Annotated in this window: 76 protein-coding genes and 3 pseudogenes (1 of these 79 cut by a window edge); 51 read left to right on the top strand and 28 right to left on the bottom strand. The window is 62.0% G+C overall.

Going from position 1 to position 85,697, the window contains the following annotated elements:
- The 6 genes from X738_RS60205 to X738_RS60180 form a co-directional block, all read left to right on the top strand.
- Positions 1–123: antitoxin Xre/MbcA/ParS toxin-binding domain-containing protein (locus X738_RS60205; RefSeq protein WP_023799736.1), on the top strand; the 123-nt coding region annotated here is incomplete at its 5' end.
- Complete coding sequence (locus X738_RS60200; protein ID WP_023799735.1) at positions 120–602, top strand: RES family NAD+ phosphorylase; 483 nt, start codon at positions 120–122, stop codon at positions 600–602. The genes X738_RS60205 and X738_RS60200, both read left to right, overlap by 4 nt.
- A gap of 343 nt (positions 603–945) precedes the next feature.
- Positions 946–2,538, top strand: a complete 1,593-nt coding sequence (locus X738_RS60195; protein ID WP_023799734.1) for a peptide ABC transporter substrate-binding protein — start codon at positions 946–948, stop codon at positions 2,536–2,538.
- A 161-nt stretch (positions 2,539–2,699) separates the two neighbouring features.
- Positions 2,700–3,623, top strand: coding sequence for an ABC transporter permease subunit (locus tag X738_RS60190; RefSeq protein ID WP_023799733.1), 924 nt, complete (start codon positions 2,700–2,702; stop codon positions 3,621–3,623).
- A complete protein-coding gene (locus X738_RS60185) occupies positions 3,616–4,737 on the top strand; it encodes an ABC transporter permease (RefSeq protein ID WP_023799732.1) in 1,122 nt (373 codons plus the stop codon). The genes X738_RS60190 and X738_RS60185 overlap by 8 nt, the downstream gene beginning before the upstream one ends.
- Position 4,738: 1 nt before the next feature.
- Positions 4,739–6,358: an ABC transporter ATP-binding protein gene (locus X738_RS60180; RefSeq protein ID WP_023799731.1), complete on the top strand. Its 1,620-nt coding sequence runs from the start codon at positions 4,739–4,741 to the stop codon at positions 6,356–6,358.
- Positions 6,359–6,536: 178 nt separating this feature from the next.
- Here X738_RS60180 and X738_RS60175 read toward each other — a convergent pair whose 3' ends face one another.
- The 4 genes from X738_RS60175 to rnk form a co-directional block, all read right to left on the bottom strand.
- Positions 6,537–6,983 carry an SRPBCC family protein gene (locus tag X738_RS60175; RefSeq protein WP_031255156.1) on the bottom strand — a complete coding sequence of 149 codons (447 nt, stop codon included), beginning with the start codon at positions 6,981–6,983 and terminating at the stop codon, positions 6,537–6,539.
- A gap of 45 nt (positions 6,984–7,028) precedes the next feature.
- Positions 7,029–7,472: an SRPBCC family protein gene (locus X738_RS60170; protein WP_031255154.1), complete on the bottom strand. Its 444-nt coding sequence runs from the start codon at positions 7,470–7,472 to the stop codon at positions 7,029–7,031.
- A gap of 50 nt (positions 7,473–7,522) precedes the next feature.
- The gene (locus tag X738_RS60165; protein ID WP_023799726.1) at positions 7,523–8,002 is read right to left on the bottom strand and encodes a VOC family protein; all 480 of its coding nucleotides are present in this window, start codon (positions 8,000–8,002) and stop codon (positions 7,523–7,525) included.
- A 479-nt stretch (positions 8,003–8,481) separates the two neighbouring features.
- A complete protein-coding gene (rnk, locus tag X738_RS60160) occupies positions 8,482–8,943 on the bottom strand; it encodes a nucleoside diphosphate kinase regulator (protein ID WP_023799724.1) in 462 nt (153 codons plus the stop codon).
- A 376-nt stretch (positions 8,944–9,319) separates the two neighbouring features.
- On the opposite strand from rnk, the gene X738_RS80895 reads away from it, so the two are divergent.
- Positions 9,320–10,603, top strand: coding sequence for a DUF6600 domain-containing protein (locus X738_RS80895; protein WP_023799723.1), 1,284 nt, complete (start codon positions 9,320–9,322; stop codon positions 10,601–10,603).
- Positions 10,604–10,668: 65 nt separating this feature from the next.
- Here X738_RS80895 and X738_RS60150 read toward each other — a convergent pair whose 3' ends face one another.
- Complete coding sequence (locus tag X738_RS60150) at positions 10,669–11,118, bottom strand: dihydrofolate reductase (RefSeq protein ID WP_023799722.1); 450 nt, start codon at positions 11,116–11,118, stop codon at positions 10,669–10,671.
- A 305-nt stretch (positions 11,119–11,423) separates the two neighbouring features.
- On the opposite strand from X738_RS60150, the gene X738_RS82710 reads away from it, so the two are divergent.
- Both X738_RS82710 and X738_RS60145 read left to right on the top strand, forming a co-directional pair.
- Positions 11,424–11,600, top strand: a complete 177-nt coding sequence (locus X738_RS82710; protein WP_084833736.1) for a DUF1127 domain-containing protein — start codon at positions 11,424–11,426, stop codon at positions 11,598–11,600.
- A gap of 3 nt (positions 11,601–11,603) precedes the next feature.
- A complete protein-coding gene (locus X738_RS60145) occupies positions 11,604–13,310 on the top strand; it encodes a tetratricopeptide repeat protein (RefSeq protein ID WP_023799720.1) in 1,707 nt (568 codons plus the stop codon).
- Positions 13,311–13,552: 242 nt separating this feature from the next.
- Here X738_RS60145 and X738_RS60140 read toward each other — a convergent pair whose 3' ends face one another.
- Together X738_RS60140 and X738_RS82705 are read right to left on the bottom strand one after the other, a co-directional pair.
- Positions 13,553–14,263 carry a response regulator gene (locus X738_RS60140; RefSeq protein ID WP_031255152.1) on the bottom strand — a complete coding sequence of 237 codons (711 nt, stop codon included), beginning with the start codon at positions 14,261–14,263 and terminating at the stop codon, positions 13,553–13,555.
- A 69-nt stretch (positions 14,264–14,332) separates the two neighbouring features.
- The gene (locus X738_RS82705; protein ID WP_051407835.1) at positions 14,333–18,004 is read right to left on the bottom strand and encodes a PAS-domain containing protein; all 3,672 of its coding nucleotides are present in this window, start codon (positions 18,002–18,004) and stop codon (positions 14,333–14,335) included.
- 360 nt (positions 18,005–18,364) lie between these two features.
- Between X738_RS82705 and X738_RS89705 the strand changes: the two are divergent.
- The 3 genes and pseudogenes from X738_RS89705 to X738_RS60130 all read left to right on the top strand — a co-directional run.
- Positions 18,365–18,877: pseudogene (locus X738_RS89705) on the top strand (FAD-binding oxidoreductase); the annotation flags it as partial.
- Between the two features lie 210 nt (positions 18,878–19,087).
- A complete protein-coding gene (locus tag X738_RS89700; RefSeq protein ID WP_441295548.1) occupies positions 19,088–19,747 on the top strand; it encodes a BBE domain-containing protein in 660 nt (219 codons plus the stop codon).
- A gap of 712 nt (positions 19,748–20,459) precedes the next feature.
- Positions 20,460–20,729, top strand: coding sequence for a hypothetical protein (locus tag X738_RS60130; protein WP_023799715.1), 270 nt, complete (start codon positions 20,460–20,462; stop codon positions 20,727–20,729).
- A gap of 196 nt (positions 20,730–20,925) precedes the next feature.
- On the opposite strand, the gene X738_RS60125 is transcribed toward X738_RS60130, so the two are convergent.
- Entirely contained in the window at positions 20,926–22,635 is a 1,710-nt protein-coding gene (locus tag X738_RS60125) for an ABC transporter ATP-binding protein (protein ID WP_023799714.1), read from the bottom strand.
- 160 nt (positions 22,636–22,795) lie between these two features.
- On the opposite strand from X738_RS60125, the gene X738_RS60120 reads away from it, so the two are divergent.
- The 6 genes from X738_RS60120 to X738_RS60095 all read left to right on the top strand — a co-directional run bounded on the left by X738_RS60120 (position 22,796) and on the right by X738_RS60095 (position 28,971).
- On the top strand, positions 22,796–23,080 hold the full coding sequence (locus X738_RS60120; protein WP_023799713.1) for a DUF2218 domain-containing protein: 285 nt from the start codon (positions 22,796–22,798) through the stop codon (positions 23,078–23,080).
- Between the two features lie 291 nt (positions 23,081–23,371).
- The gene (locus tag X738_RS60115) at positions 23,372–23,992 is read left to right on the top strand and encodes a siderophore ABC transporter substrate-binding protein (RefSeq protein ID WP_306454960.1); all 621 of its coding nucleotides are present in this window, start codon (positions 23,372–23,374) and stop codon (positions 23,990–23,992) included.
- Positions 23,989–24,969, top strand: coding sequence for an ABC transporter permease (locus tag X738_RS60110; RefSeq protein WP_023799710.1), 981 nt, complete (start codon positions 23,989–23,991; stop codon positions 24,967–24,969). Before X738_RS60115 ends, X738_RS60110 begins: the two co-directional genes overlap by 4 nt.
- On the top strand, positions 24,962–25,936 hold the full coding sequence (locus tag X738_RS60105) for an iron chelate uptake ABC transporter family permease subunit (RefSeq protein ID WP_023799709.1): 975 nt from the start codon (positions 24,962–24,964) through the stop codon (positions 25,934–25,936). Before X738_RS60110 ends, X738_RS60105 begins: the two co-directional genes overlap by 8 nt.
- A complete protein-coding gene (locus X738_RS60100) occupies positions 25,933–26,691 on the top strand; it encodes an iron ABC transporter ATP-binding protein (RefSeq protein WP_023799708.1) in 759 nt (252 codons plus the stop codon). Before X738_RS60105 ends, X738_RS60100 begins: the two co-directional genes overlap by 4 nt.
- Before the next feature lie 186 nt (positions 26,692–26,877).
- Positions 26,878–28,971, top strand: coding sequence for a TonB-dependent receptor domain-containing protein (locus X738_RS60095; protein ID WP_023799707.1), 2,094 nt, complete (start codon positions 26,878–26,880; stop codon positions 28,969–28,971).
- Between the two features lie 141 nt (positions 28,972–29,112).
- Here X738_RS60095 and X738_RS60090 read toward each other — a convergent pair whose 3' ends face one another.
- The 5 genes from X738_RS60090 to X738_RS60070 are packed head-to-tail and all read right to left on the bottom strand — an operon-like array spanning position 29,113 to position 35,619.
- Complete coding sequence (locus X738_RS60090; protein ID WP_023799706.1) at positions 29,113–29,958, bottom strand: sugar phosphate isomerase/epimerase family protein; 846 nt, start codon at positions 29,956–29,958, stop codon at positions 29,113–29,115.
- Complete coding sequence (locus tag X738_RS60085) at positions 29,955–31,298, bottom strand: DUF6005 family protein (RefSeq protein WP_023799705.1); 1,344 nt, start codon at positions 31,296–31,298, stop codon at positions 29,955–29,957. Before X738_RS60085 ends, X738_RS60090 begins: the two co-directional genes overlap by 4 nt.
- Positions 31,298–32,569, bottom strand: coding sequence for an AMP-binding protein (locus tag X738_RS60080; protein WP_023799704.1), 1,272 nt, complete (start codon positions 32,567–32,569; stop codon positions 31,298–31,300). Before X738_RS60080 ends, X738_RS60085 begins: the two co-directional genes overlap by 1 nt.
- 13 nt (positions 32,570–32,582) lie before the next feature.
- Positions 32,583–34,292, bottom strand: coding sequence for an IucA/IucC family protein (locus X738_RS60075; RefSeq protein WP_023799703.1), 1,710 nt, complete (start codon positions 34,290–34,292; stop codon positions 32,583–32,585).
- On the bottom strand, positions 34,276–35,619 hold the full coding sequence (locus X738_RS60070) for an IucA/IucC family protein (protein ID WP_306454958.1): 1,344 nt from the start codon (positions 35,617–35,619) through the stop codon (positions 34,276–34,278). Before X738_RS60070 ends, X738_RS60075 begins: the two co-directional genes overlap by 17 nt.
- On the opposite strand from X738_RS60070, the gene X738_RS88725 reads away from it, so the two are divergent.
- Positions 35,593–36,111: a hypothetical protein gene (locus X738_RS88725; protein ID WP_306454957.1), complete on the top strand. Its 519-nt coding sequence runs from the start codon at positions 35,593–35,595 to the stop codon at positions 36,109–36,111. The two genes, X738_RS60070 and X738_RS88725, sit on opposite strands and share 27 nt — an antisense overlap.
- 165 nt (positions 36,112–36,276) lie before the next feature.
- On the opposite strand, the pseudogene X738_RS60065 reads toward X738_RS88725, so the two are convergent.
- Together X738_RS60065 and X738_RS60060 are read right to left on the bottom strand one after the other, a co-directional pair.
- A pseudogene (locus X738_RS60065) lies at positions 36,277–37,405 on the bottom strand (NAD(P)/FAD-dependent oxidoreductase).
- Between the two features lie 60 nt (positions 37,406–37,465).
- Positions 37,466–38,467, bottom strand: coding sequence for an SIS domain-containing protein (locus X738_RS60060; RefSeq protein ID WP_023799700.1), 1,002 nt, complete (start codon positions 38,465–38,467; stop codon positions 37,466–37,468).
- A 100-nt stretch (positions 38,468–38,567) separates the two neighbouring features.
- Between X738_RS60060 and X738_RS60055 the strand changes: the two genes are divergently transcribed.
- The 13 genes and pseudogenes from X738_RS60055 (at position 38,568) to X738_RS59995 (ending at position 55,073) form a co-directional block, all read left to right on the top strand.
- A complete protein-coding gene (locus tag X738_RS60055) occupies positions 38,568–39,434 on the top strand; it encodes a PfkB family carbohydrate kinase (RefSeq protein ID WP_023799699.1) in 867 nt (288 codons plus the stop codon).
- Positions 39,435–39,595: 161 nt separating this feature from the next.
- A complete protein-coding gene (locus tag X738_RS60050; protein ID WP_023799698.1) occupies positions 39,596–40,432 on the top strand; it encodes an ABC transporter substrate-binding protein in 837 nt (278 codons plus the stop codon).
- Between the two features lie 76 nt (positions 40,433–40,508).
- Positions 40,509–42,026, top strand: a complete 1,518-nt coding sequence (locus tag X738_RS88380; RefSeq protein WP_023799697.1) for an amino acid ABC transporter permease/ATP-binding protein — start codon at positions 40,509–40,511, stop codon at positions 42,024–42,026.
- A 111-nt stretch (positions 42,027–42,137) separates the two neighbouring features.
- Complete coding sequence (locus X738_RS60040; protein ID WP_031255144.1) at positions 42,138–43,232, top strand: LacI family DNA-binding transcriptional regulator; 1,095 nt, start codon at positions 42,138–42,140, stop codon at positions 43,230–43,232.
- A 423-nt stretch (positions 43,233–43,655) separates the two neighbouring features.
- Positions 43,656–44,687, top strand: a complete 1,032-nt coding sequence (locus X738_RS60035; protein WP_027156384.1) for a substrate-binding domain-containing protein — start codon at positions 43,656–43,658, stop codon at positions 44,685–44,687.
- A gap of 106 nt (positions 44,688–44,793) precedes the next feature.
- On the top strand, positions 44,794–46,335 hold the full coding sequence (locus tag X738_RS60030) for a sugar ABC transporter ATP-binding protein (RefSeq protein ID WP_023799693.1): 1,542 nt from the start codon (positions 44,794–44,796) through the stop codon (positions 46,333–46,335).
- Between the two features lie 19 nt (positions 46,336–46,354).
- Positions 46,355–47,344 (top strand): ABC transporter permease, encoded by a 990-nt coding sequence (locus X738_RS60025; protein WP_023799692.1) that lies wholly within the window; start codon positions 46,355–46,357, stop codon positions 47,342–47,344.
- A gap of 28 nt (positions 47,345–47,372) precedes the next feature.
- Positions 47,373–48,353, top strand: a complete 981-nt coding sequence (locus X738_RS60020; RefSeq protein ID WP_023799691.1) for a sugar-binding transcriptional regulator — start codon at positions 47,373–47,375, stop codon at positions 48,351–48,353.
- Positions 48,350–49,345 (top strand): aldo/keto reductase, encoded by a 996-nt coding sequence (locus tag X738_RS60015; RefSeq protein WP_023799690.1) that lies wholly within the window; start codon positions 48,350–48,352, stop codon positions 49,343–49,345. The genes X738_RS60020 and X738_RS60015 overlap by 4 nt, the downstream gene beginning before the upstream one ends.
- Before the next feature lie 18 nt (positions 49,346–49,363).
- Positions 49,364–51,100 carry a glycerol-3-phosphate dehydrogenase/oxidase gene (locus X738_RS60010; protein ID WP_023799689.1) on the top strand — a complete coding sequence of 579 codons (1,737 nt, stop codon included), beginning with the start codon at positions 49,364–49,366 and terminating at the stop codon, positions 51,098–51,100.
- Positions 51,073–51,915: a class I fructose-bisphosphate aldolase gene (locus tag X738_RS60005; protein ID WP_023799688.1), complete on the top strand. Its 843-nt coding sequence runs from the start codon at positions 51,073–51,075 to the stop codon at positions 51,913–51,915. Before X738_RS60010 ends, X738_RS60005 begins: the two co-directional genes overlap by 28 nt.
- Before the next feature lie 25 nt (positions 51,916–51,940).
- The gene (locus X738_RS60000) at positions 51,941–53,455 is read left to right on the top strand and encodes an FGGY-family carbohydrate kinase (RefSeq protein WP_023799687.1); all 1,515 of its coding nucleotides are present in this window, start codon (positions 51,941–51,943) and stop codon (positions 53,453–53,455) included.
- Positions 53,419–55,073, top strand: a pseudogene (locus X738_RS59995) (GMC family oxidoreductase). Before X738_RS60000 ends, X738_RS59995 begins: the two are co-directional and overlap by 37 nt.
- An 80-nt stretch (positions 55,074–55,153) precedes the next feature.
- Here the strand turns inward: X738_RS59995 and X738_RS59990 are convergent.
- Positions 55,154–55,942, bottom strand: a complete 789-nt coding sequence (locus X738_RS59990; RefSeq protein WP_023799684.1) for a class I SAM-dependent methyltransferase — start codon at positions 55,940–55,942, stop codon at positions 55,154–55,156.
- 112 nt (positions 55,943–56,054) lie between these two features.
- On the opposite strand from X738_RS59990, the gene X738_RS59985 reads away from it, so the two are divergent.
- The 4 genes from X738_RS59985 (at position 56,055) to X738_RS86080 (ending at position 59,784) form a co-directional block, all read left to right on the top strand.
- Entirely contained in the window at positions 56,055–57,185 is a 1,131-nt protein-coding gene (locus X738_RS59985) for an ABC transporter substrate-binding protein (protein ID WP_023799683.1), read from the top strand.
- Positions 57,175–58,242 (top strand): FecCD family ABC transporter permease, encoded by a 1,068-nt coding sequence (locus X738_RS59980; protein ID WP_023799682.1) that lies wholly within the window; start codon positions 57,175–57,177, stop codon positions 58,240–58,242. The genes X738_RS59985 and X738_RS59980 overlap by 11 nt, the downstream gene beginning before the upstream one ends.
- Positions 58,236–59,021 (top strand): ABC transporter ATP-binding protein, encoded by a 786-nt coding sequence (locus X738_RS59975; RefSeq protein ID WP_023799681.1) that lies wholly within the window; start codon positions 58,236–58,238, stop codon positions 59,019–59,021. Before X738_RS59980 ends, X738_RS59975 begins: the two co-directional genes overlap by 7 nt.
- 508 nt (positions 59,022–59,529) lie before the next feature.
- Positions 59,530–59,784, top strand: coding sequence for a hypothetical protein (locus tag X738_RS86080; RefSeq protein ID WP_023799680.1), 255 nt, complete (start codon positions 59,530–59,532; stop codon positions 59,782–59,784).
- Positions 59,785–59,905: 121 nt separating this feature from the next.
- On the opposite strand, the gene X738_RS59965 is transcribed toward X738_RS86080, so the two are convergent.
- The gene (locus X738_RS59965) at positions 59,906–60,850 is read right to left on the bottom strand and encodes a lipid kinase (protein ID WP_023799679.1); all 945 of its coding nucleotides are present in this window, start codon (positions 60,848–60,850) and stop codon (positions 59,906–59,908) included.
- A 162-nt stretch (positions 60,851–61,012) separates the two neighbouring features.
- Here X738_RS59965 and X738_RS59960 point away from each other — a divergent pair, with 162 nt between their 5' ends.
- The 12 genes from X738_RS59960 (at position 61,013) to X738_RS59910 (ending at position 72,805) form a co-directional block, all read left to right on the top strand.
- Positions 61,013–61,246 carry an AbrB/MazE/SpoVT family DNA-binding domain-containing protein gene (locus tag X738_RS59960; protein ID WP_027156398.1) on the top strand — a complete coding sequence of 78 codons (234 nt, stop codon included), beginning with the start codon at positions 61,013–61,015 and terminating at the stop codon, positions 61,244–61,246.
- Positions 61,243–61,647, top strand: coding sequence for a type II toxin-antitoxin system VapC family toxin (locus tag X738_RS59955; RefSeq protein ID WP_023799677.1), 405 nt, complete (start codon positions 61,243–61,245; stop codon positions 61,645–61,647). Before X738_RS59960 ends, X738_RS59955 begins: the two co-directional genes overlap by 4 nt.
- Before the next feature lie 156 nt (positions 61,648–61,803).
- The gene (locus X738_RS59950; protein WP_023799676.1) at positions 61,804–62,886 is read left to right on the top strand and encodes a hypothetical protein; all 1,083 of its coding nucleotides are present in this window, start codon (positions 61,804–61,806) and stop codon (positions 62,884–62,886) included.
- Positions 62,865–64,499, top strand: a complete 1,635-nt coding sequence (locus tag X738_RS59945; protein ID WP_023799675.1) for an ABC transporter transmembrane domain-containing protein — start codon at positions 62,865–62,867, stop codon at positions 64,497–64,499. Before X738_RS59950 ends, X738_RS59945 begins: the two co-directional genes overlap by 22 nt.
- Positions 64,500–64,738: 239 nt before the next feature.
- Positions 64,739–66,583 (top strand): TRAP transporter large permease, encoded by a 1,845-nt coding sequence (locus X738_RS59940; RefSeq protein WP_031255137.1) that lies wholly within the window; start codon positions 64,739–64,741, stop codon positions 66,581–66,583.
- Between the two features lie 29 nt (positions 66,584–66,612).
- On the top strand, positions 66,613–67,629 hold the full coding sequence (locus X738_RS59935) for a TRAP transporter substrate-binding protein (RefSeq protein ID WP_023799673.1): 1,017 nt from the start codon (positions 66,613–66,615) through the stop codon (positions 67,627–67,629).
- Between the two features lie 80 nt (positions 67,630–67,709).
- Complete coding sequence (locus X738_RS59930; protein WP_031255136.1) at positions 67,710–68,513, top strand: SDR family NAD(P)-dependent oxidoreductase; 804 nt, start codon at positions 67,710–67,712, stop codon at positions 68,511–68,513.
- A gap of 8 nt (positions 68,514–68,521) precedes the next feature.
- Positions 68,522–69,373: an IclR family transcriptional regulator gene (locus tag X738_RS59925; protein WP_245277688.1), complete on the top strand. Its 852-nt coding sequence runs from the start codon at positions 68,522–68,524 to the stop codon at positions 69,371–69,373.
- The gene (locus X738_RS84800) at positions 69,370–69,549 is read left to right on the top strand and encodes a hypothetical protein (protein ID WP_128167876.1); all 180 of its coding nucleotides are present in this window, start codon (positions 69,370–69,372) and stop codon (positions 69,547–69,549) included. The genes X738_RS59925 and X738_RS84800 overlap by 4 nt, the downstream gene beginning before the upstream one ends.
- Positions 69,546–71,171 carry an acyl-CoA synthetase gene (locus X738_RS59920; RefSeq protein WP_023799669.1) on the top strand — a complete coding sequence of 542 codons (1,626 nt, stop codon included), beginning with the start codon at positions 69,546–69,548 and terminating at the stop codon, positions 71,169–71,171. Before X738_RS84800 ends, X738_RS59920 begins: the two co-directional genes overlap by 4 nt.
- Before the next feature lie 10 nt (positions 71,172–71,181).
- On the top strand, positions 71,182–71,940 hold the full coding sequence (locus tag X738_RS59915) for an SDR family NAD(P)-dependent oxidoreductase (protein ID WP_023799668.1): 759 nt from the start codon (positions 71,182–71,184) through the stop codon (positions 71,938–71,940).
- Positions 71,941–71,950: 10 nt separating this feature from the next.
- On the top strand, positions 71,951–72,805 hold the full coding sequence (locus X738_RS59910; protein WP_031255134.1) for a PCC domain-containing protein: 855 nt from the start codon (positions 71,951–71,953) through the stop codon (positions 72,803–72,805).
- Between the two features lie 95 nt (positions 72,806–72,900).
- Here the strand turns inward: X738_RS59910 and X738_RS59905 are convergent, their stop codons facing one another.
- The 7 genes from X738_RS59905 to X738_RS86075 form a co-directional block, all read right to left on the bottom strand.
- On the bottom strand, positions 72,901–73,884 hold the full coding sequence (locus X738_RS59905) for a branched-chain amino acid ABC transporter permease (RefSeq protein ID WP_023799666.1): 984 nt from the start codon (positions 73,882–73,884) through the stop codon (positions 72,901–72,903).
- A complete protein-coding gene (locus tag X738_RS59900; protein WP_023799665.1) occupies positions 73,884–74,771 on the bottom strand; it encodes a branched-chain amino acid ABC transporter permease in 888 nt (295 codons plus the stop codon). Before X738_RS59900 ends, X738_RS59905 begins: the two co-directional genes overlap by 1 nt.
- 69 nt (positions 74,772–74,840) lie before the next feature.
- Positions 74,841–76,034: an ABC transporter substrate-binding protein gene (locus X738_RS59895; protein WP_023799664.1), complete on the bottom strand. Its 1,194-nt coding sequence runs from the start codon at positions 76,032–76,034 to the stop codon at positions 74,841–74,843.
- A gap of 44 nt (positions 76,035–76,078) precedes the next feature.
- Positions 76,079–76,825: an ABC transporter ATP-binding protein gene (locus X738_RS59890; RefSeq protein WP_023799663.1), complete on the bottom strand. Its 747-nt coding sequence runs from the start codon at positions 76,823–76,825 to the stop codon at positions 76,079–76,081.
- Positions 76,818–77,573 carry an ABC transporter ATP-binding protein gene (locus X738_RS59885; protein ID WP_023799662.1) on the bottom strand — a complete coding sequence of 252 codons (756 nt, stop codon included), beginning with the start codon at positions 77,571–77,573 and terminating at the stop codon, positions 76,818–76,820. The genes X738_RS59890 and X738_RS59885 overlap by 8 nt, the downstream gene beginning before the upstream one ends.
- 324 nt (positions 77,574–77,897) lie before the next feature.
- Positions 77,898–78,098 carry a hypothetical protein gene (locus X738_RS59880; protein WP_023799661.1) on the bottom strand — a complete coding sequence of 67 codons (201 nt, stop codon included), beginning with the start codon at positions 78,096–78,098 and terminating at the stop codon, positions 77,898–77,900.
- A 58-nt stretch (positions 78,099–78,156) separates the two neighbouring features.
- On the bottom strand, positions 78,157–78,303 hold the full coding sequence (locus X738_RS86075) for a hypothetical protein (protein ID WP_023799660.1): 147 nt from the start codon (positions 78,301–78,303) through the stop codon (positions 78,157–78,159).
- Between the two features lie 175 nt (positions 78,304–78,478).
- Here X738_RS86075 and X738_RS59875 point away from each other — a divergent pair, with 175 nt between their 5' ends.
- Both X738_RS59875 and X738_RS59870 read left to right on the top strand, forming a co-directional pair.
- Entirely contained in the window at positions 78,479–79,573 is a 1,095-nt protein-coding gene (locus X738_RS59875) for a glycosyltransferase family 4 protein (protein WP_023799659.1), read from the top strand.
- A 77-nt stretch (positions 79,574–79,650) separates the two neighbouring features.
- Positions 79,651–81,819, top strand: coding sequence for an amylo-alpha-1,6-glucosidase (locus X738_RS59870; RefSeq protein WP_023799658.1), 2,169 nt, complete (start codon positions 79,651–79,653; stop codon positions 81,817–81,819).
- Between the two features lie 579 nt (positions 81,820–82,398).
- Here the strand turns inward: X738_RS59870 and X738_RS86070 are convergent.
- Genes X738_RS86070 through X738_RS59845 form a run of 4 tightly spaced genes read right to left on the bottom strand, consistent with a single transcriptional unit; the run spans position 82,399 to position 84,546 of the window.
- Entirely contained in the window at positions 82,399–82,572 is a 174-nt protein-coding gene (locus tag X738_RS86070) for a hypothetical protein (protein ID WP_167366274.1), read from the bottom strand.
- Positions 82,573–82,605: 33 nt separating this feature from the next.
- Positions 82,606–83,733 (bottom strand): WD40 repeat domain-containing protein, encoded by a 1,128-nt coding sequence (locus X738_RS59855; protein WP_031255131.1) that lies wholly within the window; start codon positions 83,731–83,733, stop codon positions 82,606–82,608.
- Between the two features lie 14 nt (positions 83,734–83,747).
- Positions 83,748–84,035: a hypothetical protein gene (locus X738_RS59850; protein WP_023799654.1), complete on the bottom strand. Its 288-nt coding sequence runs from the start codon at positions 84,033–84,035 to the stop codon at positions 83,748–83,750.
- Between the two features lies 1 nt (position 84,036).
- On the bottom strand, positions 84,037–84,546 hold the full coding sequence (locus tag X738_RS59845; RefSeq protein WP_023799653.1) for a hypothetical protein: 510 nt from the start codon (positions 84,544–84,546) through the stop codon (positions 84,037–84,039).
- Positions 84,547–85,108: 562 nt separating this feature from the next.
- On the opposite strand from X738_RS59845, the gene X738_RS59840 reads away from it, so the two are divergent.
- On the top strand, positions 85,109–85,697 hold the beginning of the coding sequence (locus X738_RS59840) for an aromatic/alkene/methane monooxygenase hydroxylase/oxygenase subunit alpha (protein WP_023799652.1). It continues 1,085 nt past the right edge of the window; only the first 589 of its 1,674 coding nucleotides appear in the window; its start codon is at positions 85,109–85,111; the stop codon falls past the right edge of the window.

Below are 85,697 nucleotides of genomic sequence, written 5' to 3'. Positions count from 1 at the left end.
CTGTTTCGGCCGCACCCGATGATTGAGGACAAGCGACCGATCGACGTCGTTATCATGAGCGAGTTCGGTGCCGAAATGGTGGTCGATATCCTCGCAGGTCTGAAGTACGGCAGTGCTGCGTGACGGCGCAGACTCTCGATCGCACGCTATCGTCCTTTCGCATCGGCGATCCGGCCGGCACCTACCCGATCTTCGACGCGACCGGCTCGACAATCGCGCCAGGGCGATGGAACACGCCCGGAAGTCCTGTCATCTACACCAGCGAGCACTATTCGACGGCCCTGTTGGAAAAGCTGGTGCATGGCAGCGGCCGACTGCCGCCCAACCAGCACTACATTGAAATCACAATCCCGCGCGGACTGAGCTACGAGGTCTTTTCCCAGCCGTCACTGCCCGGCTGGGACACGATGCCGGCGATGGTGAGCCAGGGATTCGGCGAAACCTGGTGTTTAGAACGGCGCAGCGCCATCCTGCTGGTGCCGAGTGTCGTGGCGCGTCTCGATTGCAATGTGCTGATCAATCCGGCGCATCCGGAGTTTTCAAAGATCCACACAGGCCTGCACCAGCCGGTCTACTGGGACCGGCGGCTGTTTGGCGCGTAACGGGGAGGGGCTTTCTCAAGAGGCCTTGGTGAGATTCACCGGACGTCGGCGCTGGTATCTGCGAGTCATCGCTCGGCCGAGGCGTGGCCGAGCTGCTTTTGCGTAGCTGGAAGGCTCGGTCCATGGTTTTGACCGCTGTTCTGCCGGCCGCGCAGTGGCTGTTGCTGCGCCTTACTTAGGGTGACCTCACGAGTCTGTTGAAATAAAAAATCACCACGTTACTGTTTGCCCACCAGCTGCCGGAAAGGGAACCGGCGGCGCGCTCAAAGGGCCAGCTAATCGGCTTCGGGGCGTCAACACTCAAGAGGCGCAGCTGAACGGCCGCCTCGACAGGGAGAACTTCATGCTGAAAAACATGCTGAAGGCGACGGTGTTCGCCACAACCATGGCTTTGGCCGCCGGCACGTTCTACACGCCAGCCTTCGCCGAGGTCGTCTACAACCGCGGCACCGCCGCCGAATCGGAGTCGCTCGACCCGCACAAGACCTCGACAATATACGAAGCCGCTGTATTGCGTGACCTGTTCCAGGGGCTGGTCATGCAAGACCAGAAGGCGAACGTCATTCCGGGCGCCGCCGAAAGCTGGACTGTATCGGACGACGGCACCGTCTACACCTTCAAGCTGCGCAAGGACGGTGTCTGGTCGGATGGTAGCCCGGTCACGGCAGATGACTTCGTCTACGCGTTTCATCGGCTGGAAGATCCGGCCACCGGCGCCGAATATGCTTCGATGCTCTATCCCGTGAAGAACGCCGAGGAGGTGAACACCAAGAAGGCGAAGCCGGAGGAGATGGGCGTCAAGGCAATCGACGCAAATACTCTGGAAGTGACGCTGAAGGCGCCCACGCCCTATTTCCTTGAAATGCTGACCCACCAGGCGACTTATCCGGTCAGCAAGGCGTCCATTGACAAGCTCGGCGCCGATTGGATCAAGCCGGGCAATCTGGTCTCCAACGGCCCCTTTACCCTGGCGGAGTGGGTTCCCAACGACCACATCAAACTGGTCAAGAATCCGAAATTCTGGGATGCTGCGAGCGTCAAGCTCGACGTCGTCAACTACATCCCGACCGAAGATCGTTCGTCGGCGATAAAGCGCTTCGAGGCCGGCGAACTCGACAGCTACGACGACCTCCCGACCGAGCAGCTCGCCGATCTCAAGGCCAAGTTTGGCGATCAGATTCGCGTTGGACCTTACCTCGGCACCTACTATTTTTCGATCAAGACCGACAAGGCTCCGTGGGACAACGTCGAACTGCGCAATGCCATCTCCATGGCAGTCGACCGCGATTTCCTTGCCGAAAAGGTCTGGCAGAACTCAATGCTGCCCGGCTATTCGATGGTGCCTCCGGGCATTGAGGGCTATACGCCGGCAATGGCCAAATACGCGGACATGTCGCAGATCGACCGCGAGGATGAGGCCAAGAAGGTACTCGAGAAGCTTGGCTATACGCCCGAGAAACCGCTGAAGATGGAAATCCGCTACAACACGTCGGAAAACCACAAGAACACTGCAGTCGCCATCCAGGAGCAGTTGAAGCCGCTCGGCGTCGAAATCACGCTGCTCAACACCGACACCAAGACCCACTACTCCTTCCTTGAGCAGAAGGGCGACTACGACGTGGCGCGTGCCGGCTGGATTGCGGACTACAAGGATCCGGAAACCTTCCTCGGCATCTCCCGCAAGGCAAGCGGCAACAACTATTCGGGCTACAACAGCCCGGAATTCGAGAAGGCCATGGACGAGGCGGCCGCCGCCGGCGGCAAGCCCGAAGAGCGCATGAAAGAACTCGCCGAGGCTGAGCGCATCCTCGTCGATGACGTCGGCAACATCCCGCTTCTCTACTATAGCTACAAGGATATCGTTTCTCCGAAGCTTCATGGCTTCGAGGACAACGTCATGGATGTGCATCCGTCCCGCTTCATCTCCAAGGACTGATCTCCTTGGCCGGGCTGCCGCTCCTTACAGCGCCGCGCGTCCTTTGGGGCGCGCATAGGGCGCGGTAACGCCTTGATTTTGCACGTGATCCTCTCCGGACCTTCGGCTCGGGTCATGCGTTAGGGGCGGCGGTCCCGGTTTGCTAGCAAAGCGGGGAACCGATGCTGCGTTACGTATTCCGGCGGCTTCTGACCGCCATTCCGACGCTGTTGGTCATCGTGACCATGGCGTTCTTCCTGATACGCGTTGCGCCTGGCGGCCCGTTCAATCAGGAGCGGGGCCTGAGCCCCGAGATCAAGGCCAATCTCGAAGCGCAGTTCGGTCTCAACGACCCGCTCTGGCTGCAATATGTCCACTATCTCGGCAATCTGCTGCGCGGCAATTTCGGTCCGAGCTACAACATGCCGGATTTCACTGTCGGCGAATTGTTTGCCAGGGGCCTGCCCGTTTCGATCCAGATCGGCGCCTCGGCCCTGATCCTGGCGCTGCTGCTCGGCGGCCTCCTCGGCACCATTGCCGCGCTCAACCAGAACAAGCTTGCCGACTATTCGGTGATCGCTCTGGCGACCGCCGGCAGCACCATTCCGACCTTCGTCATCGCGCCGGTTATCCAGCTTCTGTTCGGTCTGACCTGGAAACTGCTGCCGATCGGCGGCTGGGGCGATGGCGCCCTGCTCAACAAGATCGGCCCTGTGCTGACCCTCGCCTTGCCGCAGATCGCCATCGTCGCCCGCCTGATGCGCGGCTCGATGATCGAATCATTGCGCTCGCACCACATTCGCACCGCACGTGCGCTCGGCCTGTCGGACTGGTCGGTGGTCGTCAAGCATGCGCTGCGCGGTGCCATATTGCCGATCGTCTCCTTCACCGGCCCGGCGGCGGCGGCACTGCTCACCGGCTCGATCATCGTCGAGACGATCTTTTCCATTCCCGGCATCGGCCGCTATTTCGTCGAGGCCGCGCTCAACCGTGACTACACGCTGGTCATGGGCACCGTGGTGGTCATCGCGCTGTTCACCATCGTCTTCAACCTGATCGTCGACGTCATGTATGCCTTCGTCGATCCGAGGGTGCGCTATGACTGACATCGCAGCCACCGCTCCGGCCATCGTCGGCCGTTCCCTGTGGGGCGATGCCTGGGCGCGCCTCAAGGCCAACCGCGCCGCCATGTTCAGCCTGTATTATCTTGCCTTCATCGCGATCCTCAGCGTGTTCGGACCCTCTTTGGTGCCGCATCGATACACCACCATCTACGCCGACTATGTGCGCATGCCGCCGAGCTTGTCGGCCTATCCGAAGCCCGACAAGATAGAAACCGCGCTCAACGAGGCGATCAAGCGCATGCGGGTCGACATCAAGCAGTGGCGGCAGGAAGACAATCGCATCTTCGTCACCGTCACATCGCGCAAGCCGATCGACGACCGCAATGTCCGCTACCTCGACCGTTCCGATGCCTTCGACAACACCAAGATAGAGAGCAAATCGGCTGACGGCCTTGAAGCGGTGATGAGCGCTTCAATCAGGCAGCAATATTTCCTGTTCGGCACCGACAATACTGGCCGCGATCTCCTGTCGCGGACGCTGATGGCCGGGCGCATCTCGCTGGCCATCGGCCTGCTCGCCGGGGTCGTTGCGGGCGTCATCGGCGTGCTCTACGGCGCTGCGTCCGGCCTTGCCGGCGGCAGGATAGACGAGGTGATGATGCGCATTGTCGATGTGCTCTATTCGCTGCCGTTCATTTTCTTCGTCATTATGCTGGTGGTGTTCTTCGGCCGGAACTTCGTGCTGATGTTCCTGGCGGTCGGCGCCGTGCTGTGGCTCGACATGGCGCGCATCGTGCGCGGACAGGCGCTGTCGATCCGGCGGCAGGAATATGTCCAGGCGGCGGAGGCGATGGGCATAGGCCAGCGCGGCATTCTGATCCGCCACGTCATTCCCAACCTGCTTGGCCCAGTGGTCATCTATATGACGCTGCTGGTGCCGCAGGTCATCATCCTGGAGAGTTTTCTGTCGTTCCTCGGGCTCGGCGTGCAGGAACCGATGACCAGCTGGGGCGTGCTGATCTCGACCGGCGCCAAGAACATCGGCACCGCCAACTGGCTGCTTTTGTTCCCAGCATTTTTCCTTGTCTCGACGCTGTTCGCGCTGAATTTCGTCGGCGACGGCCTGCGGGACGCGCTCGACCCGAGGGACCGTTGAGATGATCGCTTCCGAAACAATCCTCAGCGTCAAGGACCTTCGCGTCCGCTTCCGCACGCTTGACGGCGTGGTCGAGGCGGTCAAGGGCATCAACATCCACGTCAATGCAGGCGAAACCGTTGCCGTGGTCGGCGAATCCGGTTCCGGCAAAAGCCAGACGATGATGGCGGCGATGAGCCTGCTGGCCTCGAACGGCGAGGCGACGGGCGTCGTCGACTATCGCGGCCGCAACCTTTTGGCCCTGCACAAGTCCGAGCTCAACCAAGTCCGCGGCCGCAAGATCAGCATGATCTTCCAGGAGCCGATGACCTCGCTCGATCCGCTCTATTCGATCGGCAACCAGCTGATCGAACCGATCCGCCGGCATCGTGGGCTTGGCGCGGCGCAAGCACGCGAAGAGGCGCTCAAGCTCTTGCGGCTGGTCCATATTCCCGATCCCGAGCGGCGGATGAAATCCTATCCGCACGAATTGTCGGGTGGCCAGCGACAGCGGGTCATGATCGCCATGGCGCTGGCCAACGATCCCGACATACTGATCGCAGACGAACCGACGACCGCGCTCGACGTGACCATCCAGGCGCAGATCCTCATGCTGCTCGCCGAACTGCAGCGCAAGCTTGGCATGGCGATCGTCTTCATCACCCACGATCTCGGCATTGTCCGGCGCTTTGCCGACCGGGTCTATGTCATGCGTTACGGCGAAGTCGTCGAGGAGGGCGAGGCGGAAGCGATCTTCGTCAATCCGCAGCATGCCTATACCAAGATGCTGTTGGCCGCCGAGCCGACCGGAACCAAGGCGCCGCCACCGCCAAATGCGCCCGTCCTGCTCGAAGGCAGGAATGTCGAAGTGACCTTCAAGATCGGCGGCGGGTTTCTCGCCGGAGAGCCGCTGATCCTGCGCGCGGTCGACCACATTTCGATACGGCTGAAACGCAACCAGACCATCGGCATCGTCGGCGAATCCGGTTCAGGAAAATCGACGCTCGGCCGAGCCCTGCTGCGGCTCCTGCCAAGCGATGGGCTCATCCGCTTTGGCGATCGCGATATTTCTGCCGCCGACCGCCAGGCCATGCGGCCGCTGCGGCGCGAATTGCAGCTGGTCTTTCAGGACCCGTTCGGTTCGCTGTCGCCGCGCATGACCGTCGGCCAGGTCATCACCGAAGGGCTTCTGGTGCATGAGCCGACCCTGTCGGGCAGGCAACGCGACCTCCGCGCCGTCGAGGCCTTGCGTGAGGTCGGGCTCGACCCGAATGCGCGCAATCGCTACCCGCACGAATTCTCCGGCGGCCAGCGCCAGCGCATCGCCATCGCGCGGGCGATGATCCTCAAGCCCAAGGTGGTCGTCCTCGACGAGCCGACGTCGGCGCTCGATCGGTCCGTCCAGAAGCAGATCGTCGAATTGCTGCGCAAGCTGCAGGCCGACCATGAACTGTCCTACCTGTTCATCAGCCACGATCTCGCCGTCGTGCGTGCCATGGCCGACTACATCATCGTCATGAAGCAGGGCAAGATCGTCGAGGAAGGGCCGACCGAGGCGATCTTCAGCAATCCGCAGGCATCCTACACGCAGACACTGATGGCCGCGGCCATCGACGTCACACGGTTTCGCTTGAGCGCATAGCGCGGCCGGTCAGGACTGCAGCGGATAGTGATTGAAAGGTCCCGAGGCGAATAGACCGTCGTCTGCAGCCACGGCTGCTATGGCTTCGATCTCGATCATCGCCTCGGGCGTTTAGAGCGCTATCATCTCGACGATCGTCTCCGCCGACAGGCCTTGAAAAAACTGCTTCCGGCGGAGTTCAGCGACCTCCTTGAACTTGCTCATGTCCTGCGCTGGATTCAACATAACGCCCGAAGTTGTCCAGGATCGCCTGCCAGCCGTCACGCTGCATGTCGATGGAGTTCTGCGTCTCGGCATCGAATATGGTCGTCACCCTCGTACCGTTGCCTGCAGCTTCGAAGGTCGTACGCGCCTTGCGCCCGTCGCTCATGGCGAATGCGATCGCCTTGTACGGCTCGACCTCTTCGTACACCGCCTCGAAATCGAAGCCGAAACTGCCGTCCTTGGCTTCCATGCGCGCCTTGTAGCCGCCGCCCACCTTTAGATCGACTTCCGCGCTTGGGCAGCACCAGTCGTCGGAAGCGAAGTTCCACTGTGTGATATCGCCGGGCGTCGTGTAGGCCTCCCAGACGCGTTCGATCGGCGCGGCGATCGTGGTGGCAATGGTGATCTGCTGGTTGGTCATTTTGGTTTCCTTGTTGTCGCAGCCGGATGAGATCACGCAGACGGTTTATTGCGTGATTTCGGGCTCGACGAGGTGAGCAAGCTTGCGCAGCGACTCTTGCCAACCGAGATAACATGCCTCAACCGGGATCAGATCGGGCACGTTCTCCTGAACCACCGTCATCTCCGTTCCGACTGAAACGGCCGTCAGCGTGACGGTCACTTTCATCTCGCCCGGAAGGTTCGGATCATCGAACACGTCGCTGTAGACGAGCGTCTCGCCGGGGACGAGTTTCAGATAGGTGCCGCCGAAGGAATGGCTGTGCCCGGTCGTGAAATTTCGAAACGACATTCTGTGCTTGCCGCCTTCCTTCGCCTCAAGCTCATGCACAGTACAGGTAAAACCGAAGGGCGGGAGCCAACTCGCGACCGCGTCAGGTTCCAGAAATGCGCGGTAGACCTTTTCGGGCTTGGTGGCGAGAACCCGGTGCAGTTTAACGGTGTTGGGCATGATCATCTCCATTCGTTGAGTTCACCAGGGCGTCGTTGCTTTGGATCGGGTTAGCCTGCTGCTGCGGCTTCCAGCGCCGCGATATCGATTTTCTTCATCGTCATCATCGCCTCCATCGCGCGCTTGGCCTTGGCGCGGTCGGGACTGGTCGTCAGTTCCATCAGCCGCTTCGGCGTGATCTGCCAGGAGAAGCCCCACCGGTCCTTGCACCATCCGCAGGCGCTCTCGCTGCCGCCGTTTCCAACAATCGCCTTCCAGTAGCGGTCGGTCTCTTCCTGATCTTCGGTCAGCACCATCAGGCTGACGGATTCGTTCGCCTTGAAATTCGGGCCGCCGTTCAGGCCTAGAAAAGACTGGCCGAGCACTGTGAACTCGACCGTCAGTTCATTGCCTTCCTTGCCGCCGGGATAGTCCGACGCGGCCGCATTCAGCCGATCCACATGGCTGTCGGGAAAGGTGGCGGCATAGAACTCTGCCGCCTTGCGTGCTTCGCCGTGATCGAACCACAGGCAGGTCACGAGTTTCGTCATATCTAATCTCCTCGGTTCTTGGGGGTATTTGTTCGCGCCGCGACTGCCAGATCTCAGTCGAACCGGCCCTTGGGCGCCTCGCCAGCCAGAACGGGACCGATGAACACCATCATAAGGTCGGCCTTGATCACATCGTCCGCAGATGTGTCCGATGATCTAAGCTCTCTCATGGTTTTTTCACCTGGTCTCGTTGCTTCCTGTCCAAAGGACGAACAAGTGGTGCGCCTCCCGACAGCCAACCTGTTATTTTTTTGCCACGCGGCAAGGCCCACCTAACCCGAGTCGATCCCTCCAACCGCCGGCTGGTAAGAGCGGGTCGGCGTAGGGCCGGGCCGTTTGCTTCAGCACCGGTTGTCCATATCACGAGGCGTTCGTGAAGAAGGCGCTTGAGGTCTTCGGCGCGTTGATGCCCGCCGTTTTTGCGGAAACAAACAACAACCTAAAGCGCGCCGCATGAGGCCGGTCAAACGCGACGCGCTTTAGTCGCCCGCCGTCGTCGAAGGTGCTGGTGCACGCTGATCGGCTGCATCGCCTTCCCGGGCAGGCCGGTTCACGGCAAGCACCGACAATTCATGCCGGCGCCCATCTCGCGCGGTCCACATGATCGACTGTCCGGCCGAGAGGCCGATCAGGGCCGTGCCGATCGGCGTAAGGATTGAAACCTTGCCTTCGGAGATGTCCGCATCGCCAGGAAAAACCAGCGTCACCGTTTTCGCATCACCGGTATCGGGCTTGAACGTCACCGTCGAACCCATCTGGACGGCGCCCGCCGAGATCAAACCATCGGAAACGATGCGCGCTCGCTCGAGTTCGGCGAGCAGTTCATCGGAAGCCTGCGGATTTCGTGCGGCCACGGTGCTCGCAAGCGCCGATAAACGCGCATGGTCCGATTTCGAGATGCGGATGGTCGGCTTGCGCCGCGCCTTGATGTTATCTTGCATTTTCGAATACTCGTATTCTCAGTTGAGCGGGCTGCCTCAAGCATGGTTTAACGGGCCAATTCGAGGCAGATCTTGCTCAAAGCCGATGCCCCAGAGCCGGTGCTGGCCTGCGTACGTTCGATGTCGATTTTATGTGCTTGCCCCGCGGCCCGGGGCACATGGCAGCCGAGCCGGGGGTTACGATCCCGCGATGGGGCAAACCCGGAAAAGAAAATCGCGACGGATCTTTTTTGTGGCGTTCATATAACCGTAGTTGGTGCCGAGATCGGGGAAGTCAAGACGACCCTGTAGCAAGGCGCGGTGATGCCAAGCGGGAACAATTCGACGGCCGGTGAGTTTCCAGGATGAAGGGCGATCTGTTTCGGAGGAAACTGCGATGAAACGCGTCCTTGCCCAAAACGCTGTACGGCTGATGCTGGGCGGCGTAGCCGCCGGCCTGCTCACGATCGTCGAGATTCCCAATCCGGTGGCGCCATTGTCGCTTGTGTCCGAGGCGAGGGCTGCCACCGACGTTTCCGTTTCGATCAGCACATTCTACGATAAACTGTCTTCCCATGGTGATTGGGTTTCGTACCGGGGAGCGACCGTTTTCGTCCCGGTTGATGTAGCTGACGACTGGCGCCCGTATACCATTGGGCATTGGGTCTATACCGAGCAGCATGGCTGGCTCTGGGTGTCCGACGAGCCGTTCGGCTGGGCGACCTACCATTACGGCCGTTGGGGCTATGCCGACGACATCGGCTGGTACTGGGTTCCCGGCACTCGTTGGGCGCCGGCATGGGTGAGCTGGCGGCGCGAAAGGGAGCACGTCATCTGGGCTCCGCTGCCGCCGCGCCGTGATCCCGATTTGATTTCAATCGAGGTGACCATCGACACCACGCCGGATTTTTACTGGGTCGTGGTCCCCACCCGCGAATTCCTTGCTGACGACATTTCTGTCGTCGTTATCCGTGATGAGCCGGAGTTTGTGCGCATTGTCGAGGCGGCCGAGCCGGCCGGCGACGTGACCATCCAGAACAACGTGGTGATCAACAAAGTCATTGATGTTGATGTGATCGAGAAGGAGACGGACGAGCAGGTGACAGTCGTCGAGGTCAGCGAGACCGAGACGCCCGAGCAGGCCGGCAAAGTGGAAAACAATACGGTCACGGTCTTTGAAGGTGAAGTGAAAGCCGATCCCGAGGCCAAACCAGCTGAGCTCAAAGACATCGAGGAGGTGAAGCAGGTTCAGGCAGGCCGGAAATCGAAGCCGACCGAAGGCGCAGCAACGACCGAACAGGCGCCGGATGACGAGGTCAAGCCGGAAGAGACCGCCAAGCCTGAGAAGCCGACCGAGGAACAACCGGCCGCCGAGCAGGAGCAGGCCGAGCCGGAAGAGACGGGCAAGCCTGAGAAGCCGACGACCGAGGAGCAACCGGCCGCCGAGCAGGAGCAGGCCGAACCGGAAAAGGCGGCCAAGCCTGAGAAGCCGAAGGCCAAGGAGCAGCCCGCCGCCGAGCAGGAGCAGGCCGAGCCCGAACAGGCGGCCAAGCCTGAGAAGCCGAAGGCTGAGGAGCAGCCCGCCGCCGAGCAGCAGCAGGCCGAGCCGGAACAGGCCGAGCCCAAACCACAGCAGCAAGAAAACAAGGCGTGCGATCCGCAGACTGGGGCGAACTGCTAAATGTGCGGGTACAGACTACGGGCACCGCGATCGTTCCATCGCGGTGCCCGCTGTGAGCCGAGCCTTCATTGGTCGCGGTGATTTCTGGGGTCGTTGTGATTTCTGGCAATCTCGCCACCCGCCGTAAGCCATTTTGCATCGAACCAGCGGTCCGCCGGTCCGTCATAGGGCAGCCGCGTGATATCCCAATGGCTGACGAAGCGCGCGTAGGCGTCCCACACTGGTGGACCGCCGCCGATGAAGACGACGCGGCCGACGAAGCGCTGGAGTGTGGCCTCGGGATCCATGCTGGAGCGAACGACGACAAGGTCCCGATCCGCGCGCGCAAAATCCGGAACGCTCGCGATCGTCTTGGGACCGGCGAGCAAGACGTGTCCTCTGGTCAGGTCGAAAAATCGTGCAACGTCGGCGACGAACTCCGGCGACCGGTTGCCTTCCCAGGGAAGGCCGCCGTTGAGGCCGAGCTGCCCCGCTTGGCCAATGGCACAGACGACTCTAACGACAGTCTTCTTCATGCGTACTCCACCGATAGCCGGTCTGATCGCATTCGCAACGCTTGCACGTCATGCTGCGCCACGCACTTTGGTAAGATGACCCAACCCGCTGCCTTACTCCGCTGCGGCTGGCTGGTCCACCGCCTCGTTGAGGAGGTGGTTTTGAGTGTCGTCGGTCGGACTATGGAACTCCTTCTCAAAAGTCCATCCCGGCACTGAAACAAACGAAACACTTCGAGTTCGGCGCGGAAAAACCCCTGAAACAGCGATGGTTTAAATCCAACGGCACCGCTGCACCCCGCGGCGCCAATCAATGGAGTATTGCGATGTCGAGAATGCGAACAGCTTACCGCTCATTTCGGAATTACCGGATTCACCGCATGGCGGAACGGACCCTTGCGGCAATGGACGATGCCCTCCTGAAGGACATCGGGATCAGCCGGTCCGAGATTGGCTTGGTGGTCCGCGGCTTGCAGCGCGGCCAAGAAGACAAGGCGGGCTGAACCATGAAGCTTTCATTTAGGCTCCCGCTACTGGCCTGTGCGAGCGCGGCCGCCCTTCTGGCGGCGCCCGCCGCGAATGCCCATGAAACGGGCGTTCCGCACCGCCAGGCCAAGGCGGCGGTTGCAGAGGATTCGACAAGCGTCCCGCTAGTCGAAAACCTCGGCAGTCATTCCTACCCTGTCACCACCGCCAACCCGCTGGCGCAGGCCTATTTCAATCAGGGCCTGCGCTGGGCGTGGGCATTCAACCACGCCGAAGCGCAACGCGCTTTCAGGGTCGCGCAGAAGCTGGACCCGACCTGCGCCATGTGTTTCTTGGGCGAGGCCTACGTGCTCGGCCCCAACATCAACGCCGGCATGGGCCAGGAGGCGGCAGCGAATGCTGCCGAAGCCGTCGCGCAGGCGCGCAAGCTAGCGCACCTCACCTCCAGCCGGGAAAAGGATCTTATCGCCGCGCTCTCCAAGCGCTACAGCGCCGATACTTCGGCCGATCAGGGTGCCCTGAACGAGGCCTATGCCGCGGCGATGGCGGATCTGGCAGACCGCCACCCGCAGGACGACGAGATCGCCACGCTCTACGCTGACGCGCTTATGAACCTGATGCCGTGGGACTACTGGCTTGACGGCGGGGCAACGCCAAAGCCGGACACGGTCAAGCTTGTGGCCTCGTTGGAGCGGGTGCTGGCGCGCAATCCGGATCATGCCGGTGCGATCCATCTCTATATCCATGCCGTCGAAGCATCCACGACGCCGGAAAGGGCCGAAGCTCATGCCGACCGGCTTGCCGCCCTCATGCCCGGCGCCGGACACATCGTGCACATGCCAGCGCACATCTATCACCAGGTCGGCCGGTGGATCGACAGCCTGGAGATCAACCGCGAGGCGGTGGCAGCGGACGAGGCCTATTTCGAGCGCGTCGGCATAGCGCCGGAGAGCACGCCCGGTGTCTACACGGACGGCTATTATCCGCACAACCTGCATTTCCTGATGACCTCCGCACAGATGGCGGGCGACGTCGAGGCAATCGCCGAGGCGGCCAAAAAGCTCGAATCGCTGGTCTCCAATACCACGGCCAGCAAGGTGGCCGGGCTGCAGCCGATCAAGGCGGCGACCTATTTTGCCCACGCCCAGTATAGCGATCCCGAGGCCATACTCGCGCTGCCGCTGCCGGCAAACGCCTTGCCTTATGTCAAGGCAACCTGGCGATATGCGCGGGGCGTCGCCTTCGCCGCAAAGGGTGCGAGCGAGGCGGCGCGCGCCGAGACCGCCGCAATCCGCAAGCTCGCTGCCGAGACCGATTTTTCCACGGAAACGGCGGGAGGACTTCCGGCGCCGGATTTGCTGGAATTGAGCGCGCTGATCGTGGACGCCCGCATTGCCCAGCACCAGGGCAACCTGCGGGAAGCGCGCGATAAGCTTGAGGCGGCGGTCGCGATCGAGGACGGCCTTGCCTATATGGAACCGGCCTACTGGTATTATCCGGTCCGACAGACCCTCGGCGCGGTCTACATGGCCATGGGTGAGCACGAGGTGGCCGCGGCAGCCTTCGCGCACGTCCTGGAACAGACGCCAAACAACGCCTGGGCGTTGTGGGGCCTGCGCGAGGTTTTCCGCAGGACCGGCAGGACAGCGGACGCCGAAGAGATGGATGCGCGCTTCAAGGCCGCCTGGGTGGGAGCGCCGGATTTTCTCGGCATCGAACGGCTCTGACCCGCTCTTAAGGTGCCGGCGTCGTTGTCGGCTCAGGAAACGTGTCGCAGCCTCGCAACCCCGGCTGCGACACGAATCCCAGGTTGAAAATGACATGCTTGGCCGGTAACTGCGCTTCAGTGCCACACGTCATAGTAGAAACGCACCCGAAGATCAGAGGTTGAGAGGGCTACCCCCCCTGGAGCCACAAACCGCATAAGCCGCAGGGGCCGAGGCGCTGGTTCAACCAGCCAGTGGCGCGCTCAAGCGTAGAGGTAACCCATGCCGCGGATCGTCCTGATCACCTCCGGCTTGGAGGGATCGACCTCGATTTTCTTCCGCAGGCGCGAAACGCGAATGTCGATGCTGCGATCGAAGGGATCCCACCCGCGGTCATGGGCGAGTTCGAGCAGTTGATCGCGGTTGAGTACGCGTCCGCGATGTTCGCTGAATACTTTCAGAAGCCGGAACTCCATCGGGGTGATCGCTATTTCGATTCCCTCGGCGTTGTATAATTTGTGTGCGTCCGGGTCGAAGCGGCACTTGCCGAACTGGAGCTGGTGAGGGCCCGGAGTACTCGCTTTCCCCGCAGCGCGTTCGCTCGCCGATGTCCTGCGCAGCACGGCCTTGACCCGCGCCAGCAGCTCCCGCAGGTCGACGGGCTTCGCGACATAGTCGTCGGCGCCAATCTCCAATCCGACAACGCGGTCGACGATTTCCGCCGATCCGGTCAGCATGATAATGGCAACGTCTGAGTGCTCTCGTAGATATCGCGCCAGCGAGAGGCCATCCTCACCTGGCATTCGGATATCCAATATGACCACATCGACGTGCTGGCTCTCAATAAGTTCACGCAGGGCAGGCCCCGCGTTGGCGGGCGTCACGGCATAGCCATGGTGCTCCAGATATTCCGCTACCGTGTAGCGGATATCCGGTTCGTCATCGCAGACCACTACATGTGCGTGCGTCGTCAAGATCGACCACCGAGCAACCAGCCTGATGGATAAGCTGCCTCTAAAGTGACGTGCAAATCAACGGGTCTGTCAAGCATTGTTGTTGACCAGATTAGAGACAAACGAACGGAGCTCGTTCGGTTTGATCGGTTTCTCGAGATAGGGCCGTTTCGCGGCGCGCAGGAACATCTGCGCGTCCGGACTGATTGTGTCCCCCGTCAGGAAGGCTAACCTGTCGAGTTCAGCCGGATGGAGCTTGGCAATCTGGTTGAACAATCCCCGCCCGTCCATATCAGGCATTTTCAGATCGCTCAGGATCACCGCGAAAGTGCGGTTCTTGAGGTGCAGCAGCGCTTCTTCGCCGGATCTGGCAATGGTGACGTTGAAACCATCTCGCCTGAGCACCTCAGCAACCAGCTCACCCACTTCCTCTTCGTCGTCCACCACCAGACAGGCAATGCCGGTCGAATTCGGGAGCTCGTCTTCGGCCGTTTCGGTTCCTTCGTCGAGACGGTCCGAAGCAGGCAGCGAAAGTATGAAGGTCGAGCCACCCCCTTCGGGGGATTCGACCTCGATGGTTCCTCCATGGGATTGAACGATCCGATGGCAGAAGGACAGCCCGATCCCGGTCCCTGCCCCAATCTCCTTGGTCGTGAAGAACGGCTCGAAAATGCGGGGAAGTATCTCTTTGGGAATTCCCGGACCCGTGTCGGCAACGCTGACGATTAGGTTGCCGGTTGTGGGATGAAGCCGCGTTGAAACCGTGATTGTCCTTCGTCCTTCCCAGCCATGCAACGCCTGTTCTGCATTGACAAGCAAGTTGATCAGCACCTGGCCAAGCTGATCGGGATCCGCCCAGATCGGGGGAAGACCAGGTTCAAGATGAACTGAAAGCCCGATGTCCGACGATCGAATCGAATAGGTCGCCACTTCGACCGCTTCGGAAATGATGTCATCGATCGCAACGTTTGAGGTTCGCGTGGGCTGCTGTCTGGCCATAGCCAGGAAAGTCTTGACAATCCTGGCGCAGCGTTCGGCTGCCTTGCTTATCTTGTCGGCGCGTTCCACGACCTTGGCGTCGGCAGCGGTCTCCTTCAACAGCGATGACAGGCCAAGCACCACCGAGAGCGGATTGTTGAGCTCATGCGCCACCCCGGCCAGCAATCCACCGAGCGCCGACATTTTTTCGTTCTGGTGCAGCGTCTCGCGCTGCCGCTCCAATTCCTGCTGCATTTCGATACGGTCGGTGAGATCGTAGGCGTGGGAAACGATCACCTTCTCACCATGGTAATCGATCAGTCGAGACGAAATCGAGCACCAGCAGGTTCCACCGTCCTTGCGCTTGAGCTGGGTTTCGAAATCGTCGACCAATCCCGTCGCGAGCAGCCGCTCGACGTATCGCCTCCGCTCTGAAGGATCGACATAATAGTCGACGGCGCTGGTGACGTCGCCGAGCAGATCAACGGTGGCGGGGCTGCGGTAAAGCAGCTTCCCGTCATGCGCGCGGGTCATCTGGATGTTGACGGGGCAGGCTTCGAGGACTTTACGGACCAGTTCGTCCGCTTCCTTGGCGGCCTCCTCGGCCCGCTTGCGCTCTGTAATGTCGACACGGGTGACCACGAACCCGCCTTCGCGGGTCGGACAGTTCGAGACGAAAAACCAACGCCCGTCCGTATGACGGAATTCCTGTTGCCGGAATTCGCGGCGGTCCCTTGCCCTCTCGGCAAGCCAGTCGTCGATCTTGTCGCGTGGAACCGGAAACTGGTTGCGCTCTGCGGTCACGCGGAGGAAATCGAACCAGTTCACCCCGGGAACGAGCACATCCGCGCTTATCGCGTGCATCTGGCGGTACCTGCTGTTGGCCAGCACCAGGCAATCGTTCCTGTCGTAGAGGGCAAACCCTTCGGCCAGAGATTCGATCGCGTCGATCAGCCGCTCGTTGGCCTTGCGCGTTTCTTGCTGGGCGGTGATCATGTCGGTGATATCAGTCGTGTTCGACACTATCACCTGCCTTCCCTGGAAATCGATCAGGCGAGCGGAAATCGAAGCCCAGAAGGCCTTGTTCTCGGTGTCGTACTGCTGGACCCGAAAATCATCGATCCTGCCCTTTTCGATCAGGGTGCGCTCCAATATCGCGCTATAGTCTGGATCGACATACTGGTCGGTTATTCGAGGACGGTCGGCGTAGAGATCTCTGGTAGCAGGATTGCGGTAGAGCGTTTCTCCCTCGAACGTGGTCATGCGTATCGGCGAAGGGCAGGCATCGAGCACCTTTTGCAGCAGTGTCGTGGCGTCGCGCTCGAATGCCTCGGCCTTCTTGCGCTCGCTGATGTCGGCGCGCGTTACGACGAAGCCGCCAAGATCGGTGGGATGTATCGATACCGAGTGCCATCTGCCGTCGGAGAGGGGGACCTCGAAATGGGAATGGAACTCGATCCGGCTTTGGATCCGCTCGTCGAGCCACTCATCCTCGCGCCCAACCGCATTGCGGAACACGCCGCGCTTGGCGGATTCGCGAAGGAGTTCGTCCCATTCCACACCCGGTTCGACGAGATCCCGCACCGGGTGGTTCAGCTCGCGGTAAAGGCTGTTGCACATGACCAGGCGGTGGTCTTCGTCGTACAGTGCGAATCCTTCGGAGAGTGATTCAACGGCGTCCGCGAGCATCTCCCGCGCCGCGGCGACTTCGCCGTCACGCTTCTTCTGCTTGGTCACATCGGCGATGCCGGCGAGAACCACTCGCCGGCCCTGGAACTCGACGATCCTGAGATTGCCCGTGGCCCAGAACTCCTGGCCGTCGGGTCTTTTAAGAAGCACTTCGCAATTTTCGACGACGCCTTTTAGCATGAGCTCGCGATTGATTTCCCGGTGTTTCTCGGGGTCGACAAAGTAATCGCCGAGCCGCACCGTCTCGCGTTGCGCCTTTTTGCTCCATCCAAGCAGCCGTTCGGCAGCATTGCTCTGGTAGATGAGTTCCCCCGAACTTGCATCGTTCATCCATACCGGCAACGGGTGATGCTTGATCAGGAAACCGAACAGATCCTCGCGCTGCTTGCGTTCCGTGATGTCCAATACGCCGATGATGAGCGAGGGGCGCCCGCCATAGACGCCGCGACGGCAGTTGGTCGAACACCAGACGGCCGATCCGCTTGTGTTTCTGAGCTGGATTTCGTGATCCCGGACGATCTCGCTGTTGCTGGCGAGAGAACTGATTTCATCGAATTCGCCAGAATTCACGAAATGATCCGTCAGGAATTGCGGCTCGTTCGGCGTCCATTTTCGGCCAAGCAGGTTCGACGCATCGAGGCTTTCGTAGAGGATCTGCCCGCTTCCCGCGTCCACCACCCAAACCGGCAGCGGGTGACTGTCCGTGATGCAGCGGAATATCTCGGCGTTCTCCTGGTGCGCGATCTGCGCTCGCTTCATCTCGGTAATGTCGACGCTTACCAGGGCCATGCCGCCATCCGGCCAAGGATGTGCGGTGAGCAACTTCCATCGGCCATCCAATGTCTCGGCTTCAACTGGAGCGTCGTCGATTTGCGTCCATCGCGCTGCGGCGCTTTCAACAAATGCGTTGCCCGGCTCGATGGGGCGGCCGTCGAAACTCTTTAGACGTGATAGGGCTTCGGCGACTGCGGCAATGGCGTCCGTCGGCTGCATCTCGCCGCGGTCGAGCCGCCGGCTTCCAAATATCTGCGGATTGCTGTTGACGAGAACATGGTTGGCGTCAAAAAGCGCATAGCCTGTGTGTGTGGATGGCACCGGATTATCAGGCCGCATGGTCGTTCCCTTTGTTCGCGTGATCCCGCGAGGGCGGATAATAGCCCTTCTTTGTTTCAGCACGCGTTCGGGCGACGCGTGATTTGTTTCAACTATTTCGGTCCGTGGGAGACATCGCCGGCGCTGACGTGTCGCCTGTCATCCCCGTGGGGTGCGCGCTGAAACAAACGAAACACTCCCACCACACCACAGAAAAACGCCTGAAACGAAGGCGGTGTAGGACAAGAAGAGCCGCAGATGCGGCAGATTCAACCGGCGAAGCGCAAATGTCCAGCGCCCAGGATGAACAATCTAGTCTTGGCGAGTGTCGACGCGTCTTGCTCTGAAACCTGAGGGTTCAATATGGATAAGCCAGTTACTTCGCACGATTTCCCCGACCGGCTCCTCGCGAGCGTCATTGACCAAAACCATCCGGCCTATGAAGAGGCTCGCGGGCTCTACAACGCCATGATCGACAAGCGGCCGCGCTGGATCATGCCCTGCGCCGAGGTCGCCGATGTCGTCGCGGCAGTCAATCATGCCCGAGAGAAGCAGTTGCTTCTTGCCATTCGCGGCGGCGGCCACAGCGGTCCGGGCTTCGGCAGTTGCGACGGCGGAATGGTCATCGACATGTCGCCGATGAATCGGGTCGATATTGATCTCGGGACCAGCACGGTCCGCGTCGAGGCCGGCTGCACCCAAGGCGATGTCGACCGCGCCACCAGCGCTCATGGGCTGGCGGTGCCGGCTGGCCTCGTCTCGTCCACAGGCATCGCCGGACTGACGCTGGGCGGCGGCACTGGCCATCTAACGCGCAAACACGGCCTCACCATCGACAATCTGCTTGCGGCCGAGGTCGTGCTGGCCGACGGCAGCGTCGTGACGGCAAGTGAGAACGAACACCCGGAGCTGTTCTGGGCGCTGCGCGGCGGCGGCGGCAACTTCGGCGTCGTGACGCGCTTCACATTTCAGGCGCATCCGGCGAAGGATGTCTATGCCGGGCCGATCTTCTTCGACATCGCACATGCCGCAGAGATCATGCGCTGGTACCGTGACTTCCTGCCCGGAGCGCAGCGAGAGCTCGGGATGTTCTTCGGCATCAAGACGGTGCCCTCCTGCGACCCTTTCCCGCGCGAGATCTGGGGAAGGCGCGTCTGCGCGTTGATCAGTTGCTACAATGGCGCTGAGGAGGACGGCGTCCGGGCGATGCGGCCCGTGCGCGACGCGCTTCCCAGGCCTCTGATGGACGGTATGATGCAGATGCCCTTCGTCGATCTGCAGGCGTTGTTTGATCCGCTGCTGCCGAAGGGCTTGCAGTGGTACTGGAAGGGCGATTATGTCGACGAGCTGTCCGATGCGGCCATCGCAGCCCATGCCGAGCACGGCTCGAAGACCCCGAGCGAGCTGTCGCTGATGCATCTCTACCCCATCGACGGAGCGGCCCAGGAAGTGGCTCCGGACGCTACCGCCTGGGGAGCGCGGCGAGCGCGCTGGTCCATGGTTATCGCCGGCATCGACCCCGACCCGACGAAGGCGCCCGCACTGAGGCGCTGGGCAAGCGAGTATTGGGCCGCGGTGCACAAGCACAACCCGCATGGTGGCGCCTATATCAACTTCATGATGGATGATGAAGGCGAGGCGCGTGTACGCGCCGCCTACGGCGCCAACTATGAGCGGCTCGTCGCGGCCAAGCGCCAATACGATCCGGCGAACCTCTTCCGCGTCAACCACAACATCCGGCCGTAAGCCGAGGCTGAGCCTGTCTGTCCTTAGGTCGAGCCGAGGCGGACAGGCCTGTGGCATGCGCAAGCCGGTGTCGCGCCATCGAGGACGATCATCCACAAAATGCGTCCCGCCCGTCGCGCGTGCCTCTGAAGCAAACGAAACACTCCCACCGCGATGCAGAAAAACGCCTGAAACGAAAGCGGTGTATGACAATAAGATCCGAAGACGGGGAAGAATAAACGGACGAAACGAAAATATCCAGAGCCTAAGACAGAACATCTAGTCTTGGCGAGGGTCGACGTTTTTTGCTCCGAAACCTGAGGTTCAAAATGCATAGGCCAGTTGCTTCATACGATTTCCCCGACCGGCTCCGCGCGAGCCTTGTTGGCAAAAACCACCCGGGCCATGAAGCGGCTCGCCGGCTCTTGCAACGCCATGATCGACAAGGGGCAGACGTCAACCCCGCTACGCGACGGCTGATCGGCAACAGCCGCCATTCGTACGGCCGCGCTGACACTGCCGATTGGTGATGATCTCGGCTGCCATTGAGCAGCCCACCGAACAGCGCACGAACGCAACAAGAGACCGTGCGCTGAACAACCTGCCGCCGCACATCCAGGAGGATAGTGGTTGGTCGGTTTGCCCAAAGGGCATGAAAAGACGGCCTCATCGATGCGGTGCGGGGCACGGCGCGTTGAGGCCAAACGCTAACCCTCAAAAATGGAGAATTGAAATGCTCAAGATCGTTCTTGCCACTGCCACCTTGCTGTTTGCCTCCGGCATGGCTTTTGCCGGCAGCGACCACTATGGCTCCGACTACAGCCATGGCTCCTTCTATCCGAAGACCGGTGACCATTCGATGGTGTCCGACAACGGCTACGCGCTCGACCCGAGCGGCACAGCGAGTGTCGACACGACCGACAGCGCACCGACCTCGGCAGGAAAATCGATCTTCGATAAGCCCGCACCGGGTTACGGACAGGGGATGTGGGGGAGCCGATAACAGCGTTCGGCCACACGGTCGGGATTCGAGTTCCATGCGGCGGGCTCGCCCGCCGCTTGGAATCACCTCACGCCCAGCGGAGGGAAGATCCTTTTCGATCTCGTAGCGTGGGCTGGAGCGGCCTTGGTTGCGCAGCCCGATCGGGTGCGTTTCAGGAGAACTCTCCTCGGCCCGAGCTTTGCGAGCGGCATCTCATTTAATCTGAAGCCGCGCCCAGTCGTGAGTAAGCACCGCCACGCGCCACCAGTTCATCATGCGGACCTTGTTCGACGATGCCTGTATCGGCGACCACCACGATGCGATCGGCATTGCGGATCGTCGCCAGCCGGTGCGCGATCACCAGTGTCGTTCGGCCCTGCGCAAGCTCTGCCAGCGATTGCTGGATCTCGCGCTCGGTCTGCGTGTCGAGAGCCGACGTTGCCTCGTCCAGGATGAGGATGGTCGGGTTCTTCAGGAACATACGCGCGATTGCCAGGCGCTGCTTCTGACCGCCCGAAAGCTTTACGCCGCGCTCGCCGATGATCGTATCGAGGCCCTCCGGCAGCGAGGCGATGAGTTCGTCGAGGCGCGCACGGCGCGCCGCCTCGACGATCTCGCTCTCGACCGCGTCCAGCCGGCCATAGGCGATGTTCTCGCGGATCGTGCCGCCGAACAGGAACACGTCCTGCTGCACGATACCGATCTGGCCGCGTAACGAGGCCAGCGTCATATCGCGGATATCCAGACCGTCGATGGTGATGGCGCCGCTGTCGACCTCGTAAAAACGCGGCAGCAGCGAGCACAGGGTCGTCTTGCCGGCGCCGGATGGCCCGACGAAGGCGATGGTCTGTCCTGCTGCGATGTCGAGATCGATGTTCTTCAAGACCGGCCGTTCGCCGCTATAGCCGAAAGTGACATCCCGGTAGCTGATGTCACCTTTGAGCGTCGGTGCGTCAAATGCGCCGGGCCGATCCGCGATGTCCGGCTCAGTGTCGAGGAGGGCTGCATAGCGGCGAAATCCGGCGATGCCTTTCGGATAGGTTTCAATCACCGAATTGATCTTGTCGATCGGCCGGAAGAACACATTGACCAGGAGCAGGAAGCCAACGAAGCCGCCACTGGAAAGTTCGCCACGCAGCACGAGATAGCTTCCGGCGATCATCACCACCAGTTGGATCAACCGCATGCTCATGTAGCTCAGCGACGTGCTTGCGGCCATGATGCGATAGGCATCGAGCTTGGTTTTGCGGTAGCTGGCGTTGTCGCGCGCGAACAGGTTGCGCTCATGGTCTTCATTGGCGAAAGCCTGCACCACCCGCATGCCGCCGACATTCTCCTCGATGCGAACGTTGAAATCGCCGACCCGCCCGTAAAGCGCCTGCCAGTTGCGCGTCATGCGCGCGCCATAGCGGCTTGTCACCCAGGCGACCAGCGGCACAATTGCCGCCGTAATCAGCGCAAGCTGCGGATTGACCAGGAACATCAGCGCGAAGGCGCCGATGAACGTCATGATCGCGATGAACAGGTCTTCCGGGCCATGATGGGCAACCTCGCCGATTTCCTCCAGGTCCTTGGTGACCCGGGCGATGAGGTGACCGGTCTTGTGATTGTCGTAGAAGCGGAACGAGAGCTTCTGCAGGTGATCAAAACTCTTCCGGCGCATCTCGGTCTCGATGTTGATTCCGAGCATATGGCCCCAATAGACCACGACCGCCATCAGTCCGGTGTTCACCACGTAGATGGCAAGCAGGCCGGCCGACGCAGCAAGGATCAGCAGCCACTGCTGAGTCGGCAACAGCTCGTCGACAAACAGCTTGACGGCCATCGGAAACCCGAGTTCCAGCAGGCCAGACAAAACCGCGCAGCAGAAATCCAGGATGAACAGACCTCTCCAGGGGCGGTAGTAGGCGAAAAATCTGCGCAGCATGGGGACGCTTTTTCTGTTCGAAGGTCTGGCTTGCCAGGAGCATGGCTATGCGAGGGCTGTCGCTACAGGCATTTCTTGCGGCGACTGCTCAGCGGCGCCGACTTGTCCGAACGGATAGCTTACGATAAGTGGAGTGTAAACATCATATTATGAGGTCTCCATGCTGACTGCAACCACGCGCTGCGAAACGCCGAATGCGGGCAAATATCTCCAGCAGCTTTGCAAGCTTTTCGCGCACAAGGTCGAGGTCGATTATGACGATGGGCATGGGCAGTGCCGCTTCTCCTGCGGCACGGCTACAATGCATGCCGGACTCGAACGGCTGGACATAGTGGTGGAAGCGGCCGACACCACCGCGTTGACCGAGACCAAGCAGGTCATCGAATCGCATCTCGTCCGGTTCGCCTTCCGCGAAAATCTCCAGCCGCTGGCCTGGCGCGATTGAAGCGTCGTCTTCGCTGCGGAGCATGCTCATGAGATGGCTTAAGTCGGTCCTGGCCTTGCCGGCATTGGCGCTTTTCCTCGTTCAGGCGTTCGCAACCGAGATCGATACCGCGAACGGCCCGGTAACGGTCGGCAAGACGCCGCAAACGCTCGCGGTGTTCGACATTGCGGCGGTCGATACATTGAACAGCCTGGGCGTGAGGATCGCCGGCTTGCCCAATAAGCTTTACGTGCCCGAACTCGCCGGGTTGAAAGATCGGAAGAGCACACGTCTGAACTCCAGTCANGCGCGCTGGCGCCGGACCTGATCATTGTCGGCGGGCGCTCCTCGCCGCAACTGGCGGCGACCAGCCGGATTGCGCAGAGCATCGATATGACGATGAATGGCGATGATCTGTTCGCGCAGGCGAAGCAGCGCCTGATGGCCTATGGCGCTCTCGTCGGCAAGCCGGCCGAGGCGGCGGCGCTTGCTTCGGAACTCGATGAGGCGCTTTCGTCGACGCGTGCCGCCGTCAAGGGCAAGGGCACGGCACTGATCCTGATGACCAGCGGCCCGAAGGTGACCGCCTATGGCAAGGAGTCCCGCTTCGGTTGGCTGCATTCGGCGCTCCAGTTCACGCCGGCGGTCGAGGGTGTCGAGGCCGCCACCCACGGCGAAGCGATCTCCTTCGAGTTCCTCCGCGACGCCAATCCGGACTGGCTTATCGTGCTCGATCGCGCCGCGGCGATCGGCTCGGGGGAGCAGAACGCCAAAGCGACGCTCGACAATGAACTGGTGGCCGAAACCACGGCCTGGAAGAAGGGGCAGGTGGTCTACATGCCGGCTGCCGATTTCTACATCGCTGCAGGCGGCGTCCAGTCGACGAAGCGCGTGCTTGAGACCATTCGAGACGCTTTCTCGCGGACCCAATGACCGCCGGATCGCTTGGCTCTCAAGGCTTCGCTTGTCAGGCAATCGGCGCCGCAACCCTGCTGGCGCTGTTTGTGGCCAGTCTGTTCGTCGGCGTCAGCGAACTCGCCATAGGCAGTCTGGCCTCCGACCCGGAAGCCTTGCGGCTGATCATGATCAGCCGCTTGCCAAGGACGTTGGCGGCACTTCTGGCCGGCAGCGCCCTGGCCATCGCAGGGCTTGTTATCCAGACGCTTGCCCGCAACCGTTTCGTCGAGCCTTCGACGGCTGGAACCGCGCAATCGGCGGCACTCGGCATACTGGTGGTGACGCTGGTTTGGCCCGATGCATCGCTTGGATGGAAGGCAGCCGGCGCGGCGGTGACCGCTCTCGCCGGGACATCCGTTTTCCTCATGCTCGCGCATAGGTTGCCGCCGACACAACCTTTTCTCGTTCCGCTGTTCGGATTGGTCTATGGCGGCGTCATTGGCGCCGCCGCGATCTTTGCCGCTTGGCACCTGGACCTTCTGCAGTATCTCGAAGTGTGGATGACGGGCGAGTTTTCCGGCATCCTGCGCGGGCGCTATGAACTGTTGTGGGTCGCGGGCGCACTGGTCGTATTGGCCTGGTGGACGGCCGACCGCCTGACGATGCTTTCGCTGGGCAGGGACGTCAGCATAGGGCTCGGCCTGAATTATGCCGCTATGCTTCGGCTCGGCCTGGTCATCGTCTCGGCCATCACCGCGCTGACCGTGGTCGTCGTCGGAACGGTCCCGTTCGTCGGCCTTGTCGCGCCCAACGTGGTATCGCGCTTCGCCGGCGAGAACCTGCGCCACACCTTGCCATGGGTCGCCGGCGGTGGCGCGGCGCTGGTGCTTGCCTGCGATATCATCGGCAGGCTCATCCGTTTCCCCTACGAGGTTCCGGTCGGCACGATCCTCGGCGTCGTCGGGGCGGTACTGTTCCTAGTCCTGCTGCTTGGCCGAAACAGCAATGACTGAAGTTTTGATGCAACGCGCCCTGCTGCGGCACGAGGGCCGCCTCGCGATGATGGCGGTGGTCGCAGTGCTGGTCGGCGTGGCGTTCATGACTATAGGCCTGCGTGGCAATCTCGCCTTCGTGGTCGAATTGCGCGCAGCGCGGTTGGCGGCGATGGTTCTGGTCGGCGTGGCGGTGGCGGTTTCGACGGTCGTGTTCCAGACCGTTTGCGCCAACCGCATCATCACGCCATCGATCATGGGCCTGGATGCGCTCTACGTCTTCTGCCAGACGGCGCTGGTTTTTGCGCTGAGCGGTTTCGGCGTTGCCGGCATCGATCCGCGCCTGCACTTCCTCGGCAATTTCACGGCAATGACCAGCCTCGCACTGGCGCTGTTCCTGCCGATGCTTCGCCAGCGGTTCGACCTGACGCTGATGCTGCTGACTGGCGTCGTGCTGGGCGTGCTGTTCCGATCGCTGACGACGTTGCTGGCGCGGCTGCTGGATCCGAACGATTTCGCCGTACTGCAGGGTACGGTCTTCGCCAGCTTCAATGCGGTGGAACCCGATCTCCTGCTGTTGGCCGGCCTGATCACCGTGGTGGGTGTCGCCATCGCCTGGCGGGCGCGACATGTTCTCGATGTGCTCGCGCTGGGCACCGACACAGCCATCGGGCTCGGCGTGGCGTGGCGCGGCACGGCTGCCGGGCTGCTGGTTGTTGTCGCCGCGCTCGTGTCGGCGTCGACGGCGCTGGTTGGACCGATGGCGTTTCTGGGGCTCCTGGTGGTTTCGCTCACTGGGCGCATCGTCGGCACCGACCGGCACGCCATCCTTCTGCCGGCAGCCGCGCTCACGGCGATAATCGTGCTCGTCGGCGGCCAGACAATCCTCCAGCATGCTCTGGGCGGGGAAGGCAGCCTCGGCATCGTCGTGGAATTCGTCGGCGGCATCGTGTTCCTCGCCATTCTGTTTGCCGGGGGCCGGCAATGATCGAGATTGCTGGCGTCTCCCTGGCTCTTGGCGGCAGCCGCATTCTGGATAATGTCAGCCTGACCGTGCCGAAGGGCGGCGTCACGGCGCTTGTCGGACCGAATGGCGCCGGCAAGTCCAGCCTGTTGTCGTTGATCGCCCGCCTGCGACCCCTGCAAAGCGGCCGCATCACAGTCGACGGGCTGCCGGTCGATACGACGCCGAGCCGGCAGTTGGCCAGGATCATGGCCATTCTGCGACAGGATCCCGGCGTCGCAAGCCGCCTGCGTGTCGCCGAACTGGTGGGGTTCGGTCGTTTCCCGCACAACCGCGGGCGGCTGACCGCGAAAGACCGCGAAATCATTGCGGCGTCGCTCGAACAGTTCGATCTCAGCGACCTGGCGCTGCGCTTTATCGACACCTTGTCAGGCGGGCAACGGCAGCGCGCCCTCGTCGCCATGACCTTCTGCCAGGGGACGGATTACATCCTTCTCGACGAGCCGCTGAACAGCCTCGACATGTTTCATGCAAGAAACCTGATGCGGACGCTGAGACGAATCGCCGACGAGCACGGCAAGACGGTGCTCATCGTGCTCCACGACATCAATCATGCAGCCTCGTACGCCGACCGCATCGTCGCGATGAAGGACGGCGCCGTTATCGCATCGGGCGAAACCGGCGACATCATCCGGCCGGATATACTGGAGAGCATTTTTGGCTTCTCGATGCGGGTCGAAAACATCGCCGGTCGGCTGACCGTCCTGCATCACGCCTGAGAATCTGCACCACGCTGAGAATGCTTCCGCGACTGCAGCGCTCGAAGAGCGCAGCAGTTACAACGGCTTGCATAACTGGATTGTTATTATCAAGTTTATTGCCGCAGCGCAACCGATGGGTTATGGCAGTCCCAACAGGCGCGGTTCGCGCCAGCCGGGACTACCGTATTCGAGGGGATTTAGCCGATGTCATCAGATCTGTTGCGAGCGCTGACCGTCAGCACCGCGATGTCTATTTTCTTGTGTCCCGAAGCGCTGGCGCAGTCTGCCCCCGCCCCGGAAGCGGAAGCCGGGACGACCACGTCCGAAGAAAATGAAGAAGCCCAGGCTCCGGCCGGGGGCACGCAACTCGACACCATTCTCGTCGTCGACGTCGGGGCGGGCGCCAACGCGACGGCCGGCGCCAACCTGATCACCATCGACCAGCAGGAGATCGACCGCAAGAAACCGCAGGATTTGAGGGAGGTGTTCTCCGGTGAGCCGCAGATCGCCGTCGGCGGCGCGATCCCCAGCACGCAGAAGATCTACGTCAACGGTGTCGATGAGAACAATCTGGCCGTGACCGTCGACGGGTCGCGACAGAACAACAAGGTGTTCCACCACAACGGCACCTATCTGCTCGACCCGGCACTTCTAAAGGCCGCGTCGGTGCAGGCAGGCGTCGCGCCGGCCGACGCCGGTCCGGGCGCGCTCGCGGGCTCGCTTGGATTCGAGACCAAGGATGCGGTCGATCTGCTCGAACCCGGCCGCAATTTTGGCGGTTTCGTCACCGGCATATGGGACACCAACAGCGAGACGTTCACCACCGGGGTGAGCGGCTTCGGCCAGCAGGACGGCTTCGAGTATCTCGGCTACATCAATTACGGCCGTGGCGGCAATTTTACCGCCGGCAACGGCCAGGAGATGCCGGGGACCGGAACCGATCTGATCAGCGGGTTAGCCAAGATCGCCTATGAGAGCGTCGAGGGCCATCGTTTCGAGCTCAGCCACGAGCAGGTCCGCGACGATGCGCTGCGCCCCTATCGCGCCAACGTCTATATCGACCGAGGCGCCGAGCCTGAACTCCGGAACTATGATCTGCGACGCCAGAACACGGTCTTTACCTATACGGATACGTCGCCGGAAGGCTGGTGGGACCCCAAGATCGTACTCGCTTACAGCCGCACCCAGATCGGGACACTGGAAACGGATCGCACCGACGCCAATATCGTGTCGCCGACCGACGGCGCGACCAGCAGCTTCAACGGCAAGGTGGAGAACCGCTTCGCGCTCGACATCGGCAGCGTCACTGCCGGCTTCGATTTCTACAACGACAGGGCGGACCTGGATTATCTCAACTCGACCGAGCCGTTCTTCACGGACGAGCGCGCCACCAATATCGGCGCCTATGCCCAGGCGCGCCTGGAGCCTTTCGACCGCACCAGGATTTCCTTCGGCGGGCGCGCCGATCACCAATGGTTCACCGGCGTAGACGACTCGGACTGGAACAACGCCGGTATCAGCGGCAACATTTCGGGCGAGTATGACCTTATGCCGGAGTTCCTGACGGTAAAGGCTGGGACCTCGCATGTCTGGGGCGGCGTTCCGTTGGCGGAAAACTACCTGCAGAACCCGCTGTGGACCTATGGCGACGGCCCGGAGCCGGTGACGTCAAACAACTATACGGCCGGTCTGGAGGCGCGCTACAACGGTTTCACCTTCGAGGCGAACGTGTTTCGCACCGACATCAACGACGCGCGCCTGCCGGTGTTCGGACGTGGCGCGCCAGTACCTGCCTTCACATCGATCCGAACGCTCGATCTCGTTTCCAAGGGTTGGGAGATCGGCGGCCGCTATGATTGGGAGGCCGGCTTTGTCAGTGTGAAATATGCCGACATCAATGCCGACGTCGACGGCAAGCCGGCCGATACCGAGATCGGCCGCTATTTGACGACGCCTCTCGGCCAGATCGTGATGATCGGCGCCGGCTACACATTCGACGATTGGGGCGTCAAAGTCGGTGGCGACATCGAAATCGCCTTGAAGACCGACAGGACCCTGGTGCGGCATCCAACCGACCCGGCAAGCGAGAAGAAGGAACTGCCGGGCTATGAGGTGGTGAATGCCTATGTCGAGTGGACGCCGCCTTCGAAGCCGAACTTCACGCTGCGCGCCGACGCGCTCAACATTTTTGACGAGGCCTATACCGACCGCGCGGCCTACGGGCAGGATTTCGACGGGGTGGCGCCGCACTTTGATCCCGGCCGCTCGTTCCGGCTGAGCGCCACCGCGCGCTTCTGATCCTTGGCAAAACGCCGGCCTCGGCAATCGCCCAGCCGGCTGCAAAAACGATGTCTGCGTTGGCGCCTTCGGAACGGATCGTGCGCCAAAGTGCTACAGCGCCCTTTCGGCATCCATTAGGACGCGCGGCGCTGTCGATGCTCAAGCGACGCCGGCGCGAACCGGTGCTTCGCGGTCCGCCCGTAGCAGGCGCATGTTGCGGGCGTCGTTGGCGAGTATGTTGAAGCAGTCGCCGCCGAACCATTCCAGCGAGGCATCCACCTCCTCGCGCTCGAACAATTCGTCGAGGAATTGCAAATAATCCACCGCGCCGTCGAAAAGCGCGGTCATGCCCGTCCGCTTTCCGGACGCGGCATAGACGTTTGCCGGCTCGAAGACGGCGAGGTCGGCACGCGAGCGGACATTCTTCAGATGATAGTGCCGGATATGCGGCAACAGGGCGCGATGCGCGGCGACCGGATCGGCGCCGCCTTCCCAGACGTGCAAGGTGTCGAAATTGATGCCCAGCGCCGGATGGTCGACCTCCTCGAGCAGGCGCTGCGTCGACGACAGCGTATCGGCAAGCGTTCCCGGATGTGTCTCCACCAGTAGCTGGCAGCCCTGGTCCTGCGCCATCATGCAGGCGTCCTTGAGCCGCGCCGACAGTCGCCAGCGCGCTTCGGGCGAGGTGTCCCGGCTTGCCGACTTGCCGGCGAACGTGCGCACCTTGCGGGCGCCCCAGCGGCCGGCTAGGCGGCAGAGGTTCGACGTGGCGTGACGCAGCGACGCCAGATCCTCATCGAGAGGCAGATAGTCGTTGAGCATCGGCACCGAAAGGCCGAACGCCGCCATCCAGTCGGCGTTGCGCTCGGTTATATGCTGCATGTTGCGCGCGTGTGCGCCCCAGAGCTCGATGCCTTGGAAATCGTTCGCCGCCGCCCATCGCGCGATGTCCTCCAGCGACAGCAGATGATGGCGGAAGGTGATCGTGCAGAGCGACAGCCTCATGCGACGGCGTCCTCGACATCGAGGCGCGGCGCGTGCAGGAGGCCGCGCGTGTCGCACCACACCCGATAGGTTTGGGCAAGGCGGCGCTTCAGCGAGCGCTCCATCGCGTCCAGCATATCGAGTTTCTCGAACACCCGCGACGCCAGGGCTTCGTCGCCTGTCTGGCTGAGTTTCATGATGGCGTAGTGAAGCGTCTTGAATTCCTGGATCAGAGATTCGATGTCGTCGCAGATCGGGTCGAACTCGGCGTTGGAAAGCTGCAGCGATCGCCAGAAAAAGGCGAAGCCGTGCTCCAGCGCGTATTTGCGGATCGAGATGACCGGCAGCTCGCGCAGCGCCATCGACAAATCGGGCAGTTTCACGCCGTCGCGGCCTTCCAGATGCGCCCGAACGACTTCGCGCGTTGCGCGCGTCAGCAGATTGTCGTCTTCATGGAAACAGGCAAGGAAATAGTCGCGCAGATCGACGGCGGACGGTTTCCTGATGTCGGCAGCGTCGAAAATGAAGCCGCCGGCAACGGTCGGCTGCATGATCGCATTGATGACTTTCTGCTTCTCGATCCTGCCTTCCCAGCGGAAATCCGGATCTAGAACCATCCATACTGCGGGATCCTCGGTGTGTTCCAACATCAGATAATGCGGGAACGGGTTCTGGTTGAACTTGTTCTCGCGCTCCGGCAGATGGAAGAGATCGAGCATGACCATCAGGTACTCGCTCTGCTTCTTGCGCTCCAGAAGCTCCAGCATCGTCGCCAGGTTCTCCACCTTGGCGGCGTCCGGCCGATACCATTGGCGGACCTTGGCGCCATACAGGCGCTCGAACCAATCGCGGAAGAAGTCGTGGTTGATTTCAGGCGCGTGATACGCCAGCCGCCAGCTTTTATCGACGGCGAAACCCGCATCCCAGACGCCGAAGAAGAAAGGTCGATGATCGAGCTGCCTTTGCTTCACCGCGTGGCAGACATTGCTGACGAAGCAATGGACCTTGATGTCGACGAAGTCCTCGCCATGCACGCCGATCCGCTCAGCCGCTTCTCGTTCCGCGCGAGCGAGAACAAGTTCCTTAGCCGGCTTAACCAGTGGCTCATTGGATTCCGAGGCGTTGACGAACAGCCGCGCCAGATCGTCCACCGTATCCAGATCCTGACGGCTGATCACCTCCTCGGGAAGCGCGACACCGTGGTCGAGTTCAAGCGCCAGCATGAGTTCGAGAATGAGCACGGAATCGAGATACAGATCCTCGTTCAGCCTGGCTTGCGGTGCGAAGCTATCCATGTGCTGGTTGTCGAGCTTGTCGCGCAGGATCGTCCCCATCGCGTCGAGTATTTGATCGTAGGTCATCAGGCTGCCTCCGTCCGTACCGGCGCGGATTCGCCCGTGCCATAGCGCGCAGCCACGTCACGCCGGCTGATCTTGCCGTTCGTTTGGCGCGGGATCCGCTCCACCTGAACGATCTCGGTCGGCATCTGGTGTGCTGCAAGCCGCTCGGCGCACCATTGCCGAAGCTGCGCCCGGTCGACCGCATGTTCGGCGCTGAACAGAAGCGCGACGCGCTCGCCCGCGAATGCATCCTGCTTGCGGAACACGACCGCGTCGTCAATGCCGCCGAACGTCATGACCACGTCCTCGACTTCCTTCGGATAGACGTTGAGGCCAGAGACGTTGATCAGATCGTCGAGACGCGACAGGAAAACCAGCATCCCGTCGTCGCGGCGGTAGCCGAGGTCGCGCGTCTCGACGACCACGCCTTTGCGCTCGACGGCAATTTCCTTCGGCTCACTGGCCGTGCCGGCGTCGCGCAACGCGAAGCGCGGCAGCACATGGCCGATTTCATTAGCCGCCTGCACATCAGGGTTGATCGCTATGCACCCGGCTTCCGAGCAGCCGTACTGCTGGAACATGTATTTCGATTTGGCTCTGATCTGCCCGAACCAGGGGTCGGGCAAGAGGGTGCCGGATGTCATCGTAGCGTGGATCTGCTCGCCGGCCGGCAAGAGCCTGGCGAGCGTGTGAAGGATGGCCGGCGACGAGATCAGGTAGGGCCGCTCCGTTTCGCGCAGCTTGCGCAGCAGGAATTTTGGGTTCCCTGTGTCCAGTATGGCGGGCGACTGGCCGCGCTTCAGTGCCACCATTACGCCGCAGATCAAGCCATAGGAATGAGTGGTTGGGCCGGCGATCAACGGCGTCATGTCCTGTGGCTCGACAAACGCCGAGGTGTAGCTGTCGATCTCGTCGTCTATGTCGCTCCAGGCGCGCGCGATGCATTTCGGCTCGCCGGTCGTGCCGGAACTCATCTGCAGCAGCTGTCCAGCTTCGCTGGCGCGCTCCTCGCAGATCGGCTCGCCATCCAGCCGGTTGTAGAAAAGCCAGTTGCACTTCGCCGTCTCCGCCTGCCGGCGCGCCGCGGCATATGGCGTCGAGGGATGCAGCGGCAGCACGCTGGCGCCGGCCGCGCGCGCGGCAAAGAAGAACGCCAGCCAATCCTGCGCCTCGGAGAAACAGACCGCAAAACGGTCGCCTGCGCGCTTGTCGAGTTGCACCGCAGCCGCAATGCGGTGCGCCGCGTCGCGGAAATAGGCCTGATCAAAGACCGTGTCGTTGATTGCGATCATGTTTTCTGTCTCCTTACGCCACTGCAAGGCTGTTTGGGATTTCGTGAGCGCATTCGGTGCCCGGTGGCGCGAGCTTGCGTCGAAGCAGCGATTCCGTGCGGATGCGTGGCTGGAACAGGCCAAGCGCGGCCTGCCGGTGTGTCAGTCCGAACTGCCGGCAATGGTCCTGCAACCGCCTGCCGACGTCTGACCAGAAGCTGTCTTCGTCGAGACCGTAACAATGCCGCAGCAGATGCGAGATCTCGGCGAGGTTGTAGACGAACAAGGCGTTCAGGCAGAGCTCGCCGAGCAAATCGGCGCTCTCCATCCAGTAGTACTGGTTCGGCGCGGCGTCACGATAGGCGGGGTTCAAGGCGAGGAAGTCGGGAACAGTGGAGGGATCGCGCAGGAAGCCCGGCACATATTCGACGCTGTCGTGGAAGTCGCGCATCGCCAGTCTCACGGGCCAGCCATCGCGATGGATCAGGATCAGGTTCTGGCCATGCGCTTCCGTGGCGATGCCATGGCCGACGAGCAGGTGAAACACCGGCATCACCACCGTAGCCACAAGCTTGTCGAGCCAGGCGTCCAGCCCGTGCTGCTCGACCCAGTCCGCGACGAACGGCCGGCCGTCACTCTCCAAGGCCATCAGCGCGTTGAGCGGCACCGCGGTTTCGCCGGGCTGGAGGCTGCTCGTAACCTCCTCCCGCCAGATCGCGGCGATCTGTCCTGCCAGCGGTCCTTCCCGATCTGCGATCGTGCCGGCATATTCGGCGAGGATCGTGAGCGGATAACGCGCCTCGAACAGCGGATCGCTGGCGACAATGTCCTTGAGCCAGCGGCTGATCACCGGCGCGCTGCACACCGAATGCGGCTCGATGATGCGCCTGGCCGACGAGTTGATGAGATTCATCGGCAGTTTGAGATTGGCGCGTCGCGGCTGATCGCGATTGAAAAGCGTCCGCACGGATTGGCTGGCGGTATAGTGGTCGCCGGCCTGGCCGAGGAATCCGGCGGAGCCCTCCGCCAGCCAGCGCGACAGCTCCGAGCCCTGTAACGCTTTCCATTGCCAGGGATGCAGCGGCATCAGGCCGAACCGCCTTGCATTGTCGCCGAGCCGGGCACGGCGCTCGTCCAGCAGCGCGTAGGTTTCGGTGCCGAGTTCGTGCATCCAGAAAGCCTGCTCGTCCGTGGGATACCCCGAGTGCAGACGTTCGGGCGCGACCGCCAGCCAGGCCAGTTGGAAGGCGTTGCCTGCTTCCGGGCCGTACGCCGCGTGGTCGGCGTAGTCGAAGCCGGTGCGCGCCTTGAAACACGGATGATAGGGATGACCCTCATCGATCGCGCTGTCGAGTTGCGCAAATGGCAGATCGCGGCGCGGTCTGGGCCGGAGATTGAGCTGGTTCCAGGCGCTGAAATCGAGCGTCCGATCCAGTTCGGACGTGAGTTGCGCGCGCCGTTCGGGGCAGGTGTCTATGCTCGCAAGCAGATCGCCGAGCGTCGCCGGGCGCCATTGGCCGTCGCAGCCCCGCTCGATCGTTTCGGCGACAACCCTGACCCGGCCGAAGGCGCCGATCGATCCCTCGCAGCGTATCGAGGCGCCGCCGCAGCGCCATTCGAAGCGGGCTTTCCCGCCGTCTCGCGACACCGCGCAATCGACCAGGCCCTCATAGACCAGGGCTTCCGCGAGCTGGCGCATCACACGCAGCTCGGGGATGCCGTGGAGATCAAGAGGCAATGGCATGTGCCTGCTCCGCGGCGACAAATAGCCCGACACGGCTGAGTGGATTGGGAAAATGCGTGTAGACGGCGCTGCCGCCCTCGGCCAGCTCATCGACATCCTGCAGCCGGATCGCCAGGTTGGCCTTTGCGGTGATGTGCGGCTTGTCCAGCAGGCTGGTCGCGAATTCCCCGCCTGCGCCAGTAAGCTCTTGCGCCAGCTTCTTGAGCCGCGCACGCAGCATGGCGAGCAGTTCGGCCTCGCTTGCCAGGCCGTCATGCCCGGCGCGAGCGACGACCGAGAAGATCTGGTTGACGATGAGGTAGTAGGAGAGCCGCTCGCGGATCTCTCTGTCATCGAAGAAGAGGCTGCGGATCTGGACAATATCGGGCATCAGGCCATACCACCGGGCCCTGAAACTGTTCGAGAGGTAGAACCCCTGGCTGTCGCGATAGAGGTATCGGCTGGGCAGCCCCTGCTGCGACAGGTCAAGCAAGCTGTTTTGCTGATGCGCTTCCAGCGCGACGCCGAACCGATCGTAGAGTTTGACCAGCGGATCGAGCGCACAGTCGAGATAGCATTCGAACCAGCGACGGCACGCCTGCCGCACCGAGATATCATGATCCTGCGCGACGCGCCGGACGATGGTTTCGAACAATGAGCTGTGCCCGGGACGTGGTTCGGCCGTCAGTGCCGAAACGGTGATCACGGGGTCGCCGGCGCGGCCCCGGAACGGGTTTTCGCGGAAGATGACTTCGAAACCGCTCTCGGCCTGTCCGGAAAAATCCAGCGTCAGGTATGCGCTGTCGTGGAGAAAGCCGAGGCGCGGCTCGAACATGTCGATCCCGGCGCGTTCGAACAGGCGCGCCACCGCAACGCCTGCCTCCAATTCGTGCCGCCTGTTGACGCGCTTGGAGTTGGTGATGCGGACGGGCAGCGAGAATTTCGGCATCCAGGCGGCATCATCGCTGTAAACCGTGCGCACCGAAGAAGTCGCCGTGAACACCGGCCCTGCCGGGCCGAGATACCGGATCTGCCCTGAATCCATGAGCGCGCGCACCGCCGGGTCGAGCATCAATGCTTGCGCCTGAAGCGGATGCATGGGCAGGAGCATCTCGCCGTTACCTGCGGCGACCTTGCCGGCGTCGTTCCCCAGCAGTGAACTGACGATCGAGGTCACCGCGATGCCGGCGGAATCCTCGCGGACGAGGTCGGCAGCGGCGGCGAAATAGGCCAGCTGGAAACCGCCGCGCAATTCGGGGGCATAGACATCCTGCTGCCAGTTCGACATGCCTTGCAGGCTCTTGGGCGTCGGATGCAGCGGATGTCCGAAATACAGGGATTGTTCCACGGCTATAAAGCCGACCGGTGGCGGCGCCCGATCGGCTGCGTCGAGGTAACGCTTCGTCGCCTGACAGCTCTGAAGAATCCGTTCGAGGAGCTCCACATCGGCTTGTCGGTGCGTGGCCGATCCGGCTTCTCTGGCTCCCAGCACAAGCAGATGCACGGCCAGGATCGGTTCTATCTCGTGCCAGTTCGGACCGGCATCCTGACGAATCCAGATCTGTCCAAACAGGTGCATTCCGCAAAGCGATCGGGATTTCATTTCGATGCGCAGCACGGCATGCCGCGACGGCAGGGAAATCTCCACGCAATCGAAGTTCCGTTCTCCGATGCGGTGGAACACCGGAATCCCGGAATTCAGCTCACGCAGATAGCTGTTGGCGAAGCCTCGAAACGTTGCCTGTTCTGCTGCAATCTGATTCTTGTCGATCATTCGTTGCGGACGCCATGTCGCACAGACGCCGGGCAGGCGCTCTGCGCTGAGTTTCAAAGGTTTTGATGGCGCCGCGCGTGAAGGGCCAGCCTTGCTGCGGCCGCGGCTAAAACTAAACTACGATTGTCATGTTATCCTAGTCAGCTGCGCGGATCAACCTCCGAAGGCGGTCATCTGGGCAATGCCACCGCGGCTCATCTGGACAGTTCGATCTCGGCCGCGATTGCCCTTTTAGCCGAAACGGTTGGCGCGGAAGGTTGCAAGCATAGGGTGCGGATTGCCGGAGGCGATTTCTTTGGCCAGCAATTCGCCGACGATCAGTCCAAGCGTGGCGCCGCTGTGGCTAAAGACGACGTGAAGATCGGAGACGGTCTCGACGGAGCCAAGCACCGGCTCGCCATCGCCGGGGATAGGCTTCGGGCCAACGGCGTAGGTTGCGAGTTGGAGCCGCGGATTGCCGAAGAGCACGGCGCTAGCTTCGTCGAGCAGTCCCTTTACGGTTTTGTCGTGCACGGTGTAGGTGCCGTCTGAGTTGACCACGACTTCTTCCTCCGACCATGCCGAATCCAAAACAAGTGCGCCATCCGGCGTCGGGCGCACCGCAACACGCGGCGTATTCAGCACGGCACGGAGGTCGGTCTTGATCGGTTTGGTCTTCAAGAGAAGTGAAATCGGCGTGGCGTCGGGGAGATGGACTCCGATCTAACGCAAGCATGCAAGGCGTCGCTGGCCCTACGGCAAGGACGACTGCATCCGCCTCGACCGGAGTACCGCCAGCAGTGACGACGCCACGTGCGCGACCGCCTGTGGCAACTATCCGCACGCGTCCTGCGTCCTGAACAAGCTTGCCGCCGCGGGAGCGGAATTCATTGAGCAGCAGATCGATCAAAGAGGGCAGGTCAACCCATCCTTCGCCAGGATTGAAGATGGAGCCCTGCGGGGTGATCGCACTGGCATCGATGCCGGGCGTCACTGCGCCAACTTCGGCAGGATCGAGCAGAAGCGAGTCATAACCAATATCCTGCTCCAACTGCCACATCGACGCGATCTGGTTCGCCTCGTCATCTGCATCCCAGGTGAGGCCGCCGTCAAAGCGAAGCCACGATGCGGCTTCCGGCCTTGTAGCAGCCAGGGTCCGATAACGATCGATGCCTGCAAGCCTCAAGCGGTGATAGGCAGTGTCCGCGCGTCGCGCTGAGTTCAGCCAGGAAAGTGAACGGCCGGATGCGCCGTTGGACGGCGCGCCGTCGTTGACAATGGTCACATCAAGGCCAAGGCGGGCGAGGTGCAGCGCGGTCGAGGTGCCAAAGATGCCTGCGCCGACAACGACGACATGGCGCGGCTTAGGGGATGCAGTCATAGAGAAATCCTTCTACGCGGAAGATGGGCTGAGTGTGAGATCGCCACACGCGCGGCGGGACTAGTAGTCCGACAGCTTCTTCATGTAGCGCCGGCCCTCGAGCATCGGCCGATCGCGCAAACCGGCCAGCTTGTAGGCAAAACGCCATAGAGTGTCGAAGAAGACCAAAGGCACGAGATAGGGTTTGATGTGTTCGGACATACCGCTGAGGTCGAGTTCGGCTCCATCGAGCACCAGGATGTTTTCCCGGCTGCCGTACTCGATAAGGAAATCGCGGGCGCGTTCGGAAAGGCTCCGTGTCTCGTCCAAACCCAGCAAGACAATGAAGCAAGCATCCTTATCCACGACTTCGAATGGGCCATGAAAGAACTCGTTCGCGTGTATTGCCTGCGAGTCGTACCGCTGCATTTCCATGAGCACGCAGATGGCGTAGGAATAGGCCGCACCGTAGCTGGCACCGCTGGCTAGTGTGTAGATTGCCTCTCGAGGTGCGAAGCGAGGGGCAAACGCCTCGAACCGGTCTGCGTAGGCCCGGTGCGCGCGCTCGATGGCCGGTTGAAGATGGCCCAGGGAGATCAGCAGGTCGTCGGTTAGCCCGCCATCCTCCCGAGCATCGATCAAACCGGCGAGCAGCATGTAGAGCACGCCGTAATTGCTGTAGGCTGCATCGATTGCTTTGCCCGTCGTGTACGAAGCCTGGTAGGCAATCGGGTGGTCGACCGCCCGCGCGAGGGGCGACGTCTGGTCGAGCGTCATGCCGATTGTCGTTGCGCCTCGCGTCCTGGCATGATTGGCCGCCCGCACTGTCTCCTTGGTGGTTCCTGTCTGCGAGCAAAGGACAACGAGCGTGTCAGGTCCCAACCGCCGCGGATCTCGGCAGACGAATTCATCCGCGTTGTAGCTGTCACAGGCGAATGTCCCATTGTGGCGGTCGAGGAAGTATTTGCCTGCCATCATGATCGAAAGCGAGCCGCCGCACGCCACGAGAAAGAGGTGCGAAAACTGCCTGCCCGCGGTGGCGTTCAGAGCGCGTTCTACGTCGGCAGGCAGGGCGGAAATCATGAGTATCCTCGTCTCGCTGACAGAGTTGGGTCGGCGCGCAATTGACAGGCAGCAGTCATTGTGCGAACGTTATCACATCCTATAAGCTGAAAGTCCTGCAATGGTCAAGATTGCCGCGATGGGCGATAACGTGGTCGATTGCTACCTTGATCGCGGCGAGATGTATCCTGGCGGAAACTGCCTCAATGTCGCAGTCCACCTGAGCCGCTTCGGCGGGCAGTCGGCCTATGTTGGAGCGATCGGAAAAGACCGGGCCGGGGACCTGATCTGCACGGCACTGGCGTCGGAGCGCGTTGACATCACCCGATTGCGGCGCCTCGAAGGGCCGACCGCTTACTGCCTCATAGGTCACCACAACGCCGATCGGATTTTCCTGGATTTCGACCTCGGTGTTTCGATGTTCACGCCGACGCATGAAGATCTGGATTTTCTCTCAGGCTTTCAGGCCGTGCATATCGGCCAGTCCAGCGGATTAGACCCGTGGATTGCCTCAGTGTCAGGTAACTCTCTATTATCTTACGACTTTTCTACGCGACGGGAACCGGAGCATCGGCGAAAGATTGGACCTTATTGCTATCTGGCTTCCCTCTCAGGGGATGGTCTCGACGACAAGGAATTGGCCGCAATCGTATCCGAGCTGCTTGCATGTGGTTCAAAGTGGGTTTTGGTGACTCGCGGTCGAGCCGGCGCGGTGCTTTACAGAGACTCTGTCTCCTACCACACTCCGGCGCGGCGGGTCGAACCCGTCGACACCTTGGGCGCGGGCGACACCTTCATCGCCCGAACGCTACTCGGACTGCTTAACGAAGAGGCGCCTCAGGACATTCTCCGCCATGCCGCAGAGGCGGCGGCTGCAACCTGCCAGTACTACGGCGCGATTGGCCACGCGTCAGCAATAGATCTTGGGAACATGACGCCCGAGATCCTCCGCGGGGCCCGGCACGCTCCACCCGGGAAAGCCGTCTAGCTGCGAAATTCTCGAAACAATTCACGCGAGGAACGGACAATGCTAGAGAAGTGATAACGTTCTCATCTACTCAACGAAACGCCGCCCAAGAGCATTTTTGATGGATCAGACGTCGAGTGGGACCACAAGGCCGGGTTCGGCCGATCGTAAGAGGAGAAGACATGCAAACAAATTCGAGCAGGCGCCACCTGGTGAAATGCGGTCTGGCGCTGACCGTCGCGTTGATGACAGGACTTGGCACATTGGCCTGGTCCACGCAGGCAAAGGCGAGCGACAACCCCTACAATCTCATCGACCCGATGGCGATCAGCGTCGGAACGATGGGCGATGCGAAGCCCTACGTCTTCACCGACGCCAATGGAAACTTCACCGGCTTCGATGCTGAACTCTTCCGCGACGTGGCGCGCCGGCTTGGGTTCAAGGAGGAGCAGGTTGTTTTCACCGGCCAGGAATTCTCGGCGCTGCTGCCATCCGTCGCCAACGGCCGCTTCGACGTCGCTGTCGCTGCCATTGGCACGACCGCGGAGCGCAAGAAGACCGTGGATTTTAGCGACGGATATATCGCCGGCTATCTGTCGATCATTTCGGCCGATCCGGCTCTGACAAGCAATGAGAGCACCGCCGGAAAGCGCATCGGCGTTATCCAGGGGACGCTGCAGGAAATCTATGCCGAGAAGAATTTAAAGGGCGACATCGTCAAGTTCCCCGACAACAACACCGCAGTGGCGGCGCTGAACAATGGGACGATCGATGGCCATTTCACCGACTATGAGTCGGCTAAGCAGTATGTAGAACGCTACAAGAACCTGAAGATAACAATGAACGTGCCGTCCTTCGATGCGCCAGCCGGGTTCGTCGTCAAGAAAGGCAACGATAACTTCCGCGAGGCACTGAACAAGGCGCTGCGCGAGGCAATGGACGATGGCATCTGGAAGCGGCTGCACGAAAAGTGGTTCGCGGGCACCCCGATGCCGGATCAATATCTGCCCAAGAAGTGAGTTCGAGCGACTTTGCTGTGTTTTCTGGCCGGGCCCGTGAGCAACGGTGCCCGGCCAAGTTATAGATGGACTTGATATGAGCTGGTTCGATACCTTCGCCCGCAGCTTCCTTGATTTCCAGGCGATGGCAGACGTTCTGCCAAACATGGTGACGGTCGGCCTCAAGAACACCCTGATCCTGGCTGTCGCCTCGACGTTTTTCGGGACGCTGATCGGAATCGTCCTCGCCGTGATGGGGATCTCCGAGAACCAGCCGCTGAAACTCCTCGCGCGGGTCTACACCGATATCTTCCGTGGGCTTCCTGCCATTGTGACTATTCTGATCATTGGCCAGGGCTTCGCGCGGTTGGGCCGCGATCTGTTCGGTCCATCGCCTTATCCGCTGGGCATTCTGGCACTCAGCCTTATTGCCGGCGCCTACATCGGAGAAATTTTCCGGGCCGGCATTCAGAGCGTCGAGCGTGGTCAGATCGACGCAACCCGCACTCTCGGAATGACGTATGGCCAAGGCAGGCGCCTGGTGGTGATCCCGCAAGGCATCCGCCGCGTCCTGCCGGCACTGGTCAACCAGTTCATCGGCAACGTCAAAGACTCCAGCCTGGTCTATTTCCTTGGCCTGCTCGCCTCCGAACGCGAACTGTTCCGTGTCGGCCAAGACCAGGCCGTGCTGACCGGCAATTTGTCACCACTCTTGCTGGCCGGCGTGTTCTATCTCGTGATCACGGTACCGCTAACCCACCTCGTCAACTACATCGACGCGCGCATGCGCGTCGGCAAGCGTATCAGCGCCGTGCAGAGCGGCCTCAAGGAAGTCGCCGAGCTGGCTGACGCCGGTTTACCGGGCGCAGCCAAGGCGCCCGCACGCTTCAAGGGTGGCAGCATCGAGGTCAAGAATATCGACATGGCCTACGGCGCCATCCAGGTGCTCCATGACGTCAGTCTGAAGGTGGAGCCCGGGACGGTCACCTGCCTGATCGGGCCCTCCGGCTCGGGCAAGTCGACCTTGCTGCGTTGCCTCAACCGCCTCGTCGAATGTCGGGCCGGAGACATCCTCCTCGATGGCGAAAGCATCTACAGCCAGACCCCTGACCAGCTCCGGCGTCGTGTCGGCATGGTTTTCCAGCAATTCAATTTGTTCCCCGACCGCAGTGCGCTCGCCAACATCACCCTGGCGCTGCGCAAGGTAAGAGGCATGTCGCGCGTGGAGGCTGAGCGCGCGGCCTCAGCGAGATTGCATGAAGTCGGACTCTTGGAGCGCAAAGACCATCGGCCGGCAAATCTTTCGGGCGGACAGCAGCAGCGAGTGGCCATTGCGCGAGCCCTGGCCCTCGAACCCGAAATTATGCTGTTCGACGAAGTCACCAGCGCCCTCGATCCGGAATTGGTGAAGGGCGTCCTGAATTTGATGGCCGACCTCGGGCGGGGCGGGATGACGATGGTCGTCGTTACGCATGAGATGAACTTCGCTCGCAAGGTTGCAAACCAGGTCGTATTCATGGACGAGGGGCGGATTGTCGAGGCAGGGCGACCAGAGGACCTTTTCGACAATCCGAAAAGCCCACGTCTTCAGCGCTTTCTGTCTGAGGTGCTCTGATTTGCAATAGTGTGTGCAACGGCGAGTGCTGTTGTGTTCGGGCTTGCGGGGTGGGGCTAACTGCCACTAGCTCGTCGTTACGACGCACGAATGGGCGGCGGAGCTTGCTGAGTGGTTCAAAGATCGTCAAAAAACGCAACCATCATAGAGGTTGCTCGCCGGGCCGGGGTCAGTTCCGCCACGGCGGGGCGTGTGCTTGGCGACTACGGTTACAGCAGCCCCGAAGTTCAGGAGAAAGTGCGCGCCGCCGCAGCAGCGCTGGGCTATCGCCCCAATCGCCTGGCAAAAGGTCTGATCACCGGTAAGACGCAGACTATCGGAGTTGTGGTCGGCGACATCGAAAGCCCATTCTACGCGAGCGTCTTGCGTGGGATAGGGGATGTTGCGCGCCGTGGCGGCTTCGGGGTTATCGTTACGAATAGTGACGAAAATGCCGAACTCGAGCGAGAGGCAGTGCAACTGCTGCTGGAAAAACAGGTCGACGGTTTGATCGTCTCGTCGACCTTCGCGGATCAGCCGGATCATCTTCGTGAGGCGGTCGCGGCTCGCTGTCCGGTGGTGCAGTTCGACCGCATCGTGGCAGGCCTGGAAACCGATACCGTGGTGGTCGACAACGTGTCTGTAACGCGCAGCAGCATCGCTGCAATGATTGAGGCCGGACACAGCCGCATCGGCATACTGGCCGAACTAGGTCCGGGCCAGCGCGATGATGTCGGCTCGTTTGTGGCGAACGCTGACCTCTCCAGCGCCGAGGTTCGCTACCACCATCCAAGCTGGCAACGGCTGTTGGGTTATCTGGAAGCCCATCGTGCCGCAGGAATCGAGCCGGATCTGCACTTGATCCGCCGCGTGACGGTCTATTCCAGCGAGGCGGCCCGCAAAGAGGCGCTCGATCTGCTGACGATGCGCAATGCGCCGTCCGCTCTATTCACCGCCGACGGTGTGATGTCGACAGGCGTTCTGGAGGCGACTTCCGCACTGAAGCTTGCGATTCCAGGAGACGTTTCGCTGCTTTGCTTCGACGATCTCGACTGGATGCAGTTCGTGGCACAGGGTATCACAGCCATCGCGCAACCCGCCCATTTGATCGGAGCGGCGGCGGCGGAGCTTCTCTTGAAGAGGCTGGCGGAGGCCACCTTACCTTTCGAGCACCGTGTCCTGGCGGCCCGCTTGGTGGAGCGCAATTCGATTGCCGTGCATGTCTAAGGCTGGACGATCTGAAGTCCCCTGAGAGGGGAAGCAGGCTCGTCCCTGACATTCAATGCCTGCCTGCCTTGACCTACAACGGTCGTAGGTCATTCAGGAAAGCATCGCCAGGTCAGTTGAAACCGCTGACCTGAGCTTGCCTGGCTGTTCACTCACCAACATTGGCGACCCTAACGGCTTCGGCGCCGGTCCTCGTGAACGAGGACAGCCGCTGCGATGGCGGCGCTTGTCGTCTCGGCCGGGCGGGTGCACCGAGCAGTCGTGAAATATATTTCTGTACGTGAATTTTATTGACACTCGAGCCAACTGCTGCGAATGATCAACCGCTGGGCCTCGGGAGGAGGTTCGGCCTCATCAACCACAAGCGGCGGCACGCAAGTGTCCGACCGCCCAATTGACCAGGCTTCGGCCGAGGGAGGACTCTTGCGCAAATTTTTGAGCATGCTCGCCATTTCGGCAGCTGCCACCACAGTGTTGGGGGCAAGCCACGCCGCTGCCCAGGCCGCTAACCCGTTCAAGTGCGAGCCGGGTGAAAAATACGTCATGAACGTCATGGTTTCCGGCGTCGAATATTGGTTCCCGGTCTACGAGATGTTCAAGCAGGCTGGAAAACAGTTCGGCTGCGAGACCGAATATACCGGGACCCCCGAATACGACGTGAACAAGCAAATAGCGACGTTCGACCAGGCGCTGGCTCAGAAGCCGGCTGGCATCCTGGTCCATCCGATGAACTCCGATCCCTTCATCGAGCCAATCAATCGGGCCATTGAGCAGGGAACGGCGGTAGTCACATTCGCCGCAGACTCGCCCAACTCCAAACGAGTATCCTACATCACCTCCGACAACGTCGCCGAAGGCACCTATGCTGCCGATGCAGTCGCCAAGGCGATGGACGGCAAGGGCGAATACGCGGTCCTCGAAAACCCCGGACAGGACAATCACGACAAGCGCATTGCCGCGTTCATCGCCCGCATGGAAGCCAAATGGCCGGATATGAAGCTCGTCGGCCGCGCTGCGTCGAACCAGGATGCGACGAAGGCCTATCAGGCCGTGCTCAGCCTTGCTCAGGCGCATCCCGATCTGGGCGCGGTGTTCATGCCGGAAGCCAACTCGGCAATCGGCGCCGCTCAGGCCGCCAAGGAAGGCGGCGGCAAGATCCGGGTCATGCTGGCCGACGTCAACGCCAAGATCCTCGACATGATCAAGGCCGGCGAGATCTTTGGCTCAGTCAACCCGAACCAGGGCATGCAGGGCTATATGGGGTTCATGCTGCTGTGGCTGGCCAAGCATCCTGAACTGATCGATCCGATGAACGACGCCCGGCGGTCGGGCTTCAACGGCATGAGCGTGCCCTTCGTCGACAACGGCTTTTCCATCGTCACCGCGGAAAATGCCGACGATTTCTATTGGGACGCCTACCTCAAGCGGCGCGGCACCAAGGGCATCGAGGAATAAGGCCCGCCGCTCTCGGAACTCCTTCGGAATGCTCGACCGGACGGGGCGCGTTCGCGCCCCGTCGACCCGGGCCATATCATCAATTTCAACGCTGAAGGGGGACGGAGTGACTGCCGCCGCCATTCTTGAAATCCGCGACATCTCGAAATCGTTCGGCGCCATCAAAGCGCTGACCGGGGTCGATTTCACGCTGCAGCGCGGCGAAATTCATGCGCTGTGCGGCGAGAACGGCGCGGGCAAGTCCACGCTGATGAATATCATCGCCGGCATTGTGCAACCCGACGAAGGCGCCATTCGTCTCGAAGGCAAGAACGTCACCATCACATCGCCATCCGCCGCGCAGCGGCTTGGCATAGGCCTCGTCCATCAGGAAATCGCGCTCTGCGAGGATGCCACGGTGGCCGAGAATATCCTCATGGCGGCCGTCAACAATCGGCGCGCGCCGCTGATGAATTTTCGCCGGCTCTACGCCGATGCGCAGAAGATAATGGACCTGCTGGCGCCGATCCCGGTCGAGACGCCGGTCGCCGACCTTTCTATTTCCAACCAGCAACTTGTAGAAATCGCCAAGGCGCTGACGCTCGAATGCCGGATGCTGATGCTCGACGAGCCGACGGCCGCGCTGACCGAGACCGAGGCGCAGCGCCTTTTCGCAATCGTCCGCGATCTCAAGGCGCGCGGAATTTCAATCATCTACATCAGCCATCGCATGGCGGAGATCTTCAGCCTGTGCGACCGCGTCACGGTGTTTCGTGACGGCAGATACGTAGCGACCGATTCTATCGCTTCGGTCACTCCCAATGATGTCGTGCGCAAGATGGTCGGGCGCGAAATCACGCAGCTCTATCCCGAAAAGCTCTCGCCTGAACGGCGTAGCGGCCGCCCTGTGCTGTCGGTCGAAAATCTCTCCTATCGACAGGGTTCCGCTGGCGTCAGTTTCACACTTCGAGCAGGCGAAATTCTTGGCATCGGCGGGTTGATTGGCGCCGGTCGCAGCGAGATGGTCCAGACTGTTTGCGGCCTGCGCCCGAAAGTGTCGGGATCGGTCGAACTCAATGGCGAGCCGGTCAGCATCAGGACCTACAGCGATGCGGTGCGCGCAGGCCTGGTCTACCTCTCGGAGGACCGCAAGGCATCGGGCCTGTTCCTCGACCTGTTGGTTGCATCCAATATCTCCGCGCTCGACCTTCGGAAGCTGACCACGCCGCTTGGGCTGCTCGATCGCCGCGCCGAGGCCAAGCAAGCCACCGACCTGGTCGCGCGCCACGGCGTGCGCATGGGCGGCATCGAGACACAGGTGTCGACGCTTAGCGGTGGCAACCAGCAGAAAGTCGCCATCGCCAGGCTTCTTTCGGTCGGCCCCAAGGTGGTCATTCTGGACGAGCCAACACGTGGGGTCGATGTCGGCGCCAAAGTGGAAATTCATCGCCTGCTTCGCGATCTCGCCGAGCGGGGCGTCGGCGTCATCGTGATTTCATCCGAGCTTCCGGAATTGATCGGACTGAGCGACCGGGTGCTTGTTATACACGAAGGTGCCATCGTCGGCGAACTGGGGGCTGACGAATTGACCGAAGAGGCAATCATGCTGCTGGCTTCGGGTCTCCGGCAGCAACGATCAAACGCAAGGCAGGTTCAGAATGTCGCTTAGACAGACCGGAGGAACCCTCATGGACGCTGAAATCAAGGCGAGCGCCCCCGGGCTTGCCGGGCGCAACTGGCTGCGTCTTGGGTCAATGCGCGAGGCGGGGCTGATCGCAATCATGCTGGCGCTGTGCATCGCCATGACATTCGCTTCGCCGCATTTCCTGACCTGGGGAAATTTCCGCGCCATGCTGATGAGCTTCTCCATTGAAGGCATCGTCGTGGTCGGCATGACGATACTCCTCATTGTCGGCGGCATCGACCTTTCCGTCGGGTCGGTGGTCTGCTTCTCCATGGTCGTGTCAGGCGCTCTCTTCCTGATGGGTCTGGACCCGTGGACCGCGAGCCTCATCGGCATAGGCGCCAGCGCGCTGATCGGCGCGGTGATGGGCTTCTTCGTGACGGTTATCGGGCTCAATCACTTCATCACATCCTTGGCGGCGATGGTGATCGTGCGCGGTCTCTGCCTTGTCATCACCAAGGGAACCCCGCTGTCGCTGTTCACCCTGCCGCCCGGGTTCAAGGCGATCGGCCAGGGCAGCTTCGGCAATGTGCCTTTTGTCATCGTCATCTTTGTTGTGGTCGTGGCCATATTCGATTTTCTGCTTCGGCGTGCCACGGCCTTCCGCAAGGTCTTTTATACCGGCAGCAACGAGAAGGCGGCCCAATTTTCAGGCATCAAGACCAAGCAGGTCAAATTCTGGGTCACGGTTCTCTGCTCCACCCTCGCGGGCTTTGCCGGCGTCATCTATATGTCACGCTTTGGCGCTGCGACCCCGACCTTCGGCGCTGGCATGGAGCTCAACATCATCGCCGCGGCGGTGATTGGCGGAGCATCGCTCAATGGCGGCTCGGGCACCATCTTCGGCGCCATACTGGGCATGGCGCTGCTCTCGGTCGTCACAAGCTCGCTGATCCTGCTCGACGTTTCCGTCTATTGGCAGGACATGATCAAGGGATGCATCCTGCTCGCGGCGGTATCGATCGACCACTTCCTGCACCGCAGGAAGTCCTGAGCAGCAGCGCGAGAGTTGAGCATCCATCATGTCACCACCCAATTCGCGGGACGACGTCACGATCGTCCGCCAGATGTATCAGGCGCTTGTGCTTCATTATATGGAAGCCAAGACGCAGGCGGAAATCGCCAAGGAGCTCGGCATCTCGCATGCGACCGTCAACCGCCTCATCAAACGCGGTCATCAACTCGGGCTTGTCGAGATCAAGATCAAGTCGCCGGTCGAGCAACTGATCGACATCGAGGCGCGACTTGTCGCGATCGGTGGACTCCAAAGGGCCGTCGTCGTCCCCTCCGTTTCGGACAATCCGCAGACTGCGCTTCAGCGTGTCGGTGAGGCCGCAGCCAGGCTGGTGCTCGAGACGATCAAGGACGGCGACACGATTTCCATCACCGGGGGCAAGGGGGTGAGTGCCGTCGTCGCCGGCCTCAAGCCGAGCCGCGGCTACGACGTCGAGGTAGTTCCCGCGACCGGCCTGGTCCAGGGCAAGCATTACACCGACGTCAATCATGTCGCGTCTCTGATGGCCGACAAGCTCGGCGGCCGCGCCTATCAGATCCACGCGCCGCTGTTTGCCGACAGCCCGGCCCAACGTGACATGCTGATGGGCGTCCGGGCGGTTTCGGACGTCTTCAACAAGGCGCGCGAAGCAACGCTTGCGGTGGTCGGCATCGGCTCCATCCTGGCTGACGATTCGAGCTACTACGATCTGCACCCATCCTCGAGCGCCGACCGGCTGGCCATCGAGCGCTCGGGGGCGGCGGGCGAGCTGCTCGCCCATCTCATAGACGGCGACGGCAAGCTCGCCGACTACAGCCTCAACCGCTCGCTGGTCTCGCTGACGCTCGAGGAATTCGCGACCATTCCGCAGTCGATCGGGGTCGCCAGCGGCGCCAGCAAGGTGGTCCCAATCCTCAGTGCCATGCGCGGCTCTCACCTCGATACTCTCGTCACCGACGAAACCACCGGCTTGAAGATCCTCGAGCTCGCCGAAGGAAATGCAGCATGAATTCTCGACAAATCAACCGCTCAATCGGCAAGTCCGGCGTTGTCGCTTCGGCGGTGGGACTCGGCACCTGGGCCATCGGCGGCTGGATGTGGGGTGGCACGGATGAAGCAGAATCGATCGCCGCCATCCAGGCGTCCATCGATGCCGGCGTCTCGCTGATCGACACTGCGCCGGCTTACGGCCTCGGCCGCAGCGAAGAGATCGTCGGCAAGGCCATCAAGGGCCGGCGCAACCGCGCGGTCATCGCCAGCAAATGCGGCCTGAACTGGCATTCGAAAAAGGGCAACCACTTCTTCGATCAGGATGGAACGCCGGTGAACCGATATCTGGGCGCCGACGGCATCGCTTACGAAGTGGAACAGAGCCTGCGGCGGCTCGGCACCGACTATATCGATCTCTACATCACCCACTGGCAGGACCCGACGACACCCATTGCCGAAACAATGGAAGCGCTCGAACGCCTCAAATCCGCTGGCAAGATCCGCGCCATCGGCGCAAGCAATCTCAATGCTGCCGAGCTGCAGCAGTATGTCGCCGCTGGCCAGCTCGACGCGATCCAGGAAAGATATTCGATGCTGGATCGCGACATCGAGCAGACATTGCTGCCGATCGCGCGCCAGCATCAAATTGCAGCACTCAGTTATTCGTCGCTTGCACTCGGCCTGCTCTCGGGCGCCATCGATCCGGCGCGTGAGTTCAGCGGCGACGACCAGCGCAAGGACAATCCTCGATTCTCTCAGGCCAACCGGCGCAAGGTGGCCGCGCTGAAACATGCCCTGGCCCCGGTCGCTGAGGTCCACCAGGCAAGCATGGCGCAGATCGTCATCGCCTGGACGCTGGCGCAGCCCGGCATCACCTTCGCGTTGTGTGGAGCGCGAAACGCGATGCAGGCGCTCGACAACGCCAGGGCAGGGGAGATTTTATTGAGCGCGGCGGAACTGGGGGCCATCGATGCGGCGGTGGCCGGGCATCTCGTCGCGATAGACGCGTGATCGAAAGCGCGTCCTGAGATGAATCGCATCCAGACGATCGCCGGCTTGCGCGAGACCCCCGATGTTGACGTCCTCGTCATCGGCGGCGGCATCAACGGCATCAGTGTGTTTCGCGAACTCGCTTTGCAGGGCGTCGATGTGCTGCTCGCCGAAAAGGGTGATTATTGTGGTGGCGCCAGCGCAGCCCTCTCGCGCATGGTTCATGGCGGCTTGCGCTACCTTGAAAACGGCGAGTTCAAGCTGGTTCGCGAATCTCTGCTCGAACGCGATCGGCTATTGAAGAACGCTCCGCATTACGTTGCGCCACTGCCAACCACAGTGCCTATCTTCGACCTGTTCTCAGGCATGGCAAATGGCGCGTTCCGCTTCCTTGGGCTAAGCCGTCGTCCGGGTCGGCGCGGCGCATTGGTCATCAAGACCGGCTTGGCGATGTATGATTTCTTCACCGCCGCACGGCGTATCGTCCCGACGCACAAGTTCAGGAGCCGCGCTGAAACACTCGAGGTCTGGCCCGCAATAAACCCTGCTGTCCGCAATTCGGCGACATATTTTGACGCCTGGGTCAGCCACCCCGAGCGGCTGGGTACCGAGATGCTGCGCGACACCATGAAGGAAAAGCCATCCGCTCGAGCGCTCAACTATGCACGCGTATTGCTCGGTGACGCGGGCCTTGCGCTTAACGACGGACTGTCTGGCGAAACAGTTGCCGTGAAGCCGCGGCTCGTCGTCAACGCCACAGGCGGCTGGATCGACCTGACCAATTCGGCTATCGGAGCCGTTGCGCCCAAGTTTATGGGCGGCACCAAAGGATCGCATCTGATCGTCGATAATCGCGAGCTTCACGACGCCCTCGACGGCCACATGATCTATTACGAGAACGAGGACGGCCGGATCTGCATTCTGTTCCCCTATCTCGGCAATGTGCTGGTCGGCTCGACGGATATCCGTGCCGACGATCCCGACCAGGCGCGCTGCGAGGACGACGAGCGGCAATACATCCGGCAGTCCGTGTCCTTCGTGTTTCCCGGGATCGAGATCGCTGATTGCGACATCGTCTTTCAGTTCACCGGGGTGAGGCCGCTACCGACAAGCCAGGACAGTTTTACCGGGCGCATTCCCCGCGATCATTTCTGCGAGCTCATCGAGGGCGCCGGTATAGTGCCGCCGACGCTGTGCATGATCGGCGGGAAATGGACAACCTTCCGGTCGTTCGGCGAACTGGCAGCGGATATCGTGCTCGGGCGATTGTGCCGACAGCGCATCGTCGGCACCGAAAACATGCCGATCGGCGGCGGCCGGCATTTTCCCATGGCCCCCGAAAAATGGTGCGCAGAGCGCGCGGCGGTGCATGGCCTGTCGCTTGACCGCATGCGCAGCCTCTTCGAGCGCTACGGCACCGTGGCGGATGCCGTCGCCGCCTTTTTGGCAGCGGGACAGGACGAGCTCTTGCCTGGCAGCGACTACTCGGTCCGGGAGATTCAGTATCTCATCGCCAATGAATATGTCGAGCAGTTGGAGGACCTGCTGCTCCGCCGCACGACAATTGCCATCACCGGTGCTCTCTCTTGCGACCTTCTCGACGCGGTTCTCGATATTCTCGCAGTCGAAAAGAGCTGGGACGCTGCGCGCAAGACATTCGAGCGCACCGATTTCCTCGCCCTGCTGCAGCGCCAGCACGGCGTCGATCTCGACCAGCTATCGCAAAAAGACCAAGGAAGGAGCGCCGAATGCGCATCAACAAGAAAGTCCGCATGAACCGGCTGTTCGGCGGGGCGCGTTGTCTCGACGTCGCAATCGACCATGGCGTATGCAACGAGCCGTCGTTCCTGGAGGGGCTGGAGGATATGGCCGGCGTCGTCGGCCAGCTGGTCGCCGCGGGGCCGGACGCCATTCAGATGAATTATGGCCAGGCCGATCTGCTGCAGTCCCTGCCCGGCAAGGACAAGCCGGCATTGGTCATGCGCATAGACATGGGCAATCCATACAACAAAACCCGCCATCGCTCGATGTGGGCCATCCTGCAGAACGAAGCCGAGCCGCTGATCGGCGCGCTGGAGATGGACGCGGCCTGCGTGGTCGTCAATCTGTTCATGCTGCCCGACGAGCCGGACCTGTTCCGGCAATGCGTCCACAACATCGCCAGGGTTCGCGCCGACTGTGAAAGATATGGCTTGCCGCTGATGATCGAGCCGCTGGCAATGCTGCCCAATTCAGAACGCGGAGGCTACATGGTCGACGGCGACCCAGAAAAGATCGTCACCCTGACCCGGCTCGCCAGCGAGATGGGCGCCGACATCATCAAGGCGGACCCGACCACCGATCCGAACGACTTCCACCGGGTCGTGGCGGCGGCGCGCTGTCCTGTCCTTGTGCGCGGTGGGGGCAGGGAGGATTTGCGCACAGTCTTCGACAAGTCGGCGGCGCTGATGGCACAAGGCGCGGCAGGCATGGTCTATGGCCGCAACATATACCAGCATTCCAACCCTCGCGCCGTCGTGAGAGGGTTGATGGCGATCATCCATGAGAATGCCGATGGCGCGGCGGCCTGGGAGCTCTACCAGCAACAATAGTCTTTGCAGCTTGGGAGGAGCTTCAATGCAGCGATACATTCTTGGTCTCGATGCGGGCAATACCGTCATCAAGGCCATCATCTTCGACACCGCCGGTCGCGAACTCGCACTTGCCGCTCGCGACGGCCGCTCCTGCATGCCAGAGCCCGGCCATGTCGAGCGCGACCTTGGCGAATTGTGGCGCAACGCCGTCGAGGTCATCCGCCAGTGCCTCGACCAGTCGGGCATCGACCCCCGCGACATCGCGGTGATCGGCTGCGCCGGCCACGGCAACGGGCTCTACGCGCTGGACCGCGGCGGCGCCCCGTTGCTCGGCATCCAGTCGCTCGACACGCGCGGCGTCGGCATCGTCAGCGAATGGGCGGCCGCAGGCGTTGGCGACCGGACCTATATCCACTGCCTGCAACGGCCCTGGGCGGCGCAGACGCCGACTCTGCTGGCGTGGCTCAAGCGCCATGACCCGGCACTTTTTGCCAAAATAGGCACCGTCTTCCTGTGCAAGGATTTTATCGTCAACCGCCTCACCGGCGCGCGCTCGACCGAGACCTCGGATATGTCTGGCTGCGGGCTTTTGCACATGCCTGATCGACGCTACGAGCCTGAGTTGCTGGCCGCCTATGGTCTCGACGATTGCATGGAACTGCTGCCGGATGTGCTGGAAGCCTCCGCCATCGCCGGCCATGTCACGCGCGATGTCGCCGCTGCCACCGGCCTTCTTGCGGGCACGCCTGTGGTGGCCGGCCTGTTCGACGTCGTCGCCAGCGCCATCGGTTCGGGCGTCACCAGCACCGGCGCCGCCTCGATCATTGCCGGCACCTGGAGCATCAACCAGGTTATCACCGAAAAGCCGATCCGCGATCCGTCGATCTTCATGCTGTCGACGTTCGATCCGCTGCGCTATCTCGCCATCGAATCGAGCGCCACTTCGGCCGCAAATCTCGAGTGGATCGTGCGTGAGTTCTTCGAGCATGCGCCGCCGGCAGGCGCATCGCCATTCGAGATCTGCAGCGAGCTTGTTGCTTCCGTTGATCCCGCAGGAGACATGCCGATCTACCACCCATTCCTTTACGGCTCGCAGCAGAACGGCAAGGCGCGTGCCGGTTTCTACGGCATCGCCGGCTGGCACACGCGGGCGCATATGCTGCGCGCACTGTTCGAGGGCGTCGTCTTCGAGCACCGGCGCCATGTCGAGACGCTGCGTCGAGCGGGAGCCATTGTCAGCCAGGCGGTGCTTTCGGGCGGCGGCTCGCGCAGCGCCGTCTGGCCGCAGATATTCGCAGATGTGCTGGACGTGCCGGTGACCGTGGCGCGCAGCCGCGAGACAGGTGCGCTGGGAGCTGCAATTGCAGCCGGGACAGGCGTCGGCCTGTTTGCCGACTTCTCTGCGGGCGCCGCCGCGATGACCGCGCCCGACCGCTGCTACCAGCCCAATAGCGCGATCGCACCGGTCTATGAGCAGCGCTATCGTCTCTATGGCGAGATCAACCAGGCCATGGGCCCGCTATGGGACAGGATGGCAAGCGAACGGACGTCCAATTGACACAGACCGCTGCCGATTTTGGACACTACGACTTTATCATCGTCGGCGCGGGTTCAGCCGGCTGCGTGCTGGCCAACAGACTGTCGGCCAATCCAGCCATGCGCGTGCTGCTTCTGGAGGCCGGCGGCAGCGACCGCTACCACTGGGTCAACATTCCCATCGGCTATCTCTATTGCATGGACAACCCGCGCACCGATTGGCTGATGAAGACCGAGCCGGAGGCCGGGCTGAACGGTCGTGCACTCAACTATCCGCGCGGCAAGCTTCTGGGCGGCTGCTCGTCGATCAACGGCATGATCTACATGCGCGGCCAGGCGGCCGACTATGATGGCTGGCGGCAAGCCGGAAATCCCGGTTGGGGCTGGGATGACGTGCTTCCGTATTTCCGCAAGTCCGAGGACCATTTTGGTGGCGCCAACGACCTTCACGGCGCCGGTGGCGAATGGCGCGTCGAGCGCCAGCGCCTGTCGTGGCCGATCCTCGATGCCTTCCGCGATGCTGCCGAGGAACTCGGCATCCCCGCACCGAGGACTTCAACGGCGGGACCAACGAAGGGTCGGGCTATTTCGAGGTCAACCAGAGGAAAGGCGTGCGCTGGAATACCTCGAAGGCGTTCCTGCGCAGCGCGCTGCGACGGCCGAATTTGCGCGTCGTCACCGGCGCCGAGACCGAGACGCTGGATTTCGACGGAGCTTGCGTCACCGGCGTTGTCTTCCGCATGGGCGGCCAGCTGCATCGAGCGCGGGCAGGCGAGACGATCCTTGCCGCCGGCGCGATCAATTCGCCGAAGCTGCTCGAGCTTTCCGGCGTCGGCCGACCTGCCGTGCTTGGCGCAGCAGGAATCCCGGTTCGCCACGCGCTGGAAGGCGTCGGCGAGAACCTGCAGGATCATTTGCAGATCCGCACAGTCTTCAAGGTCGCCAACGCCTCGACGCTAAACCAGCGCTACCACAATCTGTTCAGCCGCGCGGCCATGGGCGTCGAATACGCTATCCGTCGCAGCGGACCGCTGTCGATGGCGCCGAGCCAGCTTGGCATCTTCGCAAGAAGCGACCCACGCCTGGAGACGCCCGATCTCGAATACCATGTCCAGCCGTTGAGCACTGACCGGCTGGGCGAGCCGCTGCATCGTTTCCCCGCGGTCACGGTTTCGGTCTGCAATCTCAGACCGGAAAGCCGCGGCACCGTCCACATGGAGGCGTCCGATCCGCAGGCGGCTCCGAAGATCCGGCCGAACTATTTGTCTACCGAGGTGGACAGGACCGTGGCTGTAGCATCGCTCCGCCACGTCCGCCGCTTGATGAAGGCGCGCGCCATTGCCCGTTTCGCGCCTGAGGAAATGCTGCCCGGTGCACATTATGAAAGCGACGAAGATCTCGTCCGCAAGGCCGGCGATATCGGCACGACGATTTTCCACCCGGTCGGCACCTGCAAGATGGGCGCAGGCTCGACGGCAGTGGTCGACGGCCGGCTGCGGGTGCACGGCATTTCCGGCCTGCGCGTCGTCGACGCTTCGATCATGCCGACGATCGTTTCCGGCAACACCAACTCTCCAGTGGTCATGATCGCGGAGAAGGCATCGGAAATGATCCTGCAGGACGCCAACCAGAAGAAATAATCCTCGGTGGCGCATGAACTGACGCAGACCGGCAGCTATTGCCTGTCGTGCCGCGCCCGCTCCATGCAGCGCCGAGTCGTTTACTGCGGCTTTGTCGCGCAGATTGCGAAGCGATGTTGAGTGGCGCGTTCGAGCGCCTTGGGCCAACTCATCTGTCGAGCCTGAGCGCGATGGATCGCGCCCAGTTTCCAGTCCACGACCGGCTGCTCGAACCCGGCTTCGGCCAGCAAGCGAACTATCTCGTCCGCCCGTGCGCCGCCTGAGAAATAGACACGGGCAAGAATGTTCTGGTGACGTCTGGCCATGGCGGCGCCGTCATTGTCCGAGACCTGGGACTTGCCGGCCGTGAGCTTCTCCCAAAATTCTCGCAAACGCGTCGCCCAGTTGCGGCTGACAAAATCGCCGTCGATGACCAGCAGCCTGCCGCCGGGCTTCAGCAGCGAGAACCATTCGGAAAAGGCCGCCTTCGGATCCAGCAGCGTCCAGACCAGGTGACGGGTGACGATGACATCGTAGCTCGCCCTGTCCTCGAGCGTCCGTTCTGCATCCTTCACGATGAAGCGGATATCGGCGCCGCGTTTTTGTGCCTTGGCGCGCGCCTTGGCAAGCATGGCTTCCGACCAGTCGAGGCCTGTCACCACAAAGCCCAGGTCGTGCATCAGATGCGAAATGACGCCAGTCCCGCAGGCGAGATCCAGAGACGCCCGCCCGGCGCCTGGCCCAAGGTGCGTAGTTAAGAGCGCGTGCCAGGCGGCACGCTCCTGCTCGGAAAAAATCTCGTGGCCGACCTGCAGGTCGAATGTCTCGGCGCGGTCGGACCAATAGTCCCGGATCTCGTCGCGCAGCGAATAGTTTGCGTGAGCCGTCATTGCCCGAAACGCACTCCCCAAGCGGCTACATTGGAATTGCTCTAAAAGAAAATTCTTGATTATACAATTCATGTTTCATAAGCGGGGCCGGCAACTGAATTGCGAGAGCCCAATGATTTTGAAATCGATATTTGCGGCCGCGGTCGCGCTCGCGGCCTTGATGCCGCTTACCCCAGGCGCGCGCGCCGAGACCGTCACCGACATTACCGGCCGCAAAGTCGAGGTGAAGACGCCGGTCGAGAAGGTCATCCTCGGCGAAGGCCGGCAGATCTACCTGATCGCCGCGCTCGATACCGACAACCCTTTCAAGCGCATCGTTGGCTGGCGCGAGGATTTCTCCCAGGCCGATCCCGACAATTACGCCGTCTATCTGGAAAAATTCCCGTCGATGGCGGCGATACCGACCTTCGGCGGTTTCAAGGACGGCACCTTCGACATCGAGCAGGCCATCGCGCTTGACCCGGACGTGATGATCTTGAACATCGAGTCCAAGCAGGCAACCGAGGACGCACAATATATCGAGAAGCTCGCCGCCGTCGGCATTCCGGTGGTCTATGTCGATTTCCGCGAGCAGCCCTTCACCAACACCGAGCCGAGCATGCGCCTGATCGGCAAGCTGCTTGGCCAGGAACAGCGGGCCGAGGCGTTCATCGCCTACCGCGCGGCCCAGATCGCGCGCGTCACCGATGTGATCGCGGGGAAGGATCCCAAGCGCCCGACCGTGTTCATCGATCGCGCCGGGGGCTATTCCGATGATTGCTGCATGAGCTTCGGCAACGACAATTTTGGCAAGTTCGTCGACATGGCCGGCGGGGCCAATATCGCGGCCGGCCTGATCCCGGGCACGTTTGGCGCGCTCAATCCCGAACAGATCATCGCCAGCGATCCCGACCAGGTGATTGTGACGGGCGGCAATTGGGAGGCCTATGTGCCGGGCGGCAAATGGGTCGGCGTCGGTCCCGGCGCCGACGAAGCGGCGGCACTGAAGAAACTCAAGGGCCTGACCGAGCGGCCCGCGCTAACCGGCATCAAGGCGGTGGAGAACGGGCAGGTCCACGCCATCTGGCACCAGTTCTACAACAGCCCCTATCAGTTCGTCGCCATACAGCAGATGGCCAAATGGCTGCATCCCGACCTGTTCGCCGATCTCGACGCCGAGGCCACCTTCAAGGAGTTGCACGAGAAGTTCCTGCCGGTCGGGTACAGGCCTGGCCATTGGGTCTCGCTCTCCGATGAGCAGTGAACCGGCCGCACTGTCAGCCAAACAAGGGCGCGGGCTCTACCGCGCCCTTGTCCTGCGCAAGCAGCTGATCCTGGCGGGGCTCGCCCTGGCGCTGCTGCTGAGCCTCTGCATCGACCTCGCGCTCGGGCCCGCAAGCTATAGCCTCGACCAGGTGGTGCTCGCCCTGGTTTCTCCCGGCAGTGTGCCGCTTCAGGTGCGCGTCGTGTTGTGGGACATCCGGCTTCCCATCGCGCTCATGGCAGTGGTCGTCGGCGCAGCACTGTCGGTCGCCGGTGCGCAGATGCAGACCATCCTCAACAATCCGCTCGCCAGCCCGTTCACGCTCGGCATTTCGGCGGCGGCCAGCTTTGGGGCAGCCCTCGCGCTCGCCTTCGGCGTCGCGCTGATCCCGGCGGCGATCGAATATATCGTGCCGCTGAACGCCTTCGTGGTGGCGATGCTGACCGCGCTCGTCATCCACCTTCTGAGCCTCAAGCGCGGCGTGACGGTCGAAACCATCGTGCTTCTCGGCATCGCGCTCGTATTCACCTTCAATGCGCTGCTGTCGCTCGTCCAGTATCTTTCCTCCGAGCAGGCGCTCGCCGCGGTCGTGTTCTGGACGATGGGAAGCCTCACCAAAGCCACCTGGCCCAAGCTCATCATCACCAGCCTCATCCTTCTCGCAACACTTCCGATATTCGTGCGCCGCGCCTGGGCGCTGACGGCGCTGCGGCTAGGCGAAGACAAGGCCGCGAGCTTTGGCGTCAAGGTCGCACGCCTTAGGCTCGAAGCCATGATGATGGTGAGCCTCCTTGCTGCCATTCCCGTCGCCTTCGTCGGCACGATCGGCTTCATCGGGCTTGTCGGTCCGCACATCGCCCGCATGCTGATCGGAGAAGATCAGCGCTTCTTCCTGCCCGCCTCGGCGCTTTCGGGGGCGCTCATCCTTTCGGCGAGTTCGGTTGCCAGCAAGTCGCTCGTTCCAGGCACGATCTTCCCGATCGGCATCGTAACCTCGCTTATCGGCATTCCCTTTTTCATCTCGCTGATCCTCGCGAATGTGAGGCGCTCATGGTAACGATCAGGCTCGATGGTCTCGGAGCCTTCCACGGGGCGCGGCTCGTCCTGTCGGATGTTTCAACTCCCATTTTCCGGGGTGGCGAGGTTGTCGCCGTGATCGGGCCCAACGCAGCGGGGAAGTCGACGCTGTTCAAGCGCATCGCAGGACTTCTGAAGGGCCCGGGACGCGTCTGCCTCGAGGGAGCGGCGAAGGGGCCGGACGGCATCTGCTATATGCCGCAGGATACGGCAGCCAACGCGGTGCTGACCGTCTATGAATCGATCCTGCTCGCCCGCAAGCAGGGCTCGGCCTGGTCGGTCAGCGATGGCGACCTCGCACTCATAGACGGCATCCTGGCCGCGCTCAGCATCTCGGATCTTGCCTTTCGCAACGTCGGAGAATTGAGCGGGGGGCAAAGGCAGGTGGTAAGCATCGCCCAGATCCTGGCTCGCGAACCTGAAATCCTGCTGATGGACGAGCCGACGTCCGCGCTTGACTTGCACCGGCAGGTCGAGGTGCTGACCTTCATGCGCGGGCTTGCGCGCAAGCACGGGATCGCAGTGCTGATCGCAATTCACGACCTCAATCAGGCCCTGCGCTTCGCCGACAAATGCATCGTCATCGCCGAGGGCCGGATGGTCGCCTGCGGCACGCCGGAAGATGTTGTCACCCCGGCGCTGTTGCGTGATGTGTACCGCGTCGAGGCGAGGATCGAGCGCTGCTCGCGGGGCATCGGTCATGTCATGGTGGACGGCGTCGCCGCCGAAACGGCAGCGACTGCATCGATAGCAGCTTAGGCATCTGCGGTCGAAAGCCAAAACCTAGAAAATAGATCAGAATTATGGCGTAACTAATTGAATTAAAAACATTTTCGGACGCCAAAGCGGTTACTTTGGCGACGAATGGAGGCGTTCGCTTACGACCGCTGCACGTCCCTCGACGAGTTGCTGTTCTACGAGACATCTTGGGTAGACAGAGGTCGTGAAAACGCGCGATAAGGTTAGCCTGCGCTAGATTCAGAGATGGTCGAGGCACCAGAAGATGGCACGCCGAATGTGCGACGCAATGCTTGGCTTCGCGGCGCTTGCCGTAACCGCGTGCCAATCGGCGCCTGAAACGCCGCGACCCAGTCTCGAACCTGCGTTAGGACCTGGACCCATTCCGGCCCAAACCGCCCCGGATCCTGCCGCTGTTCCCTCCGGCTCGGCAATTATTGATCAATCCGTGGCGGTCACTCCGCCTGCCAAGACCGTCCCGACAAAATATGCTGCTTTTTCGGGTCTATGGGCCGGACGATTGGATGGGATGTATGACGCCAAACTTGCTGTTCAGACGATTTCTTCCAATGGCAAGGTGACGGTCACCTATGCGTGGGGAACTCTGGGCGACAACCATCCGGGAGAGGCCGCCGGCACTGGAAGAATCGTGGGGACTACGTTGAAGCTTGAGCGCCTGCCGAATGGTGCAGACGTCAGTTTTGTCATGCGGCCCGACAGAACCCTGGCCGGAACCGTCAGGCTTGCCGGTCAGACCTACACGGGCGCGTTCGTCAAGCAATGATTAAAGACATGCCCGGAAGGCTATGTTGCTGTTGCCAGATCAGCCTCCAGAGGGCGCCGACTTCTGATCGAGAGATGACCGCGGGCGATTGGGTTTATTCGACGCGCGCTTGATCGCCAGTCTAGCCGCCGTTTGCGCTGACCGCGTCACCAAAGACCTTTGTGCGGGGCTGTATGCGCGCCGCGGCAGGCGCGAACACCGAAATTGCCTTCGGGTGGACCTTGAAATGCGCCGGGGTCGAGGTGACGATCTCACCGTCAGTGTTCACCGGCATCGGCCTTTTCGTCTCGATGTCGAACTCGACGCATCTGGCTGTGCGAACCTCGCTCCAGGCGCCGTGCGTGCCCGAGCGGAACGAGCGCAACAAGAGCGCCATCTTCCAGAGATTCGTCATTTCCAGGCTGTACAGGTCGAGATGGCCGTCATCGATCTCCGCCGTCTCCTCGACGACGTTGCCGCCGCCATAGTGGCGGCCGTTGCCGACCGCTATCTGGTAGGTCTCGACTTCGGTCGTTGCGCCCTTTTCGGTAATCCTTGCTTCAAAGTGGCGGGCCTTGGTCAACACTTTCATGGCCGCCAAGGCATAGCCAAACCTGCCGAAACGCTTCTTCAGCGCCGGATCCAGCCCCTGGGCAAGATCGGTGCTGAGGCCGATGCTCGCGACGTTGAAGAAAGCGTGACCATTGACGGTCCCGATATCGATCAGACGTCGTCCGCCCTCTACTATCACGTCGGCCGCCTTCCCAAGATCCAACGGTATTTCGAGGGTGCGCGCCAGATCGTTCGCCGTCCCCATCGGAATGATGCCCATCGGCAGCCCGCTTTCCATGACCGCGACCGCCGCCGAGGACACCGAGCCATCGCCGCCGCACACGATCACAAGATCGGCCCTATGGCGAAGGCGCACGATGTCGCGTGCTATCTCGGGCAGTGCCTCAAATGTCTCGACGCTGACGCGGAGCCCTCCGGCTTCCAGCCGCTCGACGACCGGTGCGAGAGATTCCTGCCCGCGTCGTGCCTTTGGATTGATGAGTAGAAGCGCGCGTCTGTTCGTGATGTCATTCATGCGGCGTAGATAGGGTGCGTGCCTGCGGATTACGACGTCGACAGGCGCGCCTGGGAAAACAAGTCACAAAATCATGGCTTTGGCAGCCGTTTGCGGAGGTTGAAATTCGGCTGACATGGTAATACCTTGTGGAAAATGGGTATTACCAAGGTGCAAGATGAGATGACCAACACAGTCACAGCCAAAGGACAGGTGACCATCCCGAAGCCGGTCCGGGACCTGCTCGGAATCGTTCCGGGCAGCAAGGTTGATTTCCGCCGCACCGATGACGGCAATGTGGTGATTGTGCGTAGTGACAAGAAGCAGCCCGCGAGCCGCTTCGCGAAATTGCGCGGCCATGCCGGCAAGGGGCTCGACACAGACGCGATCATGGCGCTGACGCGTGGCGACGCGTGACGCTGGTCGACACCAACGTTTTGCTCGATCTTGTCACGGACGATGCGAACTGGGCGGATTGGTCGATCGCCCAGCTTGAGGCGGCAAGCCTCAATGGGCCGTTGTTGATCAACGATGCGGTCTATGCCGAACTTGCCGTCCGCTATGACCGCATCGAGAGTATCGACGCGTTTCTTGACGAAGCCGGTCTCCAAATGGCTCCGATGCCCCGGGCAGCACTGTTCCTCGCCGGAAAGGTCTTTACGCAGTATCGCAAATCGGGCGGATCGCGCACTGGTGTGCTGCCTGACTTCTTCATTGGCGCCCATGCGGCCGTCAATGGACTGCCGCTGCTCACCCGCGACGTTGGCCGCTACCGCACCTATTTTCCATCGCTGAAACTGATCGCACCGGGCGCCTGAACAGCCCGCCTGCCCGAGAACACGTGTGCGTAGGCGCCGCGGCTTGGGTCTACGGCGATCGTGGCGAAAAGAATTGCAACTCCACCGAGAATAATCCTGGTTCGACTGCGTTCTCCCCCCGGTAACAGCGCCCCCTTGGTGACCGGAGAGACCACAATGGAAATTCTTGACTGCGAACGCATCGCGAAGGCCAAGCGGGCTTTCACGACCCGCCGAATTCCCACTGAGCGCATGCGGATGTTGCTTTCGCCTCCCGCCGAACCGAAGGCAGGCGACCTGGTGCTCGCGCGGATCGAGGCGCTCGGTCACCACAAGTCGGTCGAGCTGCCCTCGGGACGCAAGGCGGCACTTGCCGCGACGGACGAAGTCGTCCTGGCCTACGGCAACCGCTACGCCCCTGATCAGTTCGAGGCGATCGTTCCGGCAGATCTCGGACCGTGCCATATGGTGGCGGCAGGCGGAGTGGCTTCGCGGGCGTTGGCATGGCACGACAAGACCATGTCTCCGACTGCGATCGTGCCGCTCGGCCTCGTCACCAACTCATGCGGCCGCGTTCTGAACGTTGCAGACTTTGCGGTCGCGCCGCAGCCGGCGCGGCTCACCCCGCCGACAATCGTTGTCTTCGGAACGTCGATGAATTCGGGCAAGACGACAACAGCTGCAAGCCTCGTGCGTGGTTTGACCAGGGCAGGTTTCGCAGTTGGTGCGGCAAAGGTGACCGGAACCGGAGCCGGCAATGATCTCTGGTCGATGATGGATGCCGGAGCATGCGCCGCTCTTGATTTTACTGATGCCGGCTTTGCCACGACCTATCTTGCCCCAATCGATGCCATCGTCGAGGGCGCGCAGCATTTGCTGCATTCTCTTGCCGCCACCGGGGCGGAGATCGCGGTTCTGGAGGTCGCGGATGGGCTATTCCAGTCCGAGACGGCCGCGCTGGCAAAGTCCCCGAAATTCCGCGAGCTGACCGGCGGCGTGCTGTTTGCCGCAGGCGATGCGATGGGGGCGGTGGCGGGCTGCGAAAGGCTGCGCGAGCTTGGATACGACGTGCTCGGGCTCAGCGGGGTCCTGACCTGCTCGCCGCTGGCGCGCCGGGAAGCAGGCACTGCCAACGTCCCTGTCTATGGCGTCAAGGAACTCACCGATCCGGCGACCGCGGCAAGCATAGTCTCAGGGATGTTGAACCCGCGCCTGATGGTGATCGCTGGAGGTGCACAATGCCTCTACCAGGAATCCTGATCGGCACGCGACTGGTCGCCCTTGCGGTTCTTGTCGCCATCGGCTTTGCCAAGGCCGCCACGTCGCTCGCTCTTGTCGCCATCGTCGGTGCAGCGGTTTCCGGGGAACCGCAGCCGCTCGGGCAGGGCAGGCTGATCGTGGCCAGCCTTTCGCTCGGCATCGCCCTCTTCGCACTCGGGGTGATGCAGCGCCGACAGGGGGCAGCTTTTGCACTGGACTATGTGCGCGAGGTCCGCAGACTGCTGGTCGAGCAACTCTTCGCGTTGCCGCCTGGCGCCGGCCGGACCGGTCTCGGCCTGGTAATGACCCGCCTCGTCACCGACCTCTCCGCCATCAGATCCTGGCTGGCCGACGGCGTGGCTTCCCTCTTTGTTGCGGGTCCTTCCGTCGTTCTCATCGTGGTTGGCGCCTTCTGGCTTGCCCCAGGGGTTGCGCCGTTCCTGCTTTGCGGCGTTCTTGCCTGGTCGATCGTCTGTCTTGTTTCCCTGCCGTTTCTTCACCGGGCCATCCGCGAAAGCCGGCGGAGGCGGGGACGGCTTGCCGGTCGTCTCGGCGACATCGTTGCCGCCCGGGCGGCGTTTGCCCATTTCGGCAAAAGCGGAACGTCCACACGCAAGATCGACCGGATGTCGGAAGCGCTCAACATGTGGCTCGTTCGCCGGGCAGGGTGGTCGGGGGCTGCGCGCGCGTCCAGCGACTTCGTCATGCCCGTGATCGTCGTCATTCTCGTGGCCTATGCGTTTTCGGGCCGCCCGGCGATGCTGGTTGGCGATCTCAGCACGCTATTGCTCCTCGCCGGACTGACGGTTGGCCAGCTTTCCGACCTCGCTCGCGCCGCCGATTATCGGCTTGCCTATGTCGAGTCCCGCCGCCGGATTGCCTCCATCCTGGCAAGGCCGGTGCTTGCGGATCCTGTGAATCCAGTTCCCCTGCCGCGCTCGACGTCAGGCCGGCGGCTGCGCATCGAATTTCATTGCCGAAACGGCACGCCGTCAAAAGTGCTGGATGCCGCGCCCGGCGCCTCGATCCTGCTTGGCGGTGATACGCCTGAAGCACGCAGCGCGCTTTTTTCCAGCATCGCAGGTTTTGAGGAAAACAGCGGCCTGGCGATTTTCCTCGATGACATTCCTGTCGACAAGATTTCGCGGCGCGACCGGCGCCGGGCAATCACCCTTTTGTCGCCGGCGATCCCGTTGGTGCGGGCTACAATGGTCGACAATATAGCCCTGGGAGCGCCCTCAGCGACCCCGCAGGAAGAGATAATCGCCACGGCCTCGCTGTGCGGCCTGGCAGTCGATGGACCGCCAGACAGCGGCCAGAGACTGGAGCCCCCTCAAATCAGTGCCATGCAGGCCGCCCGGATCCGTGCCGCACGAGCGCTGGTTCGATCAGCGGCCGTGCTCCTTATCGACGACATCGATGTCTGCAAGGACCGGGACTTGCTTGCGGCCGTTCTTGCACACGCGCGTGCCGCGCAAACGACAGTGATCGTCTCGTGCGAAGCAGCCACTGCGGGCATGGAATTCGATGATACCTGGTTCTCGATTGCGCGTGATCGAGAGATCGCCCTGCTGCATGTCTTGTTGCAACCCCACCTGAATAGTCCTGTTTAGGTTCATCGATCCACAATATGGATCGCATTTTCGCCGCAAGTCGCTGATATACAGCCGATTGCATGGCAAAAATCGGTTATGGGAAATTATAGGTCCATGATATAGACCTAAGTGCGAAGATCTGGTTCGAGCGGGAGGAGATCGCTTCGTTCCGATTTCGGCGTGAGCGTTTCAGGCAGGCGTTGTTGCCTGGTCCGAGCGGAGGAGCTTGAAGCATGGCAGCCGCCAGCAACAACACGATGATCATCGATACGCCGGCCGAGGTGCTGGATGCGCGGCCAGGGTCACGGCTGATGTGGCCGGTCGAGGCGGTGGCCTCGATCCTGCTCGTCTTCGTCATCGGTCTGCTGCTCGCCGGCGTCATCTCGCGCTACGTGCTATCGCTGCCGATCGTCTGGATCGATGAGGCCGCCTCCATCTCCTTTCTCTGGCTCGCCATGCTCGGCTCGGCGATTGCCATCGACCGCAACGAGCATCTGCGTCTTACCATCTTCCTCAACCTGATCCCCGAGCGCGGCCGCCACTTCGTGGATGCCCTCGCTTTGCTCGTGGTGGCGACGGTGCTGCTCGCGCTGATCGTGCCGGCAAGCCAGTATGTACAGGAAGAGTGGTACGTCACCTCGGCGGCGCTCAACATTCCGATGAGCTTCCGCGCCTCGGCAATTGTCGCCGGGCTGGCATTGATGTCGGTTATCGCCGTGGGCCACGCGATCCGCGCAGCGACGCTCGCCAACCTGGCCGCCGCTGTCGCAGTGATTGCCGCACTGGCCGTGGTCGGCTGGCTGCTTTCGCCATTGTTCCTCACGCTCGGCTACGCCAATATCGTCATCTTTCTCGTCGGCGTGGTGGCGGTCTGCCTTCTGCTCGGTGTGCCGATCGCTTTCTGTTTCGGCGTCGGCACGATCGCCTTCATCGCCTTCAGCACGCACGTGCCGATGATCGTGCTTGTCGGCCGCATCGACGAGGGGATGTCGAGCCTCATCCTGCTGTCGGTGCCGATCTTCGTCCTGCTCGGCTGTGTGCTCGACGCGACAGGCATGGGCAAGGCGATCGTCGAATTCATGGCGTCGCTGCTCGGCCATGTGAAGGCCGGCATGTCTTACGTGCTGCTGGGCTCGATGTTCCTGGTCTCGGGCATTTCCGGTTCGAAGGTTTCCGACATGGCGACTGTCGCTCCGGCACTTTTCCCCGAAATGAAGCGGCGCGGCCACAAGCCCAAGGAGATGATCGCGTTGCTCGCAACCGGCGCTGCGATGGCCGATACGGTGCCGCCATCGATCGTGCTGATTGTGCTCGGCTCGGTCGCCGGCGTTTCGATCGCCGCGCTTTTCACCAGCGGCTTCGTCATCGCCGTGGTTCTGTTGCTCGTCCTTGCGGTGCTCGCGCGCTGGAAGGCTTCGGGCGAAAGCATGGAAGGCGTACATCGCGCTCCGTTCTCGCTCGTCTGGAAGACGCTGCTCGTCTCCGCCCCCGCACTGGTGCTTCCCTTCCTGATCCGCGGCGCCGTCGGCGGCGGCGTCGCCACCGCCACCGAGGTCTCCACAATCGCCGTGCTCTATGCGCTGGTCATCGGCGCCTTGTTTTATGGCGGCATCGGCGCCAAGAAATTCTACGCCATGCTGGTCGAGACGGCGGCGCTGTCCGGCGCCATCCTGCTCATTCTCGGCACCGCCTCGGCAATGGCCTGGGCGCTGACGCAAACCGGCTTCGCCAACCAACTGGCCATCTACATGACCGACCTGCCGGGAGGCTGGTTCTCCTTCATGCTCGTCACCATCGCCGTCTTCATGGTTCTCGGCTGCGTCCTTGAAGGTCTGCCAGCGATCGTTCTGATGGCGCCGATCATGTTTCCGATCGCCGCTCGGCTGGGTATCAACGACGTGCACTATTCGATGGTCGTCGTGACGGCGATGAACATTGGACTCATGGCGCCGCCTATCGGCATCGGCTTCTACATCGCCTGCAAGATCGGCGACGTCTCGCCCGACGAGGCTATGAGCGCCATCTGGCCCTACCTCGGTGCGTTGCTTGCCGGCCTGTTGCTGATCGCCGCCGTCCCGGCGCTGTCGGTAGCCTATCTCTAACCACTCGGATTCAACCAGGAGGAAACACGATGACCATCACCCGCCGCAGCTTGATGATAGGCGCAGCCGCATCCATCCCGCTCGTGAGCACCATCCGCTACGCCGGGGCGCTGGCGGCGGAGTTCAACTACAAATACGCCAACAACCTGCCGCTCACCCACCCGATGAACCTGCGCGCGCAGGATGCCGTCGAGAAGATCCGCGAGGAGACCGGCGGCCGCGTCGCCATCCAGATATTCCCCAGCAACCAGCTCGGCGCCGACACCGACATGCTGAGCCAGGTGCGCTCGGGCGGCGTCGAATTCTTTACGCTGTCGCCGCTGATCCTCTCCACGCTCGTCGCCAATGCCTCGATCAGCGGCATCGGCTTTGCCTTCTCGGACTACGACGCCGTGTGGGCGGCGATGGATGGCGACCTCGGCAAATATGTGCGCGGCGAGATCGAGAAATCGAACCTGGTCGTCATGGAAAAGATCTGGGACAACGGCTTTCGCCAGATCACCAGTTCCGTCGGCCCGATCGAGACGCCCGCTAACCTCGAAGGCTTCAAGATTCGCGTCCCGGTCAGCCCGCTCTGGACCTCGATGTTCACCGCCTTCAAGTCGGCGCCGGCCAGCATCAACTTCGCCGAAGTGTATTCGGCGCTGCAGACGAAGATTGTCGACGGGCAGGAAAACCCGTTCGCCATCATCTCCACGGCCAAGCTCTACGAGGTGCAGCAGTTCTGCTCGGTCACCAACCACATGTGGGACGGCTTCTGGTTCCTCGCCAACAAGCGGGCCTGGGAGGCGATGCCGCAGGACATGCGCGAGATCGTCGCCAGGAACCTCAACGAGGCCGGCGTGAAGGAGCGCGAGGACGTCGCCAAGCTCAATGCCACGCTTGAGCAGGAGCTCGCCGCCAAGGGCATGAAGATCAACCATCCGGATGCGGCTCCGTTCCGGCAGACGCTAAAGGACGCCGGCTTCTACTCCGAGTGGAAGGGCAAGTACGGCGACGAAGCCTGGGCCATCCTGGAAAAGGCTGTTGGCGCCAGCCTGACCTGAGCGCAGGGCAGTTCCCGGGCGGGCAGGGCATGTGGCTCAACCGCCCGATAACAGCCGCGATTTTTGTAAGGAATTCCATGGTGGTCGACCGGCTCAGGGGAAAATCCGCAATCGTCTTTGGCGCCGGGTCGTCCGGACCCGGCTGGGGCAACGGCAAGGCAGCCGCGGTCGCCTTCGCGCGCGAAGGCGCGCGCGTCGCCTGCGTCGATCTCGCTGCGGCGGCCGCCGCTGAAACCGCTGATATCATCCGCGACGAAGGCAACCAGGCGATCGCGTTGTCGGCCGACGTGACCAATCTGGCCTCAGTCGAACTGGCAGCAGCGGCGGCAATGGAGGCGTTCGGCGCCATCGACATCCTGCACAACAACGTCGGCGTGACCCATATGGGCGGTCCCATTGAACTCGATGAGGACGCGTTCCAGGCCGCCCTCGATCTCAATATCGGACCGGTCTACCGCACCGCCAAGGCGGTGTTGCCGCATATGCTCAAGGGCGGCGGCGGTGCGATCGTCAATATCTCGTCACTCGCCGCGATACGCTACGTCGGTTATCCCTATTTCGCCTATTATGCGGCCAAGGCCGCGGTGAACCAGGCCACTGTGGCGCTGGCCATGCAATATGCCCGGCAAGGTATTCGCGCCAACTGCATCATGCCGGGCCTGATCGACACGCCGATGATCTATCAGCAGATTTCCAGCCAATACGGCTCGGCTGACGAGATGGTGGCCGCCCGCAACGCCATGGTGCCGATGGGCAGGATGGGAACAGCGTGGGACGTCGCTGCGGCGGCCGTGTTTCTTGCCTCCGAGGAGGCGCGCTTCGTCACCGGCGTTTGCCTGCCTGTCGATGGCGGCCAAAGCTGCGCCGTCTGCGAGCTCCGCTGACCATGGACATCGCGCCGCCCCCAGACCGCGATCAGACCGGCTCGCAGAGCGTCGACCGGGCGCTCAGCCTTCTTTCGATGGTCGGCCGGCACGCCGACCGCGGTGTTTCGCTCTCCGATATCGTCGAGGAAAGTGGGCTCAACAAGCCGACAACGCGCCGCCTGCTGCTGGCGCTGATGCGCGCGGGAATGATCGAGCAGGACGAGACGACGCGGCGCTATTATCTCGGCGAGGAGGCTTACGTGCTGGGCAGCCTCGCCTCGCGACGTTTCGGCTTGCTTCAGGTCTCGATGGAAAGTCTGCTGCGCCTTTCGAAGAAGACCGAGGATGCCAGCTTCCTCTCGGTTCGCCGCGATACATATTCAGTCTGCCTCTATCGCGAGGAGGGGACCTATCCGGTCAGGACCCACGCGCTGCAGGCCGGCTTCGAGCACCCACTGGGCGTCGGCGCCGGCTCGCTCGCCATGCTCGCCGCACTCCCCGACGAGGAAGTGGAAGCGGTGCTTGCCGCCAACGACGCGGTGCTCAAATCCGACTACCCAATGCTGCCGGTCGAGCAGATCCGGCGCGATGTAGAGACGACGCGCGCCAACGGCTATTCGCTCAATCCCGGCCGCATCGTCAACAATTCCTGGGGCGTTGGGGTTGCGCTTCGCAGCGCCGACGCACGGCCAGTCGGCGCGCTGTCGATCGCGGCGATCGACAGCCGGATGCAGCCGGCAAGGCAAATCGAACTCGTCGGATATCTCATGCTGGAGGCAAAGCGCGTCGAGGAACGGCTTGCCCAGATGTTCGCCTCGCGCGCGCATATGCGCGAGCACCCCACTTTAAAGCCGCGCACCAGGAGGTTGTCACAATGACGGAGGCTCACACCGACGGACGGGCGCATTCCGCGTTAGGAAAGTCGGAATTGGAAAACACCGGGCAGTTGATGGCGACGGCAGCGGCGTCCACGCTTGCTCATGCCGGTGTCGAGCCCTGCGACGTCGCCGCCATCTTCGTCTACGTGTCGTCGCTGGAGCGCGCGAAGTCATGACCATGGCTGCAGGCGGCGTGACGCCTTCCTCCACGCGCGTCATGAACCTCTCGCATTTTTTGACCCAGGCGGCACGCCGCAATCCGCACGATATTGGCTTCGTCTGGCGCGAGCGGCAGTGGACATGGCGCGAGATGGAAGCGCGCGTCAACGCGATGGCCGCTGCACTCCGCGACGCGTTCGGCGTGACAAAGGGCGATCGAATCCTCGTCCAGTCGGCCAATTGCAATCAGATGTTCGAATCTATGTTCGCCTGCTTCCGGCTCGGGGCCGTCTGGGTGCCGGCGAACTACCGCCAGTCGCCGGACGAAGTCGCCTACCTCGCCAAGGCGAGCGGCGCGCGTGGCCTGATCTGCGGCGCGGGCTTCCCGGCTCATGCTGCTGCCTGCCGGGAAACAGCCCCCGGGATCGACTTCGTCCTGTCGATCGGCGCGGCCGAATTCGGCGATGACTACGACGCCGTCGCCGCCCGTTTTGCCGGCCGGACCGTTGCCAGCGTCGCCGTCGATCGCGACGATCCCTGCTGGTTCTTCTTCACCTCCGGCACGACCGGCCGGCCAAAGGCCGCCGTGCTCACGCATGGCCAGATGGGCTTTGTCATCACCAATCATTTGTGCGACCTGATGCCCGCCACGACGCGCGACGACGCCTCGATCGTGGTGGCGCCGCTGTCGCATGGGGCCGGCATTCATCAACTCGTGCAGGTGGCGCACGGCGCCAAGTCTATCCTGCTGCCAACCGACAAGCTCGACGTGCCGACGGTCTGGGCGCTGGTCGAAGAATGGCGGGTGACCAACGCCTTCACCGTGCCGACCATCCTCAAGATGCTGGTCGAGGACGACAGCGTCGACCGGTTCGACCATTCCTCGTTGCGCCATGTCATCTATGCCGGTGCGCCGATGTACCGCGCCGACCAGAAGCGGGCGCTCGAGAAGCTCGGGCCGGTTCTGGTCCAGTATTTTGGCCTGGGGGAAGTCACGGGCAATATCACTGTGCAGCCTCCTTCCTATCATTCCGTCGAGGATGGCCCGCAGGCGCGCATCGGAACCTGCGGTTTCGAGCGCACAGCCATGCAGGTCGAGATCCAGGACGACGCCGGCAATGCCGTCTCGCCGGGCGAAACCGGCGAAATCTGCGTGATCGGGCCTGCAGTCTTCGCCGGCTATTACGACAACCCGCAAGCCAACGCCGCAGCGTTCCGCAACGGCTGGTTCCGCACCGGCGATCTGGGCCACATGTCCGAGGACGGCTTCGTCTACATCACCGGCCGCTCGTCCGACATGTATATCTCCGGCGGCTCCAACATCTATCCGCGCGAGATCGAGGAGAAGATCCTGCTCCATCCCGACATCAGCGAAGCCGCCGTTCTCGGCATTCCCGATCCCGTCTGGGGCGAGGTCGGCGTCGCGGTTTGCGTCGCCCGCGCCGGCGTTGTGCGCGAAACGATCGCGATTGAGCGCTGGCTGGAAGGCAAGCTCGCCCGCTACAAGATGCCCAAGCGCTTCGTGTGGTGGGAGACGATGCCCAAATCGGCCTATGGCAAGATCGCCAAGAAGTTGATTCGCGAAGAGCTGGAGCGCCGCGGCGAGTTGGGACCGTCCGAGCCGAAGCTCTCGGCATGAGGAGCAGGCGATGAACAGCAGCCACCAAAGCCGCGCCGTGGCGATCACCGGCGGCGCATCGGGCATCGGCCTTGAGACGGCGCGCCTGCTGACCGAGCGCGGCTTCGAGGTCTTCCTCCTCGACCTCGCTGCGCCAGCGCTGGGTTCGGCCTGCACGGATCTCGGCCTCAGCGAGGAACGCGGCATCGTCTGCAACGTCGTCGACGAAGCGGCTGTCGACGAGGCCATCGGCCGGATCACCGCCGCGCACAGCCTCGCCGCGGTCGTGAACTGCGCCGGCATAGCGATGGACCGGCCGTCGGTCGAGACCAGCGTCGAGGATTTCCGCCGGATTGTCGACGTGAACCTCACCGGAACGTTCATTGTCTCGCGGGCTGCGGCGCGCTACTGGCTTGAACGGGAGCTGCCGGGGGCGATTGTCAATATCACCTCTGTTTCTGGTCTTTGCGGCAACAAGGGCCGCAGCGCCTACGGCGCATCGAAGGGCGGTCAGAATCTGCTCACGCTCGTCATGGCCAATGAGCTCGGCGTCGATGGCATCCGCGTCAACGCCGTCGCACCCGGGCCGATCGAAACGCCATTGACGCAGTCTGTCCACACCGAGGATGTTCGTCGGCAGTGGTTGGAGCGCGTGCCGCAGCGCCGCTACGGCACGCCGCGCGAGATCGCGGGAGCGGTGGCTTTCCTGATTTCAGACGAGGCCAGCTACATCAACGGCCAGATTCTCGCCGTCGATGGCGGCTTCATCCATGCCGGCCTTGTCGCCTGAGATGGCTCCGATGCGCAGCATCCGCCATCCCGGTCCGATCGCATCGGAACGTTTCGCAGCGATGCCCTGCGCCGCAGAGCCGCTGACGCTGCGGCTTGAAGCCGGCAGCTCGATCAATGACGCCGTGGCGCAGGCCCTCGCGGTCGCCGGATTCAGCAGCGGATATATCCGCCTGCGCAACGCGCGGGTTGACCCAATGCGCTACGTCGTCCCCGCCGCCTCTCCAGATGGCACGCACGCCGCGTGGTACAGCGGTACATTCGCACCGGAAGGCATAACGGTCATCGAGGATGCGGGCCTCGTCGCCGGCCGGCGCGACGAGCGGGCATTTTTTCATTGCCATGGCATCTGGCGCACCCCCGACGGCGTGCGCCGCATGGGCCATCTCCTGCCGCTCGACTCGCGCTTGGCGGAGCCGGTTGAGGTCACCGCCTGGGGTATCGAGGGCGCGCTGTTCGACGTGCGCGACGACGCCGAGACGAATTTTCGCCTTTTCGCGCCGATCAGGGCTCCGCTCCTGGGTGAGCGCCGCGGCCGCCGCGCCGCCATCTGCACGGTAAGGCCCAACGAGGATATCGGCCAGGCGATCGAAGCACTTTGCCGACGGCACGGCTTTGACCACGCCTCGATCCAGGGCATCGGCAGCCTGGTCGGCGCGGATTTCGACGACGGCTCGGCGGTCTCCTCCTATGCGACGGAAGTTCTCGTCACGGACGGCGCCGTGCGCTCCGGTCGTTGCACGCTCGACATCGCGCTGGTCGGCATGGACGGTCTGATAAGCTCAGGTCGCCTTCGCCGCGACGCTAACCCCGTCTGCGTGACGTTCGAACTGCTGGTTGTCGCATCCGATGAGAAATCTGCCTAGTTGAGGATGCTGACCACGCTGTGTGCCGTGTCGCTGCGGCCCCACTTGGTCGACCGTGGATCAGGATCATCCGAAATTTAGGTTTCACGACCCGGTCAGAGCGGTTTTCGCATCCATTTTGCCAGGACCCCAACGATGCCTTCCCGGAACGACAGCACCGCGACAACGAAGATGATGCCTTGGCCGATCGTGACCCAGTCGCCGAATGTGGCGAGGTAGTTCTGCATCGTGACGATGACTGCCGCGCCGACGATCGGTCCGAACACCGTGCCCATGCCGCCCAACAGCGTCATCAGCACGACTTCGCCGGACATCGTCCAGTAGACGTCGGTAAGCGACGCCAACTGGAACACGATGGCCTTGGTTGCGCCGGCGACGCCGGCGAGCGTGGCCGACAGCACGAATACGGCGAGCTTGTAGCGGTTGACCCGATAGCCCAGCGAGATCGCGCGCGGCTCGTTCTCGCGGATCGCCTTCAACACCTGGCCAAACGGCGAATGGATGATCCGATAGATCAGCAATATGCCGGCGAAGAAGATGGCGAGCACGAAGAAATAGAGAACTTCGCTCGAACGCAGGTCGATCAGCCCGAACAGATGGCCGCGCGGCACGGCCTGGATGCCGTCCTCGCCGCCGGTAAACGCCGCCTGCAGCGAGAAGAAATAGATCATCTGCGCAAAAGCCAGCGTCACCATGGCGAAATAGATGCCGTGGCGGCGAATGGCGAGCGAGCCGATGGCGAGACCGAGCACGGCTGCCACCAGCGTGCCCGCGATAATGGCAAGTTCAGGCGTCAGGCCCCACACCTTTGCCGCATGGGCCGAGACGTAGCTCGCCATGCCGAAATAGGCCGCGTGGCCGAAGGACAGGAGACCGCCGAAGCCGAGCAACAGGTTGAAGGCGCAGGCAAACAGCGCGAAGCACAGCACCTTCATGACAAAGATCGGATAGAGCAGTAATGGCGCGGCGACGAGGAAGACGAACAGCGCGGCGAAGATCGCAAGGTGATGACGGGGCATGCCCGCAGCGCCGACCGACGTTATGGCCGCCATAGCGATCGGGTTGGTGTCGGTTGTCATCACACACTCCGTCCAAACAGACCCGCGGGCTTGACCAGCAGCACGAGCGCCATGATGACAAAGATCACCACCGCCGAGCCTTCCGGATAGAATACGCGGGTCAAGCCCTCGATCAGCCCAAGCCCGAAGCCGGTGAGGATCGAGCCCAGTATCGAGCCCATGCCGCCGATGACGACGACGGCAAAGACGACAATGATCAGGTCTGCCCCCATGTTCGGATTGACAGCATATATCGGCGCGGCGAGCACGCCGGCGAAACCCGCGAGTGCGACGCCGAAACCATAGGTGAGTGTGACCAGCAGCGGCACGTTGATGCCGAACGCGCCGACCATGGTCGGGTTCTCGGTCGCAGCCCTGAGATAGGCGCCAAGCCGGGTCTTTTCGATGATGAACCAGGTCGCGAGGCACACGACGAGGGAAGCCACGATCACCCAGGCGCGCGAATTGGGCAGGTACATGAAGCCGAGATTGTACCCGCCGTTCAGAAGCGGCGGCGGCGGGTACGGCAGGCCGGATACGCCGAAAAACTGGCGGAAGAAGCCGACGATGATCAGCGCCAGGCCGAATGTGAGAAGCAGCCCGTAGAGATGGTCGAGGTGATAGAGCCGTCGGATCAGGACGCGCTCAAGCACGATGCCGGTGACGCCGACAATCGGCGGTACGATGAACACAGCCCACCAGTAACCGACGCCAAGATAATTGAGCAGCATCCAGGCGCCGAAGGCGCCCAGCATGTACTGGGCGCCATGCGTGAAATTGATGATGTTCAGGAGACCGAAGATGACCGCCAGCCCGAGGCTCAGAACCGCATAGAAGGAGCCATTGATCAGCCCGAGCAGCAATTGCCCGAACAGGACCTGAGGCGGAATTCCAAGCAGTTCGAACATGGTCGCTCCAGCTGACTTATCGACAAAACGACGCGCCGAGTTGTTCGGCGCATCGTTGGCGAGGCTCGCTTACTTGACGAGCGAACAGCCGCCTTCGGCGAGCGGGCGGAACGCCTTGTCGGCCGGAATGGTGGCTACCGTCTCGAAATAGTCCCATGGAGCCTTCGATTGGTCCGGCTTCTTGACGCGGAACAGATACATGTCGTGCAGCTTGCGCCCGTCGGCGCGGATGGTGCCCTTGCCGAATAGCGGATCCTCGGTCGGCATTTCCTTCATTTTGGCCATCACCTTGGCCGCATCCTTGTCGCCGACGGCCTCGACGGCCTTAAGGTAATGCAGGACAGAAGCGTAGACTCCGGCCTCGATCATCGAAGGCTTTTGTCCGGCATTCCGCTCCTGGAAACGGGCAGAGAACTCCCGCGTTTGATCGTTCTTGTCCCAGTAGAACGCGCTGGTGAGCACGAGGCCTTGCGCCACTTCGAGGCCAAGCGCATGCACGTCGTTGATGAACATCAGCAGGGCGGCGAGCGCCTGGCCTCCCTGGGTGATGCCAAATTCCGACGCCTGCTTGACCGCGTTGATCGTGTCGCCACCGGCATTGGCGAGGCCGACGACCTTGGCGCCCGATCCTTGCGCCTGCAGCAGGAAGGACGAAAAATCCTGGCCGGGGAAAGGATGACGGACGGCGCCGAGAACCTTGCCGCCCGATGCTTCGACGACCGCCGTCGTATCTCGCTCGAGCGCGTGGCCGAAGGCGTAGTCGGCTGTGACGAAGAACCAGCTATCGCCGCCCTGTGCGACCATGGCCGAGCCCGTGCCGTTGGCAAGCGCCCAAGTGTCGTAGGTCCAGTGGACGGTGTTGGGCGAACAGGCTTTGCCGGTGAGGTCGGACGAGGCCGGACCAGAGGCGAGGAAGATCTTGTTCTTCTCCTTGGTGATCTCGTTGACGGCGAGCGCCACCGACGAGGTTGGCACATCGGCGATCACATCGACATTTTCGGTGTCGTACCACTGGCGGGCGATGTTCGAGCCGACGTCCGGCTTGTTCTGGTGGTCGGCGGAGACGATCGACACATTGATGCCCTTGTCCGTCGCCTTGAAGTCTTCGACCGCCATCTGGGCCGCGATGACCGAGCCTTCGCCAGCGATGTCTGCATAGATGCCGGAACGGTCATTCAGAACGCCGATCTTGACATCTGTGGCATAGGCCGCGCCGGCCATCAGGCTCGCCGTCGAAGCCAGGACAAATCCCATTTTTTTCATCGCTACTTCCCTCCGATTGCGGCGCAACGCGCCGTTGATGATGTCTAGACGCCGAGATAGGCGTGCAGCTTGTCGATGTTGGCGTCGAGTTCGTGGTTGGGGATGGTGTCGATCACGCGCCCCTGTTCCACCACGTAGTGACGGTCCGCGACCAACGCGGCGAAATGAAAATTCTGTTCGACGAGCACGATCGTGAATCCCTCGTCCTTGAGCCGGCCAATGGTGCGGCCGATCTGCTGCACGATGACCGGCGCAAGCCCTTCGGTCGGCTCGTCGAGCAGCAAGAGCTTGGCGCCCGTCCGCAAGATCCGGCCGATGGCGAGCATCTGCTGTTCGCCGCCCGAGAGCTTGGTGCCTTGGCTCGAAAGCCGTTCCTTCAGGTTCGGGAAGAGCTCGAAAATCTGCTCGACGGTGAGCCCACCGGGGCGCACCTGCGGCGGCAGCATCAAATTCTCCTCGACAGAGAGGCTGGAAAAGATCGCCCGTTCCTCGGGGCAGTAGGCGATGCCCATCTGTGCGATCAACCGCGACGGCAGCTTGATCGTTTCCCGACCTTCATAGGTGACCGAGCCCGAGCGCCTGGATAGAATTCCCATGATCGCCTTCAGCGTCGTCGTCTTGCCGGCGCCATTGCGGCCGAGCAGCGTCACCACTTCACCTTCGCCAACCTCGAAACTGACGCCGTGAAGCACATGGCTCTCGCCGTACCAGCCCTGCAGGCCATCGACGCGAAGCAGGGGTCTCGTCGAGGGGCCAGCAGCCGGCCTGCTTGCAAGTTCAACTTCAGGCATGTCCGGCCCCGATATAGGCTTCGATAACGCGCGGATCCTTGGAAACGGCAGCATAGTCGCCTTCGGCGAGGACTTTGCCGCGAGCGAGCACAGTGATGCGGTTCGACAGCGAGGCGACGACCGACAGATTGTGCTCAACCATCAAAATGGTGCGGTTCTTGGAGATGCGCCGGATCAGCGCCGAGATGCGCTCGATGTCTTCCTGCGCCATGCCGGCCATGGGCTCGTCGAGAAGCAGCATTTCAGGGTTCAGCGCCAGCGTCGTCGCGATTTCAAGCGCGCGCTTGCGGCCGTAGGACAGATCGCTGGCGCGGATGTCTGAAAACGCGGTCAGGCCGACATCGGCGAGAAGCGCCGCACCCTCGCCATCGAACTTGGAGAGCACTTTTTCGGAGCGCCAGAAATCGAAACTGTCGCCGCGCCGGCGCTGCAGCGCGATGCGGACATTCTCGAGTGCCGTCATGTGCGGAAACACCGCCGATATCTGAAAGGAGCGCACAAGGCCCAGCCGCGCGATGTCGGCCGGCTGCATCCTGGTGATGTCGCGGCCTTGGTAGCGGATCGCGCCGCGCGTTGGCTGGAGGAATTTGGTCAGCAGGTTGAAGAGGGTCGTCTTGCCCGCGCCGTTGGGGCCGATCAGCGCGTGGACCGATCCTCGCTCCACCGTCAGGTTGACATTGTTGACAGCGACAAAGCCCCCAAATTCCTTAGTCAATCCCGCTGCTTCGAGGATCGCTCCGGAACTCATGCGCGAAAGCCTTCGCCGGTCATCGGCGTGAAAACGTGGAACCGCGCTGCGAGGCCATCCGCCCCCGGGGTGACTTCCATGGTTTCCTCCCGTGGCACTTCCGCCCGCAACAAACGACCTAATGCACATCGCGTCAAGGCCGCAATTACCGGCGCCGTGGCACGGAGCCTTCGATCATTTTCGAATTGCAATGTCGAAGCGGCGCCAACGACCGGCGAGACATGCCGGGATCCGAACCCAACCCCAATCCGAACCCATCCGGCCGAGCAGTTCGAAATTCCGCCCCGACTGATTGGGCCGACTGATTAGATGAATGCGAAAAGCTTAGCTGCGCTGGCTTGAGTTGGGGTTTTCCCGGTCTGCCCGGGTGATCTTGCCTTTCGACGCTTTCGATCCGCCGCCCCATTCCTGGGCGTTCCTGGCTTGGGCGCCGCCCTTGGCCGGTTCCTTGGCCTTGTCGCTGCCGCTTGCCCTCTTTCCCGATACAGGCTGGTTGGTTTTCGCAGACAAGTTTGTCTTTGCCATGTGTCACTCCTCTCGATGGTCGCAGCCATTATTGTCCGCCTCCGGGGCAGGGCGTCGGTTAGTCCTTGCCACGCCTTGGATCCTTGCCGGCAGCCTGGCTGCTCTTTTGCGGCTTGTCCTTCTTGTCCTGATTGCCAGCGCGGTTGCCGCCGTGCTCGCTGCTCGATCCCTTGACGGCTTTTGTGTCCTGAAGCTTCGTAGCCATTCTGGTTCTCCTTTGGTCCCTAGTTGAACTCGCCTGACGCGGCGATTGTTCCCGCCGGGAACATATCGACCCTTCGAGAGTTGGCCCGGGAGGACCGCACTGCAATGAACGCGAGGAAGGGGATTGCCGTCGGAGCTTTTTGAAGGATGACCTTCGCTTTCGAGAAGTGTTGCAGATGAAAATTGCCCAGATCGCCCCCCTTACCGAAGCCGTGCCGCCGCGGACCTATGGCGGGACCGAGCGGATAGTTTCATATCTGACTGAGGAGCTTGTTCGACAGGGGCATGACGTGACCTTGTTCGCCAGCGGTGATTCACGCACCTCTGCCGAATTGGTCCCGTGTTGCGATATTGCATTGCGCCTGAATCCCAGGGTTCGGCACGACATTCCCCACCACGTGATGATGCTTGAACAGGTGCGCAGGCGGGCCGATGAATTCGACGTGCTGCATTTTCACATCGATATTTTCCACTTCCCGGTAGTCCGGGACTTTGCCGAGCGAACCGTTACGACGCTCCATGGACGGCTCGACCTCCCCGACCTGGCTCAGCTTTATTCGATGTTTGATGACATTCCGCTGGTTTCGATTTCTTACGATCAACGCTGGCCCATGCCGCCTGTCCGTTGGGCCGGAACGGTGTATCACGGTCTGCCTCGCGATCTTCTGCCGTTTCGCCCGAAAGCCTCGGGCTATCTCGCATTCCTCGGCCGCATCTCTCCGGAAAAGGGGCCGGAAACGGCTATTGAGATCGCTGCGCGTAGCGGAATGCCGCTGAAGATCGCCGCCAAGATCGACAAGGTAGACCAATCCTATTGGAAGGAGACGGTCGAACCCCAGGTGCTTCGAAATTCGAACGTGGAATTCATCGGCGAGATCGACGAACGGCGAAAAGCAGACTTTTTGGGCAATGCGGCAGCGCTTTTGTTCCCTATCGACTGGCCGGAACCCTTCGGACTCGTAACCATCGAGGCGATGGCCTGTGGCACGCCTGTGATAGCGTTCAGGCGCGGTGCCGTTCCGGAGGTCATCGACGATGGTGTGTCCGGGTTGATCGTTGACACAGCAGACGGAGCTGTGGATGCGGTGCGGCGGATAAACGGCCTCGATCGTGCACAGGTGCGACGGACTTTTGAAGAGCGATTCACGGTCGAGCGCATGTGCCGCGACTACGTGGCGATCTATGGCTCGCTCTCGGAGGACATAACGAAAGCACTTGGCTCTCAAAACGAGCGCGCTAAAAATGCCGCAATGATGACTATGTCTACCTGACCGAGCAAGGCGACGGCTCGGCTGCTCGAATCAGCGCCTGAGCCGCCTTGGTCGCTTCTGGACGGGAGGGGTTGACCATGACCACTCAACTCGAAGATCGCAAGATTGATCCAGCCGTGGCGCTGCCGGCAATCGACGAAACGGCGCCGCGCGAGCCGCATCGGCAATTTGCGCTGAAACACGAGGATTGCTTCGTCGTCGCAGACAGCTACGGCGACATACGCGGCACCGGCGACGGGCTTTTCCGTGACGACACGCGTGTTTTGTCGCGCTTCCGCCTGTTCATCGGCGGCCGGATGCCGTCGCTGCTCGGCGCCTCGCTGTCGCAGGACAATATCCTGTTCACCGCCAATCTCACCAACCTGGCCACTATTGGGCCGAATGGCAGCGAAACCTTGCCGGGCGTCGTCCACATTGATCGGACGCGGTTCATCTGGCAGGATCGCATGTTCGAGCGCATTACCTTCACCAACTACTCCGCGCGCGAGGTGGTTCTGCCCGTCCGGCTCGACTTCGACGCCGATTTCCGTGATATGTTCGAGGTGCGCGGCACCACGCGCAGCCGCCGCGGCCGCGCCCATGACGCGCTGGTCGGCGAGGCGAGCGTGACGTTCCGATATGAAGGCCTCGACAATGTGGCGCGTCAGTCGGTCATCGCCTTTTCGATCCGACCCGACGAGGTCCACCCCAACCACGCCGATTTCGTCATTCGCGTGGCAAGGCGCGGCGCCAGAGCATTGTACCTGGAGGTCGGCCACAGCGAAGAGACCCCCTCCAGCGACCGCTTTCGCGCCGCCGCTGCGCGAGCCCGCTTTGCCATGCGCTCAAAGCGCCGGCAGGGCGCCACCGTGTTCAGCTCCGGCCGCGTGTTCAACGACTGGCTGACACGCACGCGCGCCGACATCGCGCTGCTGACGACCGATCTGGAGACCGGGCCATACCCCTACGCCGGCATCCCCTGGTTTTCGACGGCTTTCGGCCGCGATGGCGTGATTTCCGCCTTGCAGATGCTCTGGCTCAATCCGGACCTTGCTCGTGGGGTGCTGGCCTTCCTGGCCCACTATCAGTCGACCGAGACCTCTGTGTTCGACGATGCCGAACCTGGCAAGATCATGCATGAAACCCGCAAGGGCGAAATGGCGGTGCTGCGCGAGTTGCCGTTCGGCCGCTACTATGGCGGCGTCGACACCACGCCACTCTATGTCTATCTGGCTTCATCCTACGCCGAACGCACCGGGGACGAGGCGTTCGTCGACCGTATGTGGGACTCGCTGGGCGCTGCCACTGCCTGGATGGAAGAAGTCGGAGCCCGCAACGGCGAAGGTTTTGTGACCTACAACAGGGCGGCCGACACGGGTCTGTTCAACCAAGGCTGGAAGGACAGTTCCGATGCCGTATTCCATGCCGACGGCACCATCCCCAGAGGGCCGATCGCATTGGTCGAGGTGCAAGGTTATGCCTTCGCTGCATATCTAGGAATGGCGGCGCTGGCCGCCAGGCGCGGCGACGACGCCAAGGCGGCGCACTGGAGCCTCCTGGCAGAGAGGATCCGTAAGGCGGTCGAGACGCATTTCTGGATGCCGGACCGCGATTTCTATGCTTTGGCGATCGACGGAGAAGGCAAGCAATGCGCGGTCCGCACGTCCAACGCCGGTCACCTGCTTTATGTCGGGTTGCCGTCGGCGGAACGGGCGCAGGCACTTGCCAGCCAGTTGCTCTCTGCTCATCTTCATAGTGGCTGGGGCGTTCGCACACTGGCCGACGATGAGATCCCATTCAACCCGATGTCATATCATAATGGCTCGATCTGGCCACACGACACCGCGCTCTGCGCCTCCGGGCTCGCCCGCTATCACGAACGAGACAGCGTCGTGAAGCTGATGAGCGGTATGTTCGAGGCGGCGGTCCGTTTCAACATGCGGCTGCCGGAGCTGTTCTGCGGCTTTACACGTGCGGCCAGCGATTCACCGGTGGCCTACCCGGTCGCCTGCCTGCCGCAAGCCTGGTCGGCTGGCTCCGCTTTCATGATGCTGCAGGCTTGCCTGGGCATTCGGGTTGACGGCTGGAAACGCGAGATCACTGTGGAACGCCCGCGGCTGCCTATCGGCATCGACAACATCGTTATCCGCCACCTGGCCATTGGCGAGGCGAAAGTCGATCTCATCTTCGAGCGCATTGGCGACCGTGTTGTGTGTTATCTCGACCACCGCCATGAGGGTCTGGTGCCTCTGGTGGTGCGCTCATAACTAAGGCCGGCAAGCGGCCACTGGCGTCAGCTGCTGTCGGCAGAGGGCCAGCAAGCGCACGCCGCCCAGGCTCGTCTTGAACCACCTCCCGGAACACAATATCGCTGCAAACGTTGCCAAGACAATCGATTGTCTTTGAGGGATGCCATGGCGGTCCGTCGAAAAGCCGAGGAAGCTGGTATTTTCGATCCGTCCGAGTTGGATTTGCTGGCTCGGGCGTTCGAGCAGCTCAAAGCTTGAAGGTCAATCGACTGGTCAGCGTGAGGCGCTCGCGTCTCGGATTATTGCCAACTACATGGCCGGCGTGACCGACGAGACAGAACTAATTTCCCTATCAAGGCAGCCGTTGGGCCGATAGCGCCGCCCTCTTGGCGGTCCGCCGCTGGGTGAGGGCGCGTAACGGGGGCTCCGCCGCACCCGACCAGCAAGCCGGCTCCCAATGTGCTCCGTGATGGACACTGCCAGTCGCAATCTGAAGGAATCGCATGCACAGCCAGCTCTGCGCAAACCTGTACGGCGAATCCGCCTGAAAGCTCCTTCGGAGCTTTGGCTTTTCGAGCGCATTGATTGGTCGTGAGTTTAGTTGGTCTTCAACTGGCCGACGCGGTTTTCGGCAATCCAGCGGGCGGCAAGCACCAATGCGCCCATACTGAAATCCTTGCCGTGTTTGGCCACCATTTCTTCCGACAGCTTGGCGAGCCGTTCGAAGAATTCGTCCTTGCTCTCGTCCTCGGGGGTGGGTTCGGTTTGCATTTTGTGCTCCTTTTGCATGCGGGCCTGCCTTTGTTATTTGAACATCTGTGCGGGAAAGGTGACGATCGCGGCGGCGCCGTCGACTCCGCCCACCGCCAGGTGGCGTCCGTCGCCGGACCAGGCAAGCGCGGTCACCGCGCTGCCCAGCGGCCTGACGAGGAGTTCGTCTCGCGCGCCGATCTGGGCGATGGTGATCCGGCCGTTGGCATAGCCGGCCGCAATCAGTTTTTTCTCCGGGTGCGCAGCCACTGTCTCGACCGGAACCAGCCCGGCTCGGCCAGTCTCCAGCGCGCCCGAGGTGTCGCCGTCAAGTGGCGGAGCGGTCATCGACCAGCCGGCGATCCGGAAGGCGCCCGACGCAAACAGCGCATGCTCCGGCCGGCTCCAGCACAGTGTCCTGACCGGCGATGGAAAACCCGCGACGATGCCGTAGCGATCATCGGTCATGCTGACCAGGGCAAAGCCGCCTGTTTCGAGCCCACAGGCCAGCCATGTGCCGTCGCCACTCCAGCGGATCGACACCGGGCGCGCCGAAAAAGAAACGTCGCGTGTCGGGGTAGCGTCGCCGTCGACCGCCCAGATCGATAGTCCATCATCCCGGCCGCAGGCTAGGCGCCTTCCGCCTGGCGAAAAGGCAAGCGCACCCGTGGACGGTGTCGCATCGTGTCGCAGTCGTACTGCATCGCCTTGGCCGCGTGCCAGGAAGACATCCTGGCCGTTGCTGACGGCTGTGATGGTCGTCCGGGGGTTGTGGTCGACGGCGACGACTGGCCCGTCGATCTTGACCAGCGTCTCCATCACATTGCCGTCCGCGGCCAGATGCACCGCTTCGCCAGCCGCCGTTCCAACGAGGAAGCCGAAGGAAAAATAGCTGGCGAGCGGGACGTCTCCATCCCCCAACGCAGCGGTGGCGATCAATGGTGCCGGTGGCTTCTCCCGCGGGCGGATCGTCGTCTGGCCGAGATCGCCGCTCACCCTGATCCGCGATTCCGGCGGCTCCTGGTCCGCGACCGCGGCTATGGCGACCGTTCCGTCCACGCTGGTGCATGCGACAGCCGAGCCATCGGCGCTGAAGCGCAGGTCGGCGATTGCCGACGGGCGACGCCAGCTTCGCGCCAGCAGGTCGAACAAGGTCAGGTTCTGTATCGCGTGCTGGTTCATGACCATTCCCTTCGTCAATTACCCACCTTCGCCGCGAGGCTGCGGTCGACGTCCTCGACGTTGGCTTCCGCGGCGGCGATGCGTTGCTCGCACCTCGCGCCTTCCTGCATGACCGCCGCGGCTCTCTCCTCCGCCTCATGCAAATCCTGCACCAGTTGCGCGCTGGCGCCGCTCCTGCCGATTTCGAGTTCCAGGCGCAGCACATCCATCTCGATACCGGCGCGTATCTGATTGAGCCGCAGCGCCTCGGCAGTCAGCGCGGAGACGTTGGCGACAAGATCGAGCCGGCGGGCGAGCAACATGTCACGCCTGGTAGTTTGCCCCATCGGATCCTCCATCATTTTTGGTCCCAGCCGTCGGTCCGGGTGGTTTTTCGAAAGCCGATAGCAATTTGGGCAATGTGCCGGCCTGCGACTGGAACTGTTTTTCGGCCGTTTCGATGTGGCTCTTGAACTGATCCCAGATGTCGACGCGGATCATCGATGTCGTATCGCCGGTAAGGCGCTCGATCTCCTCGACGCGGAACTGCCGCGACAGCGAAACGCCGGAAAACACGAAGTCGCGCAACAGGATCGCATGGTTCTCGATGAACAGATGGATCATCGGATGCGTTTCCGTGGTGACGCCGCCGGCGGCAAGCTCGGCCCGGATGAAGTCTTGGAAGTGGCTCTGGAGGCGATGTTGGCTCTCGCCCATAAAGCGCATGACAAAGACCAGGTCACTGGGCATCAGCCTGACAAGATCGCCGGTGACGCCATCAGCCTGGCTGGACATTGGCTCGGGCTGCCTCCGGCTGTCTTTGTCGTTCGCCACGGTTTTTCTCCAGTGCGAGGCCCGTCCGTGAGCCATCGCCCTCAAATAGTAGAGAAAGGAGAAGAATAAAATAGATGATGTGTGTTTTTCAAATTTGCAGCGAATGCTAACTTGATATATCGCAATTGCGAATAGATATTAAATATTACATGCGTACGTTACAACTGTAAAAGAACGTTACAGTTGCCGTCCTCTTCATGTGCCGAAAGGGCGGCGATTTGTTTTTAGCGTCAGGCACGGGCGCCATTTTCAAGTTGGCACGGCGCTTGCTTTATACATTTCCACAAGAAGCCCATCGCGCTTTTGACGCGGTGCCAAAAGAACGAAGGAACGGAGGAAGCAGGTCACCTCGCTTCGATACGCCCATCGCATATGCGGTTGGCTCCGCGGTCCCTGCCAGACGCCTCGAGAACCTTTGCCACGATCCACTTGAATGGCCGGACCATGAGTCGCGCCTGACTGCGCAACCCTTTGTCGTGCCGTTCGCACTCTCACTAGCGGTGCTGTGCGCCGCTCCATGCCGGGGGTCAAGGGACCTGCGGCTCAAACCTGGTGGAGGCTTATGACCATGACGTCTCTGACGCTCAACAAGATTACCTCGCAACGCGGAATCTCCGTCGGCGAGGCAACCAAGAAGATTGCCGATCTCGGCTGGAATCCTTCCTACGTCCAGGAAGCGATGACGTTTCCGACGGACTACAAGATCAACAAGACGCCGCGCGACCCGATGAAGCAGGTCCTGCGGTCCTACTTCCCGATGCAGGAAGAGAAGGACAACCGGGTCTACGGCGCGCTGGATGCGGCGCTGCGCGGCGACATGTTCCGCAATGTGGAACCGCGCTGGGTCGAGTGGATGAAGCTCTTCCTGGCGATCATTCCTTTCCCGGAAATCTCCGCCGCCCGCTCGATGGCGATGGTCGCTCGTATCGCACCCGGCGAGGAACTCAGGACCGGCTTCACCATGCAGATGATCGACGAGTTCCGGCACTCGACGATCCAGATGAACCTGAAGAAATGGTACATGGAGAACTACATAGATCCGGCTGGCTTCGACATCACCGAGGAAGCCTTCGGAAAATGCTACGCCACGACCATCGGCCGGCAGTTCGCTGAAGGCTTCATCACCGGCGACACCATGACTGCCGCCTGCA

The organism is Mesorhizobium sp. L48C026A00 (assembly GCF_000502375.1).
In the GTDB taxonomy this organism is placed as follows: domain Bacteria; phylum Pseudomonadota; class Alphaproteobacteria; order Rhizobiales; family Rhizobiaceae; genus Mesorhizobium; species Mesorhizobium muleiense.
The sequence above is the reverse complement of the archived record's forward strand: the minus strand, read 5'-3'. Positions and strand labels throughout refer to the sequence as shown.

Bases quoted from the DNA above. Each gene is read 5' to 3' on its own strand.
- X738_RS59990 (WP_023799684.1), bottom strand. From the start codon at position 55,942: ATGACGGCTCACGCAAACTATTCGCTGCGCGACGAGATCCGGGACTAT.
- X738_RS59870 (WP_023799658.1), top strand. From the start codon at position 79,651: ATGACCACTCAACTCGAAGATCGCAAGATTGATCCAGCCGTGGCGCTG.
- X738_RS59935 (WP_023799673.1), top strand. From the start codon at position 66,613: ATGACCATCACCCGCCGCAGCTTGATGATAGGCGCAGCCGCATCCATC.
- rnk (WP_023799724.1), bottom strand. From the start codon at position 8,943: ATGCAAGATAACATCAAGGCGCGGCGCAAGCCGACCATCCGCATCTCG.
- X738_RS60170 (WP_031255154.1), bottom strand. From the start codon at position 7,472: ATGCCCAACACCGTTAAACTGCACCGGGTTCTCGCCACCAAGCCCGAA.
- X738_RS60130 (WP_023799715.1), top strand. From the start codon at position 20,460: ATGCTCAAGATCGTTCTTGCCACTGCCACCTTGCTGTTTGCCTCCGGC.
- X738_RS59850 (WP_023799654.1), bottom strand. From the start codon at position 84,035: ATGTTGCTCGCCCGCCGGCTCGATCTTGTCGCCAACGTCTCCGCGCTG.
- X738_RS60110 (WP_023799710.1), top strand. From the start codon at position 23,989: ATGACCGCCGGATCGCTTGGCTCTCAAGGCTTCGCTTGTCAGGCAATC.
- X738_RS88725 (WP_306454957.1), top strand. From the start codon at position 35,593: ATGTCCGAAATACAGGGATTGTTCCACGGCTATAAAGCCGACCGGTGG.
- X738_RS59910 (WP_031255134.1), top strand. From the start codon at position 71,951: ATGCGCAGCATCCGCCATCCCGGTCCGATCGCATCGGAACGTTTCGCA.
- X738_RS59905 (WP_023799666.1), bottom strand. From the start codon at position 73,884: ATGACAACCGACACCAACCCGATCGCTATGGCGGCCATAACGTCGGTC.
- X738_RS82710 (WP_084833736.1), top strand. From the start codon at position 11,424: ATGTCGAGAATGCGAACAGCTTACCGCTCATTTCGGAATTACCGGATT.
- X738_RS59960 (WP_027156398.1), top strand. From the start codon at position 61,013: ATGACCAACACAGTCACAGCCAAAGGACAGGTGACCATCCCGAAGCCG.
- X738_RS59980 (WP_023799682.1), top strand. From the start codon at position 57,175: ATGAGCAGTGAACCGGCCGCACTGTCAGCCAAACAAGGGCGCGGGCTC.
- X738_RS59895 (WP_023799664.1), bottom strand. From the start codon at position 76,034: ATGAAAAAAATGGGATTTGTCCTGGCTTCGACGGCGAGCCTGATGGCC.
- X738_RS86075 (WP_023799660.1), bottom strand. From the start codon at position 78,303: ATGGCTACGAAGCTTCAGGACACAAAAGCCGTCAAGGGATCGAGCAGC.
- X738_RS60050 (WP_023799698.1), top strand. From the start codon at position 39,596: ATGCAAACAAATTCGAGCAGGCGCCACCTGGTGAAATGCGGTCTGGCG.
- X738_RS60085 (WP_023799705.1), bottom strand. From the start codon at position 31,298: ATGACCTACGATCAAATACTCGACGCGATGGGGACGATCCTGCGCGAC.
- X738_RS86080 (WP_023799680.1), top strand. From the start codon at position 59,530: ATGTATGACGCCAAACTTGCTGTTCAGACGATTTCTTCCAATGGCAAG.
- X738_RS60090 (WP_023799706.1), bottom strand. From the start codon at position 29,958: ATGAGGCTGTCGCTCTGCACGATCACCTTCCGCCATCATCTGCTGTCG.
- X738_RS59985 (WP_023799683.1), top strand. From the start codon at position 56,055: ATGATTTTGAAATCGATATTTGCGGCCGCGGTCGCGCTCGCGGCCTTG.
- X738_RS60190 (WP_023799733.1), top strand. From the start codon at position 2,700: ATGCTGCGTTACGTATTCCGGCGGCTTCTGACCGCCATTCCGACGCTG.
- X738_RS60005 (WP_023799688.1), top strand. From the start codon at position 51,073: ATGCGCATCAACAAGAAAGTCCGCATGAACCGGCTGTTCGGCGGGGCG.
- X738_RS59950 (WP_023799676.1), top strand. From the start codon at position 61,804: ATGGAAATTCTTGACTGCGAACGCATCGCGAAGGCCAAGCGGGCTTTC.
- X738_RS60010 (WP_023799689.1), top strand. From the start codon at position 49,364: ATGAATCGCATCCAGACGATCGCCGGCTTGCGCGAGACCCCCGATGTT.
- X738_RS59945 (WP_023799675.1), top strand. From the start codon at position 62,865: ATGCCTCTACCAGGAATCCTGATCGGCACGCGACTGGTCGCCCTTGCG.
- X738_RS60100 (WP_023799708.1), top strand. From the start codon at position 25,933: ATGATCGAGATTGCTGGCGTCTCCCTGGCTCTTGGCGGCAGCCGCATT.
- X738_RS60185 (WP_023799732.1), top strand. From the start codon at position 3,616: ATGACTGACATCGCAGCCACCGCTCCGGCCATCGTCGGCCGTTCCCTG.
- X738_RS59885 (WP_023799662.1), bottom strand. From the start codon at position 77,573: ATGAGTTCCGGAGCGATCCTCGAAGCAGCGGGATTGACTAAGGAATTT.
- X738_RS59890 (WP_023799663.1), bottom strand. From the start codon at position 76,825: ATGCCTGAAGTTGAACTTGCAAGCAGGCCGGCTGCTGGCCCCTCGACG.
- X738_RS88380 (WP_023799697.1), top strand. From the start codon at position 40,509: ATGAGCTGGTTCGATACCTTCGCCCGCAGCTTCCTTGATTTCCAGGCG.
- X738_RS60000 (WP_023799687.1), top strand. From the start codon at position 51,941: ATGCAGCGATACATTCTTGGTCTCGATGCGGGCAATACCGTCATCAAG.
- X738_RS60195 (WP_023799734.1), top strand. From the start codon at position 946: ATGCTGAAAAACATGCTGAAGGCGACGGTGTTCGCCACAACCATGGCT.
- X738_RS59940 (WP_031255137.1), top strand. From the start codon at position 64,739: ATGATCATCGATACGCCGGCCGAGGTGCTGGATGCGCGGCCAGGGTCA.
- X738_RS60055 (WP_023799699.1), top strand. From the start codon at position 38,568: ATGGTCAAGATTGCCGCGATGGGCGATAACGTGGTCGATTGCTACCTT.
- X738_RS59880 (WP_023799661.1), bottom strand. From the start codon at position 78,098: ATGGCAAAGACAAACTTGTCTGCGAAAACCAACCAGCCTGTATCGGGA.
- X738_RS86070 (WP_167366274.1), bottom strand. From the start codon at position 82,572: ATGCAAACCGAACCCACCCCCGAGGACGAGAGCAAGGACGAATTCTTC.
- X738_RS60095 (WP_023799707.1), top strand. From the start codon at position 26,878: ATGTCATCAGATCTGTTGCGAGCGCTGACCGTCAGCACCGCGATGTCT.
- X738_RS60175 (WP_031255156.1), bottom strand. From the start codon at position 6,983: ATGACCAACCAGCAGATCACCATTGCCACCACGATCGCCGCGCCGATC.
- X738_RS60025 (WP_023799692.1), top strand. From the start codon at position 46,355: ATGGACGCTGAAATCAAGGCGAGCGCCCCCGGGCTTGCCGGGCGCAAC.
- X738_RS59920 (WP_023799669.1), top strand. From the start codon at position 69,546: ATGACCATGGCTGCAGGCGGCGTGACGCCTTCCTCCACGCGCGTCATG.
- X738_RS60080 (WP_023799704.1), bottom strand. From the start codon at position 32,569: ATGATCGCAATCAACGACACGGTCTTTGATCAGGCCTATTTCCGCGAC.
- X738_RS80895 (WP_023799723.1), top strand. From the start codon at position 9,320: ATGAAACGCGTCCTTGCCCAAAACGCTGTACGGCTGATGCTGGGCGGC.
- X738_RS60125 (WP_023799714.1), bottom strand. From the start codon at position 22,635: ATGCTGCGCAGATTTTTCGCCTACTACCGCCCCTGGAGAGGTCTGTTC.
- X738_RS59900 (WP_023799665.1), bottom strand. From the start codon at position 74,771: ATGTTCGAACTGCTTGGAATTCCGCCTCAGGTCCTGTTCGGGCAATTG.
- X738_RS60060 (WP_023799700.1), bottom strand. From the start codon at position 38,467: ATGATTTCCGCCCTGCCTGCCGACGTAGAACGCGCTCTGAACGCCACC.
- X738_RS60120 (WP_023799713.1), top strand. From the start codon at position 22,796: ATGCTGACTGCAACCACGCGCTGCGAAACGCCGAATGCGGGCAAATAT.
- X738_RS60165 (WP_023799726.1), bottom strand. From the start codon at position 8,002: ATGACGAAACTCGTGACCTGCCTGTGGTTCGATCACGGCGAAGCACGC.
- X738_RS60150 (WP_023799722.1), bottom strand. From the start codon at position 11,118: ATGAAGAAGACTGTCGTTAGAGTCGTCTGTGCCATTGGCCAAGCGGGG.
- X738_RS59915 (WP_023799668.1), top strand. From the start codon at position 71,182: ATGAACAGCAGCCACCAAAGCCGCGCCGTGGCGATCACCGGCGGCGCA.
- X738_RS59965 (WP_023799679.1), bottom strand. From the start codon at position 60,850: ATGAATGACATCACGAACAGACGCGCGCTTCTACTCATCAATCCAAAG.
- X738_RS89700 (WP_441295548.1), top strand. From the start codon at position 19,088: ATGTTCTTCGGCATCAAGACGGTGCCCTCCTGCGACCCTTTCCCGCGC.
- X738_RS59975 (WP_023799681.1), top strand. From the start codon at position 58,236: ATGGTAACGATCAGGCTCGATGGTCTCGGAGCCTTCCACGGGGCGCGG.
- X738_RS60075 (WP_023799703.1), bottom strand. From the start codon at position 34,292: ATGCCATTGCCTCTTGATCTCCACGGCATCCCCGAGCTGCGTGTGATG.
- X738_RS60020 (WP_023799691.1), top strand. From the start codon at position 47,373: ATGTCACCACCCAATTCGCGGGACGACGTCACGATCGTCCGCCAGATG.
- X738_RS84800 (WP_128167876.1), top strand. From the start codon at position 69,370: ATGACGGAGGCTCACACCGACGGACGGGCGCATTCCGCGTTAGGAAAG.
- X738_RS60105 (WP_023799709.1), top strand. From the start codon at position 24,962: ATGACTGAAGTTTTGATGCAACGCGCCCTGCTGCGGCACGAGGGCCGC.
- X738_RS59855 (WP_031255131.1), bottom strand. From the start codon at position 83,733: ATGAACCAGCACGCGATACAGAACCTGACCTTGTTCGACCTGCTGGCG.
- X738_RS60015 (WP_023799690.1), top strand. From the start codon at position 48,350: ATGAATTCTCGACAAATCAACCGCTCAATCGGCAAGTCCGGCGTTGTC.
- X738_RS59875 (WP_023799659.1), top strand. From the start codon at position 78,479: ATGAAAATTGCCCAGATCGCCCCCCTTACCGAAGCCGTGCCGCCGCGG.
- X738_RS60145 (WP_023799720.1), top strand. From the start codon at position 11,604: ATGAAGCTTTCATTTAGGCTCCCGCTACTGGCCTGTGCGAGCGCGGCC.
- X738_RS60180 (WP_023799731.1), top strand. From the start codon at position 4,739: ATGATCGCTTCCGAAACAATCCTCAGCGTCAAGGACCTTCGCGTCCGC.